This is a genomic window from Nonomuraea sp. bgisy101 (assembly GCF_057708945.1).
Genome location: NZ_JBYITD010000012.1, coordinates 1 through 113,692, shown reverse-complemented (window position 1 = coordinate 113,692; position 113,692 = coordinate 1). Strand labels below are relative to the sequence as shown.

The 113,692-nt window shown below is 70.2% G+C and carries 99 protein-coding genes, 2 tRNA genes, 1 pseudogene and 1 riboswitch (1 of these 103 cut by a window edge); of the genes and pseudogenes, 48 read left to right on the top strand and 54 right to left on the bottom strand.

The window, feature by feature from the left end; genetic code table 11:
- Positions 1 to 139 carry the beginning of a TetR/AcrR family transcriptional regulator gene (locus AC3EO4_RS23455; protein ID WP_431897764.1) on the bottom strand. It extends 464 nt beyond the left edge of the window, so 139 of the gene's 603 nt are visible here — the first part of the coding sequence; its start codon is at positions 137 to 139; its stop codon lies beyond the left edge, outside the window.
- Positions 140 to 257: 118 nt separating this feature from the next.
- Here AC3EO4_RS23455 and AC3EO4_RS23450 point away from each other — a divergent pair, with 118 nt between their 5' ends.
- The 5 genes from AC3EO4_RS23450 to AC3EO4_RS23430 all read left to right on the top strand — a co-directional run bounded on the left by AC3EO4_RS23450 (position 258) and on the right by AC3EO4_RS23430 (position 6,316).
- Positions 258 to 1,637, top strand: coding sequence for an APC family permease (locus AC3EO4_RS23450; RefSeq protein WP_431897762.1), 1,380 nt, complete (start codon positions 258 to 260; stop codon positions 1,635 to 1,637).
- 399 nt (positions 1,638 to 2,036) lie between these two features.
- Entirely contained in the window at positions 2,037 to 3,662 is a 1,626-nt protein-coding gene (locus AC3EO4_RS23445; RefSeq protein ID WP_431897761.1) for an amidohydrolase, read from the top strand.
- A 247-nt stretch (positions 3,663 to 3,909) separates the two neighbouring features.
- The gene (locus AC3EO4_RS23440) at positions 3,910 to 5,229 is read left to right on the top strand and encodes a bifunctional transcriptional activator/DNA repair enzyme AdaA (RefSeq protein ID WP_431897759.1); all 1,320 of its coding nucleotides are present in this window, start codon (positions 3,910 to 3,912) and stop codon (positions 5,227 to 5,229) included.
- 10 nt (positions 5,230 to 5,239) lie between these two features.
- Positions 5,240 to 5,869, top strand: coding sequence for a TetR/AcrR family transcriptional regulator (locus AC3EO4_RS23435; protein WP_379572586.1), 630 nt, complete (start codon positions 5,240 to 5,242; stop codon positions 5,867 to 5,869).
- Positions 5,870 to 5,893: 24 nt separating this feature from the next.
- Positions 5,894 to 6,316: an acyl-CoA thioesterase gene (locus tag AC3EO4_RS23430; protein WP_379572587.1), complete on the top strand. Its 423-nt coding sequence runs from the start codon at positions 5,894 to 5,896 to the stop codon at positions 6,314 to 6,316.
- Positions 6,317 to 6,362: 46 nt separating this feature from the next.
- On the opposite strand, the gene AC3EO4_RS23425 is transcribed toward AC3EO4_RS23430, so the two are convergent.
- The 4 genes from AC3EO4_RS23425 to AC3EO4_RS23410 form a co-directional block, all read right to left on the bottom strand.
- Positions 6,363 to 7,868: a glycoside hydrolase family 13 protein gene (locus tag AC3EO4_RS23425; RefSeq protein WP_431897757.1), complete on the bottom strand. Its 1,506-nt coding sequence runs from the start codon at positions 7,866 to 7,868 to the stop codon at positions 6,363 to 6,365.
- Between the two features lie 17 nt (positions 7,869 to 7,885).
- Positions 7,886 to 8,266, bottom strand: a complete 381-nt coding sequence (locus AC3EO4_RS23420; RefSeq protein ID WP_431897756.1) for a globin — start codon at positions 8,264 to 8,266, stop codon at positions 7,886 to 7,888.
- Between the two features lie 199 nt (positions 8,267 to 8,465).
- Entirely contained in the window at positions 8,466 to 9,386 is a 921-nt protein-coding gene (locus AC3EO4_RS23415) for a mechanosensitive ion channel family protein (protein ID WP_431898009.1), read from the bottom strand.
- Positions 9,387 to 9,930: 544 nt separating this feature from the next.
- Complete coding sequence (locus tag AC3EO4_RS23410) at positions 9,931 to 10,137, bottom strand: hypothetical protein (RefSeq protein WP_431897754.1); 207 nt, start codon at positions 10,135 to 10,137, stop codon at positions 9,931 to 9,933.
- A gap of 343 nt (positions 10,138 to 10,480) precedes the next feature.
- Between AC3EO4_RS23410 and AC3EO4_RS23405 the strand changes: the two genes are divergently transcribed.
- The 7 genes from AC3EO4_RS23405 to AC3EO4_RS23375 all read left to right on the top strand — a co-directional run bounded on the left by AC3EO4_RS23405 (position 10,481) and on the right by AC3EO4_RS23375 (position 19,714).
- On the top strand, positions 10,481 to 12,043 hold the full coding sequence (locus AC3EO4_RS23405) for an NsdA family TPR-like regulatory protein (protein ID WP_379572592.1): 1,563 nt from the start codon (positions 10,481 to 10,483) through the stop codon (positions 12,041 to 12,043).
- On the top strand, positions 12,040 to 12,522 hold the full coding sequence (locus AC3EO4_RS23400; protein ID WP_379572593.1) for a GNAT family N-acetyltransferase: 483 nt from the start codon (positions 12,040 to 12,042) through the stop codon (positions 12,520 to 12,522). The genes AC3EO4_RS23405 and AC3EO4_RS23400 overlap by 4 nt, the downstream gene beginning before the upstream one ends.
- 68 nt (positions 12,523 to 12,590) lie before the next feature.
- The gene (locus AC3EO4_RS23395; RefSeq protein ID WP_379572594.1) at positions 12,591 to 14,285 is read left to right on the top strand and encodes an ABC transporter ATP-binding protein; all 1,695 of its coding nucleotides are present in this window, start codon (positions 12,591 to 12,593) and stop codon (positions 14,283 to 14,285) included.
- Positions 14,282 to 15,949, top strand: coding sequence for an ABC transporter ATP-binding protein (locus tag AC3EO4_RS23390; RefSeq protein WP_431897751.1), 1,668 nt, complete (start codon positions 14,282 to 14,284; stop codon positions 15,947 to 15,949). The genes AC3EO4_RS23395 and AC3EO4_RS23390 overlap by 4 nt, the downstream gene beginning before the upstream one ends.
- Before the next feature lie 95 nt (positions 15,950 to 16,044).
- Positions 16,045 to 17,433 carry a DMT family transporter gene (locus tag AC3EO4_RS23385; protein ID WP_431897750.1) on the top strand — a complete coding sequence of 463 codons (1,389 nt, stop codon included), beginning with the start codon at positions 16,045 to 16,047 and terminating at the stop codon, positions 17,431 to 17,433.
- A gap of 162 nt (positions 17,434 to 17,595) precedes the next feature.
- The gene (locus AC3EO4_RS23380; protein WP_431897748.1) at positions 17,596 to 19,224 is read left to right on the top strand and encodes a tetratricopeptide repeat protein; all 1,629 of its coding nucleotides are present in this window, start codon (positions 17,596 to 17,598) and stop codon (positions 19,222 to 19,224) included.
- A 37-nt stretch (positions 19,225 to 19,261) separates the two neighbouring features.
- Complete coding sequence (locus AC3EO4_RS23375) at positions 19,262 to 19,714, top strand: hypothetical protein (RefSeq protein WP_379572598.1); 453 nt, start codon at positions 19,262 to 19,264, stop codon at positions 19,712 to 19,714.
- Here the strand turns inward: AC3EO4_RS23375 and AC3EO4_RS23370 are convergent.
- The 4 genes from AC3EO4_RS23370 to AC3EO4_RS23355 form a co-directional block, all read right to left on the bottom strand.
- The gene (locus AC3EO4_RS23370; protein ID WP_379572599.1) at positions 19,702 to 20,712 is read right to left on the bottom strand and encodes an ABC transporter ATP-binding protein; all 1,011 of its coding nucleotides are present in this window, start codon (positions 20,710 to 20,712) and stop codon (positions 19,702 to 19,704) included. The genes AC3EO4_RS23375 and AC3EO4_RS23370 overlap by 13 nt on opposite strands.
- Positions 20,709 to 21,512: an ABC transporter permease gene (locus AC3EO4_RS23365; protein ID WP_379572600.1), complete on the bottom strand. Its 804-nt coding sequence runs from the start codon at positions 21,510 to 21,512 to the stop codon at positions 20,709 to 20,711. Before AC3EO4_RS23365 ends, AC3EO4_RS23370 begins: the two co-directional genes overlap by 4 nt.
- A complete protein-coding gene (locus tag AC3EO4_RS23360) occupies positions 21,509 to 22,270 on the bottom strand; it encodes an ABC transporter permease subunit (RefSeq protein ID WP_379572601.1) in 762 nt (253 codons plus the stop codon). The genes AC3EO4_RS23365 and AC3EO4_RS23360 overlap by 4 nt, the downstream gene beginning before the upstream one ends.
- A 149-nt stretch (positions 22,271 to 22,419) precedes the next feature.
- Entirely contained in the window at positions 22,420 to 23,499 is a 1,080-nt protein-coding gene (locus tag AC3EO4_RS23355; RefSeq protein ID WP_431897746.1) for an extracellular solute-binding protein, read from the bottom strand.
- A gap of 281 nt (positions 23,500 to 23,780) precedes the next feature.
- On the opposite strand from AC3EO4_RS23355, the gene AC3EO4_RS23350 reads away from it, so the two are divergent.
- From AC3EO4_RS23350 to AC3EO4_RS23325, 6 genes are all read left to right on the top strand, one after another.
- Complete coding sequence (locus tag AC3EO4_RS23350; RefSeq protein ID WP_379572603.1) at positions 23,781 to 25,220, top strand: aldehyde dehydrogenase family protein; 1,440 nt, start codon at positions 23,781 to 23,783, stop codon at positions 25,218 to 25,220.
- A 91-nt stretch (positions 25,221 to 25,311) separates the two neighbouring features.
- Entirely contained in the window at positions 25,312 to 26,205 is an 894-nt protein-coding gene (locus AC3EO4_RS23345; RefSeq protein WP_431897743.1) for a CoA transferase subunit A, read from the top strand.
- Positions 26,202 to 26,954: a CoA-transferase subunit beta gene (locus AC3EO4_RS23340; protein WP_379572605.1), complete on the top strand. Its 753-nt coding sequence runs from the start codon at positions 26,202 to 26,204 to the stop codon at positions 26,952 to 26,954. Before AC3EO4_RS23345 ends, AC3EO4_RS23340 begins: the two co-directional genes overlap by 4 nt.
- Entirely contained in the window at positions 26,951 to 27,766 is an 816-nt protein-coding gene (locus tag AC3EO4_RS23335; protein ID WP_379572606.1) for a citrate/2-methylcitrate synthase, read from the top strand. Before AC3EO4_RS23340 ends, AC3EO4_RS23335 begins: the two co-directional genes overlap by 4 nt.
- A 140-nt stretch (positions 27,767 to 27,906) precedes the next feature.
- Complete coding sequence (locus AC3EO4_RS23330; RefSeq protein WP_379572607.1) at positions 27,907 to 28,695, top strand: hypothetical protein; 789 nt, start codon at positions 27,907 to 27,909, stop codon at positions 28,693 to 28,695.
- A 298-nt stretch (positions 28,696 to 28,993) separates the two neighbouring features.
- The gene (locus AC3EO4_RS23325; RefSeq protein WP_379572608.1) at positions 28,994 to 29,719 is read left to right on the top strand and encodes an MBL fold metallo-hydrolase; all 726 of its coding nucleotides are present in this window, start codon (positions 28,994 to 28,996) and stop codon (positions 29,717 to 29,719) included.
- 75 nt (positions 29,720 to 29,794) lie between these two features.
- Here AC3EO4_RS23325 and AC3EO4_RS23320 read toward each other — a convergent pair whose 3' ends face one another.
- Together AC3EO4_RS23320 and AC3EO4_RS23315 are read right to left on the bottom strand one after the other, a co-directional pair.
- On the bottom strand, positions 29,795 to 30,031 hold the full coding sequence (locus tag AC3EO4_RS23320) for a DUF397 domain-containing protein (protein ID WP_379572609.1): 237 nt from the start codon (positions 30,029 to 30,031) through the stop codon (positions 29,795 to 29,797).
- A complete protein-coding gene (locus AC3EO4_RS23315; RefSeq protein ID WP_379572610.1) occupies positions 30,028 to 30,846 on the bottom strand; it encodes a helix-turn-helix domain-containing protein in 819 nt (272 codons plus the stop codon). The genes AC3EO4_RS23320 and AC3EO4_RS23315 overlap by 4 nt, the downstream gene beginning before the upstream one ends.
- Before the next feature lie 175 nt (positions 30,847 to 31,021).
- Between AC3EO4_RS23315 and AC3EO4_RS23310 the strand changes: the two genes are divergently transcribed.
- A complete protein-coding gene (locus tag AC3EO4_RS23310; RefSeq protein ID WP_431897741.1) occupies positions 31,022 to 31,288 on the top strand; it encodes a hypothetical protein in 267 nt (88 codons plus the stop codon).
- Here the strand turns inward: AC3EO4_RS23310 and AC3EO4_RS23305 are convergent.
- Positions 31,272 to 31,712 (bottom strand): NUDIX hydrolase, encoded by a 441-nt coding sequence (locus AC3EO4_RS23305; RefSeq protein ID WP_379572612.1) that lies wholly within the window; start codon positions 31,710 to 31,712, stop codon positions 31,272 to 31,274. The two genes, AC3EO4_RS23310 and AC3EO4_RS23305, sit on opposite strands and share 17 nt — an antisense overlap.
- Positions 31,713 to 32,591: 879 nt before the next feature.
- Positions 32,592 to 32,873 (bottom strand): ArsR/SmtB family transcription factor, encoded by a 282-nt coding sequence (locus AC3EO4_RS23300; protein WP_379572614.1) that lies wholly within the window; start codon positions 32,871 to 32,873, stop codon positions 32,592 to 32,594.
- Positions 32,874 to 32,973: 100 nt separating this feature from the next.
- Between AC3EO4_RS23300 and AC3EO4_RS23295 the strand changes: the two genes are divergently transcribed.
- Positions 32,974 to 33,861, top strand: a complete 888-nt coding sequence (locus AC3EO4_RS23295) for a TIGR03620 family F420-dependent LLM class oxidoreductase (RefSeq protein WP_379572615.1) — start codon at positions 32,974 to 32,976, stop codon at positions 33,859 to 33,861.
- Positions 33,862 to 34,456: 595 nt separating this feature from the next.
- Here the strand turns inward: AC3EO4_RS23295 and AC3EO4_RS23290 are convergent.
- The gene (locus AC3EO4_RS23290) at positions 34,457 to 35,089 is read right to left on the bottom strand and encodes a DUF47 domain-containing protein (RefSeq protein WP_379572616.1); all 633 of its coding nucleotides are present in this window, start codon (positions 35,087 to 35,089) and stop codon (positions 34,457 to 34,459) included.
- A gap of 170 nt (positions 35,090 to 35,259) precedes the next feature.
- Positions 35,260 to 36,183, bottom strand: coding sequence for an inorganic phosphate transporter (locus AC3EO4_RS23285; RefSeq protein ID WP_431897738.1), 924 nt, complete (start codon positions 36,181 to 36,183; stop codon positions 35,260 to 35,262).
- A gap of 609 nt (positions 36,184 to 36,792) precedes the next feature.
- On the opposite strand from AC3EO4_RS23285, the gene AC3EO4_RS23280 reads away from it, so the two are divergent.
- From AC3EO4_RS23280 to purU, 4 genes are read left to right on the top strand one after another with little or no spacing between them, the layout of a single operon-like run.
- Positions 36,793 to 37,881: a pyridoxal-phosphate-dependent aminotransferase family protein gene (locus AC3EO4_RS23280; protein WP_431897736.1), complete on the top strand. Its 1,089-nt coding sequence runs from the start codon at positions 36,793 to 36,795 to the stop codon at positions 37,879 to 37,881.
- Between the two features lie 6 nt (positions 37,882 to 37,887).
- A complete protein-coding gene (locus tag AC3EO4_RS23275) occupies positions 37,888 to 38,796 on the top strand; it encodes a LysR family transcriptional regulator (RefSeq protein WP_379572619.1) in 909 nt (302 codons plus the stop codon).
- A complete protein-coding gene (locus AC3EO4_RS23270) occupies positions 38,793 to 41,132 on the top strand; it encodes a GcvT family protein (protein ID WP_431897734.1) in 2,340 nt (779 codons plus the stop codon). Before AC3EO4_RS23275 ends, AC3EO4_RS23270 begins: the two co-directional genes overlap by 4 nt.
- Positions 41,129 to 41,977, top strand: a complete 849-nt coding sequence (purU, locus tag AC3EO4_RS23265; RefSeq protein ID WP_379572621.1) for a formyltetrahydrofolate deformylase — start codon at positions 41,129 to 41,131, stop codon at positions 41,975 to 41,977. The genes AC3EO4_RS23270 and purU overlap by 4 nt, the downstream gene beginning before the upstream one ends.
- A gap of 111 nt (positions 41,978 to 42,088) precedes the next feature.
- On the opposite strand, the gene AC3EO4_RS23260 is transcribed toward purU, so the two are convergent.
- The 3 genes from AC3EO4_RS23260 to AC3EO4_RS23250 all read right to left on the bottom strand — a co-directional run bounded on the left by AC3EO4_RS23260 (position 42,089) and on the right by AC3EO4_RS23250 (position 45,473).
- Positions 42,089 to 42,421 (bottom strand): VOC family protein, encoded by a 333-nt coding sequence (locus AC3EO4_RS23260; protein ID WP_379572622.1) that lies wholly within the window; start codon positions 42,419 to 42,421, stop codon positions 42,089 to 42,091.
- A complete protein-coding gene (locus AC3EO4_RS23255) occupies positions 42,418 to 43,197 on the bottom strand; it encodes a helix-turn-helix domain-containing protein (protein ID WP_431897732.1) in 780 nt (259 codons plus the stop codon). Before AC3EO4_RS23255 ends, AC3EO4_RS23260 begins: the two co-directional genes overlap by 4 nt.
- Positions 43,198 to 43,436: 239 nt before the next feature.
- Positions 43,437 to 45,473, bottom strand: coding sequence for a prolyl oligopeptidase family serine peptidase (locus AC3EO4_RS23250; RefSeq protein WP_379572624.1), 2,037 nt, complete (start codon positions 45,471 to 45,473; stop codon positions 43,437 to 43,439).
- A 254-nt stretch (positions 45,474 to 45,727) separates the two neighbouring features.
- Between AC3EO4_RS23250 and AC3EO4_RS23245 the strand changes: the two genes are divergently transcribed.
- On the top strand, positions 45,728 to 46,237 hold the full coding sequence (locus AC3EO4_RS23245) for an HNH endonuclease (protein WP_358135577.1): 510 nt from the start codon (positions 45,728 to 45,730) through the stop codon (positions 46,235 to 46,237).
- 9 nt (positions 46,238 to 46,246) lie between these two features.
- Here the strand turns inward: AC3EO4_RS23245 and AC3EO4_RS23240 are convergent, their stop codons facing one another.
- Genes AC3EO4_RS23240 through AC3EO4_RS23230 form a run of 3 tightly spaced genes read right to left on the bottom strand, consistent with a single transcriptional unit; the run spans position 46,247 to position 48,344 of the window.
- Positions 46,247 to 46,606, bottom strand: a complete 360-nt coding sequence (locus AC3EO4_RS23240; RefSeq protein ID WP_379572625.1) for a TPM domain-containing protein — start codon at positions 46,604 to 46,606, stop codon at positions 46,247 to 46,249.
- Between the two features lie 5 nt (positions 46,607 to 46,611).
- Entirely contained in the window at positions 46,612 to 46,902 is a 291-nt protein-coding gene (locus AC3EO4_RS23235; protein WP_379572626.1) for a hypothetical protein, read from the bottom strand.
- A 41-nt stretch (positions 46,903 to 46,943) separates the two neighbouring features.
- Positions 46,944 to 48,344, bottom strand: coding sequence for an amidase (locus AC3EO4_RS23230; RefSeq protein ID WP_431897728.1), 1,401 nt, complete (start codon positions 48,342 to 48,344; stop codon positions 46,944 to 46,946).
- A 194-nt stretch (positions 48,345 to 48,538) separates the two neighbouring features.
- On the opposite strand from AC3EO4_RS23230, the gene AC3EO4_RS23225 reads away from it, so the two are divergent.
- From AC3EO4_RS23225 to AC3EO4_RS23215, 3 genes are all read left to right on the top strand, one after another.
- On the top strand, positions 48,539 to 49,315 hold the full coding sequence (locus AC3EO4_RS23225) for a nuclease-related domain-containing protein (RefSeq protein WP_379572628.1): 777 nt from the start codon (positions 48,539 to 48,541) through the stop codon (positions 49,313 to 49,315).
- 152 nt (positions 49,316 to 49,467) lie between these two features.
- Positions 49,468 to 51,306 (top strand): dihydroxy-acid dehydratase, encoded by a 1,839-nt coding sequence (gene ilvD, locus AC3EO4_RS23220; RefSeq protein ID WP_379572629.1) that lies wholly within the window; start codon positions 49,468 to 49,470, stop codon positions 51,304 to 51,306.
- A 269-nt stretch (positions 51,307 to 51,575) separates the two neighbouring features.
- A complete protein-coding gene (locus tag AC3EO4_RS23215) occupies positions 51,576 to 52,061 on the top strand; it encodes a helix-turn-helix transcriptional regulator (RefSeq protein ID WP_379572630.1) in 486 nt (161 codons plus the stop codon).
- 137 nt (positions 52,062 to 52,198) lie between these two features.
- On the opposite strand, the pseudogene AC3EO4_RS23210 reads toward AC3EO4_RS23215, so the two are convergent.
- Positions 52,199 to 52,555: pseudogene (locus AC3EO4_RS23210) on the bottom strand (DUF418 domain-containing protein); the annotation flags it as partial.
- A gap of 772 nt (positions 52,556 to 53,327) precedes the next feature.
- Between AC3EO4_RS23210 and AC3EO4_RS23205 the strand changes: the two are divergent.
- A complete protein-coding gene (locus AC3EO4_RS23205; RefSeq protein WP_431897726.1) occupies positions 53,328 to 54,272 on the top strand; it encodes a serine hydrolase in 945 nt (314 codons plus the stop codon).
- Positions 54,273 to 54,348: 76 nt separating this feature from the next.
- On the opposite strand, the gene AC3EO4_RS23200 is transcribed toward AC3EO4_RS23205, so the two are convergent.
- From AC3EO4_RS23200 to pepN, 13 genes are all read right to left on the bottom strand, one after another.
- Positions 54,349 to 54,555: an FmdB family zinc ribbon protein gene (locus tag AC3EO4_RS23200; RefSeq protein WP_379572633.1), complete on the bottom strand. Its 207-nt coding sequence runs from the start codon at positions 54,553 to 54,555 to the stop codon at positions 54,349 to 54,351.
- 4 nt (positions 54,556 to 54,559) lie between these two features.
- Entirely contained in the window at positions 54,560 to 55,381 is an 822-nt protein-coding gene (locus tag AC3EO4_RS23195) for a GNAT family N-acetyltransferase (protein ID WP_379572634.1), read from the bottom strand.
- A 9-nt stretch (positions 55,382 to 55,390) separates the two neighbouring features.
- Complete coding sequence (locus AC3EO4_RS23190; protein ID WP_379572635.1) at positions 55,391 to 56,353, bottom strand: hypothetical protein; 963 nt, start codon at positions 56,351 to 56,353, stop codon at positions 55,391 to 55,393.
- 668 nt (positions 56,354 to 57,021) lie between these two features.
- Positions 57,022 to 58,464 carry a serine/threonine-protein kinase gene (locus tag AC3EO4_RS23185; RefSeq protein ID WP_379572636.1) on the bottom strand — a complete coding sequence of 481 codons (1,443 nt, stop codon included), beginning with the start codon at positions 58,462 to 58,464 and terminating at the stop codon, positions 57,022 to 57,024.
- A 419-nt stretch (positions 58,465 to 58,883) separates the two neighbouring features.
- On the bottom strand, positions 58,884 to 61,712 hold the full coding sequence (locus tag AC3EO4_RS23180; RefSeq protein ID WP_431897723.1) for a TIM-barrel domain-containing protein: 2,829 nt from the start codon (positions 61,710 to 61,712) through the stop codon (positions 58,884 to 58,886).
- Positions 61,709 to 64,990, bottom strand: coding sequence for a TIM-barrel domain-containing protein (locus tag AC3EO4_RS23175; protein WP_431897721.1), 3,282 nt, complete (start codon positions 64,988 to 64,990; stop codon positions 61,709 to 61,711). Before AC3EO4_RS23175 ends, AC3EO4_RS23180 begins: the two co-directional genes overlap by 4 nt.
- Before the next feature lie 11 nt (positions 64,991 to 65,001).
- The gene (locus AC3EO4_RS23170) at positions 65,002 to 67,185 is read right to left on the bottom strand and encodes a glycoside hydrolase family 31 protein (RefSeq protein WP_431897720.1); all 2,184 of its coding nucleotides are present in this window, start codon (positions 67,183 to 67,185) and stop codon (positions 65,002 to 65,004) included.
- A complete protein-coding gene (locus tag AC3EO4_RS23165) occupies positions 67,182 to 68,294 on the bottom strand; it encodes a glycoside hydrolase family 15 protein (protein WP_431897718.1) in 1,113 nt (370 codons plus the stop codon). Before AC3EO4_RS23165 ends, AC3EO4_RS23170 begins: the two co-directional genes overlap by 4 nt.
- Positions 68,295 to 68,345: 51 nt before the next feature.
- Complete coding sequence (locus AC3EO4_RS23160; protein ID WP_431897716.1) at positions 68,346 to 69,611, bottom strand: ABC transporter substrate-binding protein; 1,266 nt, start codon at positions 69,609 to 69,611, stop codon at positions 68,346 to 68,348.
- 13 nt (positions 69,612 to 69,624) lie between these two features.
- The gene (locus AC3EO4_RS23155; RefSeq protein WP_379572642.1) at positions 69,625 to 70,431 is read right to left on the bottom strand and encodes a carbohydrate ABC transporter permease; all 807 of its coding nucleotides are present in this window, start codon (positions 70,429 to 70,431) and stop codon (positions 69,625 to 69,627) included.
- On the bottom strand, positions 70,424 to 71,356 hold the full coding sequence (locus AC3EO4_RS23150) for a carbohydrate ABC transporter permease (protein ID WP_379572643.1): 933 nt from the start codon (positions 71,354 to 71,356) through the stop codon (positions 70,424 to 70,426). The genes AC3EO4_RS23155 and AC3EO4_RS23150 overlap by 8 nt, the downstream gene beginning before the upstream one ends.
- Positions 71,353 to 72,579, bottom strand: coding sequence for an ROK family protein (locus AC3EO4_RS23145; RefSeq protein WP_379572644.1), 1,227 nt, complete (start codon positions 72,577 to 72,579; stop codon positions 71,353 to 71,355). Before AC3EO4_RS23145 ends, AC3EO4_RS23150 begins: the two co-directional genes overlap by 4 nt.
- Positions 72,580 to 72,721: 142 nt before the next feature.
- A complete protein-coding gene (gene pepN, locus AC3EO4_RS23140; RefSeq protein WP_431897714.1) occupies positions 72,722 to 75,283 on the bottom strand; it encodes an aminopeptidase N in 2,562 nt (853 codons plus the stop codon).
- Between the two features lie 122 nt (positions 75,284 to 75,405).
- Here pepN and AC3EO4_RS23135 point away from each other — a divergent pair, with 122 nt between their 5' ends.
- Positions 75,406 to 76,026, top strand: coding sequence for a mycothiol-dependent nitroreductase Rv2466c family protein (locus AC3EO4_RS23135; RefSeq protein WP_379572646.1), 621 nt, complete (start codon positions 75,406 to 75,408; stop codon positions 76,024 to 76,026).
- 105 nt (positions 76,027 to 76,131) lie between these two features.
- Positions 76,132 to 77,535 carry an aldehyde dehydrogenase family protein gene (locus AC3EO4_RS23130; RefSeq protein WP_379572647.1) on the top strand — a complete coding sequence of 468 codons (1,404 nt, stop codon included), beginning with the start codon at positions 76,132 to 76,134 and terminating at the stop codon, positions 77,533 to 77,535.
- Between the two features lie 10 nt (positions 77,536 to 77,545).
- Here AC3EO4_RS23130 and def read toward each other — a convergent pair whose 3' ends face one another.
- Positions 77,546 to 78,034, bottom strand: a complete 489-nt coding sequence (def, locus tag AC3EO4_RS23125) for a peptide deformylase (RefSeq protein WP_379572648.1) — start codon at positions 78,032 to 78,034, stop codon at positions 77,546 to 77,548.
- A 99-nt stretch (positions 78,035 to 78,133) separates the two neighbouring features.
- Here def and AC3EO4_RS23120 point away from each other — a divergent pair, with 99 nt between their 5' ends.
- Entirely contained in the window at positions 78,134 to 78,601 is a 468-nt protein-coding gene (locus tag AC3EO4_RS23120) for a ribose-5-phosphate isomerase (RefSeq protein WP_379572649.1), read from the top strand.
- Positions 78,602 to 78,627: 26 nt separating this feature from the next.
- On the opposite strand, the gene AC3EO4_RS23115 is transcribed toward AC3EO4_RS23120, so the two are convergent.
- Together AC3EO4_RS23115 and AC3EO4_RS23110 are read right to left on the bottom strand one after the other, a co-directional pair.
- Positions 78,628 to 78,774, bottom strand: coding sequence for a hypothetical protein (locus AC3EO4_RS23115; protein WP_379572650.1), 147 nt, complete (start codon positions 78,772 to 78,774; stop codon positions 78,628 to 78,630).
- Between the two features lie 50 nt (positions 78,775 to 78,824).
- Complete coding sequence (locus tag AC3EO4_RS23110) at positions 78,825 to 80,051, bottom strand: GNAT family N-acetyltransferase (protein WP_379572651.1); 1,227 nt, start codon at positions 80,049 to 80,051, stop codon at positions 78,825 to 78,827.
- A 118-nt stretch (positions 80,052 to 80,169) separates the two neighbouring features.
- On the opposite strand from AC3EO4_RS23110, the gene AC3EO4_RS23105 reads away from it, so the two are divergent.
- On the top strand, positions 80,170 to 81,285 hold the full coding sequence (locus tag AC3EO4_RS23105; protein ID WP_379572652.1) for a PP2C family protein-serine/threonine phosphatase: 1,116 nt from the start codon (positions 80,170 to 80,172) through the stop codon (positions 81,283 to 81,285).
- A 391-nt stretch (positions 81,286 to 81,676) separates the two neighbouring features.
- Here the strand turns inward: AC3EO4_RS23105 and AC3EO4_RS23100 are convergent, their stop codons facing one another.
- Positions 81,677 to 82,285, bottom strand: a complete 609-nt coding sequence (locus tag AC3EO4_RS23100) for a response regulator transcription factor (protein ID WP_379572653.1) — start codon at positions 82,283 to 82,285, stop codon at positions 81,677 to 81,679.
- Between the two features lie 140 nt (positions 82,286 to 82,425).
- Here AC3EO4_RS23100 and AC3EO4_RS23095 point away from each other — a divergent pair, with 140 nt between their 5' ends.
- The gene (locus AC3EO4_RS23095; protein ID WP_431897711.1) at positions 82,426 to 83,724 is read left to right on the top strand and encodes a M50 family metallopeptidase; all 1,299 of its coding nucleotides are present in this window, start codon (positions 82,426 to 82,428) and stop codon (positions 83,722 to 83,724) included.
- Positions 83,725 to 83,726: 2 nt separating this feature from the next.
- On the opposite strand, the gene AC3EO4_RS23090 is transcribed toward AC3EO4_RS23095, so the two are convergent.
- The 5 genes from AC3EO4_RS23090 to AC3EO4_RS23070 form a co-directional block, all read right to left on the bottom strand.
- Positions 83,727 to 84,233, bottom strand: coding sequence for a DinB family protein (locus AC3EO4_RS23090; RefSeq protein ID WP_379572655.1), 507 nt, complete (start codon positions 84,231 to 84,233; stop codon positions 83,727 to 83,729).
- Between the two features lie 135 nt (positions 84,234 to 84,368).
- Entirely contained in the window at positions 84,369 to 85,604 is a 1,236-nt protein-coding gene (locus AC3EO4_RS23085; protein ID WP_431897709.1) for a cytochrome P450 family protein, read from the bottom strand.
- 76 nt (positions 85,605 to 85,680) lie between these two features.
- On the bottom strand, positions 85,681 to 86,634 hold the full coding sequence (locus AC3EO4_RS23080) for a coiled-coil domain-containing protein (protein ID WP_431897708.1): 954 nt from the start codon (positions 86,632 to 86,634) through the stop codon (positions 85,681 to 85,683).
- A gap of 3 nt (positions 86,635 to 86,637) precedes the next feature.
- Positions 86,638 to 86,778, bottom strand: a riboswitch (cyclic di-AMP (ydaO/yuaA leader).
- 67 nt (positions 86,779 to 86,845) lie between these two features.
- On the bottom strand, positions 86,846 to 87,907 hold the full coding sequence (gene galT / locus AC3EO4_RS23075; protein WP_431897706.1) for a galactose-1-phosphate uridylyltransferase: 1,062 nt from the start codon (positions 87,905 to 87,907) through the stop codon (positions 86,846 to 86,848).
- The gene (locus AC3EO4_RS23070; protein ID WP_379572659.1) at positions 87,904 to 88,683 is read right to left on the bottom strand and encodes a DeoR/GlpR family DNA-binding transcription regulator; all 780 of its coding nucleotides are present in this window, start codon (positions 88,681 to 88,683) and stop codon (positions 87,904 to 87,906) included. The genes galT and AC3EO4_RS23070 overlap by 4 nt, the downstream gene beginning before the upstream one ends.
- Before the next feature lie 135 nt (positions 88,684 to 88,818).
- Here AC3EO4_RS23070 and AC3EO4_RS23065 point away from each other — a divergent pair, with 135 nt between their 5' ends.
- Together AC3EO4_RS23065 and AC3EO4_RS23060 are read left to right on the top strand one after the other, a co-directional pair.
- The gene (locus AC3EO4_RS23065; RefSeq protein ID WP_376773285.1) at positions 88,819 to 88,896 is read left to right on the top strand and encodes a 50S ribosomal protein bL37; all 78 of its coding nucleotides are present in this window, start codon (positions 88,819 to 88,821) and stop codon (positions 88,894 to 88,896) included.
- 162 nt (positions 88,897 to 89,058) lie between these two features.
- On the top strand, positions 89,059 to 90,135 hold the full coding sequence (locus AC3EO4_RS23060; RefSeq protein ID WP_431897704.1) for an AI-2E family transporter: 1,077 nt from the start codon (positions 89,059 to 89,061) through the stop codon (positions 90,133 to 90,135).
- Here the strand turns inward: AC3EO4_RS23060 and AC3EO4_RS23055 are convergent.
- The gene (locus AC3EO4_RS23055; protein ID WP_431897702.1) at positions 90,062 to 91,360 is read right to left on the bottom strand and encodes a dihydrolipoyl dehydrogenase family protein; all 1,299 of its coding nucleotides are present in this window, start codon (positions 91,358 to 91,360) and stop codon (positions 90,062 to 90,064) included. The genes AC3EO4_RS23060 and AC3EO4_RS23055 overlap by 74 nt on opposite strands.
- A gap of 123 nt (positions 91,361 to 91,483) precedes the next feature.
- On the opposite strand from AC3EO4_RS23055, the gene AC3EO4_RS23050 reads away from it, so the two are divergent.
- A complete protein-coding gene (locus tag AC3EO4_RS23050) occupies positions 91,484 to 91,633 on the top strand; it encodes a hypothetical protein (protein ID WP_431897700.1) in 150 nt (49 codons plus the stop codon).
- Here the strand turns inward: AC3EO4_RS23050 and AC3EO4_RS23045 are convergent.
- Together AC3EO4_RS23045 and AC3EO4_RS23040 are read right to left on the bottom strand one after the other, a co-directional pair.
- Positions 91,611 to 92,939: a TrpB-like pyridoxal phosphate-dependent enzyme gene (locus AC3EO4_RS23045; RefSeq protein WP_431897699.1), complete on the bottom strand. Its 1,329-nt coding sequence runs from the start codon at positions 92,937 to 92,939 to the stop codon at positions 91,611 to 91,613. The genes AC3EO4_RS23050 and AC3EO4_RS23045 overlap by 23 nt on opposite strands.
- A gap of 124 nt (positions 92,940 to 93,063) precedes the next feature.
- Entirely contained in the window at positions 93,064 to 95,070 is a 2,007-nt protein-coding gene (locus AC3EO4_RS23040; RefSeq protein ID WP_431897697.1) for a S9 family peptidase, read from the bottom strand.
- Between the two features lie 57 nt (positions 95,071 to 95,127).
- Between AC3EO4_RS23040 and AC3EO4_RS23035 the strand changes: the two genes are divergently transcribed.
- Together AC3EO4_RS23035 and AC3EO4_RS23030 are read left to right on the top strand one after the other, a co-directional pair.
- Positions 95,128 to 96,855 carry a trypsin-like serine peptidase gene (locus AC3EO4_RS23035; protein WP_431897695.1) on the top strand — a complete coding sequence of 576 codons (1,728 nt, stop codon included), beginning with the start codon at positions 95,128 to 95,130 and terminating at the stop codon, positions 96,853 to 96,855.
- Positions 96,856 to 96,866: 11 nt separating this feature from the next.
- Entirely contained in the window at positions 96,867 to 98,918 is a 2,052-nt protein-coding gene (locus AC3EO4_RS23030; RefSeq protein WP_431897693.1) for a WD40 repeat domain-containing serine/threonine protein kinase, read from the top strand.
- A 20-nt stretch (positions 98,919 to 98,938) separates the two neighbouring features.
- Here AC3EO4_RS23030 and AC3EO4_RS23025 read toward each other — a convergent pair whose 3' ends face one another.
- Positions 98,939 to 99,091 carry a hypothetical protein gene (locus AC3EO4_RS23025; RefSeq protein WP_379572666.1) on the bottom strand — a complete coding sequence of 51 codons (153 nt, stop codon included), beginning with the start codon at positions 99,089 to 99,091 and terminating at the stop codon, positions 98,939 to 98,941.
- A gap of 42 nt (positions 99,092 to 99,133) precedes the next feature.
- On the bottom strand, positions 99,134 to 99,550 hold the full coding sequence (locus AC3EO4_RS23020; protein WP_379572680.1) for a RidA family protein: 417 nt from the start codon (positions 99,548 to 99,550) through the stop codon (positions 99,134 to 99,136).
- Between the two features lie 274 nt (positions 99,551 to 99,824).
- Between AC3EO4_RS23020 and AC3EO4_RS23015 the strand changes: the two genes are divergently transcribed.
- Positions 99,825 to 100,265, top strand: a complete 441-nt coding sequence (locus AC3EO4_RS23015; RefSeq protein WP_379572667.1) for a MarR family winged helix-turn-helix transcriptional regulator — start codon at positions 99,825 to 99,827, stop codon at positions 100,263 to 100,265.
- Here the strand turns inward: AC3EO4_RS23015 and AC3EO4_RS23010 are convergent.
- The 3 genes from AC3EO4_RS23010 to AC3EO4_RS23000 all read right to left on the bottom strand — a co-directional run bounded on the left by AC3EO4_RS23010 (position 100,249) and on the right by AC3EO4_RS23000 (position 101,790).
- Positions 100,249 to 100,884 (bottom strand): nucleoside/nucleotide kinase family protein, encoded by a 636-nt coding sequence (locus AC3EO4_RS23010; protein ID WP_379572668.1) that lies wholly within the window; start codon positions 100,882 to 100,884, stop codon positions 100,249 to 100,251. The two genes, AC3EO4_RS23015 and AC3EO4_RS23010, sit on opposite strands and share 17 nt — an antisense overlap.
- Entirely contained in the window at positions 100,885 to 101,493 is a 609-nt protein-coding gene (locus AC3EO4_RS23005; protein ID WP_379572669.1) for an NADPH-dependent F420 reductase, read from the bottom strand.
- Positions 101,494 to 101,719: 226 nt separating this feature from the next.
- Positions 101,720 to 101,790, bottom strand: a tRNA-Gly gene (locus AC3EO4_RS23000).
- An 89-nt stretch (positions 101,791 to 101,879) separates the two neighbouring features.
- Between AC3EO4_RS23000 and AC3EO4_RS22995 the strand changes: the two genes are divergently transcribed.
- Positions 101,880 to 101,953 (top strand) — tRNA-Pro (locus AC3EO4_RS22995).
- Positions 101,954 to 102,188: 235 nt separating this feature from the next.
- On the opposite strand, the gene AC3EO4_RS22990 is transcribed toward AC3EO4_RS22995, so the two are convergent.
- A complete protein-coding gene (locus AC3EO4_RS22990) occupies positions 102,189 to 103,031 on the bottom strand; it encodes a M48 family metalloprotease (RefSeq protein WP_431897692.1) in 843 nt (280 codons plus the stop codon).
- A gap of 132 nt (positions 103,032 to 103,163) precedes the next feature.
- Positions 103,164 to 103,631 carry an ATP-binding protein gene (locus tag AC3EO4_RS22985; RefSeq protein WP_379572671.1) on the bottom strand — a complete coding sequence of 156 codons (468 nt, stop codon included), beginning with the start codon at positions 103,629 to 103,631 and terminating at the stop codon, positions 103,164 to 103,166.
- 227 nt (positions 103,632 to 103,858) lie between these two features.
- Between AC3EO4_RS22985 and AC3EO4_RS22980 the strand changes: the two genes are divergently transcribed.
- The 7 genes from AC3EO4_RS22980 to AC3EO4_RS22950 all read left to right on the top strand — a co-directional run bounded on the left by AC3EO4_RS22980 (position 103,859) and on the right by AC3EO4_RS22950 (position 113,411).
- Positions 103,859 to 104,725, top strand: coding sequence for a helix-turn-helix domain-containing protein (locus AC3EO4_RS22980; protein WP_379572672.1), 867 nt, complete (start codon positions 103,859 to 103,861; stop codon positions 104,723 to 104,725).
- Positions 104,726 to 104,892: 167 nt separating this feature from the next.
- Positions 104,893 to 106,257, top strand: a complete 1,365-nt coding sequence (tig, locus tag AC3EO4_RS22975; RefSeq protein ID WP_379572673.1) for a trigger factor — start codon at positions 104,893 to 104,895, stop codon at positions 106,255 to 106,257.
- A 98-nt stretch (positions 106,258 to 106,355) separates the two neighbouring features.
- A complete protein-coding gene (locus AC3EO4_RS22970; RefSeq protein ID WP_379572674.1) occupies positions 106,356 to 107,894 on the top strand; it encodes a Na+/H+ antiporter in 1,539 nt (512 codons plus the stop codon).
- Between the two features lie 112 nt (positions 107,895 to 108,006).
- Entirely contained in the window at positions 108,007 to 108,639 is a 633-nt protein-coding gene (locus AC3EO4_RS22965; RefSeq protein ID WP_379572681.1) for a ClpP family protease, read from the top strand.
- Positions 108,640 to 108,652: 13 nt separating this feature from the next.
- Positions 108,653 to 109,276, top strand: coding sequence for an ATP-dependent Clp protease proteolytic subunit (locus AC3EO4_RS22960; protein WP_379572675.1), 624 nt, complete (start codon positions 108,653 to 108,655; stop codon positions 109,274 to 109,276).
- A gap of 175 nt (positions 109,277 to 109,451) precedes the next feature.
- On the top strand, positions 109,452 to 110,735 hold the full coding sequence (clpX, locus tag AC3EO4_RS22955) for an ATP-dependent Clp protease ATP-binding subunit ClpX (protein ID WP_379572676.1): 1,284 nt from the start codon (positions 109,452 to 109,454) through the stop codon (positions 110,733 to 110,735).
- Between the two features lie 111 nt (positions 110,736 to 110,846).
- Positions 110,847 to 113,411, top strand: coding sequence for a valine--tRNA ligase (locus AC3EO4_RS22950; RefSeq protein WP_431897689.1), 2,565 nt, complete (start codon positions 110,847 to 110,849; stop codon positions 113,409 to 113,411).
- Positions 113,412 to 113,692 lie beyond the last annotated feature (281 nt).

Here is a 113,692-nt window from a genome sequence, read left to right as displayed (position 1 = left end):
TGTGGCCGCCGCTGGTCCCGAGCCGCCTGGCCAGTCCCGCCATCGTGAGGTCGGCGAGCCCGTGCTCGGCGATGGCGGCCATCGCGGCCTCCAGTACCTGCTCTCGTGGGCGATCCAGCCGGCGATGCTCCCGCGCCATTGCTCACCTTGCGATAACGGTCGTTGACGAATCCTTGACGGACCACTGTACGGCAGTGCATTTTGAATGCCATTCAATCGCTTTGAACGCCATTCAAAGACTGGCTCGAGGAGCCTCCATGATCCAGCCGCATGTGGCCCCCACGGCCGCTCCAGCCTCGCCCTCCCTGGCCCGGATGCTCGGCCTGTTCGGCGCCGTCCTGCTCACCCTGTCATGCATCACGCCCGCGTCCTCGCTGTTCATCATCGTTCCCGAGGTGCTCGCAGGGCAGGGCAGCGGCGCGGTGCTCACGCTGCTCGCGGGGGTGGTCGTCTCGGCCGCCGTCGGCTGCTGCTACGCCGAACTGGGCACGCTCAAGCCGAGCTCCGGCGGCGAGTACGCCATGGTGACGGCGATGCTCGGCCGGTTGAGTGGCTGGCTGACCTTCGGCCTGTCCATCTCCCTGCTGATCGTGATCCCGCCGATCATCGCGCTGGGCACGGCGGACTACCTGAGCGACCTGTTCTCGGTGGACCGGGCCGTCGCCGGCGCCGTCGTGATGCTGGCCGCCGCCGCGTTCGCGGTGCTCGACATCAGGTCGAACGCCCTGATCACCGGCATCTTCCTGGCCATCGAGGTGGTCGCCGCCGGAGTGGTCGCCGTGCTCGGCCTCGCGAACACCAGGCGCGGCGTCGACGTCCTGGTCTCGCCGGTCCTGCCGGACGGGCACGGCGGCACCTCGCCCTTCGGGGTGGCCGCCCTGATGGCGGGCCTGACCGTGGCCATGTTCGTCGTGAACGGCTTCGGCACGGCCACCTACCTCGCTGAGGAGATCAAGGAGCCGCGACGCAACATCGCCCGCACGGTGTTCTGGTCCCTCGGTCTGGCGGCCGTCGTCATCATCGTGCCGGTGACAGCGACGGTGCTGGGTGTCGGCTCCCTCGACGACCTGGTCAACGGCTCCTTCTCCGACTATGTCCGGGCCTGGGGCGGCGACGGTGTCGCCACCGCCGTGGACCTCGGCATCGCCATCGCGATCTTCAATGCCGTCCTGGTGATGGTGCTCCAGAACGGCCGGGTCGTGTTCGCCTCGGCGCGCGACCGCGCGTGGCCCGCGCCGGTCAGCGGGCTGCTCACCCGGATCCACCCGCGCTGGGGCTCGCCCTACGTGGCGACGCTCGTCATCGCCCTGCCTGGAGTCGTGATGGCCGCGCTGCTCGACATCGAGCAGCTGCTGGGCCTCACGTCGGTGATCGTGACGGTCGTCTCTCTGCTGCTCGCCGCGGCCGCACTGCGATCCCGTACGGCGGAGCACCGGCGGGAGCGGGCGTGGCGGATGCCGTTGTGGCCGGTCCCGCCGCTGGTCGTGATCGGGGCCCTGGGCTACGCGCTGTTCGAGCAGGACCTCGGGGATCTGCTCATCGCGGCCGGCATCGTCGTGCTGTTCGCGGCCTACTACGTCCTGTACCTGCGGCCACGGCGCGCGACCCACTGGCTCGTCACCGTCCCTGAGGACTGACCGGCCAATGACAACCGATGAAGGACCGCTGTCTCTGGGGGTTGGCGAGTTGTGACCCGTGAGGGACCCGCTGTCTTCAAGGGTTGGCGGGTTGTGACCTGTGAAAGACCGCTGTCCCTGAGAGCTGGGGGCATGGCGACTCGTGGGGGTCCGCTGCTCCTGAGGGTTGGGGGTTGTGGCGCCCTGCGAAAGACCGCTGTCCCTGAGAGCTGGGGGCATGGCGACTCGTGGGGCCCGCTGCTCCTCAGGGTCGTGGCGACTTGTGAAGGGCCGCTGTTCCTGAGGAGGGACGCGGCGTGGCGACCGGCGCCCCCCGGAGGATCGGCGGGTCATGACGGCCCGTCGACACCCGCCCCCCGAAAACTGACCGATCATGAAGAACCCCGTCAAGGAGGACGGATGACGATGACCGCCGACCTGATCGTGCGGAACGCCCGGATCCACACCGTCGACGACGCCTGTCCCGAAGCGGAGGCGCTGGCCGTACGGGAGGGCAGGATCGTGTGGCTCGGCGCCGACGCCGACGCGCCCGCGGCGGCGGAGACGATCGACGCCGGAGGCCGTCTCGTGCTGCCCGGCTTCGTGGACGCGCACAACCACGTCCGGCTCGGTTCTGACGACGCGTGCGTGCAGCTCGCGGGCGCCGCCGACCTGGCCGAGATCGGCCGCAGGATCGACGCCTGGCGCGCCGCGCACCCAGGGGCGGCCTGGGTCGAGTGCGAGGGCTTCGACTACTCCGCGCTTCCCGGCCTGCCCACGGCCGCGGACCTGGACACGCTCGTCGGCGACCTTCCCGCGATCGTCTTCGGCTACGACGTGCACACGCTGTGGGCCAACACCGCGGGCCTGCGCCGGCTCGGCATCGACCGCGACCACACCGAGCTGCCGTTCGGCGTTGCTCAGGTGGACGGGTCGGGGACGCCCACGGGCTTCGTCACCGAGTTCGCCGTGCGTGGTCTGTCCCGCGACGGCAACCGCGCGCTGGCCGCGCTCGGGGTGCCGTGGGCGGGCCCCGACCGGCGGTACGCCCGGCTGCTCGGCAGCCTGGACATGGCCACCGGGTACGGCATCACGACGATCGTCGAGCCGCAGAACTCGCTGGACGATCTGGAGCTGTTCGAGCGTGCCCGTGCCGAGGGCCGGCTGCGTTCGCGGCTGATCGCGGCGCTGTTCCACCCGAAGGGGACGGGCGCCGCCGATCTGGCGGCGTTCGCGCGGGCCGCCTCGCGGTACGACGACGAGTGGTTGAGCGCGGGCCCGCTCAAGCTGTACATCGACGACGTGGTGGAGCCGCGCACCGCCGCGCTGCTGGAGCCGTACTGCGGGCACGGCGAGCACAGGGGCGACACCTTCTACGCTCCCGAGGAGTTCGCCGAGTTGCTGGCCTCGCTGGACGCGGCGGGCTTCCAGGCGTTCGTCCACGCCACCGGGGACCGGGGCATCCGCACGGTCCTGGACGCCGTCGAGCACGCCCGGCGGGTCAACGGCCCGCGGGACGCCCGCCATCAGGTGGTGCACGTGGAGTGCCTCGACCCTGCCGACGTGCCGCGCTTCGCTCAGCTGGGCGTCGTCGCCTGCATGCAGCCGCGGCACTGCTCGCCCGACATCGCAGGTCCAGGACGCGACTGGGCGGAGGCGGTGGGGCGGGCCAGGTGGCCCAAGGCCTGGCCGATGCGTTCGCTGCACGAGGCGGGCGCCGTCCTGGCCTTCTCCAGCGACTGGAACGTGGCCGAGATGGATCCCATGGTCGGCATCTACACGGCCGTCACCCGGCGGGGGCTGGCCGGCGGTCCCGCGTGGATGCCGGAGGAGCGGCTGAGCCTGGCGGCCGCGATCCGCGCCTACACGTTGGGGTCGGCGTATGCCAATTTCCGCGACCACGACCGCGGCTCGCTCACCCCCGGCAAGCTGGCCGACTTCACGATCCTCTCGGACGACCTGTTCGCCATTCCGGTGGAGGCCATTCCTCACGTCCGCGCCGACGTCGTCGCCGTCGGCGGGCGCATCGTCCACCAGACGGCCTGACCGCCCACGAACGGCCCGGCGACGGCTCCGGGCGGTGTCCCGTGCGCGAGGAAGCCGTCCGACGTGCGGGAAAGCGGCTGAGGGAGTCCGGTTCCTGGCGGCGTCCCAGTGCGCGAGGAAGCCGTCCGGTGGGACGCCGGTGCGGGAAGTCGGCACGGCGGGTCCTGCCCTGGGCGCTGTCCTGTGTGCGAGGTCGGCGTCCGATGGGCGCCGGTGCGTGAAGGGGGAGTGTGGCAGGCTCGGAGGGGTGATCAGCGAGGAGGTCGCCTTCGCGGCCATGGAGAGCCGGGACCCGAGGTTCGACGGCTGGTTCTTCGTCGCCGTCACCACCACCGGCGTCTACTGCAGGCCGAGCTGCCCCGCTGTCATGCCGAAGCCCGAGAACGTCCGCCTGTTCCCCTCGGCCGCGGCCGCCCAGGTGAACGGCTTCCGGGCCTGCAGGAGGTGCCGTCCGGACGCCGCCCCGGGCTCGCCCGAGTGGAACGTCCGCACCGATCTGGCCGCCCGAGCCATGCGGTTGATCGCCGACGGCGTCGTCGATCGTGAAGGGGTGGCGGGGCTGGCGGCCCGGCTGGGGTACAGCGAGCGGCAGGTGCACCGCCAGCTGGTGGCCGAGGTGGGCGCGGGGCCGCAGGCGCTCGCGAGGGCGCAGCGGGCGCAGACGGCCAGGATGCTGTTGGAGTCGAGCAGCCTGCCCATCAGCGACGTGGCGTTCGCGGCGGGATTCGCCAGCATCAGACAGTTCAACGACAGCTTCAGGCAGGCGTACGCCACCACCCCGAGCAGGTTGCGGGACGGTGCGGGGCCGACGCCGGGCGGGACGGTGTTGCGCCTCGCCTTCCGCCCGCCCATGGACGTTCCCGCGATGCTGCGTTTCCTGGGGGAGCGCGCCGTGCGGGGGATCGAGGAGTACAGGGACGGTGTCTACAGCAGGTCGCTGGCGCTGCCGCGGGGCGCGGCGGTGGTGACGGTGCGGCACGTTCCCCGCGCCGACCACGTGCTGTGCGAGCTCAGGCTGGACGACCTCCGGGACCTCACGGCGGCCGTCCAGCGGTGCAGGAGATTGCTGGACCTCGACGCCGACCAGCAGACGATCGACGCCTTCCTCGGCGCCGACCCCGAGTTGGGGCCGCTGGTCGCGGCCCACCCTGGGCTGCGGGTGCCGGGGTGCGCGGACCCCGGTGAGCTGGCGGTGCGCGCGCTCGTGGGCGGCCAGGAGGCCGCACGGCTCGTCCACCGGTACGGCAGGCCGCTGACGACGACGCAGGGGGCGGTCACGCACACGTTCCCCGACCTGGCGACTCTCGCCGAGCAGGGCGTTCACGGCGAGACGGTGCGGGCGCTCGCGGACGGGACGGTCACCATGGACGTGGGCGCCGATCCCCTGCACGTCCGCAAAGGGCTTCTCGACCTTCCCGGCCTCAGTGAGGAAGCGGTCGCCTGCCTCATGATGCGGGCGCTGCGCGACCCCGACGTCCTGCTGCCGCACCTCGCGGGCCGCGTGCGCGAAACCTGGCGCCCCTGGCGTTCCTACGCCACACAGCACCTGTGGGCCGATTCTCCTTAGCATGGTGGTCATGGCACGCAAGTCCTCCAGCGCGTGGGAATGGAGCCGCACCGCGCAGACACGCAAGGTCATGCTGCGGGCGGCCAGAGAGGTGTTCGGCGAGCACGGCTTCGCCGAGGCGAACGTGGCCGACGTGGTCGCCAGGGCCGGCTCGAGCGTGGGCAGCCTCTACCACCACTTCGGCGGCAAGGCGGAGCTGTTCATGGCGCTGTGGGAGGACCACCAGGTCGCCCAGGAGCAGGCGTCGGCCTCCAGCGTCGCCAAGGCGAAGCAGGACGGCGTCGACGACCCCGTCGAGCTGCTCATCACCGGTTCGCGCGCCTATCTGGAGGGCGCGTGGGACCGGCGGGACCTGGTCAGGTTGTTCATGGACGGTGACGGGCCCCCGGGGTTCGAGCTGCTGCGCCGTACCAGGGGACGGCAGTGGCTGCGGCAGAACGCGGTGCTGCTCGGCGCGGGCTCCGAGCCGATCGACCGGTTGACGGTCGCGGTGCTGACCTCGGTCATCGGGGAGGCGGCCAGGGAGGTGGCCACCTGTGACACCGAGGAGGAGGCGCGGCAGGTGATCGAGGCGGCGGTGGTGCTGCTCAGGCGGCTCGATCCGGTCGCCAGGGTGGAGCCGCCCGATGTCGGGTCATGAGCGGCGGGCGGATACGGTGTGGGCGTGGTTGAACGATCCCTCGCGCATGCCGGTAAGCACGTCTTCCCCCGCACGGTCCGTTTCGCGGACATCGACTCTCAGGGGCACGTGAACAACGTCCGCTTCCTCGACTATCTGGAGGACGCGAGGTTCGGGATGCTGCACATCGACCTCCACAAGGAGGGCGAGGAGACGTTCAAGGGCCTGGTGGTGGCCAGGCACGAGATCGACTATCTGCGTCCGCTGTCCTTTCGCGCCGATCCGGTGCTGGTGGAGACGTGGGTCACCGAGATCAGGCCGGTGCGGTTCACGCTCGACTACGAGATCCGCGACGAGAACGAGGTGTTCGTGCGGGCCCGCTCGGTGATCGTCGCCTACGACGTGGAGAATGCGGCGCCACGCAGGCTGCGGCAGGACGAGATGGCCTACCTCAAGCGCTTTGCCTGACGGGGGCGTCCGGCCGGGCTGTGCGGTCCGGCCGAACCTCCCTCACTCACTCGGCGCGCAGCCAGGCGGCGGTGTCGGGCGGCAGGAGACCACCGGTGAGCGCGCCGCTGGACAGCAGCACGTGATCGTGCGGCGGCAGCCGTACGGGCTCGGTGCCACAGTTGATCACGCAGGTCAGCGGGCCGCGGGCGAAGAAGAGCGCGTCGTCGGGGGAGTCCCGCCACTCCAGCTCGTAGGGGATCGACCGCACCAGGTCGCGGCGACCGGCCAGGGCCCTGCGGTAGAACTCCAGCGTCGAGTCGCCGTCTCCGGTCTGCGCCGCGACGCTCAGCTCCTGGAAAGCCGGCGGCTGCGGCAGCCAGGGAGCCACCCCGTCGGCCGAGAACCCGTACGGCGACGCGTCACCCGACCAGGGAATCGGCACCCGGCATCCGTCACGTCCTGGAAGCTTCCCCTCCGACTGGAAGAAGATCGGATCCTGGCGCGCCTCGGGTGGAATATCTTTCACCTCAGGGAGGCCAAGTTCCTCCCCCTGGTAGAGATATGCAGACCCGGGCAGCGCGAGCATGACGAGCAATGCGGCTTTTGCCCTGGCGAGTCCGGTTCCGGGATCGGCGGTGTCGTAGCGGGTGCGATGCCGTACGACATCGTGGTTGGACAGCACCCACGTCGCGAACGGGACGGTCCCCAGCGTGTCGTCGATGACCTTCCTGAACGCCGTCGCCGACCACGGCGCCTGCAGCCAGGCGAAGTTGAAGCTCTGGTGCAGCTCGTCGGGCCGGACGTAGAGGGCGAGGTCGGCGGCGCTGTCGGTCCACACCTCGCCGACCGCCATCCGCTCGCCGGGGAAGGAGTCCAGCAGCTTGCGCCACTCGCGGTAGACGTCGTGCACCTCGGGTCTGCCCCAGACCGGCGAGATGGACGTGAACGACTGGTCGTCGACGTCCGGCAGGCCCTCCGCCTTGTACAGGCCCATCGCCACGTCGATGCGGAACCCGTCGACGCCGCGCTCCAGCCAGAACCGCAGCACGTCGAGGAACTCCTCGTGCACCTCGCGGTTGCGCCAGTTGAAGTCGGGCTGCTCGGGCGCGAACAGGTGCAGGTACCACTGCCCGTCGGGCACCTGCGTCCACGCGGGACCGCCGAACGTCGACTGCCAGTTGTTGGGCCGGTCGCGGAAGACGTAGCGGTCGCGGCCCTCGCCCCCCAGCGCCGCCTGGAACCACGGGTGCAGGGAGGAACTGTGGTTGGGGACGATGTCGACCAGGACCCTGATGCCGTGCGTGTGCGCGTCGGCCACCAGGGCCTCGAAGTCGGCCAGCGAGCCGAACAGCGGGTCCACGCCTCGGTGGTCCGCCACGTCGTAGCCGCCGTCGGCCATCGGCGAGCGATAGAACGGGGTCAGCCAGATCGCGTCCACGCCCAGCCCGGAGAGGTACGGCAGGCGCTCCCTGACCCCGGTCAGATCGCCGACGCCGTCTCCCGAAGCGTCGGCGAAGCTGCGAACGTAGATCTCATAGACGACGGCGTCACGCCACCAGGGGATATCCATGTGGCGTGTATTGCCCGTTATGCGGGTGAGTTCACCAGGCTGTGGGCGGCCATCACGAGATAGTCCCAGAGCCGGTTCTCCAGCTCCTCGGGCAGGGACAGGTCCTGCACGGCGTCGTGCATGTGCTTGAGCCACGCGTCGCGCTCGGCCTCGCCGATCACGAACGGCACGTGCCGCATGCGCAGCCGTGGGTGGCCGCGCTGCTCGCTGTAGGTCTTGGGGCCGCCCCAGTACTGGACGAGGAAGCCGCGCAGCCGGTCCTCGGCCCCCGCGAGGTCCTCTTCCGGGTAGAGCGGCCGCAGCAGCGGGTCCTCGGCGACACCCTCGTAGAAGCGGTGGACGAGCCGGCGGAAGGTCTCCTCGCCGCCCACGGCCTCATAAAACGAACCCTCGGTCACGATCTCAGGCTATCCATTCTTCATCGTCGCAAGCTCCACAGCTCGCGCCTACGGCAAGCACGGTCACGGGCACTGTCACGGTCTCACCGCTGGTCGCCCGTCCTCCCACGCCGCTCCAGCGGGACTTCGCCTCCCGCCGTCACGTCGTGGACGGTGACCGCTCCCCTCGGGGGCGTCGACCGCTCCCTTCGATAAGCGCTCACGCGACCAGCGCGATTCCCGCACCGTCGAGCGCGGCCTTGACGCGCATCCTGAGCTCCCGCGCCACCTCCGCCTGCCTGGACGGCAGCGTCTTGGCGGAGACACGGAAGATGACCGAGGTGTCGGAGATCTGTTCGATGCCGAACACCGCCGGCTCCTCCACGATCACGCTCTCGCGGTACTCGGGGTCGTTCCACAGGTCCTCGGCCACCCGCCCCAGCAGGGCACGGACGGCGGGGACGTCGGCGTCGTAGGCGACGGGCACGTCGATGTAGGCGCGCGACCAGCCCTGCGACTCGTTGCCGACCCGGGTGATGGTGCCGTTGCGGATGTACCAGACGCGGCCGTCGGCGTCGCGGAGCCTGGTGACGCGCAGCGTGACGGCCTCGACCGTGCCGATGGCGGCGCCGGAGTCGATGACGTCGCCGACGCCGTACTGGTCCTCCATGAGCATGAACATGCCGGCGATGAAGTCCTTGACGAGCTCCTGCGCGCCGAAGCCGATCGCGACGCCCAGGATGCCGACGCTGGTCAGCAGCGGCGCGATGGGGATCGTCAGCCGATCGAGGACGGTCAGGACCGCGGTGCCCATGATGACGATCGAGGCGACGTGGCGCAGGACCGACCCCATGGTCTCGGCACGCTGCTTGCGCCGCTCGTTGAGCAGGATGTCGATGCCGTCGGTCGAGGGGCCGCCCCTCCGGAGCCGCCCTGAGATGGAGGTGCTGTTGCCGGCCCTGTTGACGACGCGGGTGATGAGCCGGTGGGTGACATTTCTCACCACGACGGCGATCACGAGGATCAGCACCACCGTGATGATGCTGGCGAGGACCGGAGCCCACGCCCCACCTGGCAGGAAGTCGCGAATGCCCTGGCAGAAGATCGTGTCTGCCTTGCAAGCCTCGCCGAGGTCGTTCATCACCGAGGCTGGGTCGAAGGAGCCAGTCGTCGTTGGGGCCGGTGATGGCGAGACAAGCAGGAACACGAGGTAGATCCCCCTCCGGAAGCGGCTCGGCCGACAAATCTTGTGGATCGTTACGTCCCAAAAGATACTGCCGACCGAACCGGCCGCCGTCACATCACGCCGGGGAAGACGGGTCCGCCGGCTCCCGGGGCCGCGGGGGGCGGGAGCCGACGAACCGGTGACGAACGACTCGGACGAGACACACACCCGGAAGCATGTCCCGACCGTTTCCGGGAGGGATCCCCCGACCGTCCTTCGGGCGAGCCCGGAGAACGCTTCTACGCGTACGGCGAGCGGCCGAGTGGCCGAGGTGCCGTACAAGACTGTGGTGGAGCAGGCGGGAGCCCGCGCGCAGCGAGTGACGCACGGGAACCGACGGGATGCCCAGGGACCCCCTGGATGGGAGACCCTCCGCACCGGACACCCCGCCGGCCCCGTGGGGCCGCGGTCGGGACGGTGAGCCGCGGTGGCTGCGCTCCACCGGGGTCACCGTCACGGGTCACTCCCCTACCGCGGCGAGCACGCGCGCGATCTTGGTCGCTGCGCCTGCGGGATCGTCGGCCTTGTGCATCGGTTCGCCCCACGACCAGCAGTAGTCCCAGTCGCGGACCTCGTCGGAGGGCCGGCAGGTGACGTTCTCGGCCAAGCTGGTCGCGTTCGGGTTGATCACTCTCACGAACAGGCGTCCGGAGTGTGTCCGAACCACCCTCGCGAGCATTCCGCGAGCGTCTAGCTCGGATACCAAACGCTCCAGGTGCCCGAAGTCATCGCCCACCCTCTCAGCCTCCCTCTAGCCGAATCTTTGCTGGTGAGAGAAAGATGACTCATGACCATGGCGGGGGTCAACGCACCCGCGACCCCCTCCGGGAGTGCCCCTGACCCTCGTGGGTTGTAAGAAACAGTCCTCTGGAGGACGATCCTTATCCGTAAGCTTCAAGGGGCCATTTTCTTCCTGTCACTAATGGTTCATAGTTTTCTTGAGGCAGAGTGCATCCCTCCCGCTACTCTGCGTCAGTAAGGTGCCTTGCGGCTCAGAGAGAGGGGCCGGGATGTCCGGCAGGCAGCACAGGGAAACGGAGATCGCCAGGCGGATCCGGGCCAAGGGTCTGGCCAGCGGCCGCTCATGTGCTCAGATCGCCGAAGAGATCCACGAGACATGCAGCCCCCAGTTCGGCACGACGAAGATCAAGGGGCATCGACTGGCCCACGGCATCGCGCTGGCCGACGTCATCGAACAGGTGCGAGCGCTGTTCGAGCGCGACCAGAAGCCGGCCCCCGGGATCGGCGAGACGCTGCTGTCGGCCTACGAGAGCGGTCTGAAACGCCCGGGGCCCGAGTACCTCCACTACCTGTGCACCGTCTACCGCGTCGAGCCGATCTCACTCGGCTACGACGGCCCCTGCATCTGCGGGCACGGGCACCGCATGCCGGGCCTGCGCACGGGCAGCGCGGACGAGGACAGGGCGGATCTGCCCGCGCGGCCGCGGGACCTCTGGCTCGTCCCCGCCAACGGCGATCCGCAGGGGCGCGAGACTGCCGCGGAGGAGGACGAGAACGTCCTGCGCAGGACGTTGTTAACGCTTCTCGACACGGCGAGCGCAGGGCCGATCGGCGAACTGGCTCCCGAGATCCTGGGCGCCGTCGAAGGCATCAGACGGCGCATGGACGAGACGCTCGTCATGGCCACGGTCTCGCCGGCGATGCTCGACCAGTGGGAGGAGGCCACGCTCAGCTTCGGCCGCCAGTACACCAGCACGCCGCCGCTGAGGCTGCTGTGCGACGTGCTGCTGGAGCTGAGCGCCGTACGCGCCGCGATGTCCCGCCGCCAGCCGACGGATCTGGCCGAACGGCTGTGCAGGATGGCCGCCCAGCTGTCAGGGCTGAGCGGCATGATCATGATCAACATAGGCGACCACAGGCTCGCCCGAGCCTTCTTCCGTACCGGTCGCACCGCCGCCGACGAGACGGGCGACCGCGCGCTGCGCGCGTGGATCACCGCCCGCGAATCGCTCGTGCCGCTCTACTACGGCGACGCCCGCGAGGCGCTCAACCTCGCCAAGAAGAGCCGCGACCTGGCGGGGGCGACCCCCTGCGCGGCGCAGGCCATGGCCCCGGTCGTCGAGGCCCGCGCTCTCGCGCTGCTGGCAGGCAACAACGGCAAGAAGGAAGTGGTCGACCAGGCCAAGCGCGCGCTGGCCAAGGCCCGCTCGGCCTTCTCCCACATGAAGGCCCACGAGCAGGAGGACGTCGCCTTCGGCTACACCGAACGGCAGCTCTACTTCTACCAGGGAGACGTGCTGACCAAGCTGGGGCAGACGATCGAGGCCGACGTGGTGCTCGAGCAGGCGCTGGAGAAGTACTCCGACCACATCCTCGACCAGACGCTCATCAGACTCGACAGGGCGCAGTGCAGGCTGATCGAAGGCGACATCGACGAGGCGCTGGAGGTCGCCATCGACGCGGCACGCCTGCTCAAGCCCGAGTACCGCACCGACTTCATCCTCCGGCCCGCCGTCGAGTTCGCCAGGTCCGTGGAGGCGAGCGGTGGCAAGGACTACCCCGCCCTCCAGGAGTTCTATGAGCTCATGGGAATCGGGGGAAAGAAGGCATGACTCTGGTCATCCGGCGATACCGCTGGTCCGACCTCGACGCGATCTACGCCCTGCACCAGGTGTGCCTGGCGCAGGTGGGCATCGTGCCTGGCGACGGGGTCTACTACGACGACGACTTCCCCCGCATTCACCAGGTCTACCTGGGGTGCGGCGGGGAGTTCCTCGTCGGTGAGAGCGGTGGGCGCCTGGTCGCGATGGGCGGGCTGCGCCCGGTCGGCGGAGACGCCGTGGAGGTGTGCAGGCTGCGGGTGCATCCCGACTACCAGCGGCGCGGCTTCGGGGCGACGATGCTCGAGGCGCTGGAAGAGCGGGCGATCATGCTCGGCTTCACCCGGCTGAGAGGCGACACGACCGTCGGCCAGGACGCGGCGCTGGCCCTCTACGAACGGCAGGGCTGGACCGAGCTGTCCAGGCAGCAGGTGGGCGACCACATCGTGATCTACGGCGAGAAGAGCCTCGCGCCCGTCATGGCTCCGTGAAACCGGGTGTTCTGCCCCCCGCATAACATCATGGGCCAGGCGCGAAGGCGGCTATAGCGTCGTCGAGTGTGCTGATCCGACTGCTGAGGGCGCACCTGCTCCCGCATCGCCGCACGCTCGCCGTGCTGGCCGTCCTTCAGACCGTCCAGACGCTCGCCCTGCTCTACCTTCCGGCTCTCAACGCGGCCCTCATCGACGACGGCGTGCTCAAGGGCGACCTCGAACACGTCTTCAGGCTCGGCGGCGCGATGCTGGCGGTCACGCTCGCCCAGGCGGCGGGCGCGGCGGTCGCGATCCGGCTGGCCTCCCGTACGGCCACGGCCGTCGGCAGGGACGTCAGGTCCGAGGTCTTCGCCAAGGTGCAGGAGCTGTCCGGCGGGCAGCTGGCCAGGTTCGGCACGTCCTCCCTGGTGACCCGTACCGTCCACGACGTCCAGCAGGTGCAGCAGTTCACACTGTCCGCCTGCGTCGTGCTGGTCCCTGTGCCCATCATGTGCGTGGGCGCGGTGGCGCTGGCCCTCGGCCACGACGCGCCGCTGTCGGCGACGCTGCTGGTCATGACCCCGCTGCTGGGCGGCGCGCTGGCGCTGGTCGTGCGCGGGCTGCGGCCGCTGTCGTCGGCCACGCAGCAGGGGGTGGACACCACGAACAGGATCCTGCGCGAGCAGATCACCGGCGTCCGCGTCATCAGGGCCTTCGTCAGGGAGGAGCACGAGCGGCTGCGCTTCGAGGCGGCCAACCGCGGTCTGGCGGACCTCGCGGTCAGGGCGGGAAGGCTGCAGACGCTGCTGCTGCCGCTGTCCACGGCCCTGGTCAACGTCTTCAGCGTCGCGGTCGTCTGGTTCGGCGCGGGCCGGGTCGGCGCGGGCGAGCTGATCGCCTTCCTCGCCTACCTGACCCAGATCGTCACGGCCGTGACCTCCGGCATGTTCGTCCTGATGACCATGCCGCGTGCCGAGGCGTGCGCGGCGCGGATCAGGGAGGTGCTCGACGCCGAGGAGGGGTTCGCTCCGCCTGCCGTACCGGTGCGGGCGCTGCCCGCGAAGGGGCGGGTGGAGGTCAGCGCGGCGAGCTTCACCCATCCAGGCTCGCTGACTCCCGCGCTGCGCGGGGTGGACCTGGTGGCCCGCCCCGGGCAGACCACAGCCGTGATCGGCCCCACGGGCAGCGGGAAGTCGACGCTGCTCGCCCTGGTGCCCCGGCTGTTCGACGCGACCGGAGGGCAGGTGCTGGTGGGCGGGGTGGACGTGCGCGAGCTCGATCCCGCGCTGCTGTCGGCGACCGTTACGCTCGTACCGCAACGGCCCTTCCTCTTCTCCGGCACCGTCGCCTCCACCCTCAGGTACGGCACGCCGCAGGCGACGGACGCCGAGCTGTGGCACGCGCTGGAGGTGGCGCAGGCCCGCGACTTCGTCAGACGCCTCGACCACCCGGTCACCCAGGGCGGCGCCAACCTGTCGGGCGGCCAGCGCCAGCGGCTGACGATCGCCAGGGCGTTGCTGCGCCGCCCCCTGATCTACCTGTTCGACGACTGCTTCTCCGCGCTCGATCACGACACGGAGGCGGCGCTGCGCGCGGCGCTGGCGGAGGAGACCCGCGGGGCGACCGTGGTGATCGTCGCCCAGCGGGTCAGCGCGGTCATGGCCGCCGACCACGTCGTCGTCATGGACGCGGGCCGGGTGGCGGGCGCGGGCACACACGCCGAGCTGCTGCGCGACAGCGGTGTCTACAGGGAGATCGCGCTCTCCCAGGAGCCGGCGTGATCCGGCTGGTGCTGCGGCACCGGGCGCTGCTCGCGGGCTCGTTCTGCTGCGGTCTGGTGAGCGTCGTGCTGGTCGTCGCGGGACCGCTGCTGCTCGGCAGGGCCACCGACCTGGTCGTCGCGGGCGACCTCGACGAGCTGGCGCCCGCGCTCGGCGTGACGCTGGCCGTCTACGTCGTGTCCGGGACGTGCTGGGCGGCGCAGGGCCGGCTCACCACCAGGCTCGTGCAGCGGACGGCGTTCACGCTGCGCGCCGACATCGAGGCCAAGCTCGCGAGGCTCCCGCTCTCGTACGTCGAGGGGCGCGGGCGCGGCGAGCTGCTCAGCAGGGCGACAGGCGATGTCGAGGCGATCACGCTGGCGCTGCAGCAGTCGGTCAGTCAGGTCATCAACTCCACCCTCATCGTGGTCGGGACGCTGGCGATGATGGTGCGGATCTCGCCGCCGCTCGCGCTCGTGGCGGTGATCACCGTGCCGGTCTCGGCGGCGATCACCACGGCGGCGGGCAGGCGCGCGCGGCCGTTCTTCGACCGGCAGGGCCAGGCCATGGGTGAGCTGACCGCGCAGGTGGAGGAGGCGTACACGGGCCACGACCTCGTGCGGCAGTTCGGCAGGGGGCCGGAGTCCTCGGCGGCCTTCCGCGAGCTCAACCAGGCCCTGTTCGAGGCGGGTTCGCGGGCGCAGTTCGTCAGCGGTCTGATCCAGCCCGCGCTCGCGTTCGTCGCCAACCTCGGCTACGTCGTCGTAGCGGTGTTCGGCGGGCTCCAGGTGGCCTCCGGCACGCTGTCGATCGGCGCGGTGCAGGCGTTCGTGCAGTACGCCCGCTCCTTCGCAGGCCCGCTGTCCAACATCGCCGGCCTGTCGGCGCTGGTGCAGGCGGGCATCGCCTCGGCCGGGCGGGTGAGCGAGCTGCTCGCCGCGGAGGAGGAGCCGCCGGAGCCCGCGCGCGGCACCGGCGACGCGCCGCGCGGGCACGTCGTCTTCCACCGGGTCGGCTTCCGGTACGCCGACGACGCTCCGCTGCTGGAGAACGTGTCGCTGGAGGTCGCTCCCGGTCAGACGGCCGCCATCGTCGGACCGACGGGCGCGGGCAAGACCACGCTGGTCAGCCTGCTGATGCGCTTCCACGAGGTGAGCGAGGGCCGGATCACGGTCGACGGCGTCGACCTCGCCGAGGTTCCCCGCGCCGAGCTGCGCGCGAACATCGGCATGGTGCTGCAGGACACCTGGCTGTTCGGCGGCACCGTCGAGGCGAACATCGCCTACGGCGCGCCGCACGCGAGCAGGGAGCAGGTCGAGAGAGCGGCCCGCCTGGCCTGCGTGGAGCGGTCGCTCGACACCGTGGTCGACGAGGAGGGCGGAGGGCTCAGCGCGGGGGAGCGGCAGCTCATCGCGATCGCCAGGGCGTTCGTCGCCGACCCCGCGATCCTCGTGCTCGACGAGGCGACCAGCTCGCTGGACACCAGGACGGAGGCGCTGGTGCTGCGGGCGATGCGGCAGCTCAGGCGGGGCCGTACCTGTTTCGTGATCGCGCATCGCCTTTCGACGATCAGGGATGCCGACCTGACCATCGTCATGGAGGCGGGACGGATCGTGGAACAGCGCCCGCGCGGCCCGTTGCCGGGCGATCGGCGGCCCCCGGCGACGCTCCGCGACGAGACCTGACGCCCATCGAAAAGAGGGGTGTGATGCGTAAGGGTCTGAGGTGATTGCCCATTTTGCCGTTTTCGGTCGGAGGGGTATTGGGGAGCCCGCGAGGTATGGTCTTCCCCCTGCGTGTAACAGCAGCCCCTCCGGCTTCTCGCGGTGAGCCACCGCGCGCGAACGGTAGTGAGATGCTGCGGTGCATGGCAGTGGTGCCCGCTCCCCGACCCCTCATGGGAGCCGTGCTTCTGTTGTTCGTCAGCGCCGCTTGGGGGTCGGCCTTTCCGCTGATGAAGAGTCTCATCGACGAGCCGTTGCACATGTCGGTGACCGATCTTCTCGCCGAGCGGTACACGATCGCGGCCATCGCGCTCTTCCTCATCAGACCGAGGTGCCTGACCGGCCTGGCGAAGGGGACCTGGTCGCGGGGGATCGTGCTGGGGATCATGTTCGGGGTCGGCCAGACCATGCAGGCCTTCGCGCTCGACGACCTCTCATCGGCGGTGTCAGGGTTCGCCGTCGGCTGCAACGTCGTGATGACTCCTCTCCTCGCGCTCGTTCTCTTCCGCGTCAGGGTGCCGCGGCGCATCTGGTACGGGGTGGCCCTCGCGCTCGTCGGGGTGACGATATTCGCGCTGATGAAGGGCGACGGGGTCAAGTTCGCGCCCGTGGCGCTCGGCCTCACGCTGTGCGCGGCGGCGCTGTACGCGTGCCACACGCTGGTGCTCGCCAAGTTCTCCAGGTCCAACTACAACGCCTACGCCATCACGGTCATCCAGTTGCTCACCATCGGGCTGCTCACCGGGGTGATGGCGGTGCCCGACGGGCTCGACGCGCCGCCGGGGCCGTACGGCTGGCTCAAGCTCGGCCACCTGGCGATCGTCTCGTGCGCGCTCGGCTTCCTGGCCCGTTCCTTCGGCCAGCGCCACCTGCACGCGGTGCCCAGCGCGGTCCTGCTGTCGTCGCAACCGCTGTGGGTGGCCGTCATCGCGATGTTGTGCGACGAGCCGGTCGGGATGAGCGTGCTGGTGGGCGGGCCCTTCATGGCCGCGGCGATGCTGCTGGCCGTACCGTCGAAGGGCGAGCCCGTCGTGGTCGGCGACCCACCCGCTCGGGTGCCGCAGGCGCCGGAGGCGGACGAGGGCCTGCGCTGGGCGGCCAAGCAGGCGGCGGAGGCGCTCGCGTCGCTGCGCACGCCCGAGCGCGCGTCCCCGCCCAAGCCTGTCCCTGTGAACCTCGAGCAGGTCAGGGACTGCTGGATCAGGGCGGCGGAGCGCGACCCCGACGCCGAGCCCTGGTGCTCGCTGGCGCGCCCTGGCGGCGGGCCGGGCATCGACCGGCTGATCGAGCACGCCACGGAGATCGTCAGAGCCAGGCACGAGATGCCGGGCCAGGAGGGATGCCTGACGTTCCCGCTCAGCGGACGCTGTTTGTGCGCATTGCGGCCCGCCCCTGTCAAGGAAACTGAGCCCCACGAGATGCCAGATATCGGTGTGGTGCGGTAATTCAGACCTCTTTCTTATAGGTATTGAAGTTTGTCGACATCTCAACTACATGTGTCTTTACCGAGCAGGGGAGGACGCATGAAGAGGATCGTCGTCCGGAAGCCGGGCACCGCCCGGTTGACCGGCACCGCCTCCGTCATCCACAAGGGGTGACCTGACGCTATGCGCCTCCCGTCCGGCGCGGGATCGACGCCGCTGCTGATGCCGCCGATCGACGCGCACCGGCGACCCCATGGTCCCTACACCGTGGCCGCGGCGTTGCTGGGCCGGCTGGTACCAGGCGCATTGGAACGTTCCCCTGATCTCGTGTCGGCGTACGACATCGAGATCAGGGCGGCGGCCCCGGCGCTGCGCCCGCTGGTGCCCGCCAGGCGGGTCACGATCGACATGGACCTGCCCGACGAGGAACGCATCCTCGTGCCCGCGCCCCGGCGTACGTTACGCCTGGCCAACGGGCTGGCCGAGTTCGTCGCCCGCGCCGTCCCCGAGGGAAGCGCGCTGCTCGTGCACAACGCCGCGCAGGCCGACCCGACCGACGTCGAGCTGCTGGAGGTGATGGCACGCCGGATCCCCGCCGCGCACCTGCGCATCGAGGTCCATGACGAGGGGCCCGCGCCCGCCGACGACCGCAGGAGCACGACAGAGCTGTGGGAGCTGGTCGACCACTGCGTCCGCGAGGGCTTCCTGCACGCGGTGGCCGAGCTCGGCCTGCGCGGGATGGCCATGACCGAGCCCGGCGGCAGGGGGTGGTGGCGTTTCGCCCAGCGTACGGCGACCGCCCTCGGCGGCCTCGGCCGTCACGAGGAGGCCAGGGAGATCTGGGAACGGGTGCGCAGGAGCAGCCAGGACCCCGCCATGCACGCCGCCGCCGCGTACGGCACCGCGATGCTCGACGCGCGCCACCCCGATCCCGCGCGACGCGACCTCGGCAGGGCCAGAGGCTGGATCAACCAGGCCATCGCCATCTCCACCCTGGTTCCCGACCGGGCCTTCAAACTGGGTTTCGACCGCAACGGGCTCGCCCTGATAGAGCTGCGCGAAGGGCGGCTCGAGACCGCGCTGGAGCTGGTGGAATCCGCGATCGAGCTCGCGACGCGCGAGCTGGGTGACAGTCACCCCGTCCACCGGATGGTGCTGCTGGCCAACAGGGCGCAGCTCATGGCCGCGCTCGGCCACGCCAAGGAGGCGCTGGAGGACTACGCGGCGGCGATCGCGATCGATCCCGCCTTCCCCGACTACTACCTCGACCGCGGCAACCTGTGGTTCACACTCGGCAGGCACCCGGAGGCGCTGGCCGACTACGAGAGCGCGATCGCGCTGAGCCCGCCGCTGCCCGAGGCGTACTACAACAGGGCGGAGCTGCGGGTCGCGCTCGGCGAGGACGAGGCGGCGCTGGCCGATTTCGGGCATGTCATGGAGCTGGACCCCGGCTACCTCGACGCCTACATCAACCGGGCGGGACTGCTGGCGGGGCTGGACAGGGACGCGGAGGCGATGGCCGACGTGCGGGCGGGGCTCGCCATCGCGCCGGGCAACCCGTACCTGCTGGCCGTGCTCGGGCAGCTCGAGACGGCGGCGGGACGGCACGAGGAGGCGGCGCGGGCGCTCGACGCCGCCCTGGCCGCCGCGCCCGCACTGGCGACGGCGTGGGCGGCCAGGGGCGCGCTGCGGTACGAGCGCGGCGACATGGCGGGCGCGGTCGCCGACCTGACCAGGGCGATCGAGCTGGAACCCCACCCCGACCTCTACGCGAACAGGGCTATGGCGCTGCGCGCGATGGGTATGGACTGATCGCGCGCGAGCGCTGTCGATCGCACACAATGGGGGCATGGTGCGGCTCTTGGGGCGGGTGGCGGCCATCTACGGGAGCCTCGGCGCGCTGTGGTGGGTGGCCATCAACGCCACCAGGACGGCCACGCGCTGCGGCGACTGGCAGTGCCTGTATCCCACGCTCGGCGCCTATCTGATGGTGACGGTCGCGGCGCTGGCGGCGGCGGTGCCGCTGCTCGACCGGGCGGAGGTGAACCCGGCCCGCCGCGTGGCGCTGACGGCTGCGGCCGTGCTGCTGGCGATCAGGGGGTTCGGCGAGGCCGTGCCGTCCTCGCCGTTCCAGGTGGTCGAGGTGCTGCGCGCGGGCCTGGCCTTCACGGCCGCGGGCACGGTGGCCGCCTTCCTGGCGACACCCGGCCTGGCCAGGCGCTGGCGGGTGCTGGGCTGGCTCGCCGTCCTGGCGCTGCCCGTCACCGGTCTCGCGCTGGTGTGGACGCGTTACGGGTTCTGAGGGAAGAGCCGCACGTGGTCGGGGTCGACGCGGAAGAACACCTCGGCTCCGGGAGAGATCGCGGCAGCCGCGCGCGAGGGCAGGTCGGCGAAGACCGTCACCGGCTGCCCGTTGACCTCGGCCCGCAGGTAGAGCCGCGTGGTGGCGCCGAGGAAGACGCTCACGTCGACCGTCGCCCTCGTGCCCTCGGCCGACAGTGACACGTCCTCGGGCCGGAACATGCACAGCACCCGCGACGACGGCGCTGGGACGTCGAAGACCTCGCCGTCGACCGCGTCCAGCTCCAGCGCGTTCCTGTTGCCGACGAACCCTGCGGCGAACCTGGTGGAGGGGGAGCTGTAGATCTCGGCGGGAGGGGCGCACTGCTCGATCTCGCCGCGGTTCATCACCGCCACCCTGTCGGAGATGGCCAGCGCCTCGGCCTGGTCGTGGGTGACGAAGATCGTGGTGATCCCCACCTGGTGCTGGATGCGCCGCACCTCGTCGCGCAGCCGGTGCCGCACCTGCGCGTCCAGCGCCGAGAGCGGCTCGTCCAGCAGCAGCACCTCGGGGCGCGGTGACAGGGCGCGGGCCAGCGCGACGCGCTGCTGCTGCCCTCCTGACAGCTGGTTCGGCAGCCGGTCGCCCTGCTCGGTGAGGCCGACCAGCTCCAGCATCTCCTCCACCCGTTCCTGGGCGTTCTTCTCCTTCCGTACGGTCAGCGGGAAGGCGATGTTGCCGCGCACGGTGAGATTGGGAAACAGGGCATACGACTGGAAGACCATGCCGATCGGGCGCTTGCGGGCGGGTACGCCCGTCATGTCCGTGCCGCCGATGCGCAGCCGGCCGCCGTCGAACGTCGTGAGCCCCGCCACGCACCGCAGCAGCGTCGTCTTGCCGCAGCCGGACGGGCCGAGCAGGGCGAGCAGCTCGCCCTGCTCGACGCTGACGGTCACGCCGTTCAGCGCGTGGTGCCCCGCGTAGCGCTTGGTGATGCCTTCGAGGACGACGTGGCTCAACGAAAGGTCCTTCCGATGGTGGTGACGCGGCCCCTGCCCAGCCGTACGACCAGGGCAGACAGGGCGAACAGGAAGCCGAAGGTGAAGACGGTGACGACCGCCAGGGCGTTGGGGTCGCTGAGCGTGCGCGAGACGAACTGGCGCGCCGACCACAGCGGCAGCGTCTCGAAACTCACCCCGACCAGGATCTTGGCCAGTGCGAACTCGTTCATCGCGGTGGCGACCACCAGCAGCGAGCCCGAGACCACCCCGCCCCTGATGGCGGGCATGACGACCCTGACGAGCGCCTGCGCGGAGCTCGCGCCGCAGGTGGCCGCCGCCTCGCTCAGCTGTACGGCCCCGGCCGCCAGCAGCGCGCTCTCCACCGCCCAGTACATGAACGGGAAGGAGATCGCCGCCGTGGCGGCGGCGAGCAGCCAGAAGGTGTGGAACAGCTGCGGCGCGACGGAGGCGGTGACGAGCTGGATGCCCGCGCCGACCACCACCCACGGGATCGCGAAAGGGATCACCGCGATCGTCTGGATGAGCGAGCCGATGCGCGGGTTGTGCACCACCGACCAGTACGCCGCGGGCACCACCAGCAGGATGTCGACGGCCACGACGACCGCCGCCAGCAGCAGCGACCTGCCGAGCGCCCCCGCGACCTCGGGCTTGGTGAAGAGCTTGGCCCAGTGGGCGAGCGTGTAGCCGTCGGGCAGCGGGGTGTCGGTCCACCTGGTGGCCAGGGAGTAGAGCAGCGCGGCCAGCAGCGGCAGCGCGAAGTAGGCGCCGAGCAGCGTCAGGAGGATCCTCCGGCTCACAGCCACCTCGCAGCGCGTCGCAGCGACAGCCGGTACAGGGCGGTGGCGCCGACGGCCAGCAGCATGAGCAGCACCGACAGCACGGCGGCCCGCTCGAAGCCGAACACCGACGACTCCAGCGTGGTGCCGATCTGCAGCGTGATCAGCTTCTGCGAGCCGGGGGAGGAGGCCAGCGCGTACGCGACGGCGTAGACGCCGATCGTCCACGTGAAGATCAGCAGCCAGCCCGCGATGACGAACGGCGCGAGCACGGGAATGCCGACATGACGCCAGAACTGCCATCGGGTGGCACGGCAGACCTCGGCCGCCTCCTGCCAGTCGTCCTTCAGCACGCTCAGCGCGGGCAGCGTGAGCAGCACGAACATCGGGATGTTGAAGTACAGGTAGACCACGTTCATCCCGCTGAAGGAGCCCACGGACGGGAAGGAGATCCCCAGGAGCAGCGTGAGCATCCCGGTCGCGCCGATCAGCGCCACGAAGCCGAACGCCAGCCCGATCCCGGCGAAGTTCGAGGCCACGTTCATGAGCGAGAGCCAGAAGGCCCTGCCACCCAGCCGCATCCTGGTGATCAGCCACGCGGCAGGCGCGCCGAGCGCCGTGGCCAGCGTCGCCTGGACGAGGCCGAGGGCCAGGGAGCCGCCGATGGCGCGCAGGTCCAGCGGGCTCTCGACGACCCTGATGATGTTGTCGAGGCCGTAGCCGCCGCCCCGCAGCGCGAAGGTGTCGTGCACCAGGCGCAGCGCGGGCAGGACCAGCATCGCGAACGTGAACGCCAGCAGCGGCAGCGCCGGACCCCACCGCGGGAGAAATCTTCGGGTGGAGAATCCTCCCCCGGCCCGAGCGGGGGAGGATTCTTTATCCGGGGCTGGCAAAGCTGCCACTGGGGCGGACGTTTCTTCTCCCACGATCACGCGAGAACCTTCGACTCCCAGTCGGCGACGATGCTTTCGGGATTCACCTTGGTGATCTCGATCTCCTTGACGGACGCGTAGGCGGACTCGGGGAGCCAGTTGGCCTTGGCGTCAGAGGACAGGGTCAGGTCGCCGTTGAGCGCGCGGATCGGTCTCGCGCCGAACCTGGCGAACATGGTCTGCGCCTCGTCGGAGAGCACGTAGTCGAGGAAGGCCTTGAGGAAGTCGCCCTTGCCGGCGTTGTACTTGTTGATCATGAGTCCGGACGGCGACCAGACGGAGCCGTCGCTGGGGATGATCACTTCGACGTTGACGTTCTTCTCCTTCAGCGCCGCCTTCTGCGCCAGGCCGTTGAAGTCGTAGTTGATCTGGATCGGGGCCTCGCCCTTCTCCAGCGTCTCCTCGCTCATCTTGACCGCGCTGATGTTGCCGGCGTCGGTGAGCTTCCTGAAGTAGTCGTAGGCGGGGGCCAGGTCGTCCACCGAGCCGCCGTTGGCGATCGCGGCGGCCACGACCATCGCCTGGCCCGTGCCCGACGAGGTCGGGTTCTTGATGGCGACCTGGCCCTTGTACTCGGGCTTGAGCAGGTCGGCCCAGCTTCTGGGCGGGTTGATCACCTTGTCGGTGTTGACGACGAACGCGGGCGCGCCGACGAACGTCGCCACCCAGCCGCCCCTGCCCTTCTGCCAGTCCTTGAGCCTGCTCGCCGAGGGCGGCAGGTACGCGGGCACGACGCCCTTGGCCTCGGCGATCGGGCCCCACATCAGGCCGATGTCGCTGGCGGTCCCGACCGGGTTGTCCTTCTCCGCGTCGAACTTGACGATCTCCTCGGAGGAGGACATGTCGGTGTCCTTGTGTGCGCAGGTGCCGTTGTGCTTGGCGCAGAAGGCCTTGATCACCTCGCCGTAGTTGGCCCAGTCGGGGGCCAGGCCGTAGGTGGGCAGCTCCGCTCCCTGCTCGGCGATCTTGCTGATGTCCGGTGCGGCCTGCCAGTCGTAGTCTCCCGCGCCGGACCCGCACGCGGTCAGCGCCAGCACGGACGCTGCCGCCACCACTCCTGAACGGAGATTAGTCATAGTTCTTACCCTTCTCAGCCGTTTTCGCACCGAATGATGGCCTTTGTCGGGTATCTCGGCGACGGCCCCCGGGTGAATTCGGGGTGAACTCCTACAAGGCCGGGCTTTTCTCGAATGTCTAGTGCAGTGATTCGGGATGGCCAATGCGCATTTGTCTATCGGCGCTATAGGGGGAGCCGTATAGCGCCTGTCTATGAGCGGCATCGGTCTTATCCCACTTGTCCGAATCGTGGTGGGGCGTGAGGCTTTGCCGTACGAGAAGCAGACTGGAAAGGAACCCGATGGGGAGTCGATACCTGCTCAACCACATCGGAGGCGAATGGCGTGCCCCCGAGAGCGGGCAGACCCGGCCGAACCTCAACCCCGGCGACCTCTCCGACCACCTCGGGGACTTCGCCGAGTCAGGCGGGGCGGACGTCGAGCTGGCGGTCGAGGCCGCCACCGCGGCGATGCCCGCGTGGAAGGCGCTCGGCCCGATCAGGCGCGCGGAGTACCTGCGCGCCGCCGAACGCCTCCTGGAGGACAGGGCGGAGGACTTCGCCCAGGCGATCACCCGCGAGCAGGGCAAGCTGCTGAAGGAGGCGCGGGGCGAGGTCAGGCGCGCGCTGGCCATCCTCGACTTCACCGCGGGGGAGGGCCGCAGGCTCAAGGGCGAGACGCTGCCCGCGGAGGAGCCGCGTACGTTCTCCTACACCTTCCGTGCGCCGATCGGCGTGGTGGGCCTCATCACGCCGTGGAACTTCCCCCTGGCCATCCCCATGTGGAAGGTCGCGCCCGCGCTGCTCGCGGGCTGTGCGGCGGTCTTCAAGCCCTCGCCGCTCACGCCGCTGACGGCGGCCATGCTCACCGAGGTCTTCGCCGACGCGGGAGTCCCCGCCGGCGTGCTGAACCTCGTCCAGGGCGACATCGCGGCGGGCGAGGCGCTCGTCGCGCACGAAGGCGTGGCAGGCATCAGCTTCACCGGCTCGCTGCCCGTGGGCCTGGCCATCCACCAGGCCGGAGCGCCCCGCCTGCTGCGCACTCAGCTGGAGCTCGGCGGCAAGAACGCCGTGCTCGTGCTCAAGGACGCCGACCTGGACAAGGCGGTCAAGGCCACGGTCTTCGGCGCGTTCGGCCAGTCGGGGCAGCGCTGCAGCGCCACCTCCAGGGTCGTCGTGGACGTCGCCGTCAAGGAGGAGTTCCTGGAGCGGCTCGTTGAGCAGGTCGGCGCGCTGCGCGTCGGCTCCGGCGCCGACGAGGAGGCCTCCATCGGCCCCGTCGTCGACGAGGCCCGCATGCACGCCTGCCTGGAGGCCGTCAAGACCGCCCAGGAGTCGGGCGCCAAGGTGGTCGTCGGCGGAGGGCGCGCCCCGGGCAACGGCTGCTTCGTCCAGCCGACCGTGCTGCGCGACGTGCCGTGGAACAGCGAGATCGCCCAGGAGGAGATCTTCGGCCCGGTCCTCTCCGTGATCGACTGCGACGGCTTCGACGACGCGATGCGCATCTCCAACTCGGTCAGGTACGGCATGAGCGGCACCGTCTTCACCCAGGACCCCGCCACCATCTTCGAGGCGCTCGAGCGCTTCGAGGCGGGCATGCTGCACGTGAACAGGCCGGGCGTGGGCGCCTACGCCCACCTGCCGCACATGGGCGCGAAGCTGTCGCAGTTCGGCCCGCCCGAATGCTCGCCGCAGGTCTGGGACTTCTACACCGAGTGGCGGTCGGCGTGCATCAGCTACTGACCGCCTGTGACACGGCCGGCCGGCCTCTCACCCGTGACGCGGTGGCGACCCCCGCGAACGGGCCCGAGGCGGAACACCAGCGGAGGTCCCGGTGAAGGTCCTGACGGCGGGCGAGGCGGTCTCCCGGTTCGTCGCCCGCGGATCCGTCGTCGGGATGGGCGGGCAGAACATCAACCGCTGCCCCATGGCCCTGGTCCACGAGGTCATCAGGCAGGGCGTCGGCGGCCTGACCGTCGTCGGCTGCAACCTGTCGCTCCCGCTGGACATGCTCGTCGCCGCGGGGCTCGTGGTGCGGACCGAGCAGGGCACCGGCAACCTCGAGCGGTACGGCACGCTGTTCGCCTGGCGAAGGGCGGTCGAACGCGGCGAGGTGAGCGTGGGCGACCACTCGCACCTCGCCATGGCCAGCAGGTTCGCCGCGGCGGCGCTCGGCCTGCCGTACCTGCCGACCAGGAGCCTGCTCGGCACCGACCTGCTGGCCGACATGGTGGCCGAGGGAGTCGCCGTCGAGTCGGTGGACCCGTTCGGCGGCAAACCCCTGGTGCTCGTCAGGGCGATGGCGCCGGATGTGGCGCTCATCCACGCCAACAGGGCCGACACGCTGGGAAACACCGTGATCGAGGGTGTGACCTCGCACGAGGTGGACATGGTGCGGGCCGCCAAGGTGACGATCGTGTCCGCCGAACAGGTGCTGCCCGCCGGCGCCTTCGCCGACCGCCCCGAGCAGGTGACGATCCCCGAGGCGTACGTCACGGCGGTCGTCGAGCAGCCCTTCGGGGCCTTCCCCACCTCGGTCTACCGCGCCTACGACTTCGCCGAGTCGGAGATCAAGGAGTACCAGGGACTCGGCCGCACGGGCGACGAGCACCTGCGCGCATGGATCTCGGCCAACCTCGGCGCCTGCTTCGAGGAGTACCTCGCCACCAGAGACGCCGGCGGAACCCTCCGCAGGACGCTCGCCGACCGGATGAGGAGCCTCGTGTGACCGCGCTGCCCAGAGAACTGCTCGTGGTCGAGGGCGCGCGGCAGATCCGCGACGGCGACCTGGTGATCGTCGGCACGGGACTGCCGCTGCTGGCCGCCACGCTCGCCCAGCGGACCCACGCCCCAGGCGCCAAGCTGGTGATCGAGTCGGGCGTGATGTTCCCCAAGGTCGTGCCCACACCCGTCTCGGTCGTCGACCCCAGGCTCATGCACGGGGCCGCCCGCCACGGCTCGCTGTTCGAGGCACTCGGCGGGCTCGTCCAGCGCGGGCTGGTGCGCACCGGCTTCCTCGGCGGCGCCGAGGTCGACCAGTACGCCAACATCAACTCCACCACCGTGGCGGGCAAGCGCCTGCCGGGAAGCGGCGGCGCCAACGACATCGCCAGCCACTGCTCGCAGGTCGTCATCCTCACCGACCACGAGCGGCGGCGTTTTCCCGCCCGGTGCGGCTACGTCACCAGCCCCGGCTTCCTCGGCGGCCCGGGCGAGCGGGCCAAGGCAGGGCTCGGGCCGCTGCGCGTGAAGGTCGTCACCGACCTGTGCGTCATGGAGGCCGAGGACTCAGCTCTCACCGTCACCGCGCTCATGCCTGGCGCCACGGCGCGAGCCGTACTGGAGAACACGGGCTTCACGCCCGCGTTCGCCGACCCCCTGGACACCGTCCTGCCGCCGGACCCCGAGGAGCTTCGCCTGCTGCGCGAGGAGATCGACCCGGCGTGCGTGTACTTTCCCGAAAGGATCGCCCGATGAAACAGCCGTTCGCGTGGGAGACGGCCATTGCGTGGAAGAACAAGGACCGCATCGTCATCCGCGGCTACGACGTCAACGAGCTGACGGGGAACATCTCCTTCGGCGAGCACTTCCACCTGGTGCTCAGGGGCGAGCTGCCCACGCCCGAGGTCGGCAGGATGACCGAGGCGATCATGGTGAACATGGCCGAGCACGCCATGTCGCCCTCCTCCGCCACCGTCAGGTTCGCGACGTCCGGCGGCGCGGAGCTCAACGCGGCCGTCGCCGCGGGCGTCGCCGGCATCGGCCGCCTGCACGGCACCGCCGACCGTCCCGCCGAGATGTTCCTCGGAGTCGCGGCCAGGGCCGAGCAGGACGGACTGAGCGACCGCGAGGCCGCCGCCAAGGTCGTCGCCGAGATGCGCGAGCGGCGCGAGCGGATGCCCGGCTTCCACCACGCCCAGCACATCCGCGACCCCCGCACCGTCAGGCTCATGGAGCTGTCGGACTCCCTGGGCGTCACCGGCAGGTACGTCGAGATCGCCCGCGCGATGGAGGACGCCACCGAGGACGTCTTCGGCCGGCGCGTCTGGATCAACGGCCCAGGGGCGATGGGGTGCATCGGCCTCGACATGGGCTACGAGCCGCTCCAGCTGAAGGCGCTGTTCATCGTGTGCAGGTCGCTGTCGCTCTGCGCGCACTCCATCGAGGAGGTGACCAGGGAGAAGGGTTGGCGCGCCTCGTCGAACTCCCCGATGGTCCAGCCGCTCGACCTGTCGATGCAGGGCCCCGACCACTACGACGGGCCCGCGGACCGGACGCTTTCCCGCTGACGTCCGCTTCTCGCCGGCGTCGGCTTCCCCGCCGGCGGTGGTTTCCCGCTGACGGTCGCCGACACCTGTTGACGTTGACGCGCGGCGCCCGCGAGAAGCGGGCGCCGCTCACGCGTCACCGGCCGTTGTAGCATCGGCCGATGAGCACGAGCTTCGCCGCCGCCCTCCGCGACCTGCGCCCGGGCGCCAGCGCACAGGCCGCCGCGATCACCAGGGGAGTGAGCGGGCCCGCCGCGACAGTGCCGTCGCGCACCATCACGCTCACCCACGGCCTTGAGAGGCTCCGCTGCGCCTCGCTGCTCAAGCCCCTGTACTGCTGGGCCGCCGCCGCCCACGTCACCGACCAGGACTTCTGGCGCGGCCACGCCGAGCCCGCCGTCGTCACCTCCTCCAACAGCGACACACGCGCGCTGTGGCTGGCGGTCGGCCCCGCGGTGATCCTCGCCGAGATCCAGCGGCGCACCGGCGCCGCCTGGACCCAGGGCAACGGCGACCCCTCCCGCTTCGGTTCGGTCGAGGTGGCCGCGGCCGAGGTCGCCGCCGCCTACACCGCCCTCGCTCAGGCCGCGCTCGCCGGCGATCCCGTGGCCTCCGACGTGCTGTCGTGGATGAGAGAGGTGCCCGAGGGGCAGGCGTTCGGCGTGCGCGAGGCGCTGGGCGTACCCGACGCCGCGGTCAAGTGCGGCTGGTACGGCGGAGCCGACGAGAGCTGGCTGCGCACCCACGCCGTCGCCGTCATCCCGCGCGGCGGCACCGGCGTGACGGTGGTCGTCGGGCTGACCGCGCAGCTCTACACCGACGAGCTCGAACGCGAGATCTACCAGACCAGGGTGGCCGACGGGCTGCCGGTGGAGGCGGAGCACGAGCGCGCCTGCGGGCCGCTGCTCCGCAGTCTGATGTCAACCGCACACAACGAGGTGATCGCTTGACTCCCGCACACGGTTCCGAGCGGCGCGACCTGCCACCGCTCCCGCTTCCGGCCGGCTCCGAGCGGTGCGACCTGCCGCCACTCCGGCTTCCGGCCGGCTCCGAGCGGTGTGGCCTGCCGCCACTCCGGCTTCCGGCCGGCTCCGAGCGGTGTGGCCTGCCGCCGCGACCGCTTCCGGCCCGCTCCCTGCCGGCGCGTGCGCTGCCCGCCCGGTCCCTGCCGCCCCGCGACAGCCCGCTGCCCGCGCCGGCGCCCCGCGCCCTGCCCGCCCGCGCCCTGCCCCTGAGGGGCCTCACGCGATGAGGGTGACCGTGCTCGGCGGGTGTGGCGCCTGGCCCGCCGCCGGCCAGGCGTGCAGCGGCTACCTCGTCGAGCATGAGGGGTTCAGGGTGCTGATCGACCCCGGCTACGCCACGCTGCCCCTGCTGCTCGCCACGACCGGGGCCGAGGAGATCGACGCGGTCCTCGTCAGCCATGGGCATCCTGACCACTGCGCCGACCTGAACCCGCTGCTGCGGGCGCGCTCGCTCGGCGACCAGTCACCGCCGCCGCTGCCCGTGCACGCGCCGCCGGGGGCGCTCGACGCCGTCCTCGCCCTCGACCGGCCGGGCATGCTGGAGTACGTCACGCACGAGCTCACCCCGCGCAGGCCGTACGAGCTGGGACCCTTCACGGTCGAGGCCTGGTCGCTGCCGCACCACGTGCCCAACGCGGGGCTGCGGCTCGAAGCGGGAGGCAGGGTGCTCGCCTACACCGGCGACACAGGACCCACCCCCGACCTCGTCGAGCTGGCCAGGGACGCCGACGTCCTCCTCGCCGAGGCCACCTATCCCGAGGTGGTGCCCGACGAGGACGCGCCGTACCTGTCGACGGCCGAGCAGGCGGGCGCCAACGCGGCAAAGGCGGGCGTCGGCCACCTGGTGCTCACGCACCTGTGGCCCGGCACGCCCGCCGAGCCGGCGCTCGAGGCGGCGAGCAGGGGATTCACGGGTCAGATCACCGTGGCCGTGCCAGGAGTGATCTGAGCCGGGCGGGCGGCACGCCTCCGCGGGCCCGGCTGTGCGGTCACCGTTGTCGTGTGGTCGGGGTTCGGTGTTCGATCAGGACAGGTCGTCGAATTCGCCGTCCTTCATGCCGAGCCTGAAGGCTTCCCACTCGGCTTCGGTGAAGAACAGCCTGGGCCCGTCGGGGTCCTTGGAGTCGCGCAGGACGAAGAGCCTGTCCTGCTCCGGCTTGTGCGCGGCGGCGTCCCCGGGCGTGTCGAGGACGGCGACTTCGACGCAATCCCCGCCGTTGCCTCCGCTACGACGGGCCTTGCGCCATGTGAGGTCATTCATATGCTCTCCTCCACTTTCGACAGCAAATTTAGACTTGCGTGAACCGGTAAGGCGAGTGACCTGATCACGTCATATCTGTGAGCGATGGATTCGACATCCGCCGGACGATCCGTGACATACCCCGCGCCCGCGGACTCGAGATAGACGAGATCGGGCTCGCCGGGAACCTTCGCGATGACGAACGCACCCGTCAACCCCGGCACCGCCTGCGCGTCCACCGGGACGACCTGCACGGTGACGTTCGGCAGCTCGGCCGACTCCAGCAACGCGCGCACCTGCCCGCGCATCGTCGCCGCCGAACCGATGGGCCTGCGGACCACCCACTCGTCCAGCACCACCCAGTACCTCAGCGGATCGGGCCGGCGCAGGACCGCCTGCCTGGTCATGCGCGCCGACACCGCCTCCTCCGCCTGCTCCGCCGTCGCGGCGGGCTCCCTGCGGAAGACCTCCCGCGCGTAGTCCTCGGTCTGCAGCAGCCCGGGGATCAGCAGCGGCTGCCACGTCTGCAGCGTGCGCGCCGTCTGCTCGATCTCCAGCCACGGACGGAACCAGGCGGGGTAGGCCGCCTGCCGTACCAGAGGCCACAGCCTCAGCAGCGACCCGCCGGTGTCGAGCACCACGTCGGCGCGCTCGGCGAAGTCACGGGACGGCGTGCGCCTGGCCAGCTCGATCGCGCAGACCAGGGACAGCGAATAGCTCAACCGCTCGGCCAGCTGCTCCTGAGAAAGGCCCGCTCGGGTGCGGAACTCTCTCAGCTCCGAGCCGAAGAACGCCAGCGGGCTGGAGCTCGGATCGAGCTCGCGTGCAGCAGGCATCGGGGGCTCCGGTTCTACAGAGGTTCTACAAAAGCTCTCCGGGTTCGCGCACTCCAGGTGTGCCACCCGGATCCGTACCTAGAGTAGTCACTTGAATGCAGGCTGGGGTCACGACAGGGGAATCTCACCGATCGAAGGACGTGTGGTACTTATGGGTGCCGTTTACACACAAAGGGTGGAAGAAGAACAGATCCAGCAGCTGGGATGGGTACAGGACCGGCTCGCCGAATCAGGCAGACGCGCCCTCCTGGTCAGACACCTGCGGCTGACGCTACTCCAGAACAGGTACGATCCGCCCGAGCACGGCGGCCCCGTGCTCATCGCAGGATCGATGAAGATCAGCGTCGACGGCGGATACCACATCGAACACGCCGACGGGCGCACCGCCGACTTCCTCGGCGCCGACGAAGTCGCCGCGTACGTCGCTAGCTCAGTCTCCTGATCACCTCGGGCAGCTCCGGCGGGTCGAGACGGCCCGGCAGCGAGCCCAGCTCCTCGGTGCCGAACCAGCCATAACCGAGGAGGGCCTCGCTCTCCTCCTCCGTGAGCTCGTCCGGGCTCACCCTCGGACTCGCCTCGTCGAAACGGGCCACGAAGAACGGCTCGACCTTCACGTAGCGCACCCCCAGCCACGTGAAGTCCCGGTCCACCGCGACCCACCTGTCCTCGACGGCCGCGCCCGGCAAACCCGTCTCCTCTGTCAGCTCACGCCTGGCCGCCTCGAGCGGCGTCTCGCCAGGATCGAGCCCCCCTCCAGGAGGCTCCCATATGGCCTCGTCGCTGACCCTGTCGTACCAGTTCATCAGCAGGACCCTGCCGTCCCGGTCGAGGCACACCACTCTCGTTGCCGGCCGGTCACTGCTCACTGGCGTTCCCCTTCCCGCCCGGCCGCGGCTCCTTACGGTCCCTGCCGGCTTGTGTACGGCAAGCCCCGCAAGGGCCACCGTGGTCACCCGGTGACCACCCGTCGATCACGCTACTCCAGCAGGACTCCGCGTCCCCCGCCGACATGCCCCCTGGCACCCCAGGCGCCCGACCCCGCCGGGCTTCCTCTCCGAGCCGCCCGCTCACCTCTCCTGCCGCCCGGACACCTCGCCAGGACATGTTGTCCGGTCAGCTCGCACCTTGCCTGGGACGCATCACTCAGCCGCGTCGCCCAGTGGCTTCGCCCGGGCGTCCAGCCGGCTCTCCGGCCGCTCGCAGGCTCGTCTGGCCCCTCTCGCCGGTTGCCCAGGTGGCCCGCCTCCCTCGCCCCGTGCCTGGACGCCCCAAACGGACGCCTCAATCGGACGCGTCGCCCAGTGGCCTCGTCCGGCGGCCCGCGCACCTCGCCTGGCCGTTCACGCGCTTGGCCTGGTTGCTCGTGCAGCCGGTGTGGCCGTTCACGCCCCTCGCCCGGTTGCTCGCGGACCTCGTTTCGTCGTCTCGTCGCCTGCCCGTGCCATTCGGACGGCCGCTTCGAGTTCGCTGCGCGACGCAAGGGTCGCTCGCGGATTGCCGCCCGGCGGGCCGTGCGCCACATGCCGTAGGTGATGAAGGCGCGGTCGGGATCGCCGCGGGCCCGTCTGCCCGCCGTACCGGGACCACTCGACTCACGTGCCAGGACCATCCCGCCCCACGTGCCAGGACCACCCCGCCCGCCGTATCGGGCCCCGTACTGGGGACCAAGGGAGTCCGGGGTCCGACAGGACCAGGGGTCCGGGGTCCGACAGCGCCAGGGGTCCGGGGTCCGACAGCGCCAGGGGTCAGGGCTCCGACAGCACCAGCGCGAGCAGGCCGGGGAAGCGGGCGTCGAACTCCTCTCGCCGCAGCCTGTTGAGTCGCCTGGCGCCTTCGTCGCGCTGCTCCAGCAGACCGACGTTGCGCAGCACGGTGAAGTGGTGGCTGAGCGTCGACTTGGCGACCGGCAACTCCTTGAACGTGCCGCACGGCAGCGCCCAGTCGGGAGCCACCGCCAGCTCGCGCACGATGCACCGCCTGATCGGGTCGGACAGCGCGTCGAGCGCCGCCTGGAGGGACGCCTCCATCGGGGAGCCGTGGGTCAGGGCGCGCGCTCTGTTCGACGCCGGTCGAACACTCGTGTAATGTTCCATCTCGATCGAACAGTCTACCCGGGAGGCCACGACAATGATGGACAACGGTCGGATCGGCGTCTGGTATCCCCTGTTCGGCAGGGCGCCGGCGGCGGTCGTTCGCGAGGCGGCCGCCGAGCTCGAGGAACTCGGCTACTCCACGCTCTGGGTGAACGAGACCTCCACCAGCAGAGAGCCGTTCGCGGGTGCCGCCCTTCTGCTCGCGGCCACCCGACAGATCGCGGTAGGCACAGGCGTCGCCAACATCTGGGCCCGCGACGCCACCGCGATGGCGGCGGGGCGCGCCACGCTCGGTGAGGCCTACCCGGGCAGGTTCCTGCTGGGCATCGGCGTCAGCCACGGCGGCCTCGTCGCGGGGCGCGGCCACGACTACGGCAAGCCGCTCACGGCGATGCGCGCCTACCTCGACGGCATGGACCAGGCGGCCACGGCCATGGTCGCCGGCGGCGAGGCCCCCACGCTGCTGGCGGCGCTCCGGCCCAGGATGCTGGAGCTGGCGCGGGACAGGGCCGAGGGCGCCCACACGTACTTCGTCCCGCCCGAGCACACCGCGCTCGCCCGCGAGAGCCTCGGCAAGGATCGGCTGCTCGTGCCCGAGCTCGCCGTCGTCCTCGAACCCGACCCCGCGAAGGCTCGTCAGGTCGCACGTGAACACATGGCGTACTACCTCGGCCTGCCCAACTACGTGAACAACCTGCGCGACCTCGGTTACACCGACTCCGACTTCGCCGACGGCGGCAGCGACCGCCTGGCGGACGCGATCGTGGCGTGGGGCGACGAGCAGGCGGTGGCCAAACGCGTCCGAGCCCACCTCGACGCCGGCGCGGACCATGTCGCCCTGCAACCCCTGACGGCGGGCGGCCACGACATGGCGGACGGCATGGCACAGCTCAGCCGCCTCTCCGACACCCTGGACCTCTGACCCTTTCCGGGCTCCGACCTCCCCGCTTTTCGGTCCGCGCTGCGTCTCGCGGTCCGCGTTGCGTCTTCCGGCGCGCGCTGCCTCTCGCGGTCTGCGCTGTGTCTTGCGGTCTGCGCGTCTTCCGGTGCGCGCTGCGTCTCGCGGTCTGCGCTTCGCTTTGCCGTGCCCCGCGCTTTCCAGCTCGCGGTCCGCGCTTCGCTTTCCCGTGCGCGCCGCGTATGCCAGCTCGCGCCGGGTCTCGCAGTCTGCGCTGCGTCTCGCGGCCTGCGCTTCGCTTTGACGTGCGCGCCGCACCTTCCAGCCCGCGCCGCGTCTTCCAGCCGGCTCTGCGTCTTCGGTCGGCCCGCCCGCGCAGTTGAGCCGAGCCGTGCGGATACGAGTTGGAGGGCATCCTCGGCCCACCAGACCCTGGCTCGTGTACATCGGGCACTTGTCGGATGGAGAGTCCCACCTGACCATGTCGTCGGGGGTGTCGGGGGTGTCGGGGGTGTCGGGGGTGTCGGGGGTGTCGGGGGTGTCGGGGGTGTCGGGGGTGTCGGGGGTGTCGGGGGTGTCGGGGGTGTCGGGGGTGTCGGGGGTGTCGGGGGTGTCGGGGTCAGCGCTTCATGGCGCCGTCGGCGATGGCGTTGGCCGCGTCGCCGATGGCCATGCCGACGATCTCCAGCCGCCGGACCAGCTCGCGTTCCTTCATCGCCTCAGCCGTCACCTCGCCCGAGAAGATCCGCGCGATCTCGTACTGGTACATCCGCCGGACAGCACTTCCGGCCTTCTTCGCCTCCAGCGCGTCCTGGACCACCGCAGAGGGCCGGGAGGCGAGGTCGCGCACCGCGTTCTCCAATGCCTCGATGCCGACGATCACCTGGTCGAGCAGCGGAGCGAACCTGATCTGGTTCGGCACCCGATACAGGTGCGACTCTCGGACGAAGTCGCGCAACGAGTCCAGGACGTCGTCGATCGAGCGGGACAGCCGGAACAGGTCTTCCCTGTCGATGGGTGTGACCAGCGCGTTCTTGAGCTCCTCGACGAGACGGGCGCGTTCGGTGTCGCCGAGGTGCTCGATGGAGCGCATCTGCTCGTGTGCTCCGGTTCTGCCCACCTCGCCGCCGATCATCGCCATGGCGAGCCAGGCGCCCTGCTTGGTCGCCGCCAACTGTCCGGCGAGCGCGTGCGCCAGCGCGCCGTCCATCCTCCCAGCCAGCAGATCGCGAATCCGACTCAGCCGCTTCATGCCACCTCCGCCCGCTCCCACCACACTCTCACCAGGCCGCGCACTGGTGCGTTCCGGCACCTGGACCTCCCGCTTTCGCTGCTCGCCCCTGCCCCTGCACGCCCCTCGCCGATGCGCTTCTCATGCCCACCGCGTTCATGTCCTGCTTGGGACGGGGGACCGTTTCCTCCTCATCCGATCTCTCGCAGGGCGAAGGCCATGAATCCGGCCAGGAGTCCGGTGACCGGCAGGGTGAGGAGCCAGGCGACGACGATCTTGACGGCCGCGTACCAGCGCACTCTGCCGCCGCCCTGCGCGACGCCTGCTCCGATGAGCCCGCCGGCGATCGCCTGGGTCATGCTCACCGGCATCCCCGCCGCCGAGCACCCGATCACCGTGACGCCTGATCCGAGTTCCGCGGCCACGCCGTGCAACGGGCGGGAGACGATGATCTCGCGGCTGAGGGTACGGCCCGCCTTGGGCATGCCGTACAGGGTGCCGAGACCGAACAGCAGCGCCGCCGCGAACGAGACGGACGGACCCGTGGAGCCCAGGGCGATCAGAAAGATGGCCAGCATCTTCTGCCCGTCGTTGGAGGCGTAGGCGATGCATTGGAGGATGAAGCCCGCCCAGTGCCAGCGTCGCAGCCCCTCGCTGGTGGTCACGGCGACGAGCAGCCGGGTGGCGGCCCAGGAGGCGAACGCTCCCAGGAACGGGGCGACCAGGCCGACGGCGAGCACCAGCACGACCGAACCCGCCGACACCTGGAGTCCGGTGCCGAGACCCGCGCCGGTCAGGCCGCCGACGATCGCGAGGGTGAGGCTCGTGGGGCGTCCGTGGTGGCTGAGGACCAGGACGACCGCGATCGCGGACAGGACGGCGATGATCATCGCGCGAGTGGCGTTCGGGCCTTCGAAGGCGGCGAGGCGGGTCGCGAACGTCAGCGCGACCTGTTGTGACACCAGCGGCACCAGTCCGGTCAGCAGGACCAGGGTGAGGACGCCGACGACGGGCTTGATCGTGGAGAGCTTGAGGCCGGTGGCCAGCAGGGCACCGCCGTCGTTCACTCCCGACACGACGGCGAACAGGCAGGCGACCAGTACCTCAAGGGGCATGCGCTCCACCCAATCCGACCTGTCGAGGGATCACAACCCGCCAATCCGTGATGCCGGATATAGCAGGAGTAACGGTCTCGGCTGGCTTTCCGTCGGTCGATCCCTCCCTCTGTCCTGCCTCGCGTCATCCGATGGCTTTCCTGATTTGTCTCGTGTCGGTCGATGGCTTCGCTGTCCTGCCCTCTGTCATCCGATGGCTTTCCTGATTTGTCTCGTGTCGGTCGATGGCTTCGCTGTCCTGCCCTCCGCCACCCGATGGCTTCCCTGATCTGCTTCGTGTCACCCGATGGCTTCGCTGCCATACCTTCCGTCGGTCGACGGCTTCCGCTTTCTGGTTGGTCCTGGTGGTGGGCGGTCTCATCCGTATCCGTGGGGGTGTACGGGCGTCGTGGCACGTGCGAAGAGGGGCGCGCTCGGGGCGGCGGGAGCGCAGAGATGGGTGGGTGACGCCCCTGCCGTGGTTGTTGGGGTGCCGGTGACCGGCGGATGGGGCCTGGGAGCTCGTCCAGAGACGCCCACCTATGGCGCCCATAGTGAAATCCGGCCTGGTCGTGCCGTGGGCCCCCCACTAGCGTCCATAACGCCCGATATCTCCAGAAGATCGAGTGGATGATGGACGAAGAGCTCATTCTGCTGAATCCCGGACCAGCCTGTACCTCCCAGCGGGTCAAGGACGCCCTGCTGCGCGGAGATCTGTGCCACCGCGAGCCGGAGTTCACGGATCTGCTGTTCAGGATCCGCGAGGCGCTGCCCCGCTGCCTGAACCTCGGCGACACCCACGAGGCGATCCTGGTGACGGGGTCGGGAACCGCCGCGATGGAGATGGCGGTGATCAGCTCCGTGCGGGAGGGCCGCGGGGTGCTGGTCGTGAACAACGGCGTGTACGGCGACCGCATGATCAAGATCGCCAGGTCGCACGGCATCACCGTTCACGAGGTCAGGAGCGACTGGACCGTGCCCGCCGACCCCGAGGCGGTGCGCCGTGCCCTCGCCGAGCACGACGACGTCGACGCGGTCGTCTGCGTCCATCACGAGACCACGACTGGCCTGATCAACCCGATCAAGGAGATCGGCGAGGTCGTCGCTGGCTCCGGCGCACTGTTCGTGATCGACGCGATCTCCGGCACCGCGATCGAGGACCAGGACCTCGCGGAGGTTCGGGTGGACGTGGTCTGCGGCACCGCGAACAAGGGCCTGCACGGCCTGCCGGGCATGGCGTTCATCCTGTGCAGCCCCGCGTCGATCGCCCGGGTTCAGGAGGTTCCCGAACGCAGCCTCTACCTCAACGCGGCGAGCTACCTGAAGAGCGACGTGCCTTTCACGCCTGCCGTCCAGGTCTGCTATGCCCTGGACGAGGCGATCGAGGAGTTCGAGGCGCAGGGCGGGTTCGCGGCACGGACGAAGCTGTACCGCGAGCGGGCCGCGCTGGTGCGCGGGCAGTTCGAGCGGCTGGGCCTGAAGATCCTCGTTGATGAACGTTTCAGGTCCAATACCGTGACGATGCTTCATCTGCCGGACGGTGTGACGTACCAGTCGCTTCACGATGAGCTCAAGGAGCGTGGCTACGTTGTCTACGCCGGTCAGGGCCAACTGTCGAACGACTTCTTCCGCATCTGCACGATGGGGGAGATCCCCTGGCACCGGCTTGAGCAGCTCGAACGGGCGCTCGGCGAGTCGATCGAGGCAGCAAGGGGTTAACGGGGTATGCAGCTCAACCTGCACCGACTGTGGATCTTCATGACGGTGGTGGAGTGCGGCGGGTTCTCGGCCGCGGCGCAGAAGCTCTACCTCAGCCAGCCGTCGGTGTCGCACCAGGTCAGGCAGCTTGAGCAGGCCCTGCGGGCGACGCTGATCGACCGCAGCGGCGCGCGGATCAGGCTCACCCCGGAGGGCGAGGTCATGCTGGAGTACGCCAAGCGCGTGTTCCTGCTGGCCGACGAGGCCGTGGCCGCCATCAGGCAGGTCTCGGGCCTGCAGACGGGCAAGCTGGTCGCGGGCGGCACCACCACGGTCGGCACCTACCTGCTGCCGCCGCTGCTGGCGGCCTTCCGTGACCGCCATCCCGGCATCGAGATCGGCATCCAGGTGGGCAACGGCCAGCAGGTCGAGCGGGGGCTGGTGGACGGCGAGATCGGCGTCGCCGTACTCGCGGGGCAGCCGTCGGCCCCGCAGCTGGTCAGCGAGCCGATCCTGGAGGACAGGCTCGTCGTGATCACCGAGCCGGGCCACGTCCTGTCCCGCAGCGGTACGGCGGAGCCGTCCGCGCTGGAGGGGGAGCTCTTCCTCATCCGCGAGCCCGGCTCCTCCACCCGTGAGCTGCAGGAGCAGGCGATGGAGACGTGGGGTCTCGACAAGAGGACCGAGATCTGGGGCCCCGAGACGATCAAGCAGGCGGTCGCGGCGGGACTGGGGGTCTCGCTGGTGTCGGAACACTGTGTGGAGCAGGAGCTCGCCGACGGGCGGCTGGCCGCGGTGGAGGTCACTCCCGCGCCCAGACCCCGCCCGATCGTGCTGGCCCATCGCCGCGACCGGCTGCTGGGCCCCGCGGAGCAGGCGTTCATCACCATGCTGCGTACGGTGCGCACATGGCCCAGGTTGAGGAGCGTGTCTTGAGGAGCCGGGCGCAGGTCGTCGTCATCGGCGGCGGCATCGTCGGCTGCAGCGTGGCCTATCACCTGGCCGAGCTGGGCTGGAGCGACGTCGTCGTCCTGGAGCAGGGGCAGCTCTCGTGCGGCACCACCTGGCACGCGGCCGGCCTGGTCGGGCAGCTGCGCAGTACCGAGAGCATGACGAGGCTGATCCAGTACAGCACCGACCTGTACGGGCGGCTGGAGAAGGAGACGGGCTTCGGCACCGGCTGGAAGCAGTGCGGCAGCGTCAGCGTGGCCCGCACCCCCGAGCGGATGGTCCAGCTCAGGAGGACGGCCGCGCAGGCCCGTGCGTACGGGATCACCGCCGAGGTCATCACCGCAGGGGAGGCGGGCGAGCTGTGGCCGGCGATGCGCACCGACGACCTGGTCGGCGGCGTGTGGCTGCCGGGCGACGGTAAGGCGAACCCCTCCGACCTCACCCAGGCTCTGGCCCGTGGCGCCAAGCGTCGCGGCGTGGAGGTCGCCGAGCGCGTCAGGGTCACCGGAACCGTCGTCAAGGGCGGTCGGGTGCGGGGCGTGCGGACCTCGGAGGGCTTCATCGAATGCGAGGTCCTGGTCAACTGCGCGGGACAGTGGGCCAAGGAGCTGGCCAGGCAGGCGGGCGTGACCGTGCCGCTGCACTCGGCCGAGCACTTCTACGTGGTCACCGAGCAGATCGCGGGCGTGCGGCCCGACCTGCCCGTGCTGCGGGACCCGGACGGCTACGCCTACTTCAAGGAGGAGGTGGGCGGCCTGGTCGTCGGCGGGTTCGAGCCCGACGCCAAGCCGTGGGGCATGGACGGCATCCCGCACCCCTTCGAGTTCCAGCTCCTGGACGAGGACTGGGACCAGTTCTCGATCATCATGGAGAACGCCGTCCAGCGGGTGCCCGCCCTGGAGAGCGCCGGCATCCGCATGTTCTACAACGGCCCCGAGAGCTTCACTCCCGACAACATGTTCCTGCTCGGCGAGGCGCCCGAGGTGCGCGGCTACTTCGTCGCCGCGGGGTTCAACTCGGCGGGCATCGCGTCGGCCGGCGGCGCGGGCAGGGCGCTGGCCGAGTGGATCGTGAACGGCCAGCCGACCGGCGACCTGTGGCCCGCCGACCTGCGAAGGTTCGCGCCGTGGGCGGGCAACGACACGTGGCTGCGCGACAGGGTCACCGAGGCGCTCGGCCTGCACTACGCCATGGCATGGCCCAACAGGGAACCGGAGACCGCCCGCCCGCTTCGTCGCTCGCCGGTTCATCACCTGCTGGCCGCGGCGGGCGCCTGTTTCGGGTCCAAGGCGGGCTGGGAGCGGGTCAACTACTTCGGCCCCGCCGTGCCGTACACCTTCGACCGGCCGGAGTGGCAGGAGACGGTCGACTCGGAGATCGACGCCTGCAGGAGCGGAGCGGCGCTGTTCGACCAGACGTCGTTCGCCAAGTTCACGTTGAAGGGCCCTGAAGCGTGTACGGCGCTGCAGTGGTTGTGCACGGCGGACGTCGACGTGGAGATCGGGCGGGTCGTCTACACGGGCATGCTCAACGACAGGGGCGGATACGAGACCGACCTGACGGTGACCAGGGTGGCGGAGGACGAGTACCTCATCGTCACCGGCTCGGCGCAGGCGACGCGCGACTTCGACCACATCTCCAAGGGGATCGGCGAGCACAGGGCGGTGCTCGTGGACGTCACCAGCGCCTACGCCGTCCTCGGCCTCATGGGCCCCGAATCCCGAAATATCCTGCAAAAGGTGTCGAAGGCGGAGCTGGGGGAGTTCGGCACCTCCCAGCTCATCGACCTCGGTCACGCCACCGTCAGGGCCAGCCGCGTCACCTATGTCGGCGAGCTCGGCTGGGAGCTCTACGTCCCCGCCGAGTTCGCGGTCACCGTCTACGAGACGCTGCTGGCCACGGGCGTCACGCAGGCCGGCTACTACGCCATCGAGGCCATGCGGCTGGAGAAGGGCTACCGGGCGTGGGGTCGCGAGCTCGGCCCCGAGGTCACGCCCGCGGAAGCCGGGCTGCTGTTCACCTGCAAGAAGACCGCTGACTTCCGCGGCATGGACCGGATCCACGACTCCCGCAGGACGATCGTCTCGATCACCACCGACGCCCACCTGTGGGGAGGTGAATCCCTGCTCGCGGACGGCGAACCCGTCGGCCACGTCACCTCCGCCGCCCACAGCCCCACGATCGGCAGGACGGTGGCGCTCGGTTTCGTGAAGGACGGCACGCTGGTGAAGGCCGAGGTGAACAGCGCGGGAGAGAGGTACTCTGCCCAGATCAGCCGCAAGGCGCCCTACGATCCCACCTCCGCGAGAGTCAAGGTATGAACGCCGAGTACGTCCTGACGTTGTCCTGCCCCGACCGCCCCGGCGTGGTCGCCGCCGTCTCCGGTCTGCTCGCGCGCAGCGGATGCAACATCACCGAGAGCCAGCAGTTCGGCGACCAGGATGCGGAGCGGTTCTTCATGCGGGTGCAGTTCAGGGCCGCACTGCCGCACGACGAGCTCGCCGCCGCCTTCGCCGCGCTCGCCCCCGAGTTCGGCATGGAGATCAAGCTGCGCGACCTGTCGGTCAAGCCGCGGGTGCTCATCCTGGTGAGCAAGTTCGGTCACTGCCTGAACGACCTGCTCTACCGCGTGCGCTCGGGGCTGCTCGACATCGAGATTGTCGCCGTCGCCTCCAACCACCCGGACCTGCGGCCGCTCACGCAGTCGTACGGGATCGACTACCACCACCTGCCTGTCACGCCCGGCACCAAGCCCAGGCAGGAGGCGGAGATCCTCGCGCTGATCGAGCACTACCAGGTGGACCTGGTGGTGCTGGCCCGCTACATGCAGGTCCTGTCGAGCGAGCTGTGCGAGAAGCTGGAGGGCAGGGCGATCAACATCCACCACTCGTTCCTGCCGTCGTTCAAGGGCGCCAAGCCGTACCACCAAGCCCATGACCGGGGGGTGAAGCTGATCGGCGCGACCGCGCACTACGTCACCTCCGACCTGGACGAGGGGCCGATCATCGAGCAGGAGGTGGCGCGCGTCTCCCACAGCCACTCGCCCGAGGACCTGGTCGCCATCGGCCGCGACGTGGAGTGCGTCGCGCTGGCGCGCGCCGTCAGGTGGCACGCCGAGCAGCGGGTGCTGCTCGACGGACACAAGACCATCGTCTTCCCCCGCTGACCCCCGGCCCGTACGGCAGGCGGGCCCAAGGCCACCGTCCCTCACCGCTGACCGCCCGTCCTCCACGCGTCCTCCAGCGGACTCCGGCCGGCCGTGCGGACGCGGCGGGGATCAGGGCCGGTACGTGCCGAAGAACCAGAGGTTGCCCTCGGGGTCCTTGCACGCGTACTCCCTCGATCCGTAGGGCTGGTCCACCAGCCCCATGGTGACGACGGCTCCGGCCGCCACCGCCTTGTCGTGGTGCGTGTCGGGGTCGTCGACGGCGACGTAGATGCCGGGCCCGCCCGCCTTGCCCTCGCCGAGCATGATCATGTCGTCGCCGACGAGCATCTCGACGTGGTTCTTCGCCACCTCGTGCGGGACGAACCCGAAGGCGGTGCTCAGGAACTCGGCCGCGGCCAGGACGTCCTGGTAGCGGGCCAGCGCGAAAACGGTTCGTTTCATGAGTCCGAGTCTGCGCCGTGGACCGCCTGCGGTCTTGGACGAATCTGACCTGGCGTGGTGCCCGCCATCGCGCGGAACTCGCGGTTCATGTGCGGCTGGTCGTAGAAGCCGCACGCCGTCGCCACGTCCGCCAGGTCCGCGCCCGAGCGGAGCAGGCTCATGGCCCGGTCGAAGCGGATCACCCTGGCCGAGGCCTTCGGGGTCAGGCCAACGTGGTCGTGGAAGCGGGAGACGAGGTGGCGGTGGCTCCAGCCGAGCGAACCCGCCAGCCACGCCACGCTGACCGACCCCGACGACTCGACCAGCCGGTCCCATGCCCACACCACGCGCGGGTCGGGCGGGGGTGCGGGCAGGATGCGGGCGGCGAGCAGCGACTCCGCGGCCGTCAGCCGGTCCTGCCACGAGGTGAGCTCGCCGAGCCTGGCGACCGTCGCGGAACCCCAGCCGGGCAGCAGGTCGTCGACGGGGGCCACCAGGTTCGCCAGCTCGTTCATCGGGACGCCGAACAGCCGGCGGGCGCCGAACGGGGTGAGCAGGACCTCCACGCCCTCGGTAGGGGCCGACATGCGGGTCACCGTGTACCGGTCGCCGAGGCCGCCGGTGAACGAGGTGAGCCGCGTGCCGCCGACCTCCATGGGTGCGCCGAAGGCGAGGATGAGCACCGCACCCGGCAGCGCCACCTCGGTGCGGATGACGGGGCGGTCGTAGTGCTCCCTGTAGGCGCACAGGCTGGTGACGTAGGGGCGCAGGGCGGGTCCCGGCGTGCGTCGGGTCATGCTGAGTCCCGGCGCGTGTGCGGGCCGGTCGGCCGCCGTCGACCCCATCCCCTGACGATACCCGCCACCCGCGGACGCGGCAGGAAGGAACCCCGGACGGCCCGCCAGAGACCGCCCCGACGGGCGGGACCGAAGCCGAGAAGCCCTCGGACGAGGACGGGGGCACAGTGGACGGGGCCACGGTGGACGGGACCAGTGGACGGGACCACCGGAGATCCCGTCCACCGGAGAGAGGACCGTCAGAGGCCGGTGTGCCTGGCCAGGAAGGTGAGCTGGTCGGCGGCCAGGTCGACCGTGCGGCTCACCGAGCGGGCCCCGTGCCCGACCTCGGTCTCGTTGCGCAGCACGATCGGGGCGTCGCCCGCCTGCGCGTGCTGCAGTGCCGCGCACATCTTCCACGCGTGCAGCGGGTGCACCCGCGTGTCGGACTGGAAGACCGTGAACAGCGTCGCGGGATACGACACGTCCTCGCGCACGTGGTGGTACGGCGAGTACGCCCACAGCCACGGGAACTGCGTGGGCTCCTCCGCCGAACCGTACTCGACGTTCCACGTCGCGCCGAGGCCGAACAGCTCGTAGCGGATCATGTCGAGCAGCGGAGCGGAGCAGGCGACGGCCGCGTAGAGGTCGGGCCGCTGGGTGAGGGCGGCGCCGACCAGCAGGCCGCCGTTGGAGCCGCCCGAGATGGCCAGGTGCGAGGAGGTGGTGACGCCGGTGGCGATCAGGTGCTCGGCGGCGGAGTGGAAGTCGTCGAAGACGTTCTGCTTGTTGGCGAGCATGCCGGCGCGGTGCCAGTCCTCGCCCTCCTCGCCGCCGCCGCGCAGGCCCGCGATCGCGTAGACGCCGCCTGCCTCGACCCAGGCCAGGACGGAGGCGGAGTAGCCGGGCGTCATGGAGATGCCGAAGCCGCCGTAGCCGTTCAGGATCGTCGGGCGCGGCCCCTCGCGGTCGACGGGCTCGATCACCAGCATGTGGACGGGCGTCCCGTCCTTGGACTGGTAGACCACCTGCGAGGTCTTGACGGGGGGCACCTCGACAGCGCCAGGAGAGGCGGCCCACAGCGTGGTCTCTCCCGTGAGCGCGTCGTAGCGCTGGATGGTCGGCGGCGTGGTGTTGTCGGTGTAGCCGAACCACGCCTCGTGGCCGCCCTCGGGCCGCTCGGAGATCCCGCCGATCGTGCCGAGGCCCGGTGTGGGCACCTCGCCGATCCTCTCGCCGCTGTCCAGGGAGTGGAGGCTGATCTCGCTGAGCGCGTGGCGGGTCCAGCCGACCAGCATGACCGGCCGCTCGAGGTCGTCGAGGATGGCGAAGTCGGTGAGCACCGCCTCGGGGTCCTCGGGGATGAGGTCGGTCCACGCCGACGGGTCGGCGGGGTCGGCCACGCAGACCCGCGCGCGCGACGCGTCGCGGTCGGTGTGGACGTAGATACGCCCGTCGCGCCCGAAGACCAGCCCGGTCTGCGCGTCGACGCCCTCCTGGACCACGGTCAGCGCGGGGCGCTCGGCGGGGGAGGCGGACAGGTCCGCGATCCACAGGTCGTTGCGCGGAGCGGTGCCCTCGGAGGCGGAGATCTGCAGCCAGCGGCCGTCGCGGGAGACCGACACCCCGTAGTAGTTGGTCATCTTCATGCCGTCGCCGAAGATCATCACGTCGTCCTCCGTGGAGGTGCCGACGCGGTGCAGGTAGACGCGACGGTGGAACTGCGACTCGCCCTCGGGCACCTCGGTGCTCGGCAGGCGGCGCACGTAGTAGTAGGCCTCGCCACCCGGCAGCCAGGCGACGGGCGAGTAGCGGCACCGGTCGATCGGGCCCTCGACCCTGGTCCCTGTCGCCACGTCGATGATGTAGAGCGAGGACTCCTCGTCGCCGCCGACCGAGATCTGGTACGCCAGCAGGCGCCCCTCCTTGTCGGGCTGCACGGCGTCGAGGGTGGTCAGCCCCGAGGAGTCGATGGCCATCGGGTCGATGAGCGCGCGCTCGGTGCCGTCGGCGTCGACGACGTAGTAGACGGCGTGCTCCTGGTCGGGGGTGCGGCGGGAGAAGAAGTGACGCTCGCCGCGCCAGACGGGCACACCCACCGAGCCCGACCGCAACAGCTCGGCGATCCGCTCCTTGAACCTTCGCGGCTCCGCCTGGGCCTGGAAGAGCTCCTCCTGCGCCAGCAGCCAGCCCTTCACCTCCGGGTCGTCGGAGTCCTCGAGCCAGCGGTAGGGGTCGGGCACGGGCGTGCCGTGCAGGTTCTCGACGATCTCGTCTCGGCGAGCGGCTGGATACATGCCTGAACCCTACCTGTGACGCGTAAAGCCGAGGTCGAACGGGCATAAATGACATCGCGTGTCCCTATGGTCATCAGTAATGGGTGGCGGGGACATGCCGTAAACGCCAGACTTGGTGAAGGACGGTGCCGTGGTGACCATCCGTTGGACCGTCCGGCGGAGGTCCACGTGACGGAAGCGACCGGGTCCCAGGAGGGACCGCCAACAGGGGCCATGGCCCCTCTGATACCCGTGCGTCGGGGGGTGGCCCCCTGATGCGCCAAGTACTCCTGCTCAACGCCACCTACGAGCCACTGACCACGCTTTCGCTGCACCGAGCCGTCGTGCTCGTGCTCAGGGAGAAGGCCGACGTCGTCCACCGTGACGGCAGGGGAGCGGTCCTGCGCTCCGCGACCTGCACGGTCGACGTCCCATCGGTGATCAGACTCCGAAGATATGTCCGCATTCCCTACCGGTCCCGCATCCCCCTGACGCGTGCGGCGCTCATGCGCCGCGACGACTTCCGCTGCGCCTACTGCGGCCAGCGGGCCGAGACCATCGACCACGTCATCCCGCGCTCGCGGGGCGGCACGCACACGTGGGAGAACTGCGTCGCCTCCTGCATGCCGTGCAACCACAGGAAGGCCGACAAGTACCTGGAGGAGCTGGGGTGGACGCTGCGCGTCGCCCCGGCGGTGCCAAGGGGCGCCCATTGGCGGCTCATCGGCGCCCAGCTCGTCGGCGATCCCCAGTGGGCGCCCTACCTGTCGGAGACGGCGGCCTAGCCCGCCGTTCTATTGTCGCGTGGCCTGCTCGGCGAGGGAGTTGATCCCGTAGAGCAGGCCACCGACGAGGTCGCCGGCGCTGAAGGCGGTGGCCATCGACATCGCCGTCAGGCGGCACGACCCGTCGGACAGCCGGCGCCTGGCGTTCTCGCCTGTGACGATCTCCAGGGCGCGGCCCACGGCGTCGACGAAGAGGAGCACCGCGTCGGGCGACTCCGCGCCCAAGGCGGCGTGCAGCCGTTCGGCGAAGTGGCGCCTGCCGCCGACAGGGGTGCCGAGGAAGGCGCCGAAGCGCAGCCCGCTGCGCCGTTCGGCGGACACGAGAGCCGCGCGGACGTCGTCGGCCTGGGCCGCGGTGAGAGCACGCATGGCCTTCACCACCCCGCCGAGGCGCCGCCGAGCCGGCCGCCTGGCTCGGCGGTCTGCGCCGCGCGCAGCCAGTCGACCTCAGGGGCGGGTGCCCACGGTGCCCTGTGGTCGGCCAGCACCAGCGCGGAGGTGCTGACCCCGTGCTCGCTGTGCTGGGGGCCGCCCAGCCACACGACGCCTGGCGCGTCGTCCTTTTCCGCCGTTCTGGCCGGGAGCAGAACCACCAGACTGATGAGGAGAAACAGCCCGAGCGAGGTTCCGATGAGAAAGCCGAAGATCTCCAGCGCGCTGTCCACACCATGACCGTAGACCCGAGCGGACGCCCCGGCCAGACCCCTCACCACACGGGCGGTCTCCTGTCGCCCCAGAATCCGCCCCTTGCCGCCTCGACCTGTGCCGACAGCGAGATCAGCGTGCCCTCTCCGCCCACCCGCCCCGCCAGCATGACGCCGATCGGCAGGCCGTCGGCGCTCCAGTGCAGCGGGAGGTTGACGGCGGGCTGGCCGCTCACGTTGTAGATCGGCGGGAAGGGCGCGAAGCGCTTCATGCGTTCGAAGGTCTCCTCGGGGTCGCCGGCGTCCTCGAACCATCCGACGGGCACGGGCGGCCGCGTGACCGTGGGCGTGAGCACCGCGTCGTAGGGGTCGGTCGCCATCAGCGCCATGCGCGTGGCCAGTTGCAGCGACGACTGCGCCTGCAGGAACGTCGGAGCCGGCACGGCGAAGCCGCGCTCGCGCAGCCACGCGGTCAGCGGGCGCAGCCGGTCCTGCCGGTCGAGCGCGACGGGATGCATGCACGCGAAGGCGAACCACATCGTGACGAACTGCGGCACCAGGTCGGGGCCGAACGGCGAGGCGATGTCGACGACCTCGTGCCCGAGCTCCTCCAGCGTCTTGCTCGCCTCCTCGTAGGCCGCCAGCACGTCGGGATGGACCTCCGCGCCGTCCACGACGGGCGTGGCGTAGCGCGCGATCCGCAGGCGGCCAGGCTCCCGCGCAGCGCACTCGAGGAACGTCCCCTCGTGCGGAGGCGCGAGGTAGAGGTCGCCGGGGTTGTTGTGCGCCATCACGTCCAGCAGCGCCGCGGCGTCGGCGACGGTCCTGGCGATCGGCCCGTTGGTGGACAGGCCCGCCAGATCGGGGATGATCGGCGCGAAGCTGATGCGGCCCCTGGTCGGCTTGATGCCGAACAGCCCGCACACCGAGGAGGGGATCCTGATGGAGCCCGCGCCGTCGCTGCCCTGCGCCGCCGGCGCCAGACCGGCCGCCACCGCGGCCGCGGCGCCCCCACTCGACCCGCCCGCCGAGCGCGAGAGGTCCCACGGCGTACGGCTGGGCGGCGACACCGACGTCTCGGTGTAGCACGGCAGGCCGAACTCGGGCGTCGCCGTCTTGCCCAGCATGACGGTGCCGGCGTCGCGCAGCCGCTCCACCACCGTGTCGTCGACGGGCGCGACGAAGCCCTCGTACGTCGCCGAGCCGAACCGGATCGGCACGTCCTTGACCAGGTTGAGGTCCTTGACGGGGATCGGCACGCCGTACAGGGGGCCGTGCGGGTCGGTGAGCTCGCGCGCCTGCGCGAGCGCGCGCTCGGCCGTCACGGTGACGTAGGCGCCGACCTGCGGGTCGATCCGTTCGATGCGGTCGAGGTAGTGCTCGGTGATCTCAACTGGTGAGATTTCCCGGCGCCTGACAGCTTCCGCCTGCTCAAGAGCGGTGAGATCATGTATGTGCGCCACGAACCGCAGAGTAGGCAGAGTTGTCTAGAGAAGAAAAGATGTAGATACCCCGAATTGGGGTCACAAACGCGGTGACGTGGGCCATAAAACTATGGACGCGCCAACAGTAGGCACCGGCCTATGGCTCGGCTACCGTTTGTAGCGTGGACTCCGCTAAGCAGCGAGAAGACGGTAACACTACGTCACCGATCTGGGTGAGTGACAGGCCTGCCGAGGACGAGGGCGCCGCCCCCGAACACTCCGCACCCACGTCAACGTACGCTCCCGTCGAACGCGCTTCCCTGCTCAGCCTGCTCCAACAGCCCAGGTACCGGCACCTGCGCACGCGCGTCCTGATCGCCGTCGCCGTCGGTGTCGTGGTGGGCTTCCTCGTCTCCGACGTGCGCGTGGGGATCACCGCGGCCGTGCTCGCCGCGATCGCCGACACGATCTACCGCGCCAAGTCGCACTCGACGGTCCCCGCGTGGCGGCGCTCGTCGGTCGCCGAGCGGAAGACCGAGGCGCAGCTGAAGCGGCTGGAGCGTAGCGGCTACCGCACGCTCCACGCCAGGGCGATCCCGGGCAGTGAGGCGCAGATCGACCACCTGGTCATCGGCCCCACGGGCGTCTACGCGGTCGACTCGGAGAAATGGGACAAACGCCTGCCGGTGCGCGTGCAGATGGGCAAGAAGCTCTTCCACGGCCCCTTCGACATGAAACCGCGCCTCACCGAGGCCAGGTGGGAGGCGACGCAGGCCAGCGAGCTGATCAGCAAGGCCTACGGCCGCGAGGTCACCGTCGTGGCGTCGCTGGCGATCTACGGCCCGCCCGTCCCCTGGAAGATCATGACGATCCGCGACGTGGACGTCTACGAGGGCGCCAGGGCGCGCAAGTGGATCACCAAACGCGAGCGCGCGCTCACCGACGCCGAGATCGAGCGGCTCTACGAGATCGCCGCCCAGGTGCTCCCGCCCCGCTACGGCGAGGGTTAGCGGCACCGTCGTCCGTTCCGCACAAGCCGCCGCGCCCCGGGTGCGGCGGCTTTCGCATGCGCCAGGACGTCGTCCGCCTCGTGGACACATGTCTCAGCCACCGAGCGAGGGTCGTACGATGTGAAGACTCGCTCATGATGGGAGATGCGCTCATGCCCGCCCTCAGGTCTCGTACGGTCACGCACGGCAGGAACATGGTCGGCGCCCGGGCCCTGCTCCGGGCGACGGGCGTAGCCGGCAGTGACTTCGGCAAGCCCATCATCGCGGTCGCCAACAGCTTCACCCAGTTCGTGCCGGGGCACGTGCACCTGCGCGAGGTGGGCGATCTCGTCGCCGGCGCGATCAGGGAGGCCGGAGCGATCCCGCGCGAGTTCAACACGATCGCCGTCGACGACGGCATCGCGATGGGCCACGGCGGAATGCTGTACTCCCTGCCCAGTCGCGAGCTGATCGCCGACGCGGTGGAGTACATGGTGAACGCGCACTGCGCCGACGCCCTGATCTGCGTCTCCAACTGCGACAAGATCACCCCGGGCATGCTGCTCGCCGCCTTCAGGCTGAACATCCCGACGATCTTCGTCTCGGGCGGGCCGATGGAGGCCGGCAAGACGCCGGGACGCAAGCTCGACCTGGTCGACCCGATGATCGCCGCGGCCGACGCCTCCGTCTCCGACGAGGAACTGCTGGAGATGGAGGAGAACGCCTGCCCGACCTGCGGTTCGTGCTCGGGCATGTTCACCGCCAACTCCATGAACTGCCTGGCCGAGGCCATCGGCCTGGCGCTGCCCGGCAACGGCACGATCCTGGCCACGCACAAGGCGCGCAAGACGCTGTTCGAGGACGCGGGCCGGCGCGTGGTCGAGATCGCCAAGCGCTACTACGAGGACGACGACGAGACGGTGCTGCCGCGCTCGATCGCCACCAAGGACTCCTTCGAGAACGCGATGACGCTCGACGTGGCGATGGGCGGCTCGACCAACACGATCCTGCACATCCTGGCCGCCGCCCGCGAGGCGCAGGTCGACTTCGGCCTCAAGGAGATCAACGAGATCTCGTTGCGGGTGCCGTGCCTGTGCAAGGTCGCGCCGGCCACGAACAAGTACCACATCGAGGACGTCCACCGCGCCGGCGGCATCCCGGGCATCCTGGGCCAGCTCGACAGGGCGGGCCTGCTGCACCGTGACGTGCACACCGTCAACGGCGGCACGCTCGGCGAGGTCATCGCCGCGTGGGACCCCTCCTCGGAGAAGGTGCTCCCCGAGGCCGTGGAACTGTGGCACGCCGCGCCGGGCAACGTCCGCACGGTCAAGCCGTACTCGCAGGACAACCGCTGGGACGACCTCGACATCGACAGGGCGGAGGGCTGCATCCGCGACCTGGCGCACGCCTACAGCAAGGACGGCGGCCTGGCCGTCCTCTACGGCAACATCTCGCGCGACGGCGCGGTGGTGAAGACCGCGGGCGTCGACGAGTCGATCTGGAAGTTCACCGGGCCCGCCGTGGTGTTCGAGTCGCAGGAGGAGGCCGTCGACGGCATCCTCGGCGGCAGGGTCAAGGAGGGCGACGTCGTCGTCATCCGCTACGAGGGCCCGAAGGGCGGCCCCGGCATGCAGGAGATGCTCTACCCGACCTCCTTCCTCAAGGGCAAGGGGCTCGGCAAGGCCTGCGCGCTGGTGACCGACGGGCGCTTCTCCGGCGGCACCTCGGGTCTGTCCATCGGTCACGCCTCGCCCGAGGCGGCCGAGGGCGGCACGATCGCGCTCGTCGAGGACGGCGACCTCATCGAGATCGACATCCCGAACAGGGTGCTGGAGCTGCGCGTGCCGGAGGCCGAGCTGGCCGAGCGGCGCGAGCGGCTGCTGGCCGACCTGGGCGGCTACCGGCCGCGCGATCGGCAGCGCCAGGTGAGCGTGGCGTTGCAGGCCTACGCGGCGATGACGACCTCCGCCTCCACGGGTGCCTCTCGCGACCTGTCCCAGCTGTCCCGCTGATTCGCCGATTCGCTGATTCCGCACGGCCCGCGTCCCGCCCCAGGGACGCGGGCCGTGCGTCTTCTCCGGGGCCGCCGGCTCCTTCCTTCGGCTCCGCCCGAAGGCCAGGAGCTTCCGATGGGCGGCGCGGCCCTGATCTCGGCCCCGCGCAGAGGGAGTCGTTCACGGCTGCGATACCCGCGATGGATGCGCTCGCCGAGGTGCTGGAACCACGTCGGTAGGCGCACACTCTTTCGAAAATTGTCGGTGCGGGGCCGTACTCTATGGGTATGACGACAGTCGTGAAGTCCCCCACGCGACCACTGACGACCGCCGAGATCGCCGCCCTCGCCCTCTCCCTGGCGCATCTGGGAGCGGGCCCGCAGGCCGTCACCGCCCGACGCGGCCTGCGCCACGCGTTCGAGCACCTGGAGCTCGACGACGATGTCGTCGCCACCACGCTGGCGACGCTCACCGACCCGCTGCCCGTGGAGGTGGCCTCCAGGGCCAGGGTGATCGCCGAGGCGATCACCAGCAGGCTCGTGATCCGTATCCACTACCGCGACGCGGGGGGTCACGTCACGATCCGCGACGTCGACCCCGTGACCTGCCTGGTCCACCGCGAATTCTGGTACCTGGTCGGCGTGTGCAGGATGCGCCGCGCGATCAGGGCGTTCAGGTTCGACCGCATCATCGCGGTGGAGCCGACGCTGACTCCCGCCCGCCCCCACCTGGCCGATCGGTTCCTGCCGTTCCAGCGGAGGAAGGCCGCCTGATCCCGTAGGTGACCGTCCGCAGGAGCCACTCGACCGGGCCGTAGCGGTGCCGTCTGGTCCACCAGGCGCTCACCGGCCAGCTGCGTCACGTAGATGGCCAGAGCGATCACCAGCGTGCCCCAGACCGGCACCTTCTCGGCAAGGCCGAAGCCGAGCCCGGTGAACAGGATCGCCGTGATCAGCGACTGCCCGATGTAGTTGGACGCGGCGATCCTGCCGGCGGGGCCGAACCACGCGTCGGCGCGGCTCAGCCGCAGCACGGTGGCGGCGTAGCCGGCGGCCAGCAGCGGGGAGGCGAGTAGGGCGACGCCGTCGACGACACCGTCCGGCAGCGTGCCCGTCCACTCCGCGACGTTCACGGCGACCGTCGCCGTGCCGCCGAGACCGAAGCCGAAGAGCTGGACGCGGGGCAGCAGGTGGGCGTACCGCTCCGGCTCCTCCAGCAGCCCGCTCCTGCCCGCCGCCAGCCCGAACAGGAACAGCGGCACCACCATCAGCGCGCTGAGCAGGGTCGAGGTGACGCCGCCGATCAGGCCGTACACCTCGATCCTGGCCTGCGCGGCCTCGAGGAAGGAGCTTCGGTAGTCGTCGAGGAGGCGGGCCAGTCCCGCCGCGTCCACCGACGGCGCCTGGTCGCCGCCCGCGGTCACCATGATGAGGGCGCTGAGCAGGCCGAGCATGACCACGCCGACGACCGACGCCGTCCTCGGCCTGAGCGGGCGCAGGAGCAGCAGCACGAGGCCGGCGACGCCGTACGCCAGGAGGATGTCGCCCAGCCACAGGAAGACCAGATGCAGTGCGCCGAGCACCATCAGCGCCAGGCAGCGGCGCAGCGTCCTGGCGACGGCGCCGGCGCCGTTTCCTGCTCGCGGCGCGTAACTGCATCGTGAAGGAGTAGCCGAACAGGAACGAGAACAGCACGTAGAACTTGCCCTCGAACACCAGGTGCACGAGGTTCTTGGCGGCCGAGTCCGGCGGGCCGGTCATGAACGCCATGCCGAGCATGTTGACCATCAGGATGCCGCCCAGGGCGAAGCCCCGCAGCGTGTCCAGGGCCGCCAGGCGCCGCACGGGCGGCGCGGTGATCGAATCCATGGCATCGACGCTAGGTACGCGGGGCCCGACGCGGATCGCCTCGCCTCCCGATCCGCGGCTCCTCCGAGAGAACCAGGCCGGAGTCCGGTCCGGTACCCCAGGCGCAATACTGATGGACGCTTGACCTTCGGCGGCCTCCGTGCTTACCGGACGGCTGGCAGGCTCCGCTGCATGCGTTTTCGGGGGATCGCGCTCGTCGCGGTACTGGCGATCGTCACGGTCGGGTGCGCACACGCGGACGCGGCACCGTCAGCGCCTGAGCACCGGGCGGCGGGGTCCGAGCCCGATGGAGGGGAACGCGACCCGTTCGTGGCCGTGGGACGATCGGCTCCGCCGGCGGGTCTGCCCGCCGAGACGCGGCGGCGGCTGGACCGCGCGCTCGCGGCCTATCTCGCCGGCCGTCCCGGGCGGTTCGCGGTGGCCGTCCACGACAGGACCGAGAACGTCCGCTACACCTTCCGCCAGCAGGATCCGTTCATGCTGGCCAGTGTGGCGAAGGTGGACATCCTGCTCGCGCTGCTGCTGCGCGCGCAGAGCGAGGCACGAAGCCTGACAGAGCAGGAGCGGCGGCACGCCGCCCTGATGATCAAAAACAGCGACAACGCCAGCGCCCAGCGGCTCTTCACCGCCATCGGCGGGCCGGAGGGACTGAGCGACGTCCTACGCGGGCTCGGCATCACCCACACCGTGCCGGGGTACAGCTGGGGCGAGACCCTCAGCAGGCCGTCCGACCAGGTGAAGGTGCTCGAGCGCCTGACCGACCCCGCGGGCCCGCTCACGGCCCGCCACCAGCGATACGCGCTCGGGCTCATGTCGTCCGTCACGCCCGAGCAGGCCTGGGGCGTCAGCGCGGCGGCAGGACAGGGTCAGGTGGCGCTGAAGAACGGCTGGCTGCCCGTCCGGGCGCACGACGGCCTGTGGACGATCAACAGCGTCGGAAGGCTCGCGCTGCCCGGCCACGAACTGTTCGTGTCGGTGCTGTCGGAGCGCAGCCCCGACATGGGGGCGGGCATCGAGACGGTCGAGCGGGCGGCCAGGCTGGCCGTCCGCGCGTTCACCGGCGCAGGCCCGTCGTCCGCGCGGACCCTGACGGCAGGCCGCGCCTTCGCGGGCTAGCTGCATCGCCCACGAACGTCGTCAACGGGCGGGGCTTGATCAACGGCGAGACCGCCGCGTCATCCTGCCTCGCGGATCAGGAGCAGCAGCCGCCGCCGCAGCATCCGCCGCCACCGCCGCCCGAGGGCGCGGAGGCGTTGCCCGTCACGGCGACCGTCGACAGCAGCTTCACCGTGTCGGTGTGGCCCTCAGGGCAGGCCGCGGGGTCACCGGAGGCCGACATCGGACGGGTCAGCTCGAACGTGGAACCGCAGGCGCGGCAGCGGAAGTCGTAACGCGGCATGGACCTAGGGTACGGGTTCGAGCACCACGTGGGCATAGTCGGACACCGGTTGGTAGCCGATGCTCTGGTAGATGGCGTTGCTGGTGGGATTGTTCAGGTCGGTGAACAGCACCGTCATCGTGCAGCGCTCGGCGAGCGCGAGCCGACTGGCGTAGGCGGTCACGGCGGCGCCGTACCCGCGACGTCGGCTCGACGGCGGCGTGTAGACGGGCCCGATCCTGCACATCCCCGCCGCCTCGGGCGAGATGCCCGCGAGCGCGACGGGCACGTCGCCGTCCACCCAGAGAATGATGTCGCCCCGCGCGATGCGGCGCTGGGCCAGTTCGGCCGTGTCGCCGTCGCCGTGCAGGCCCACTTCGGTGGCGAAGGCGTCGAACCAGTTCATCACCAGCGGGAAGTCGCCCATGGTCGCGCGGCGGCCCTTGCCGGCCACGGCGGGAGCCTCGAGCGTGCCGAGCCGGTAGAGGCGCTCAGGCCTGCGGCGCGAAGGGGTCGCGCCCGCCGCGGCGATGAACGCGTCGACCACGTCGACGGGTCCTGAGATCTCCGGCGTTCCGACGCCGCGCACGCGCAGCTCGTCGACCAGCGGTCGCACCGCGGCGATCGGCATGGGAGCCAGATAGAAGGGCCGGGGAGGCGTGCGGAAGACCGCTCCCTTGACCTCGCCGTCCTCGCTCCACCAGCCGAAGGAGGCGTCGTCGCCGGGCATGCCGTCGCGCAACCCGGCGAGCACGGTGAGCGGCACGGTGTTGGCCGCCGGATCCGTTCCCAGGAAGGCCTCAGCGTGCGCGGCGAACTCCGCCGCGTCAGGGGAGAAGGTCCACACGATCAGGAATCATGCCAGATCGCCCTGCGCGACTAGCAGGCTCGCGACATGCGCGCTGACGTCGTGCAGGAGCGTGGAGGGTTCCAGGTGCGTCCCCGCCACGGCCGAGACCAGCGAAGGCAGGCCGGGGATCGGGAAACCGTCGTCGACCAGCGCCTTCGAGCCCACCTCGTTCTTGTCCAGCGCCAGCCTGCTGCGCTCCCACGCGTCGAGCACCTCCTCGGGCGAGGGAACGCCGAAACCGTGGCCGACGGGCGCCGCGTGGCGCAGCCGTACCAGCGGGGTCTCCGCGAACGCCAGCGCGGTGCGGGCCCGCACGTGCAGGTCCTCGCGAGCCTCCGGAGCGATCCAGTCCATCGCCGAGCAAGGATTGCGGCAGGTCGCCACGCAGACCGCCAGAGCGCCGGCGACCTGGCTGTGCTGCCTGTCGAAGTAGGCCCGCCAGCCCTCTGGCGGCTCGCTGGCCACCCGCAGCGTCCTGTTCGTCGCCGACTGCTCAGACTTGGTGTGGTCGCACTCCCTGTCGCCGATCACGCCGAACCTGCTGCCGGGCGCGCTCAGCCCCTCCGGCCAGCGCGCCGGATCGCCCGCGTGGCCGAGGTGCGGCTCGAACGCCAGCAGCGGCAGGTACTCGCTGGCGATGTGCACGGCCGCGATCATCGGGCTCAGCTCGCGACGGAACCACCTGATCGCGATGACCTCCAGCAGCAGGCCATAGGCGGGCCGCAGCGACTCCAGCGCGCCTCTCGGCTGCTCGCGCGGCGTCTGCGGCATGTGGCAGTCACGGGCTCTGCGCCGCAGATCGCTCGGTACGGCGGGCGCGCCCACCGCGAAGTCCTCGGCGTCCAGCGAGAGCAACCGCTGGCCGAACTCGCAGACCTCGGCGATCTCCTCGGTCGGGGCCAACGCGCCGAGATCGGCGAACGCGTATCGATTGGCCAGCGCGACGAGCAGATCACGAGTCGTTTCCACGTGATCACTCTCTCATGTGTCGTTCGGTGTGGTGTGGGGGAGGGTGCTGGGACCCACGCCACACAACACCAACCTGCCGCCGGCCTCCACACCAACCCCCGGGAAACCGCTGTCTCCCGGCCTTCGGGACGCGCCTTCTGGACTCCGCAGGCCTCGCCGCCCGCATCCGCGGTTGCCCGTTCTCCCCGGGGTGACGGGTCCTGCCGAGCACCGTGACGTCCGGCCCCACGCTCCGCGGTTCCGGCCCGCTGGGCCCGCTGCGAACTCCGGGGACAACACCCGGCGACCCGGCTCCGACCCGGGTGTCCCCTCGAAAGGGCTCTACCGCCCCGGGATCGCCTCGCCTCAGGGCACTCCGCCGCGGGGGCGCCCCACCTCGGGTCGTGCGGTCCGGGGTTGTGCGGGCGCGGGTGGCGAGGCCTCGGGTGATGCGGTCCGGGGTGGCGCCGGCTCGGTCTGCGCGGCCTCGGGTGGGGCTGGCTCGGGTTGCGCGGGCTCGGTCTGCGCGGCCTCGGGTGGGGCTGGCTCGGGTTGTGTGGGCTCGGACTGTGCGGGCTCGGGTTGTGTGGGCTCGGGTTGTGTGGGCTCGGGTTGTGCGGGCCGATGTGCCAGGGGTTCGCTCAGGTGTCGTCGGCGGTGGCGTCGGAGCGCGAGATGTGGGTCGGCGGCTACGGGCAGGGGGCCTTGATGCACTGGACGTCGCCGCCAGGCCCCGTCTGCGGGTCGGGGGTGGGCGGGTCGACGGTCGGCTCGGTGGTCGGCTCCTGCGGCCCGGGCGGTGTCGTCGGCTCCTGTGAAGGCTCTGCGCTCGGTTCATGGGTCGGCTCGGTGGGAGGGGTGACCGGGGGCGTGACGGGGACGGTCGGCGGTGTCGTGGGTGGGGGGACGGTGGCCGCCTGGTCGGGGCTGGGCGTGGCTCTGGTCTTGCCGCCGACCACCGGGGTGTGTCCCTGCTCCTGTTTGCCCGGCACGCGCGCCTGCACCGTGCGTCCCTCGACCGGTGCCGGCACGGGCAGCTCCTGCTGCACGCCGCTGACGGGGACGGGCTGCTGGAACCACGGCCACCCGACGGCCGCCAGCGTCGCCACGAGGGCGGCCATGGTGGCGCCAGCCATCAGCAGCGCCCGCCTGCGACCGCGGCGCTGCCGGTCGGCGGGCATGGTGACGGGCTCGGCGACCCGTTCCACGCCGGGCTCGCCCTCCTGCGACGCCACGCTGTCGGCGGAGGAGGCGGACCGCTCAGCGGCCGTCTCGCGGTCGGTCACAGGGGTGAGGTCGTCCATCGGGTGGGCGGCGGCGTGCCTGGCGGCGGCCGCCATGTCGGCCGCCGAGGACCAGCGCATGGCGGGATCCTTCTCCAGCGCCCAGGCGACCAGGGACCGCGGCCCCGGGGGAACGTCGTAGGGAAGCGGCGGAACGGCCGCCCTGAGGTGCTTGAAGATGATCTGGACGGGCGTCTCGCCGTCGAAGGGCAGCTTGCCGGTCAGGCACTGGTAGGCGACCACCCCGAGCGCGTAGACGTCGACCGCGGGGGTGATGTCGCCCGCCGAGGCCTGCTCGGGGGCGCAGTAGCCCGCCGAGCACATGACGGTGCCCGTCACGGTCAGCTGCCCGCCCGACGCCGAGTGCGCGATGCCGAAGTCGGTGAGGGTGACGCTGCCGTCAGCCTTGATCATGAGGTTGGCCGGCTTGACGTCGCGGTGCACGATGCCGTGCTCGTGGGCGGCGGCCAGCGCGTCGGCCACCTCGGCGACCAGGCGCATCGTCTCCTCGGCCGTGAGCGCCGAACGGCGCAGCAGCCGGTCGAGCGACTCCCCGTCGACGAACTCCATCACCAGGAAGGAGACCCTGCGCCCGTCGCCGAGCTCGCAGGCGCCGCAGTCGTAGACGTCGACGACGCCGGGATGGGTGAGTGTGGCCATCGCCCTGGCCTCGTTCTGGAAGCGCTGGGCGAAGCGCGGGTCCTCCATGAGGGCGGGCAGCAGGACCTTCACCGCGACGGTACGGCCGAGCACCGCGTCGTCGGCACGCCAGACCTCGCCCATGCCGCCACCACCCAGCCTGGAGATGAGGCGGTAGCGATCGTTGAGCGTGGTCCCCGAGTCGAGCACCTGTCGAGGCTAACACCGCAGGTCCCGCGCCATCGGGGAAACAGCCGACGGGGTAGGGGGCCAGGTCGGCGGTGTGTCGGGAGGTTCTCCGCATAACCCCTCGAACCGCACCGCCCGCACTCCGTTCACGCGCGCGCCGGACGGCCGAAGGAGGTCTCGCGGCGAAGCGGCTGGGGTACCGGCAAGGGGAGCCTCCGGGCGGTCCGCGTCCGGATGCGAGCGGGCGAACGCGATCCGCGTTCAGGGGCGGGCGGGCGAACGTGGTCCGCGTCCTGGGGCGGACGAACCCGATCCGCGTCCGGGGGCGGGCGGGCGAAAGTGGTCCGCGTCCGGGGGCGGGCGGCCGAAGCGTGCGGGGAAGGCGGGAACGAAGGGGGCGGGCGCCCCCGGTGGGAGCGCCCGCCACAACGTGCGGCCGGTCAGAAGGAGCCGGTGGTCGTGCCGCCGGTTCCCGACGCGGGCGTGGTGAACGTGCTGTTCGCGCCCGGCTGCCACGCGTCGGCGGTGTCGGGGAAGTTCGCCTCCTTCCGTTTGACGCACTTCCACTCGACCGCCGTGTTCGGCGGCAACGAGCCGATCGTGCCCGTCCACGTCGGGTACGCCGTCGGCGACAGCTTCACCGCGCTGGCCACCGACCAGCCGCCGAGCTGCGGCACGCTTCCCACGGCGTACACCGACTGGCCCGCGGTGGTCGTGCCGTTCGCGCACGAGAAGGTGACGGACACCGGCGCCTGCCCGAGCGTGAACGCGAACGTCTTCGCCGTGGTCACGCCGAGCGAGGCGGACTTGGCCACGATGAGGTTGCCGCCCGCGTTGTACCAGCCGCTGGCGGCGGCGTCGAAGGCCGCCTTGGTGGCGTGCTGGGTGAGCGCCGTCCCGTTGAGCGTCACCGCCGACGCCTGCGTGTCCGCGACGAGTTCCACGACGTTCGCCCGGCTCGCGGGCGCGCCGGTGTAGGTGCCGCTGGAGGCGGCGACGGTGACCGTGGCCGTCGATCCGCTGAGCTGCTGGCTGAGCAGGGTCGTCCGGACGGCCCCGCCCTGGTAGGCGGTGGAGGTCCCGTCGTCCTCGTAGAGGGTGAAGGACGAGGAGGCCGGGGCCGCGTACACGCGGGCGACCAGCTCGTTCCTCGTCGTCGAGTCGGTCCGCTTGCCCATCACGTTCATGGTCTTGTCGTCCACGAACATCTTGGGGATGATCGCCCCCGCGCGGGCGAAGGCCGGCAGCCTGAACGAGCCGTTCACCCACAGCGGCCGGTCGTTGAACCACTGCCCGGTGCTCGTCAGCTTCTCGTTGGTGGCGTAGTCGTACCAGGTGCCCGCGGGCAGGTACATGTTGCGCTTGCGCTCGTTGGCCGCCGCGACCACGCCCACCAGCAGGTCCTTGCCGATGAGCTTCTCGTGCCCCATCTCGCGCACGTTCAGGTCGTTCTGGTGGTAGTAGGCCAGGGGCGGCACGACCGGCTCGCCGAACGCGGCGGCCCTGTGCGCCAGCGAGTAGTAGTACGGCGTCAGCTCGTACCGCTGCCGCAGGTTGGCCAGGTTGCTCGCGGTGTGGCCGATCTTGTCGGGGGAGGTCTGCGCGCAGTTGCACAGGTTCTCCGTGTGCGGCCTGATCGGCACCTCGAACCAGGCGCCGTTGGCGAACCACTGGGTGTAAAGCTCGTTCAGGTCGGAGTTGAGCATCTCCCGCCTGAAACCGCCGATGTCGGAGCCGAAGTAGTCGATCCCGGACATCGACAGGTGCATCTGGACATTCTGCTGCTGGGCCAGCGCCGTCAGCTTGGAGCCGATGTCGGCCGACCACATCGCCACGCCGTACCGCTGCATGCCGCCCGCGCCCGAACGGGCCAGCATGAACGGCCTTTTCGTGCCGGAGGCGTAGCCGCGGGCGATGCTCTCGGCCCACTTGAGGTTGTAGACGTTGTGGTAGTCGGCGTGGGCGTGCTTGCCGGGCAGCACGCCCGAGGTCCAGTCGGAGCCGTCGTACATCTCGGGCTCGCCGAGGTCGAGCCAGTGGCCCATGACACCCTGGTCGGCGAGGGGCCGGCGCTTGGTGGCGTGCCAGTAGTCGCCGGCGGCGTCCTGCGTCCAGTCGATCATGCCGCCGCGGCCCCACCAGTCGTTGGTGGTCAGGTAGACGGGCGCGCACGAGGAGCATCCCGCCCTGTTGAGGTAGCCGCGGGAGGCCATGTCCGCGTGTTCGGGCCGGTTCTTGCCGATGTACGACTCCTCGATCGTCATCAGCCCCACACCCTCGTTCGAGGCCAGGGACGCGATGGTGGCCGAGGGGTTGGGGAAGGCCGCGGTGTCCCACGACAGCGACCCCATCCGGGTGTTGTCGGAGCCCGCCGTCACCCCGCCGAACCATGGCAGGTCCAGCACGAACCCGTCGACGGGGAACGTGCCCGCGCGCAGGCCCGACAGCCGGTTGTCGATCTCCGCCCAGTTGTCGTAGCCGAACTCCGAGACCCACATCCCGAACGCCTTCTTCGGCGGCACGGGCGGCCTTCCGGTCAGCTCCATGTAGTCCTTGCGCAGGTCGGGCAGGTCGGGCCCGGTCATCGTGTACCAGCGGAGCTGGTCGCCCCACGTGTCGACGGTCCACGGGTCGCCGGTGAGGTTCCACTCCTGCTTGTAGACCTGATCGAGGAAGAGGCCGTAGTTGAGGTTGGCCGCCCCCACCGCGAACAGGACGGGGATCTGGGCGTTGCCGACCGGTCCGTTGTCGGTGTCGTAGGCCATGGCGTTGCCGTACTGGCCGCCGGGGGTGCGGGTGCGCCCCACCCAGTCGCCGTCGGCGCTGCCGCCCATGAAGAACTGCTCGCCGAGCCCGTAGGCGTTCTGGATCGAGCCCTTGGTGATCGTCAGGCCCTTCCACGCCTGCGAGAGGTTGCGCGGGCACGCCTCGTACAGCAGCCGCGTGGGGTCGGACACCTTCACGCACAGCGTGCCCGCCGTCACCTCGATCTTCATCGAGGCGGTGGTCAGCGTGTTGCCCGTCTGGTTGAAGCTGGTCGGCCCCGTGTAGTCCTTCTTGGCCACCTGGGGCGTGGTGAACAGCGCCGCCCCCGTGCCGGGAGCGGTGCCGTCTGCCAGCTCGAAGTGGACCAGGTCGTCGTCGAGGAACTCCACGACGAGATAGGTCGACCCGCTCGTGAACTGCACCCGCTGCACGGCCGCCTGCGCGGGCAGCGCGACCAGCAGGGGAACGATCAGCGCGAGCGCCATCACGAGTGCTCGTCTCATGGCCGCGCCACCACCAGGTTGTCGAGGTTGACCCCGCCGCCGGCGTACGAGATCTTGATGGATCGCGCGCCCGCGGCCAGTGACGTGGTGAGCGTCGCCGTCCCCCACGTGTCCCAGTTGGCGGTGGACGGGAGCGAGAGCGTGCCCGCCGAGACGCCGTCGACGGTGACCGTGACCGAGGCGGCCGTGGCCGCGCCGTTGGCGTAGCGGAGCTTGAGCTGGTGCCCGCCGGCCGCGTCAGCCTTCACCTGGAAGGTGACGGCGTCACCCGAGGCCGAGAACTGGTCGACGAACCCGGTCCCCGTGTAGCCGGGGTGGTCGGTGTTGGTGGAGGTGCCGGTGCCGGTGGCGAACTCCGCCTCGTAGCCCGCCTTGTCGACGCCGTTGAGCGTCACGGTCCTGTTGGCGGCGCCGCCGGCGAGCTTCACGTGGGTGAGCTGCTGCGCCGGATCCCACCACCAGCCCTCGGCCGCCGACTTCAGATCGGCCAGTGTGGCCCGCGCCGTGGCGCCGGTCACCGAGGTGGGCTTGGTGGAGGCCACCTGCAGCGTCGACGTCGTGGTCAGCGCCGGTACGGTCACCGCCACCTGGTGCGCGCCCCAGTCCTCCGCCGAGGAGACGGTACGGCTGGCGCCCGCGGAGTCCTCGAAGTAGGCGTAGGAGCTGTTGCCCGCCGGATAGATCCGGAAGACGAGGTTGGTGTAGGAGGTGACGCTGTTGCCGATCTCGCCGCCGAGCTGGTAGTCGGCGTTGAGGTTGAGCGGGATGATCGCTCCGGGTCTGGCGTAGACGGGGATCGTGTCCAGGCCCGCGTTGTAGGTCTTCGTGCCCGGCCCGGTGAACCTGCCGCCGTTCCACAGGTCGTACCACTCGCCCGCGGGCAGGTAGACGCTCTTGGAGGTCGCCCCCTGCGTGGTGATCGGCGCCACCAGCAGCTGCGAACCGAACAGGTACTGCTGGTCGAGCGGCGCCGCCGTCGCGTCACCGGGGAAGGCGAAGCTCATCGCCCTCATCATCGGCACGCCCGTCGCCGAGCTCGCCTTCGCCTCGGTGTAGAGGCAGGGGATCAGGTTCATCCGGACGTTGGCGAACTTCCTGAACGCCGGTATCACGGACGTGTCGCCGGTGCGCGCCTGGACGTTCCAGGGCGTGCGCGCCTCCGAGGCGGAGGGGTTGGACTTCTCCGAGTGGTACTGCATGATCGGCGAGAAGGTCGCCTGGGCCGCCGAGCGCAGGTACAGCTCGGCGCTGGGGAAGTCGCCGGTGAAGCCCGCCAGGTCCCACGCCGTGTACGGCACGCCCGACTGGCCCGCCGACAGCTGTGCCCGCACGGCCTCCTGGAAGGCGGAGAAGCTCGAGTTCTGGTCGCCCGCCCAGAAGATCGAACTCGTCTGGGCGCCCGAGGTCCCCGCCCTGCTGAAGATCGTGTTCTGCGCGTTCTTGCCCTTGACGTAGGTGTTGTAGGCCTTGGTGTAGCTGTTGGGGTAGGCGTTGTGCATCTCGTCGCCCTTGCGGCCGTCGGCGAACTTCACGCCCCTACCGAAGATCGCCTCGCTGCCGTCGGTCTTGAAGCCGTCGACCCCGACCTCGTCCATGAGGTAGTCGCGCTTGCTCATCCACCAGTTGGTGGCCGCCGTGCTGGTGAAGTCGGGCACCATGCTGTCGCCGAACCACTGGCCCGTGGGGATGCGGTAGGGCCCGTTGGTGGGGTTCTTCACGACGTAGCCCTGGGCCTCGGCGTACGCCTTGTCGTTGAGGTGCTGCTGGGGGGCCGTCGGCGGGTTGGCGTCGAAGTTCTCCTTCAGCACGGGGATCTGCCAGAGGATCATCTTGATCCCCTTGCTGTGCGCGTCGGCGACCATCGCCTTCGGGTTCTGCCATGCCGTGCCGGCGGGGAAGGTCAGGTTCGAGTACGCCAGCTTCCCGCTGCCGGACGTGGGCGTGTAGGTCGCGCCGTGCCAGACGTAGAAGGTCGCCTCGTCGCTCCACTGCTCCAGCACCATCGCCGTGTGCGGGATCTTGTGCGTGCTCGCGTTGGCCAGCTCGGCGGTGACCTCCGCCTGGGTGTTCCACTCGTTGGCCGACATCCACACGCCGAAGGCCCACTTCGGCGGCAGCTGGGGGCGTCCCGTGACCGCGGTGTAGTCGTCGACGATCTTCGCGGGGGTTCCGGCGAAGAAGTGGTAGTCGAGGGTGGAGGCGAGCGCGCCGCCGGTGTCCACGGCGAAGCCGGCCCTGTCGCCAGGGGTGAACAGGGCGTAGCGGGTGCTGGGCAGATAGATGCCGTAGCCGGCCGAGTTGGTGAAGAACGGGACCGACAGGTAGGTGCGGCGGGTCGCGCCCTGGTCCCTGTACTGGTTGTAGACGTAGTTGTGCACGCTGGTGCCGCGCTGGTCGAGCCGGTCGTAGCGCTCGCCGTACCCCTCGAACCGCTCTCCCGCGGGAGAGGCGTAGTTGTCCTCGATCTTGGTGACGGTGGTGGCGCCGTCACTGGCCCAGCGGATGTTGTTCGTGCTGTCCTGCCTGGTGATCAGAGTCGTGCCGTCGCCTTTGTAGATCGACAGCCGGTACGGTGACTTCTGGATCTTCAGGACGAGCGAGCTCGTGGAGATCGTCAGCGTGCCCGCCGAGTCCGACACCGTGTAGCCGGACACGCCCGAGATGGCGAGGCCGGAGCCCGCGGGTGCGATCTGCGTCCTGAAACGGTCGAGCGCGGGGAAGGCGAACCGAATCTTCGGCGTGAACGACCCCGAGCTATCACCGGTCGTGACATCCACTGATGTGCCGTTGTTCGTGAAGCCCGTCACGTTCGTCACCGTGCTCCACGAGGTGACCGTGAACGCGAACGGGCCCGTGCTCCTCTGCCCGCCCCCGTTCACGTCCGCGTTCACGGTGTAGCTGATCTGGTCGCCCCTGGCGAAGGACCCCAGGTTGATCTTCCAGTAGCTGTTGTTGCCGTTGTTGTGATCCCACGCCGCGCCGACGGGGGTCTGGTTCACCCCGTTCTTCGTCCACGTGACCCAGACGGTCTGACCAGGCTCGATCGGCCAGGTGGTGGCGTTGATCTGGACGTTCTCCCCCGCCATGGGGTCGCGGGGGGAGCGTTCGGTCGGCTCGGCCGAGTAGAGGTCGTCGATTCCGGTCGGTTGGTGGTAGACGCCGTCCAGCGCGTAGGCGGGAGCGGCGACGAGGGAGGCCAGCAGGACGGTCACCGCGACGATGACGCCCGGCCGTAACCAGGTGCTGTGTTTCTCGATGACCTCGGCGAGCTCGGCCATGAGTGCTCCTCTCAGGATGTGAAGACGGGAGAGAGGTCGGGCCAGCGCTCTGCCGTACAGAGCACCGGCGGCCGGTCGAGGGGAGCGGGCAGCGTGAGCGTCTGCCCGCCGTCGATGGCGAGGCCCGTCCAGACGTCGACCCACTCGCCCGCGGGCAGGTAGGCCTCCACCTTGTCGGCGCCGGGGTCGGTGACGGGCACGACCAGCAGGGCGTCGCCGAGCTTGTACTGCAACGGGTGGCGCCAGATGTCCTGGTCGCCTGGGTGGTCGAAGAACAGGCCGCGCATCAGCGGCGCGCCGCCCGCGATGGTCTTGCGCGCCTCGTCGGCCAGGTAGCCCACCAGCCGCTCCCGCAGCTGCGCGAACCGCCGGAACACCGGGACGACCCGGGAGTCGCCCGTCTGCTCCGCGATGTTCCACGGCGTCCTGTCACGCAGCGGCCTGCGGTGGTGGTTGAACTCCGAGTGGTACTGCATGATCGGCATGAACGCCGACGTGCCCGCGGCGCGCAGGTAGAGCTCCGCGCTCGGCAGCTCGCCGGAGAACCCGGCCAGGTCCCAGCCCCAGTAGACGATCCCGCAGGCCGAAGCGGTGATCCCGGCCCTGATCGAGGAACGGAACGCCTCCCACGTGGAGTCCTCGTCACCCGCCCAGAAGGCGCCGTGCGGCTGCGAGCCCGCGAAACCGGCCCTGCTGAACGTGACGGGCGCCTTGCCCGCCTGCCTGAGCAGGTCGCCGAAGGCGCGCGCGTAGTGCACAGGGAACAGCCCGTTGCCCTCGTCACCCCTGCGCCCGTCGGCGTAGCGCAGGTCGTGGCCCCACGCGTGCTCGCCGCCGTCGGTCTTGAACCCGTCGATCCCGACCTCCTCCACGAGATAGCGGCGCTTGGCCGTCCACCAGTCGCGCACCTCCTGCGAGCTCAGGTCCGGCATCAGCGCCAGCGGGAACCACCAGCCCCTGTTCCGGTACGGCCTGCCGTCCGCCTCCCTGACGCACCTGTCGAGGATCTGCCTGGCGTCCACGGCCGCCTGGTGCCTGGGGTGCGGGCGCATCTTCTGCAGCGGGATCTGCCACAGCAGCACCTTGATGTCGCGCGCGTGCAGCTCGTCCACCATGCCCTTGGGGTCGGGCCACGGACCGTCGGCGGGGAACCGGTAGTCGGCGAGCGTGTGCGGCTCCTCCGAGGGCTCGTACTCCGCGCCCCTGAACGCCGTGAACGTCGTCTCGTCGCTCCACGCCTCGATGACCAGCGCGCCCACGGGAATGTCGGTCTCGCGGTGCCGGTCCATCTCGGCCATGACACGGTCCTGCGTGTTCCACTCGTTGCCGCTGGCCCACAGCCTGAACACCCAGTCGGGCAGCTCGGCCGGCCTGCCCACCGTGCCGAGGAAGGCGTCGAGCACCTCGGCGGGCGAGCCCTCGTGGATCCTCAACGTCAGGTCGGCGCCCTCGGCCTCGACGACGATGCTCTCGCCGATCTCGTACCAGGTCCTGCGGGAGGTGTCGAGGTGGAGGCCCCAGCTGCGCGAGCCGTTGACGACCATGGCGAACGGCATCGGCAGGTAGGTGCGCCCGTGGGCGCCCTGCGACTTGTACTGTTCGAACACCACCGCGTCCAGCGTCCTGCCCCGCTGGTCGACGGCGTCGAAGCGCTCGCCGAACCCGACGACGTGCGCGCCGGGCTCCAGGGCCAGCTCGAAGCGGCCCCGCCGTACCTCGTCGCCGTCGGCCAGCCACCGGACGCTGCCCGGCACCACCCGGTCGCGGCCCACGACCGTCAGCCGCCCGCCCTCGTCTCTCCACTCCGCCGCCGTCACATGGAACCACGTGGTGGTGAACGAACGTGAGGAACCTGTGCCGCCACCGCGGAACCGGTAGCTGTAGCGGCGGCCCGCCTCCAGCGGAGGTGTCACGACGGACCACGATCCCGAGGCGGCCCTGGCCGCCTTGGCCTGCGCCGCCGCGAGATGCCCGCCGTCGGCCGCGGCGGACTCCTCCTCGGCCGCGGGACGGCTGAGCGGCAGTTCGAGCGCGGGCAAGCCGATGTCGACCCAGTCGCACACCACGGAGTCCACGTTCGCCGACGCCCGCACCCGCAGCTCGACGCTCTCGCCTGCCATCGGCAGGACGGGCACCCGCTGGTCCTCCGACTCGGCGTACGGGTGCCCCGACCCGTGAGGACGATGGCGGATCATGCGCGGACCTCCAGCGTGTCGGCGAGCATCAGGTACATCCCGTGCGACCACAGCAGCGGGGTCGCCACCGAGCCCCACCGGGCCAGCCACTCGTCGAACCTGCCCGGCGCCAGGAGCACGTCCGACACCTGCTCGGGCAGCTCGCCTGTCGCGGTGGCCTGCGCGCACATCCAGTCGAGGTAGCGCAGCGCCTCCTCGCGCCGGCCCGCCGCGGCGTGGTTGAGCCCGAGCAAGCCCGCCAGCAGCACCCAGCGGCCGCCGCCGTAGAAGGTGTCGGCCAGGTAGCGGTACACCCCGCCCTCGTGGGCGAGTCGCCTCTCCACCTCGGCCACCGTGGCCACCGAGACGGGGTGGTCCACCGGGTAGAGCCCGAACGGATACACGCACGCCAGCAGGCTCGCGTCGACCGCGTCGCTGCCGAGCCACTTGCGCAGGTGCCCGCCCTGCGCGATCCCCTCGGCCGCGACCAGCGCCGCGATGCCCTCGACCGCCTCGGCCGCCGCCCTCTCCTCCTGCTCGTCGAGGAAACCGGTGCCGATCGCCGCCCTCAGGCCGGCGTGGATCGCGGCCAGCGTCGAGACGTGGCGCTGGTCGACGTGCTCCTCCCACCAGTCGTAGCAGGGCTGGTCCCAGAACCACGACAGGTACTTCGCCGCGACCCTGACCGCCGTGCGCGCGCCCTTCACCTCGGTGCCGTGCCGTCCGGTGTGCTCGGCCAGTGCCCACAGCCACGTGCCGTAGCCGTCGAGCTGGTGGTCCCACCACTCGTCGGTGCCCTCGCCGCCGTCGAGCGTGAACCTGGTGGGCAGCATCTCGGCGGGGGAGACGCTCTCGCCGTCGGCGGCCCGCCCGACCAGCGCGTCCACGCGCGCCTGGCGGGCGCCGACGACGCCGGCGCACCACTCGTGGAAGGCGGTCACCCCTTCGAGCACGCCGGACCGGCTCATGCCCTCGGCGATGAACGCGCCGTCGCGCAGCCACGCGTAGCCGCGGTAGGCGGAGAAGGTGGGACACGCCGGGTAGGCCCCCGAGGGCGACTGGTGCGTGCTGATCACATCGACGCTGCGCGACACGAGCTGCGCCCGCGCCAGGTCGCTTCCTACGATCACTTGGTCAGATCTCCTGGTGAGTGAATGGTGCCGAAGGATTCGGGGACAGGGTCAGCCGAGGAGCTCGTCCACCTTGGCGGCCGCCGTCTTGAGCGCCTCCTCGACGGAGGCCCGGCCCGCCGCCGCGTTGGCCAACTCCTGGGTCACCGCGTCCTGCATCTCCTGCTGCCGCTTGATCACCGGCGGCAGCGCGATCGACTTCAGCGAGTCGAAGACCGCCTGGCGGTTGGCCGGCTTGGGGTCCTTGAGGTACCCGGCGAGCACGCCCTGGTCCGAGACCGGAGGCAGCTCCCACGACGACTCGATCCTGGTCGAGGCCGCCACGCCCGACGAGCTGAGGAACTTGGCCCACGCGTAGGCCTCCTTCCCGTGCCTGGTCGTGGTGGAGGCGGCGACCGAGTTGTGGAAGACGGCGCTGGCCTTGGCCGAGTCACCGGGCTCGACGACGACGTCCCACTCGAACGGCACGTCCTTCAGCCCCGCGAACTGCCAGATGCCGTTGTGCCACATCGCGAGCTTGCCCGACTTGAACAGGTTGGTGTCGTAGTCGGCGGTGCCGCCGATCTCCGCCTCGGTCGGCATGGTCTTGCCCACCTTGGACACCAGCCACGTGGCCGCCTTGACGCCCTGGGGGCTGTTGAAGGCCGCCTTCTTGCCGTCGGCGGAGAGGAACTCGCCGCCCGTCTGCTTGAGCGTCTTGTAGAACTCGAAGAACTGCACGGGCTGGAAGTCGCCGAACACGCCCGCCTTCTTGTCGGTCAGCTTCTCGGCGGCCGCCTGCTCCTCCGCCCACGTCCACGAGGCGGTCGGCTCGTCGATCCCCGCCTTCTTGAACAGGTCCTTGTTGTAGAAGAGGACGACGGTGGAGAAGGAGGCGGGCAGCGCGAACTGCTTGCCCTCGTGCTTGAACGCCTCCAGCGACTCCTGCGCGTACCCGGTGGGCGCGGAGTCCCCCGAGACCTGGCCCAGGTCGAGCAGCGAGCCGGCGTCGGCGTAGGTGACGAAGTTCTCGTAGTTGAGCTCGAAGGTGTCGGGCGCGGTGCCGCCCGCGATGCTCGTCTGCAGCTTGGTGAAGTACTGGTCGTACGGCGCGGTCTCCACGACCACGTCCACCTTCGGGTTCTCCTTCTCGAAGGCGGCGACGATCTTGTCGAGGTCCTTCACGTGGTCGGGTGCGGCGGAGAAGGTGAAGTACCTCACTGTCACCTTGCCGCCCTCACCGGCGGCGGAGGTGTCCCTGGTGGCCGAGCCCTGCGAGCACGCGGTGGCGAGGACCGCGGTGGCCAGCGCGGCGAAGGCGAGCCTTGTCCTGGTCATGGGGGGTGATCCTTTACTTGAGCCCTGATTGGGCGACGGAGGCGATGACGTGCTTCTGGGCGAAGAGATAGAGGATGAGGATGGGCACGACGCTGACCACCGACCCGGCCATGACGACGTTCCACTCGGTGGTGAAGCGGCCGTGCAGTTCGGCCAGGCCGAGGGGGAGCGTCATGAACTCGGGCGACTTGATGATCACCAGGGGCCACAGGTAGGCGTTCCAGCTGGCCATGAACCCGAAGATGGCGAAGGTCGCCAGGGCGGGCCTGATCAGTGGCACCACAATCAGCGCAAAAATCCGGAAATGTCCGGCGCCGTCCAGCACCGCCGCCTCATCGAACTCCTTCGGCACCTGGGCGATGGCCTGCCTGAGCAGGAAGACGCCGAACGCCGAGGCGATGGTCGGGGCAAGGACCGCGAAGTAGGTGTCGATGAGGTTGAAGGTCCGCATCTCGATGAACAGCGGCACGATCAGCACCTGCAGCGGCACCATCAGGGTCGCCAGGTAGACCGCGAACAGCGCGCCCCTGCCGGGGAAGGGCAGCCTGGCGAAGGCGTAGGCGGCCATCGCGCTGGTGACCAGCTGCAGGATGGTCGAGGCCGCCCCGATCCACGCGCTGTTGAGCAGGATCCGCCAGAACGGCGTGACCTCGAGCAGCTTGCCGTACGCGCCCAGGTTCGCCCCGTCGGGAGTGAAGTCCGGCGGGGTGGCCAGCACGCTCCCGCTCGGCGTGATCGAGGTGATCACCGCCCACGCGAAGGGGAACAGCATCACCAGCGCGCCCGCGACGACCAGCAGGTACTTCAGAGCCTTACCCATAGTTCACCCACCGGCGCTGCACGCGGACCTGGATCAGCGTCACCAGCAGGACGACCGCGAACAGCAGCCACGACAGCGCCGAGGCCGCGCCCGCCCTGCCGTACTGGAAGGTGAGCCGGTAGACCTGTTCGACCACGACCTCGGTGGCGCCGCCTGGACCGCCCGCGGTCATGACGTGCACCTGGTCGAAGACCTGGAAGCCGTTGATCAGCGAGATGACGACGACGAAGAACGTCGAGGGCGACAGCAGCGGCAGCGTGATGCGGCGGAAGCGCTGCCAGGCCGACGCGCCGTCCACCCGCGCCGCCTCGTGGTACTCGTGCGGGATCGCCTGCAGCCCCGCCAGCAGGATGATCATGACGAAGCCGAGGTCCTTCCACGCCGAGGCGAGAATGATCGACGGCATCGCCCAGGACGGGTCGGTCCACCAGCCGGGCCCTTCGACGCCGAGCAGGCCCAGCGCCCAGTTCACGATGCCGCTGGCGGGGTTGAGCAGCCACTTCCACATCAGCGCGACGACGACCCAGCTGGTGATGACCGGCAGGAAGTAGATCGCGCGGAACAGGTTGCGCCCGCCCATCGCCCTGTTGAGCAGCATCGCCAGGCCGAGCCCTCCCGCGTAGACGAGCGGCAGGTATCCGGCGATGAAGTACAGCGTGTGCAGGAAGGCGGCCCGCGTCTTCGGGTCGGCGAGGACCTCGCCGTAGTTGTCGAGACCCACCCAGCGCATCGGCTCGATCAGGTTCCACTCGTGCAGACTCACCCAGAGCGATCCGGCCATCGGGACCAGCGTGAACAGCACGAGCGGGACGAGGCTCGGCAGCAGGAAGACCGCGACGGTGCCCGCGTAGCGCAGCCTCCTGCGCGGCGGCCCCGCCCGGTGTGCCGCCGCGCGGGTCCGCGGCGGGTCGGCGGTGAGCGTCATGGGGTCGCCCCGATCAGCCTTGCGCGCACGAGCCTTCCCTGCTCGCCCGCGGCGCCTGCCGCGTCGAACGGCGTGGCCAGCACCAGCGCCGCGGCGCCCTGCGCCCAGCTCGTCTCGTCCCAGCTCTCCACCTCGATCGCGATGTCGCGCCGTCCGGGCATGAGCTGGGCGCGGACCGCCCTGTCGAAGCCCACCTGCCAGTACGGCCAGTGCGCGACGCCCTCGCCCAGGATGACCACGACCTCGGGGTCGACCACGTTGATCAGCCCGGCGGTGGATCTGCCGAGGATCCTGCCCGCCTGGTCGAAGACGTCCTGGGCGGCCCTGTCGCCGGCCGCGGCGGCCCTGCCGAGCTCGTCGACCGCGTCCCGCGCGCCGGGGTCGCCCTGCGCCGCGTGGTCTTCGAGCAGCCCCTTCTCCCTCGCGGACGCCACCAGGCCCGCCGAGCCGACGAACGCCTCCAGGCATCCGGCGGTGCCACAGCCGCAGACCGGGCCCGAGGGGTCGACCGGCACGTGGCCGAACTCGCCCGCGCCGCCTCTGGCGCCTCGGTAGACGCGCCCGTCGGTGACGATGGCGGCCCCGACGCCCCGCCCGATCGTCAGGACGAGGAAGTCGCGGTGCGTGCGGCCTCTGCCGTACAGGCGCTCGGCGGCCGCCAGCGCGTTGACGTCGTTCTCCACCAGCACGGGAAGGCTGAGGCGGCGGCGCAGGCGCTCGCCGACGGGCATCGCCTGCCAGCCGAGCGTCGGCGCGTTGACCGTCCCTACGGCCTGGTCGTCGACGCTCCCGGGAACGCCCACGCCGACGCCCAGCAGCGCGGGAGCCTGCTCGATCCGCGCCAGCGTGGCCTCGACGGTGCTCGCGAGGTCGTCGAGCGCGTGTGGCCCCGAGGGGTCGAAGGGGTGCTCCCACGATCCGAGCACCACGCCGTCGAGCCGGACGTCGACGATCACCAGGTGGTCTGCCGTCACCTTGACGCCGAGCGCGCGTCCCGCGGTGCCCACGAGACCGAGCCGCTGCGCGGGACGGCCGCCGCGTGACGGCTTGAGGTCGAGCTCCTCCAGCATGCCGTGCCCCATGAGCTCGCGCGTGAGCTGGGTGACGGACGCGGGACTGAGGTCGAGCTCCCGGGCGATTTCGGTACGGCTGAGCGGACCGACCGTGCCCAGGAGGGCGAGGATCGCCGTCCTGGTCAGGTCGCCGCGATCACTGCCTGCCATACAGGGACCGGACTTTCTTTGGAAATAAAGTTAGTGGTGAAAATATGAGTCCGCAGGTGTCCCACTGTCAAGAGTTCGCAACCGGGTTGAAACACGAACGGGCGCCCCTCGGCCGAGGGGCGCCCGTCAGATCAGCCGTGCGTCAGGAAGCGTCCTTCGCGCGGGCGCGCAGCGCGCGGCTCACGCCGTCGGCGCCCTCCATGACCATCCTGCGCAGCGCCTGGGGCGCGCCGGAGGAGGCCAGGTAGTCCTCCGCCGCCTGGACGGTCTCCTGCTCGATCAGCAGCGAGGGGAAGCAGCCCACGGCGAAGCTCTGCGCCATGTCGAACGTCCACTCCTCGTAGATCCGCCCGACCTCGGAGAAGTACTTCTCCTTGTACGGCACGAGCAGGTCCACGTGGTGCGGGTCCTGGAACCCCGCGATCGTCGTCCTGAAGATCGCGTTGGCCAGCTTGCCGCCGGTGATCGCCGCCCACGCCTCGGCCTTGGCCTCGGCGGTCGGGATGGCCGCCTTGCACAGGGCGGCCGAGCGCTCGCCCGAGGCGGTGGCGTCGCGCTTCAGCTCCGCCTCGATGTCGTCCGCGCCGAGCACGCCGCCGGAGACCAGCGCGTGCGTCAGCGTCCACCGCAGGTCGGCGTCGACGGCCAGGCCCTCGGGCGCCGACGTGCCGTCGAGGATGCCCTTGACGAAGGCCAGGTCCTCGGTCGAGGTGGCCACCGCGCAGAAGGCGTTGACGTAGGCGAGCTGGTGGTCGGAGCCCGGCTCGGCCGTGCCGATCCACGACTTCAGCGCGGCGGCGAGCTGGGCCAGGCCCTCGGCCTGCCAGGCCGGGTCCGCGTACTGCTGCACGGCCTGGCGGGCCTGCCGCAGGACGGTCTGGACGACCGTGATGTCCTTGACCGACGAGATGCCGGAGATGACCAGCTTGACGTAGTCGCGGGTGGCCATCTCGGCGTCACGGGTCATGTCCCACGCCGCCGACCAGGACAGGGCGCGCGGCAGCGACTCGGTGAACCGCGAGATGCCCCCGTCGACCAGCGTGGCAAGGGAGCGCTCGTCGAGCCTGACCTTGGCGTAGGTCAGGTCGTCGTCGTTGATCAGAACGAGGTCGGGCTGCGTCTCGCCCATCAGCTCGGCGACGGCCGTACGCGCGCCGACCACGTCGAGCTCGACCCGCCGGGTCCTGACCAGCTCACCGTCGACCTGGGAGTACAGGCCGATCGCGACGCGGTGGGAGCGCAGCGTCGGGTACTCGGCCGGGGCCTCCTGCAGCACCTCGAAGCGGGTGAAGCGGCCCTCGGCGTCCACGTCGAACGAAGGACGCAGCGTGTTGACCCACGAGGTCTCCAGCCACTCCTTCGACCACGACGACAGGTCACGGCCGCTGGTCCGCTCCAGCGCGGTGAGCAGGTCCTTCAGCTCGGTGTTGCCCCATGCGTGCTCGTTGAAGTAGTCGCGCACGCCGGCGAGGAAGTTGTCGAGCCCGACGTAGGCCACCAGCTGCTTGAGCACCGAGGCGCCCTTGGCGTAGGTGATGCCGTCGAAGTTGACCTCGACCGCCTGCATGTCGGGGATGTCGGCGGCGATCGGATGGGTGGAGGGAAGCTGGTCCTGGCGGTAGGCCCACGCCTTCTCCACGTTCGCGAACGTCGTCCACGCGCCCTTGCCCCAGCGGGTGGCCTCGGCCTGGCACAGCACGGAGGCGTAGGTGGCGAACGACTCGTTCAGCCACAGGTCGTCCCACCAGCGCATGGTGACCAGGTCGCCGAACCACATGTGCGCCATCTCGTGCAGGATCGTCTCCGCACGGCGCTCGATGATGGCGTCGGTGACGCGGGAGCGGAAGACGTAGTCCTCGAGGAAGGTGACACAGCCCGCGTTCTCCATGGCGCCCGCGTTGAACTCGGGGACGAACAGCTGGTCGTACTTCCCGAACGGGTAGCGGACGCCGAACACCTTGTGGAAGAAGTCGAAGCCCTGGCGGGTGATCTCGAAGATGTTGTCGGCGTCGAGGTGCTCGGCCAGGGAGGCGCGGCAGTAGATGCCCAGCGGGATGCCGTCGTGCTCGGAGGTCACCTTGTGGTAGCCGCCGGCCACCAGCGCGGTGATGTAGGTGGAGATGCGCGGGGTCGGCGTGAAGTGATGCCGCCTGGCCGCCTGGGTGGTGCCGTGACGGCCCGCGTGCTCCTCGAGCTGCTCGACGGAGTCGGCCGCGCCGTTGGAGACGACCTCCCAGTCGGCGGGGGCGAGCACGGTCAGCTCGAACGTCGCCTTGAGGTCGGGCTGGTCGAAGCAGGCGTACATGCGGTGCGCGTCGGCCGTCTCGAACTGCGTGTGCAGGTAGACCTTCTGGTCGACCGGGTCGACGAACCTGTGCAGGCCCTCGCCCGTGCGCATGTAGACGCAGTCGGCGTCGATGGTCAACTCGTTGTCGGCGGCGAGGCCGGGCAGCGGGAAGCGGCCCTTGTCCTCGTCGTAGGCGGAGACGTCGAGCGCGACTCCGTTGAGCTCCACCGTGCGCACATGCGCGCCGTGCAGGTCGATGAACGTCGTCGCGCCTGGTTCCGCGGCGGAGAAGCGAACGGTCGTGACGCTCTCGAACCGCTCCTCACCCTCCGTCAGGTCGAGCTTGACGTCGTACGACTCGACCTTCAACAGCCGGGCCCGCTCGCGAGCTTCGTCACGGGTCAGGTTGCCTGCCAAGATCCGCTCCTCTTCACCACATCTTTGGGGTTTTGTCTGAATCCTGCCATGCCAGGAATAGTCCTGACTCTCACTCAGGTTATGGCCGACGGCAAGGTCACCTGAATGAGAGAACCCCCAACATGGCTGAGCGAACCCCCGTAGACCTCTGGTTCGACCCGTTCTGCCCCTTCGCCTGGATCACTTCCCGCTGGCTGGTGGAAGTCGAGAAGGTGCGCGAGATCGAACCCCGCTGGCACATCATGAGCCTGAACGTCCTCAACGAGGACAAGGACATCTCTCCCGAGTACCGCGAGATGATCGCCGCGGCGATCGGCCCTGTCCGCGTCGTCGCCGCCGCGGCGGAGAAGTACGGCGAGCACGTGGTCGGCCCCCTCTACACCGAGCTCGGAACGCGCTTCCACAACGAGGGCAGGCCCAAGGAGGGCCCCACGATCAGGGACACGCTCGCCGACGCCCTGGAAGCCGCGGGGCTCGACAGGGAGGTGGCCGACGCGATGGACTCCGCCGACTACGACGAGGCGATCAGGGAGTCGCACTTCCGCGGCATGGACCTCGTCGGGCAGGAGGTCGGCACCCCCGTCATCCAGGTCGAGGGCGTCGCCTTCTTCGGGCCCGTCCTGACGAAGATCCTGCGCGGCGAGGACGCGGGCAGGCTCTGGGACGGCGTGCGCACCGTCGCGGGCTTCGAGGACTTCTTCGAACTCAAGCGGACCCGCACCCGGCGCCCCGTCTTCGACTAAGGGATCCGAGATCTCGGACATGTCCCCCTAACCTGGGCGGTTCGCCGTACCCTCGGGGAGTCAAGGTTCTCGCTTTGTGACCTTCGGCGCGCGAGGATGGGGGACATGCGTCATCTCTATATCAACGGGGCCTGGACGGCCTCGGTCTCGGGAGAAGGAATCGATGTCGTCAATCCGGCCACCGAGGAGACGATCGATACCGTTCCCGCAGGCGCTCCCGATGACGCAGAGGCGGCGGTCCTGTTCGCCCGCGCCGCGTTCCCCGCGTGGGCGAACACCGCGCCCGCCGAGCGGGGCAAGCTGCTGGCCGCCGCGGCCGACCTGCTGAGACAGCGCGCCGAGAGCGTCGCCAGGACGATCTCCACCGACATGGGCTCGCCGTACGGCTTCGCGCTGAAGGTGCAGACGCTCATGCCCGCCGGCGTGCTGGCCTCCTACGCGCAAATGGCCGAGAGCCACCCCCGCGAGAGCAGGGTCGGCAACTCGGTCGTGGTGAAGGAGCCCGTGGGCGTCGTGGCCGCGATCACCCCGTGGAACTACCCCCTCCACCAGATCGTCTGCAAGGTCGCGCCGGCGCTGGCGGCGGGGTGCACGGTCGTGCTCAAGCCCAGCGAGGTGGCCCCGCTCGCCGCCTACGCTCTGGCCGAGATCTTCCACGAGGTCGGCCTGCCCCGTGGTGTCTTCAACCTGGTCAGCGGCAGGGGCCCGGTCGTCGGCGAGGCGCTGGCCGCCCACCCCGAGGTCGACATGATCTCCTTCACCGGCTCGACCGGGGCAGGCCGCAGGGTGGCCGCGCTGGCGGCCGAGGGCGTCAAGCGGGTGGCGCTGGAGCTCGGCGGCAAGTCGGCCAACCTGATCCTGCCCGACGCCGACCTGCCCGTCGCGGTCAAGGCCGGTGTCGCCAACGCCTTCGTCAACGCGGGGCAGACGTGCTCGGCGTGGTCGCGCATGATCGTCCACCGCGACCAGTACGACCAGGCGGTGAGGATGGCCGTCGAAGCCGCCCGCAAGTACCTCGTGGGCGACCCCTTCGACGAGGCCACCAGGATCGGCCCGCTGGTGTCGGCCGCCCAGCGCGACCGGGTGGTCCGCTACATCAACACTGGTCAGGAGGAGGGCGCGCGCCTCATCATCGGCGGCACCGAGCGTCCTCTGGACCGCGGCTACTACGTCGAGCCGACCATCTTCGCCGGCGTGGAGCCGGGGATGACGATCGAGCAGGAGGAGATCTTCGGTCCCGTCCTGTCGATCATCCCCTTCACCAGCGAGGAGCAGGCCGTGCAGATCGCCGACGGCACCCGCTACGGCCTTTCGGGCGCGGTGTGGGCGGGCACGCAGGAGCGGGCGCTGGCGGTGGCCAGGCGGCTGCGCACGGGGCAGGTCTCGGTCAACGGCGGCCAGTTCAACCCGCACGCGCCCTTCGGCGGCTACAAGCACTCGGGCATCGGCAGAGAGCTGGGCGAGCACGGCCTCGAGGAGTACTTCGAGATCAAGTCGCTCCAGCTCTGAGCCGCGGGCGTCAGTGCGTGCGCTGGAGGATCTTGCGCGCCTCGCTCTTCGGCAGCCTGTCGACGTAGAGCGTGCCGTCCAGGTGGTCGGTCTCGTGCTGGAAGCAGCGCGCCAGCAGCCCGCGCGCCCTCAGCTTCACCTTCCGCCCGAGCCTGTCCATGCCCTCGATGCTGACGCCCGCCGCACGGGGCGTCGCCGCGTAGAGCGGCTTGCCGGTGTCACGCCCGGGGACCGACAGGCAGCCCTCCTCGTCGAGCACCTCCTCGGCGTCGTCGATCGTCAGCGTGGGGTTGATCAGGTGGCCCTTGCGCCCGCTGCAGTCGTAGACGAACAGCCTGCGCGACACGCCGATCTGCGGCCCGGCCAGGCCCACGCCGTCGGCCGCGTACATCGCCTCGAACATCTCGTCGATGAGCTTCCTCAGCTCCTTGTCGAAGTCGACGACGGGTTCGGCCGGGGTGCGCAGGACGGGATCGCCGATGTACCGGATCTCACGCATGGGCGCTGTACTCCTGTAAGGACTGAATGGGGCAAGAGCCTCTTACTCTAGCGCGGGACCGACGTGGCTCGCGCCCCGCGAACCTGCGAAACTGGTCCCGTGCGTGTCTACATCGGTGCCGACCATGCCGGCTATGAGCTGAAGAACCACCTGGTGACCTGGTTGAAGGACCAGGGCCACGAGGTGACCGACTGCGGTCCTTTCGTCTATGACGCCGAGGACGACTACCCGGCGTTCGTGCTGCGCGCCGCCGAGGGCGTCGCGGGCGACCCCGGCAGCCTCGGCATCGTGATCGGCGGCTCGGGCAACGGCGAGCAGATCGCGGCCAACAAGGTGCGCGGCATCCGCGCGGCCCTGGCCTGGAGCGAGGAGACGGCGCGCCTGTCCCGCGAGCACAACAACGCCAACATCGTCAGCCTCGGCGCGCGCATGCACTCCGAGGAGGAGGCGACCAGGTTCGTCGAGGTCTTCCTCGACACGCCGTTCTCCGGCGCCGAGCGCCACAGCCGCCGCATCGCCCAGCTCGTCTCCTACGAGACCATCGGCCAGCTCCCGCCGCTGCCCTAACCGCGCGGATGCGAGCCCGCCGCGGGCTACGACTTGCGGCGGGTCTCGCGCCGTGGTGCCTCGTCGCGCAACGGCCGCCGGTCGGCGGCGTCCTGCTGTTCCTGCGAGGGCTTGGAGACGTCCCTCGCCCGCATCGCGGTGATCGCCGTGATCTGCAAACTCTGCAGCGCCATACCTGTGACTGTAGCCCGCCGCCGCGGTCCCCGAAGGCGGGCGGCCCCGGTCAGAAGACGAGGCCCGCCCACGGCGCGGGCGACCACGACATGGCGGTGGCGAGGGCGCGGACCGCTCCCGCCGAGTGCTCGGTGAGCAGACCCGCCGCCTGCTGGGCGGTCAGCGAGCCGGCGCCCAGATAGGCCCCGCCGAGCGCGGACACCGGCAGCGACACGTCAGGGGTCTCGTCGGTGGGCTTGCACGAGGCCGAGCCGGTGTCGGCCGTCAGCCGCCAGCGGCCCGCGTTCCACGGGCAGACGTCGTCGTCCACCTCGATCACCAGGTCCACGGGCGCGGAGTAGGCGCGGGAGACCAGCGCGGCGTCCACCGAGACCAGCCTGACCCACAGCTCGTCGCCCCAGCGCGAGTGGAGCTGGCGGACGTCGGCCAGCAGCTGGGTGATCGGGTCGTCGACCGGGATGTCGGCCGTCACCTTGGTGACCAGGTCGCGGTCGAGCACCGCGCGCCACAGCAGCGCGTGCGCCGCGGGGTCGGTCGCGTGCAGCTCACGCAACTGCAGCTCGCAGTCAGGCCCGCCGTTCTCGCCCCACGCCGACTTGACCCTGAACAGCGCGTAGCCGCGCGCCCCTGAGGAGTCCTCCACGAGGAAGCCACGCAGGCTGCCCGCGCCCTGCTGGTCGAACTCCTCGTCGGCCAGGCTCATGTTCCAGAAGTGCTCGTTGCGTGCGTACCGGCCGGGCCGCTCGGTCATGACCCTGGCGAACAGCTCCTCCAGGGTGGACCTGACCTCGGCGGGCTTGACCACGCGGACCCTGAGCGAGGGGTCGGAGGGCGCGGCGGGGGTGAAGGCCGACCGGTGCGTGGGGATGCTGACCGCCAGGTTGTCGGCCGCCCTGCCGTAGCCGTACCGGCCGTAGATGATCGCCTCGGAGGCGTACAGCGCGGCCACGGCCTCGCCCCGCTCGCGCACGTCGGCGAGCTGGCGGCGCATGATCTGCGAGAGGATGCCGCGACGGCGATGCGAGGGAAGCACACTGACCGCGGTCACCCCGGCGACGGGCAGGGCGCCGCCCGGTACGGCCATCGAGAAGCTGTGGATGCCGGTGACGCCGGCGATGAGGTCGCCGTCGAAGGCGGCCAGGGTCCGGTCGAACTCGGTGTTCGCCTTCCAGCGTTCGGACTGTGTGGGGTGCGGCGTCCAGTTGAAGGCCTCGGCGAGCACGCCGCTGAACTGGGGCCACTGCTCTTCCGAGATGGGGCGGATCGGATAGCTCATCCGTCCACGGTAGGAGCGGGCAAAGCCGGACGGCCACCCAATATCCGTGCTTAATGATCAAGGCGTTGGTCAAGTGGGCTGCCCAAACCCGGGAGAGACCGATACAGTCGAGCGCATCATGAACTCACGTCCGGTGCCGCAGATCCCGCCTCGGCTCCGTGCGGTGCTGGTCAAAGTGCCTGGTCTGGTGCCCGCGGTCAGGTTCCTCAGAAGAGGGCCGCTGGCCAGGGACCGCAACCTGCTGATCACTCTGTCGGTGCTGACCCTGATGGTCGGCGGGCTCGCCGCCCGCGTGTCCACCGAGTGGTTCTCGCCCTCCCTGTTCATCCTCATCACCCTGGTCGGCGGGCTGCAACTGCGGCTGCGCAGCCTGGCGGTCCTGCTGGTCTCCGTCCTGGCGTCCCTCGCCTACATTGGAGCGGTCCTGGGGGTCAACAGGATCGGTCTCGGGCTCATGGTGAGCATCGGCTTCACCACGGTCCTGGCCGTGCTCATGGCCCGCACCAGGGGCAAGCTGGGCGTGCAGGGCCTGCGCGGCGACGCCATGCTGCTGGAGCTGCGCGACAGGCTCAAGAGCCAGAGCGAGCTGCCCTCGCTGCCCAAGGACTGGGGCGCCAAGGTGGTGCTCAAACAGGCCGGCGGCTCCTCCTTCGGCGGCGACTTCCTGGTCTCCATGCGCGACGGCGACAACGTGGAGATCGCGCTGGTCGACGTGTCGGGAAAGGGTGTCGACGCCGGCACCAGGGCGCTGCTGCTGTCCGGCACGTTCGGCGGGCTGCTCGGCTCGGTCGACGACTTCCTGCCTGCCTGCAACGGCTACCTCCACCGCCAGCGCGGCGACGAGGGCTTCGTCACCGCCGTCCACCTGCGCCTCGACCTCAGCACCGGCGAGTACACGATCACCTCCGCCGGTCATCCGCCTGTGGTCAAGCTCGACTCGGGTACGGGCAACTGGGAGATCGCCTCGGCCAAAGGCGTGGTCCTCGGCGTGGTGCCCGACCTGCACTGCGAGCCCGACAGCGGGGTGCTGCGCAAGGGCGACGCGCTCCTGCTCTACACCGACGGGCTCATCGAACAGCCTGGCCGCGACATCGACGCCGGCCTTGACAGGCTGCTGGGCGAGGCCGAGCGGCTGCTGCCCTCGGGGTTCCGCGACGGAGCGAGGGCACTGGTCAACTCGATGGCGTCAGGACACAACGACGACTGCGCGCTCGTCCTCATCTGGCGCCCATGACGAATCACACGGTCAGATCGTGAGCTGAGTCACTGTCTGGCGGTGGAGCGGCCTTGAGATTCTCAAGGCGTGGACAACCGGTATGAGCTCTACTGCCTTGTCGATCCCCTGTTCTGCGACTCACCGGTGATCGACGGCGCGCCCGAGTTCGTCCATGCGACCAGGCGCGCTCCAGGGGGATGGACGCGTACCGCGCAGGCCGGGCGGGCGACCTCGCCTGCCTGGCGCCGCACGAGGAGCCGGTCTCGCTTCCCTTCCTGCAGGCCCCGCGCCGAAGAGAGCGCCGGCGCGGACTGAGCGCCCCCAGAGCCCGGGTCCCGGTAGGAGCGGCGCGGTTCCGCCGGGACCCGGTCATCATCCACGCGGCAAGCCGCTACAGCCAGCCGGACCGCTACAGCCAGCCGGAGTCGCTGGCGATGCGCACCGCGTCGATCCTGTTGCGGGCGCCCGTCTTGCACATGATCCGTGACAGGTGGTTGCGGACCGTGCCGACCGACAGGAACAACTCGTCGGCGATCTCCGTGGAGCGGGCCCCGCCCGCCGCGACCCTCAGCACGTCCCGTTCGCGCGGGGTCAGCGGGTTGGCGACCGACTCCAGCGCGGCCAGCGCCAGCTCCGAGTCGACCGCCCTGCGTCCCCCGCCCACCGCACGCAGGCCCTCGGCCAGCACCTCGGGCGCCACGTCGAGGCTCATGAAGCCCGCCGCGTGGGCCTCGAAGGCCCGCCGTACCTGACCGGGGTTGGGCTGGGCGGAAAGGATCAGCACCCTGCAGCGGGGAGCCTGCTCGCGTAGCAGCGCGGCGGCGGCCAAGCCGCCGAGATCGGGCAGGTCGAGGTCGACGACGGCGGCGTGGGGATCGTGCTCGAGCGCCGCGGGAACGATCCCCGCGCCCGTGCCGACCTCGGCGACCACCTCGAGATCGGCCTCCACGTCGAGCGAGGCGACCAGGCCCCTTCGCACCAGCGGGAGGTGCTCGGCTACCAGGATCCGAAGCGACACATCTCCTAGAGTGATCGTGTGACTGCGTACTGTCAACGCGGTCTCCGGATTCCGCAAAGGACGCGCAAGCCGTTCAGCATCGGATTGTTCGACTACTCTGGGCTTGTCGGACCTTCTCCTCAGCCATGGAGCGCGCGTAGATGATCTGGCTCTACATCGCGGGGATCGTCATCTTCGTGCTCGGCCTGATGGCCTCCATCGGGCTGCACGAGATCGGTCACCTCGTTCCCGCCAAGCTGTTCGGCGTCAGGGTGACGCAGTACATGGTGGGCTTCGGCAGCACCATGTGGTCGAGGCGGAGGGGCGAGACCGAGTACGGGATCAAGTGGATCCCGTTCGGCGGCTACATCCGGATGATCGGGATGCTGCCGCCCCGTCCCGGTGACGATCCGACCAAGCTGCGGAGAGCCTCGACCGGGCCGTTCCAGGGGTTGATCGACACCGCGAGGGACGTCGCGCAGGAGGAGGTCGGCCCCGGCGACGAGGACCGTGTCTTCTACCGCAAGAAGTGGTGGCAGAAGGTCATCATCATGTTCGGCGGCCCGCTGATGAACTTCGTGCTGGCCTTCGTGCTGTTCACGATCCTGCTCGTCGGCATCGGACTGCCGGGCCTGTCGCCCGTGGTCTCGCCCGACACTAACGCCTGCGTCATCCCCCACGGCCAGACCCGCACGGTCTGCGCGGCAGGCGACCAGCCGACGCCCGCCGCAAAGGCGGGCATGAAGGCGGGCGACAGGATCGTCGCCTTCAACGGCGTCAAGGTCGCCAACTGGGAAGAGGCCACCCAGAAGATCAGGAAGAACGGCCCGGGCCCCGTCACGGTCGGCATCATCCGCGACGGCAGGCCGATGACGCTCAACGTCACGCTCATCGGCAGGGAGGCCATCGACGACCCCACCGCCAAGACCAAGGGCGAGGGCTTCCTCGGCGTCCAGGCCACCAGGATCTACGAGCAGCAGAGCTTCGGCACCGTGATCGGCTACATGGCCACGCTGACGGGCCACGTGGCCGAGTCGCTGGTCAACCTGCCGCAGCGGATGGTCGGCGTGTGGCACGCCGCCTTCTCGGGCGAGGAGCGCGACCCCAACGGGCCCATCGGCGTCGTCGGCGCGGGGCGCATCGGCGGCGAGATCGCCGCCTCGGGCCTTCCGGTCAAGGACAAGCTCTTCGAGCTGGTCAACCTGCTGGCCGGCTTCAACCTGGCGATCGGCATGTTCAACCTGATCCCGCTGCTGCCGCTCGACGGCGGCCACATCGCGGGCGGCCTGTGGGAAGGGCTCAAGCGGGCCTACGCCCGGGTCATGCGGCGACCCGAGCCCGGCTACGTCGACATCGCCAAGGTGCTGCCGCTGACGTACGCGCTCGCCATGGTGATGATCGTCATGGCGGGTCTGCTCGTCTACGCCGACCTGGTCAACCCGATCAAGCTGTCAGGCTGAGGTCACTCGCCCGTCACGCCGTCGATCCGCTCGCGCAGCAGGTCGGCGTGACCGTTGTGGCGGGCGTACTCCTCGATCATGTGCACCATGATCCAGCGCAGTGACACCTCGTTGCCGTGGCGCAGCGTCCTGCCGATCGTGTCGAGCGGGAGGCCCGCCGACACCTTCCTGGCGTAGGCGATCTCGGCGCGCCAGGCCTCCAGTGCCTGCTCACCCGTCATCGTGGCGATGTCGTCGAAGGCGTCGTCGGGCCGGTCGGGCGTCGAGTGCAGGCGCGGGACGTCCTCGCCCATCAGGTGCCTGCGGAACCAACTGCGCTCCACGTCGGCCATGTGGCGCAGCAGGCCGAGCAGCGACAGCGTGGACGGCGCCGCCGAGCGCTCGCGCAGTCGGTCGTCGGTCAGGCCCGCGCATTTGATCGCGAGCGTCTCACGGTGCCAGTCGAGCCAGGCGTCGAGCATCTCCCGCTCGCCCGCGACGAACGGGGTGATCATCCGAGTATCAGTCATAACGTGTGATTATGGACCCGCCGTCAAGTACGGCGCGCCCTGACGGCCGGCGTGGGGGATGGGATGCTCGCGCGGCTCCACCACCGGCTCGATCGCCGGCCGTCGTAGCGATCTTCCTCGGAAAGCGGAACGCGGTCAGCCGTCCAGCAGCACGGGGAGGCTCGCCAGGCGCCACGACATGGGCAGCGGCTGCCGTTCCAGCTTCTCGGGAGCCACGGCGAGACGCAGGCCTGGAAAGCGCGACAGCAGCCCGCTGAAGGCCACCTCGCCCTCCTGGCGGGCCAGGGCCGCTCCCAGGCAGTAGTGCAGGCCGTGTCCGAAGCCCACGTGGACCTCGCGCCTGCTGTCGGGCTCCCGGGCGATGTCGAGCCTGTCGGGGTCGCCGAACCTGCGCGGATCGCCGTTCGCGCTGACGATCAGCGCCATCACGGGCTCGCCTCGCCTGACCACCGTGCCGCCGACCTCGACGTCCTCGGCGGCGTAGCGCATGCGCGTGCCGTGGACGGGTCCGCACCAGCGCATGAGCTCATGGACGGCGCGCGGCACCAGCGACGGCTCCGCGCGGAGTCTGGCGAGCTGGTCGGGATGGGTGAGCAGGGCGGCGGCGCCGTTCCCGATCAGGTGGGCGGTGGTCTCGTGGCCCGCGAGGACGAGCGTGAGCACCATGGTGATCAGCTCGGTGTCGGTGAAGCGGTCGCCGTCCTCGTCGTGGGCTCTGATCAGCCCGGTGAGCAGGTCGTCGGCGGGCTCGGCGCGGCGACGGGGGATGAGGTCGCGGATGTACTCGACGACGCCGACGAGCGGCTCGGCGAGGGCGCCGGGCTCCATCGTCGTCATGCGAGCGCCCCAGACCCTCCACTGGGCGCGGTCGGCCTCAGGGATGCCGACGAGCTCGCAGATGACGGTGATGGGAAGCGGGTAGGCGTACTCCTCGACGAGGTCGACCACGCGGTCGGTCGGCAGCGCGTCGAGGAGCTCGGCGCTGATCTCCTCCACCCTGGGCCGCAGTTCCGTCACCCGCCTGGCGGTGAAGGCGCGCGAGACCAGCCTGCGCAGCCTGAGGTGGTCGTCGCCGTCGAGATCGAGGATCCCGTCGGTGAGGTAGCGGGCGTATTCGGGCGGGACGCCTCTGGCCTGTGTCAGCTTCTCCCGCATGTCGGTGACCTCGGCGCCGGGCACGTTGCCGGGGTCGTTGACGAAGCGGTGGTCGCTCAGCACGGACTTGACGTCGTCGTACCGGGTGACCAGCCAGATCGGGGTGTCCTGCCCGGGGAAGGAGGCGCGGAGGACGGGCGCCTCCTCCCTGAGCTGGGCGAAACCCCTGTACGGATCGGTCAGCAGGCCGGGGTCCATCAGGTTGACGGTCTTCATGAGCGCCTCTCGTGACCGGAAGGATGAATCTGGTCATCGAGTCAAACGTACGCTCGCCGCCGACCCCCTGCAAGGATCAGTTCATCGAGATGTGCACGTGGTCGTAGTGGTTGGCGGTGATGCTGCCTCGGTCGGACATCGCCCGCCAGCCGCTGCCGCTGTTGATGCGCTGCCGCCAGATCACGTACTTGATGCCCAGGCGGCTCTGGTTCTTCATCGCCCACGCGGCGACCTGGTCGCCGAGCGTCCTGTTGGCGGCCGTCGGAGTGGCGCCGCCCGAGCTCATCATGAAGTCGCAGGCGCGCCCGAGCGGATGCTCTCCGCTGCCGCCCGACCGGTAGCAGCCCACCTCGAACGGCAGCGCGAACGACTTCTTGATCGTGTCGCGCATGAGCCTGGTCCGCGGCGTGATGTTCTCCGAGCCTGTGGGCAGCTCGGGCGCCCAGCTTCCGTCGCTCTTGCGCCCCGGACCCGTCGGCACGAGGCCCTGCAGCTTCTTCTCGATGTCCTTGATCATGCCCTCGGCCTCCTTCCGGTCGTCGGCGACCTGGTCGGCCTCCGTCTTGATCCGGTCGGCGAGCGCGATCGCGTCGGTGGCGGCCTGCTTCTTGGTGTCGCGGGCCGCGGCGACGCTCTTGACCACGGCATCCTGCTCGGCGCTCATCTGCTCGAGCAGCGCGGCGGTGTTGAGGTCGGGGGTGTAGAGCAGCATCGGCAGGTCGGGGGTGCTGGCCTGGTAGCGCATCTCGGTGATCTTGGAGGCCTCGGCTTCGGCCTTGGCCAGCGTCTGCTCGGCCGTCGCCAGCCGCTTCTTCGCCGTCTTGGCGGCCTTCCGGGCCTCGGCGAGCGAGACCCGCTTGGCGTTGTAGCGCTCGATGAGCTTGTCGACCTTGGTGTTGAGCTCCTTCAACTCGGCGCGCAACGTGGGCTCGGACGGCTTGGGGGCAGCCGAGGCCGCCGTCGCGGAACCGATGATGAGGGACAGCGCGGCAAGAGCACCGCATGCGAAACGAGACGTGGGGGACGCCACGAACGATCCTCTCCGTCTGCCGGCCGGGTTAGCTGACGGGTTCGGGCGGGAGATGCGGCCCTACCACAGACGTGGATTCACCCCAGGTTCTTGGTGGGTCCCCGGCTCCCGGGCGACGCGCCCGGGATTAGGCATGTAACGGCTGTGAAAGCCGACGAAAAGGGATGTTAGTAGTAAACCAGCGGTAATGCGACCTAAATCGGACACCAAGTCAGTGATCTACCTGAGTGCGCAGAAGCCGCGCGGCCTCCTCCGGCAGCACGTCGTTGACGAACGCCCCCATCGCCGACTCCGAGCCCGCGAGGTATTTCAGCTTCTCCGGGGCTCTGCGGATGCTGAACAGCTCCATGTGGAGATAGGCCAGGTCACGACCCTGCCGCACGGGGGCCTGATGCCAGGCGGCGACGTACGGCATGACCACGCCGAACAGGCCGTCGAGCGCTCTCAGCACACGGGTGTAGACGGGACCGAAGGCGGCGCGCTCCTCCTGGGTGAGGGCGGCCAGGTCGGGCACCTGGCGGTGCGGGTAGAGGTGGACCTCGAACGGGTAGCGGGCGGCGGCCGGCACGAACGCGGTCCACAGCTCGTTGCCGGCGACCACACGCTCGCCCGCGCGCTCCGCGGCGAGCACGTCGGCGAACAGGTTCGGCCGGCCCGCCGCGGCCGCCAGGTGCCGGCGGGTGCGCGGGGTCACGTACGGGTAGGCGTAGATCTGGCCGTGGGGGTGGGCCAGCGTGATGCCGATCTCGGCGCCCCTGTTCTCGAAGCAGAACACCTGCTCCACACCGGGGATCGCCGACAGCTCGGCCGTGCGGTCGGCCCATGCCTCCATGACCAGCTCCACCTGCTCGTCGGAGAGGGCGGAGAAGGAGGAGTCGTGGTCGGAGGTGAAGCAGACCACCTCGCAGCGCCCGACGCCAGGGCGCACCTCGCTCAGGCCGCCTGGATCGGTGTAGGAGCCCAGGTTGGTGGAGAAGCTGGGGAACCTGTTCTCGAAGACGACCACGTCGTAGTCCGGCGCGGGGATCTCGGTCGGCATCCCGGGCCTGGTCGGGCACAGCGGGCACTCGTTGGCCGGAGGCAGGAAGGTGCGGGTCTGCCGGTGGCCCGCCATCGCCACCCACTCCTCGGTGAGCGGGTCGTAGCGCAGCTCGGAGGCGACCGGCCTGGGCGGCAGCTCGCGCTCGTCGATCGCGCTCCTGTCGGCGTCGTCGCGCCGATCGAAGTAGATCAGCTCCCGGCCGTCGGCCATGTGCGCGATGGTGCGCTTCACTTCGTTTCCTCCGCGATGATCAGTTCTCCCGCCCGCTCGGCCAGCTCCGCGCGGGCCTCCTCCGGCAGGTTCGCGTCGCTGATGACGACGTCGGCCTCCGACAGCTCAGCGATCGTGCTGATGCCGACCGTGCCCCACTTGGTGTGGTCGGCGGGGACCACCAGGCGGTGGGCGGAGGCCACCAGCTCCCTGTCGGTCTCCGACTCCAGCAGGTTCGGGGTGGTGAACCCCGCTCTCGTGCTCATGCCGTGCACGCCGAGGAAGAGCGTGTCCACGTGCAACCGCCTGATCGCCGCGACGGCGACGGGCCCGACGAGGGCGTCGGAGGGCGTGCGGACGCCGCCGGTCAGCACGACCGTGCGGTCGGCGCGCGGGCTGCGGTGGAAGACGTCGGCCACGGGGATGGAGTTGGTGATGACGGTCAGGTCCGGCACATCGACCAGGTGGTGGGCCAGCGTCCATGTGGTCGTGCCCGCCGACAGGGCGACGGCCGTGCCGGGACGGACGAGCGTGGCGGCCCTGCGGGCGATCGCGTCCTTCTCCGGCTGCTGGCGCATCGACTTGGCGGCGAAGCCGGGCTCCTCGGTGGAGCCTGGGCCGTTGATCGTGGCGCCGCCGTGGACCTTCTCCAGCAGGCCTCGCTCGGCGAGCGCCTCCAGATCCCTGCGTATGGTCATGTCGGAGACGCCGAGCTCGCGCACGAGGTCGGCCACCCGGACTCCGCCGCTGCGGCGGACGCGCTCCAGGATCGCCTGCTGTCGCTGTGGTGCGAGCACGTACCCCTCCTTCCAACAGATTCCACCAAATTATGACACATCTATGTTGAAACATGGGGAGTGGGATCCGGCAAAGCCCTTGTCGCGAGAGACGCGTTCGCGAGAGGTTGGGATCATCACGTGAGGAGGTAAATCATGGCCAAGCGCGCACGCAAGACCAAGGCCCGCAAGAAGAAGGCGGCCAACCACGGCAAGCGCCCCAACGCTCGCTGAGGTAGGACATCGGGTACTGCTCGTACCCGATGTTCATCCCTCCTGCGGGCCCCGCGAAAGGCCCGGACGCGAAACGGTGTGACAGGCCGTCGGAGACCTGCGCGTCACGGTGACCGGCGCGGTTACCGGCTTCCACCGGCGGCGGTCGCCATAGTGTGACGCATGATGTCGCGTGGACTGCGGATCCTCATCGGCCTCGCGGCCGCGATGATCGTGCTCGCGGGTCTCAGGAGCGTCAGCGCGATCGTGGGCCCCGCCTTCCTTGCCCTCACGCTGACGATCGCGGTCAGCCCGCTGCGTTCATGGCTGAAGCGGCGCGGCGCGCCCCCATGGGTGCTGATGACCGTGCCGCTGCTGGTCGTCCTGCTGGTCCTGCTGGCGTTCGTGAGCTCGCTTGTCGTCTCGATCGCACAGCTGGCCGGCCTGCTGCCCACCTACACCGACGAGTACAACGCGATGGCCGCGGGGGTCACGCGGTGGCTCGGCACCTTCGGCATCACCCCTGACCAGATCAGCGCCGCGGTCAAGGCGCTGGACCCCAGCAAGCTCGTGCCGCTCGTGCAGGGCTTCCTGTCCAGTCTGCTCGGCGTCGTGTCCGCCTTCGTGCTGATCCTCCTGCTGGTGTACGGCATGAGCCTGGACGCGGGGCCCACCCAGACGGCCGTCCGCAAGCTGGAGGGAACCAGGCCCGACCTGGTGCGCGCGCTGACCGACTTCACCAGGAGCACCTGCCGCTATCTCGTGGTCTCCAGCATCTTCGGCCTTGTCGTGGCCGTGCTCGACGCGGGTGCGCTGTGGCTGCTCGGCGTGCCGCTGCCGCTGCTGTGGGGGCTGCTGGCCTTCATCACCAACTACATCCCCAACATCGGCTTCATCCTCGGGCTCGTCCCGCCCGCCCTGCTGGCCCTGCTGGACTCGGGCTGGGTCACCATGGTGTGGGTGATCGTCGTCTACAGCGTGCTCAACTTCGTCATCCAGTCGGTGATCCAGCCGAAGTACGCGGGGGAGTCGGCGGGCCTGTCGACCACCGTGACGATGCTGTCGCTGCTGGTGTGGTCGGTCGTGCTCGGCGCGCTCGGCGCCATCCTCGCCGTGCCGCTCTCCGCGCTGGCCAGGGCCCTGCTCGTCGACGCGGACCCTGGCACCCGCTGGGCGATCCCGCTGGTCAGCGGAGAAGCCCGGGAAGAGCGGACGACACGGCCCGGTGGAACGTCGGGTAAGCGTAGATCATCTGGCTGAGCCGTTCGACCGGGATCCTCGCGTGGACGGCCAGCGTCAGCATGGCGAGCACCTCGCCGCCGCACGGACCCGCGCTCGTGGCCCCGACCAGGACCCCGTCGGCGGCGACCAGCTTGACGAACCCCTCCGCCCGCGCGATCCAGCCGCGCGTCGAGGCCGCCAGGTCGGTGAAGGACATCCTGACGTCGAGCCCCCGCTCCCTGGCCTGCGCCTCGGTCAGCCCCACCGCGCCCACCTCCGGGTCGGTGAACGTCACCCTCGGCACCGCGTGATACTCCGCCTCGTGGACGGGCTCGCCGAGGATCTGCCTGACGATGATGTCGGCGTGGTACACCGACATGTGCGTGAACGCGCCCTTGCCGACCGCGTCACCCAGCGCCCAGACCCCTTCGGCGACGCGCATCCTCTCGTCCACCGGGACCGCCTTCGCGCTCTCGTCCAGCCCGATCGCGCCGACGCCCAGAGCCGCGAGGTCGACCCTGCGGCCCGTGGTTACCAGCAGCCTCTCGGCCGCGACCCCCGCGAGAGTGAAACGGCCGTCCGCGTAGCCAACCTCGTCGACCTTCACGCTCGTGCGCACCCCGATGCCCTCGTCGGTGAACACCTTCTCCACCAGCGCGCTCGCCTCGGGCTCCTCCGTGGACAGCAGCCTGTCGGCCCCCTCCAGCACCGTCACCTCGGCGCCGAACCGCGAGAACACCTGCGCCAGCTCGACGCCGATGGCGCCGCCGCCGAGCACGACGAGCGAGTCGGGGACCGTCTCGGTCTCTATCGCCTCGTGGTTGGTCCAGTACGGCGTGCCGTCCAGCCCCCTGATCGGCGGTATGGCGGGCTGTGACCCGCCGGCGATCACGATGCCCCGCGACGCCCTGATGACCTGCTCGCCCACGGTCACCTCGTCCGGCCCCGTGACGCGCCCGTGTCCTCTGACCAGGATGCCGCCCTTGGCCGTGAACCGGTCGGCGGCCACCTTGTCGTTCCAGTCGTCGGTCGCCTCCTCGCGGATCCTGCGCGCGACGGGGGCCCAGTCGGGCGCCAGACCTCCCGCCGCCACCTCGTTCGCGGCGGTGACCATCATCTTGGAGGGGATGCAGCCCCAGTAGGGGCACTCACCGCCGACCAGGTTCGCCTCGACCCCCGCGACCTTCAGCCCCGCCTCTGCCAGTCGCCCCGCCGCGTCCTCGCCACCGGGACCCATGCCCAGCACGATCACATCGACATCCATCAACCCACGCTAGCCCTTCCCCCTGAACCGCCCAAGGGTCACCGCGTCTCCGCGAGCGTCGGCGCCGCCCCTGGAAGGACGGCACGACCGCCGATCGAGGCCATCGCCGGCTACGAGAGCCGGATGCGCGAGTACGGCTTCGCCGCCGTCCGCGACTCCCTCAGGGCCGCCGAGCAGTTCGCCGGCGAGAACGCGATGGCCAGGATCGGCATCAGGACCTTCCTTCGCACGGCCCCGTGCTTCCCCTCGATCAGGCGGAAGGCGTCCGGATGACGGGCAGCGCCGACAGCGACTGCGAGATCCGCTCCTCGGGCAGGGCGAAGTCCTCCATCCCGCCCGCCAGGTAGCGGTCGTAGGCCGCCAGGTCGAAGTGACCGTGCCCGCACAGCGCGGTCAGGATGACCTTCTCCTCCCCGCTCTCCTTGCAGCGCAGCGCCTCGGCGATCGTCTCGGCCAGCGCGTGCGTCGGTTCGGGGGCGGGCACGATGCCCTCGGTCCTGGCGAAACGGACCCCCGCCTCGAAGCATTCGGTCTGGGACTTGGCGACCGCCTCGAACAGCCCCAGCTCGTACATGTGCGACAGCAGCGGCGACATCCCGTGGTAGCGCAGCCCGCCCGCGTGGATCGGATCGGGGACGAAGTCGTGCCCGAGCGTGTGCATCTTCAGCAGCGGCGTGAACCCCGCCGTGTCGCCGAAGTCGTAGGCGTAGACCCCACGGGTGAACGAGGGGCAGGCCTCGGGCTCGACCGCCCGCAGCACCGGCGCGATCCTGCCCGCCAGCTTCTCGCGCAGGAACGGGAAGACAAGGCCGGCGAAGTTCGAGCCGCCGCCCGTGCAGCCGATGACGACGTCGGGCATCTCGGGCAGTTGCTGGAGCGCCTCCTCACCGATGACGGTCTGGTGCATCAGCACGTGGTTGAGCACCGAGCCGAGCGCGTAGCGGGTGTCGTCCGACGCGCCGGCCACCTCGACCGCCTCGCTGATCGCGATGCCCAGGCTGCCCGGCGAGTCCGGATCGTCGGCCAGCACCTTGCTTCCCGCTCCGGTCACGGGCGAGGGGCTGGCGTGCACGGTCGCGCCGTACACCTGCATGAGAGAGCGCCGGTAGGGCTTCTGGTCGTAGGAGGCGCGCACCATCCACACCTCGCACTCGAGCCCGAACTGGGCGCAGGCGAAGGCCAGCGACGAGCCCCACTGCCCCGCGCCCGTCTCGGTGGTGAGGCGGCGGACGCCCTGCTTGGCGTTGTAGTAGGCCTGCGGCACCGCGGTGTTGGGCTTGTGCGAGCCCGCAGGCGAGACGCCCTCGTACTTGTAGTAGATGCGGGCGGGCGTGCCGAGGGCCCTCTCCAGGCGGTGGGCCCGCATCAGCGGCGTCGGCCGCCACAGCCGGTAGACGTCGAGCACCTCCTGCGGGATCTCGACGAACCTGTCGGTGCTCACTTCCTGGGCGATCAGGTCCATCGGGAACAGCGGCGCGAGATCCTCCGGTCCCACCGGCCGCATCGTGCCAGGGTGCAGCGGCGGCGGGGGCGGGGCGGGCAGGTCGGGAACGATGTTGTACCAGTGGCTGGGCGTCATCAACCCATACTGAACCCGTCCACCCCGGCGTTCCAGCGGAATCCGTCCACGGCTTGCGGCACGACCGCGACGGGTCGGCCGCGCAGGTGAGGACGGTCACCGCGCGGCCGCCGCCGACCGAGGGTCAGTCCTTGAGACTGCGGTCGAGGAAGTCCAGCTGGAACAGCAGGAGGTTCTCGGCGACCGCCTCCTGCGGCGTCATGTGCGACACCCCCGACAGCGGAAGCACGGCGTGCGGGCGGCCCGCCTCCAGCAGCGCGCTGGACAGGCGGAGCGTGTGCGCGGCGAACACGTTGTCGTCGGCGAGGCCGTGGACGAGCAGCAGGGGCCTGCTCAGCTTGGGCGCGTCCCCGATGAGCGTGCTGCGGTCGTAGGCTGCGGCGTCCTGGTCGAGATAGCGCTCCTGCCAGTGGGTGTCGTACAGGCGGGCGTCCGTGACCGGCGCGCCCGCGACCGCGGCGTGGAAGACCTCGGGATGGCGCAGGACGGCGGCCGCGGCCAGGTAGCCGCCGAACGACCAGCCTCTTATGCCCACCCTGCCGAGATCGAGGTCGGGGTGGGCCGCGGCGGCCGCGCGCAGGGCGTCGATCTGGTCCTCCAGCGCGTGGCTGAGCTTGTCGCCCTTGATCGTCCGCTCCCACACGGGACCCCTGGCGGGCGTGCCCCTTCCGTCGGTCACCAGGACGGCGTAGCCCTGGTCGGCGAACCACTGCGAGACCAGGTAGTCGTCCAGCACGGCGGTCGCGCGGCTGCCGTGCGGCCCGCCGTACGGGTCGAGGAGGACGGGCAGCCGAGCGGATCCCTCGACATGGCCCTTCGGGAACAGCAGGGCCGAGCGCAGCTCGCGCTCGCCGAGGCGCAGCAGCGTGACCCGCGGGCGCAGCGCGGGTGTCGCCGCCACGGAGGCGATCTCGTGCTCACCGGCGCGGACGCGCACGCCGTGCCGGTCGAGCGTGCGGGAGACGACGACGGTCGTACCGCCCGCGCGCACGCCCGTGTGGACGCCGGGCTCGGTCGTGAGCCTGGTCAGGGTGCCGTCGTAGGCGTACAGGTGGCGTTCGGTCGGCTCGTCCGTCGCCTGGAAGAGGACGGTGTCGCCGTCCACGCCCAGCACCGCGACGACCTGCAGCCCGCGCGGGGTGACGGGCGCGTCGCCGACCACCAGGTGGCGGGTGTCGCCGACGTCGGCGGTGCGGACGAGCGCGCCGCCGGCGGTACGGGCGGGCACGCCGGCCACGAGCTCCACCCACGCCGTGTCGGTGTCCTCGTGCACCGCCGTGGTCTCGCCCGTGGGCGCGACGGACAGGATCCTGGTCGTGCGCTGGTCGCGACTCTGCACCTGCACGAGCAGGTCGTGGGCGGTCCAGGCGACACGGGCGACGTATTCGAAGGCCGCGCGGTCCCACCGCACCTCGATCCTGCCGCCGTCCATGGAGACCAGCCAGAGCGAGACGTCCGCGTTCGGCGTGCCCGCCCTCGGATAGGCCATGACGCGCGGCGGGCTCGCCGGGTTGGCGGGGTCGGCGACGTGCCAGCGCTCGACGGGCGTGTTGTCGACCCGGGCGGCCAGCAGCACGGCGCCGTCCGGCGACCACCAGTGGCCCCGGTGGCGGTACATCGACTCGGCGGCGACGTGCTCCGGCAGGCCCCAGGTCACCTCGGGCCCGTCGGGGTCGACCGACAGGCCGCCCACCACCCGCAACGCGCCGTCGGCGACGTAGGCGACCCTCGTGCCCGTCGGGTCCAGACGCGGGTCCGAGCCCTCGCAGCCGAGGTCCTTGACCGCCCCGCTGTCCAGCTCCACCAGGAACAGCCGGCCGTTGAGCGTGTAGACCGCCTTGGTGACGGCGGCGTCGGTGGCATAGGCGGTGATGCCGCCCGAGTACTCGCGGGTGCGCTCCCTGTGGGCGCGCTCGGCCTCGGACGGCTCGGCGTCGGGCAGCGCGCCGGGGTCGACGACGAGGCGCTCCTCGCCCGCATCCACATCGAACGTCCAGAGCCGGTTGACCGGGTCCTCGGCGCCGAGCGAGCGCAGGAAGACCACCCGTCGCCCGTCGGGGGAGACGGTGAAGTCGCGGGAGGTCCCATGGCGGAATCTGGCGGTTCTGGCGTACTGGCGGGGAAAGGTCATGATCCTGAGTATGGCCCTACTCATGCGATCGCCACGGCCGCGGAGCACGTTGGGCGCATGAACCCCATCGCGCGCATCGTGGACGACGTGGAGCAGCTCGCGGCCAGGGCGGAACGCCTGGTGGCCCAGGGGCAGGTGCCCGTCTCGGCCATCGAGCGGCTCCTCGGCGAGGGAGTCGCCAGGGGCGTGCCGCTGTACGAGCGCATCATCGCGGTGGCGGCCGGCTCCCGGGACGCCACCTTCCTCGCCAGAGGAGCCAGGGCCGTCACCTCTGTCGCGCGGATCTCCGCCGGCACCCCCGGCACGGGCTTCATGGTCTCGCCCAGGCTGCTGCTCACCGCCCATCACGTGCTGCCCACGCCGTCCTCGGCGCTCGGCGTGATCGCGGAGTTCGGCGCAGGGCCGGGCGCCGGCGACCGGCCGCAGCCGCCGGCCAGGTTCCGGCTCGACCCGGACGGCTGCTTCCTCACCGACGAACGCCTCGGTTACACCCTCGTCCTGGTGAAGGCCGGGACAGACGGGACGGAGGCGGGAGCGCTGTTCGGCTGGAACCCCCTCATCGCCCAGCAGGGCAAGATCGTCGCAGGAGAGCCCGTGAACGTGGTCGGCCACCCGCCCGGCAGGCCGAAGGAGATCTCCATCAGGCACAACGAGCTGCGCGAGCAGTCCGAGCTGCGCCTGCTGTACACGACCGGCGCCGAGCCTGGCAGCCCAGGTTCGCCGGTCTTCAACGACCAGTGGGAGGTCGTCGCGCTGCACCACGCCGCGCTCGACGATCCGCAGGGCGGGCAGGGCAGGGCGTCGAACACGGGTGTGCGGGTCAGCGCCATCCTGGCCCACCTGGCGGGGCGCGAGGTGGCCGCCGAGGTGCGGGTCCTGCTCGCCGAGCTGGGGCCCGCCGCCGGGCTGGGCCCGCCCGCCGTAGCCGGGCGGCCCGTTCCCGCCCCTGCCTGCACGGGTCTCGTGGCGCGGCCCACCGCCTTCGGCGGCGGAAGGCATCTGCTGTTCCTGCCCGGCACGGGCCAGGAACGCCTCGATCCCACGGCGACGCGCAGGCGGTGGACGGCCGGGCTGAACAAGGGCCTCACGCTCGCCGACCTGCCCACCCTCGACCCGGGCGACGTGTGGCTTCCCGCCTACGCCGACCGGCTCGCCGAGCCGGCCCCCGAGGCGCCCGCCTCGCCCACCGCGCGGCTGCTGTACGAGCAACTCGTCGGCGAGGCGGCCATGATGGCGGGAATGCCGCAGGACTCCCGGCGCGAAGGCCTGCTCACCGGCCTGCACGGGGCGCTGGCCTGGCTGGCCTCCGCCACCAACCTTGACAAGGCGCTCATCGCCTGCGTCTTCCGCGACGTCGCGACCTACCTCGACGATCACGCTGTACGGCGCCGCGTCCTCGACGCCGTCCTCGGCACGGTGCCGCGCTCGGGCCCGCTCGTGGTCGTGGCGCACGGTCTCGGCAGCGTCGTGGTCATGGACCTCATGGCCTCGCTCCCCGCACGGGTGCGGGTGCCGCTGCTCGTCACCGCGGGCAGCCCGCTCGGCCTCGACGCCGTGCACCGCAACCTGCTGGCGGGCGGCACCTCCCGGCCACCCGGGGTCGGGGCGTGGCTCAACGCCTGGTGCCCTTCCGACCCCGTGTGCATCGGCTGCCCGCTCGGCGACGACTGGAAGTGCCAGGTGGACGAGCGCGCGGTGGACAACCCGTTGCAGCGCGCCCACGACGTGGAGGAATACCTCTCTCACCCGGCCATCGCGCGCACCGTCTCCGCCGCCTTGGGATGATGTTCGCCCGAATGCCCGCACAACAGACGGACAGGGGCGCGATGCTCAAGCCAGGAGATCCGGTACGGCTCGGGCCGTACAGGCTGCTCGACCGGCTGGGTGAGGGCGGCCAGGGCGCGGTCTACCTCGCGGAGACGGGCGACGGCGAGCGCGTCGCGGTCAAGCTGCTGCACGCGCGCCACGCCGACGGCCCCGACGTGCGCGCCCGCTTCCTGCGCGAGATCGAGCTGGCCAGGCAGGTGGCGGAGTTCTGCACCGCGCGGGTCCTCGACGCGGGCGAGAGCGACGGCGCGCCGTACGTGGTCAGCGAGTACATCGACGGTGTCTCCCTGCAGAAGAGCGTCGAGCGGGAAGGCCCGCGCTCGGGCGCGGCGCTGCACAGGATCGCGGTCGGCACCGCCACCGCGCTCGCCGCCATCCACCAGGCGGGCATCGTCCACCGCGACTTCAAACCGGCCAACGTGCTGCTCGGACCCGACGGGCCCAGGGTCATCGACTTCGGCATCTCGCGGGCGCTCGACACCATGGGCACCACGACCAGCGGCGTCGTCGGCACACCCACCTACATGTCGCCCGAACAGATCGGCGGGCAGCGGGTCGGCGCCGCCTCCGACGTCTTCAGCTGGGCGGCAACGATGGTGTTCGCCGCGACGGGACGGCCCCCCTTCGGCCACGACAGCATCCCCGCCGTCCTGCACCGCATCCTGACGGCCGAGCCCGACCTGTCGGCCATCCCGGACGAACTGCGGCAGCTCCTGGCCCACTGCCTGACCAAGGACCCCGCGGCGCGCCCCTCCGCCTCCCAGGCGATGCTGGCCCTCATCTCCCACCGCTCCGCGCCCCCGGGGGCCGCCCACTCTCCCCACCGGACCGACCCGCTCGGCCAGGGTCTCGACACGGTCCCGAGCAGGGCCAGGAGGAAGGTCGCCTACGGCGTGGCCGCCGTCGCCTGCGCGGCCGTCGTGACGGGAGCCGCGATCGCGGTGCCGTCGTGGCTGAGCGCGGACCCGCCCGTCCCCACCGTCACCTCGGCCACGACCGTCAGCCCTTCGCCCAAAGGCGTGACCACGGCGCCGACCTCCACCGCCGGACCCGGGCCCACCCCCACCGCGGCCCCCTCACCCCCGAGGTTCTCCGCCGACGCGGTCGGCAAGGCGCTCGGCACGCTGCGCGGCCACACCGACGACGTCGAGACCGTCGCGACGACCTCCGTGGGCGGCAGGCAGGTCGTGGTATCCGGCTCCCGCGACCGCACGGTCCGCCTGTGGGACCTGGCCACCCGCCGACCCCTGGCCAGACTGTCGGGCCACACCAACTGGGTGCGCAAGGTCGCCGTCACCGACCTGGACGGCGACAGGATCGCCGTCTCCGGGAGCGACGACGGCACCGTCAGACTATGGGACCTGGCACGGCGCAAACCTCTCGGCCGGCCCATCGACCAGGGCGAACCCGTGTTCTCCCTGGCGGTCGCGCAGGACGACGGGCGACCCGTGGCGATCACCGGAGGCCGCGACGGCACCGTGCGCGTCTGGGACCTGTCCACGCGCAAGGAGATCGGCAAGAGGAGAAAGGGCCACTCGGGCGCCGTCTTCTCCGTCGCCGCCGCAGGCGCCGAGTTCTTCACGGCGGGCGCCGACGGCGAGGTGAAGCGCTGGAGCCTCCACAGCGGGGAAGGCGAGAGCGTCACGACCCACACGGGGCAGGCCTCCGTCGTCGAGACCGCCACCCTCGACGGCGGAACCGTCGTGCTGTCCGGCGGCGGAGACCAGGAGGTGTGGGTGGACGAGCCGACGGGCGGCGAGCGGCGCCTGCCGTACCTGGGGCACTCGGGCTGGGTCTACTCGATCGCCGTGGCCGAGGTGGCGGGCAGGACCCTCGTGGTCTCGGGCGGCAACGACGGCACCGCCAGGGTCCACGACCTGGCCACGGGCAAGGACGTGGGCAGGCCTTTCAAGGACCACGACCACAACGTGTTCGGCCTGGCGACCGCCGTGCTCGGCGGCAGGACGGTCGTCGTGAGCGCGGGAGGCGACGACACCCTGCGCGTGTGGCGGCTCACCTGAGCGGCGGGCCCACCTGACGGCTACTGGACGGGAACCTGGAGATCGCGGAAGTCGGCGATCTTGACCTTGAGCGTCCTGGCCGCGTCGGGGAGGGCGAACAGCCCCCAGAACTCGCGGCGCGAGGCCGGCGGCCAGCGCCAGGATCCGGGTGCGCATGGCGGGGACGGCCCCATGCCCGAGATCTTCGCGATGCCGCATCCTCTGGGTGACCGCCATCAGCCGGCCGCACCGGCGATCACGGCAACGGCTTCGACCTCGACCAGCTGATGGTTGTAGCCGAGCACGCTCACCCCGAGCAGGGTGCTGGGGACGTCGTGCTCACCCATGTACTCCCGGTACACCTCCCACGCCTGGACCAGGTCGTCCTGCCGGGACGAGGCCACGTACACCGTCGTCTTGACGACATCGGTCAGCGAGGCGCCCGCCCCTTCCAGCGCGGTCACGAGATTGCGCATCACCTGATGGGTCTGGCCCGCGTAGTCCCCGATCGCGACGGTCTCACCGTCGAGATCAAGAGGACAGGCCCCCGCGACCCAGACGGACCGCACAGGTGCGTCGACCACCGCGGCGTAGGCGTAGTCGACGGTCGGCCCGAGCCGGTCGACACGGATCAATCGAACACTTGCCGTCATTGAATGCCTCTCACAGAGAAATGCTGTTCCGGCCGGCTCGGAGAGCGGCCGAGGATCGCGGCGATCTCGTCCGGACGCGATCCGCCCGATCACCTGACCCGCGGCACGAAGGCCACTCCGGCCGGCCCCGATGTCCAGGGCCCAGGCCACGTCCGCCTTCGCCGCATCCCAGGAACGCGCCACATAGCCGAAGAGGTCGGAGCCTTCGTCGTTCGTAGGCGTCGACATATAATCTACATACGCTTATCGTCTGTCAATGGGTATCTTGGAGCACGTGTCAGACCGTCACGACCTCGCTGCGATGCTGCAGCCCTTGGTGCGCTCGCTCATCGCCGCGGAACTGCCCGTGCTGGCCGAGCACGGGATCTCCATGTGGGGCTACTCCGTGCTCAGCGCGCTGGACGGCAGCGCGGTGCGCACCCAGGCCGCCCTGGCGGAGTCGATCGGGGCCGACAAGACGCGCATCATCACCACGCTGGACCGGCTCCAGGAGGCGGGACTGATCTCCCGCGTGCCGGACCCCGGCGATCGTCGCGCGAGACTGCTCGAGATCACCGAGGAAGGCAGGAGAGTCCGCCGGGCGGTGCAGGCCGACATCCACTCCAACGAAGACCGCCTGCTGGCAGGGTTGCCCTCGGCTGATCGCGATGCCTTCCTGCGCGCCGTGCGGATGCTGTCGGAGCTGTCTCGCGAAGAGATCATCGGAGACCGGTGAGAGGTCCGGCCAGCGCCGGGTGGCGCGGGTCGTCGGCCTTGACCACCACGTCGGCCGACCGTGCGGGCGCCACCTCGCGCTCGTAGCGCTCGTAGGCGGGCAGCCGCCAGGCCTGCGCCGGGTCGCAGCGCCGTACCAGGGCCGCCTTCGACAGCCACAGGTGAACGCTCAGCTCGGCCGGCAGGCCGCGCCCCAGCAGCAACGTGCCGTCCAGCAGCAGCACCCCGCCCTCAGGGAGCGTCTCGTACGGCGCGCGCGTCGCCCTGTCGGTCTCGCTGTTCCACAGGGAAGGCACGAACCTGCCGGAACCGCCCGGCGACAGCGGCTCCAGCACCTCCCTGCGCAGCCCCTCCTCGTCCAGCCAGTCGTCGTAGAAGGCGTCAGGGTCGGTCCTGCCGTACTCCAGGCGCAGCGAAGCCGCCCTGAGGAAGTCGCCGGCCGACACCCGGCGCGCCGCCCTGCCACGCACCCGCAGCGGCTCGACCAGCTCGTCGGCCAGCAGATCAGGCCGCGCGGCCGGCGCGCCGTCGACCAGCACCCGCACCCACGCGTCCCGCGGACGCGCCGCGACCAGCTCGGCCAGCTCCTCGACGAGCAGCGCGGGCGAGATCGGCCGCACCTACAGGGCCCGCCGCAGCTCGGCCTCGGTGTGGCGCCTGTTGTAGGGCGCCGTGTCCGGCTCGAACCTGCGGCCCTCGGCCAGCGGCCCCGCGTCCACCACATCGAACCCGAACGCGTCCGTCAGCTCGGCCACCACCCGCTTGGCCTCCTCGTCGTCGCCCGCGATCGGCAGCGCCCGCCTGCCCTGCGCGCCCTTCGGCAGGCCCTGCGTGGCCAGGTCGCGGTAGTAGATGGTGTTGAACGCCTTCACCACCCTGGCGCCCTTCAGATGCGCGGCCAGCAGTTCGCTGCTCGTCGTCTCGCCGGAGTCCAGCTCGGCGACATGGCCGTCTCTGGCGGCGTAGTAGTTGTTGGTGTCGATCACGATCGAGTCGACCTGCGGCACCTCGCGGTAGCGCCCGAACGGGATCGTCACCACGACCACGTCGCCCGCCCGCGCCGCCTCCTCCGCCGTACCCGCTCTCGCCCTCGGCCCCAGCTCCTCGACGAGACCGGCGAGGGTCTCGGGGCCGCGTGAGTTGCTGAGGACCACCTCGTGGCCCGCGTCCACAGCCAGCCTGGCCAGCGTGCCGCCGATGAAACCGCTGCCGATCAGTCCGATAACCATGGACGCGGCAACGCCCCCGCGCCGCCACGCTATTCCGGCCTGGATCCTCCCCGCTCGGCACGCAGCGCGGCCCACACCGGATCCCCAGGGTGATGTCCGCCTCGCACTCGCAAAGGGAATGAAAAGCGCGTCGGGGACGCGTCGGGCACGGGAGATCGAAAAGAATTCCTGAAGATCGCGAAAGGCCAGGTCTCCCATGCGGGTGACCTGGCCTTTCGCCTCTCTGAGCGGACGACGGGAATCGAACCCGCGTAGCTAGTTTGGAAGACTAGGGCTCTACCATTGAGCTACGTCCGCGCGAGCCGGTCGAAGTCTGGTCTAGACTTCATCCGGTCGTCAGGGCGTAAGCGTACCGGAGTCCCGGAGCGCATGCGTAACCGACGTCGCGGGGCGTGGCGCAGCTTGGTAGCGCGCCTGCTTTGGGAGCAGGAAGTCGCAGGTTCAAATCCTGTCGCCCCGACTTCTGTACCTGCGAGAAGGCCACTCCACACGATCGGGAGTGGCCTTCTGGGTGTCTTCGCATCATGACTGAAGCCGTCATCCAACTCAGTGATCGGAACCAGGCCGTGCCGCCGTCTCCGGCGAAAGCCGCGCGATGGGCGAGAGCCCACTGGCGGAAGGTGCGGGGCGGTGTCCCTGTCACCTGCTCCACTGTCGGGTAGATCTGGGTGTTCGAGCTGCGGCGCGCCCCTGCGTCACCGGGCCAGCAGCCGCTCGACCCTGACGTGCACGTGCGGGTGGGTCGCCATCAGTGAGCCCTTGCGCGTACGGCAGGCGACCAGCCCCAGCGCGGGCACCCCTCGCCGCAGATCCGTCAGCGGGATCCCGTCCGCCTCGTGGATCTTGAGCAGCGCCGAGGCCAGCAGCCCCGGCTGTCCGAGCAGGTCGGCGGCGGCTCGGTCGGCGGCCAGCTCGCGCGCCCTGCTGAGCGCCCGCAGCGGCAGGTGCGCCACGAAGCTCGCCAGCCCCAACGCGCCCGCGCCCAGCAGCACGCTCAGCCCGATCAGCAGGCCGAAGGGGAACTCCTCGAAGAACAGCCCGGGGGCCTCCAGCGCCGTCCGTCCTGTGGTCTTGGCGATCCACGCCATGAAGATGGCGAACGAGCTCGCCAGCGTCATGACGGCCACGTCGCGGTGCTGGATGTGGGCCATCTCGTGCGCGAGCACGGCGGCGAGCTCGTCGGGCGTCAGCCGCTCGCGGAGCCCGCGGGTGACGATGACGGTCGCGCCGCGCCGCGACCTGCCGACCGTGTACGCGTTGGGAGCGGGTGAGGGGCTGAGCGCCAGCCGCGGCTTGTCCTGCCCCGTCAGCGCGCACAGCCGATCGAGGACGGCGTGCAGTTCGGGCTCCTGCTCGGCACTGACGAACCGGGCCCCGGTGATCCGCCTGGCCACGCGTTCGGTCGACAGCCACTGCACCAGCAGGACGGCGCCCGCGATGCCGGCCACGGCGTAGAGGGGGACGCCGGCGAGCACGAGGCCCGCGAGAACGGCGCCGTAGACGGTGGCGAGCAGGGCCATCGGCACGAGCATGCGCATGGGGCGACCTCCAGTCTCCATTCAGGACCGGAAGGTCTTCCTCGCCTCAAGGGCCGCCTGGCCGGGCGGATCGCCGTGATGACGACCAGGCTGTTGAGAGGTACTCCCCTTCGTTGCGAAAAGGATACGAAATCAGGAACCGGTGTGGAAGAGCGCCCACACCGCTTTGCCGCCGCCGTCGAGGCAGTCCCAGCCCCAGCATTCGCTGTAGGTCTCGACGATGTAGAGGCCGCGCCCGTTCTCGGAGATGAAGTCGGGCTCTTTCGGCGTGGGCACCTCGTCGCTGGGATCGGCGACGGCCAGCAGCACGTGGGGGGCGGCGCGCATCAGCAGGAGCGTGATGTGGCGGTTGCCTCTGGCGTACCTGACGGCGTTGGTGACCAGCTCGGAGACCACGAGCGCGGCGTCGTCGCCGAGTTCGGAAAGGCCCCAGTCGTCGAGGGTCGAGCGCGTCACGTCCCTGGCCGTGCGGACCGAGTCGGCCCTGAAGGGGAGGGGGCATGCGGTGGTGCCCGGCTGCTCGGCACGCAGAAGGCGGTCGAAGCCGACCTCGCGGGTGATCTGCAGGCAGGTGGCAGTGGCCAGAGGGTCCTCCACCATCCCGCCAATACCTCCACTAATCCTGAAATTAGTGCATATGTCGGTGATTGCCACCTATATGCACTCGACCATCATGGGTCACTACAAGCGGCGCTGCAAGACCCAAATGCACGTGCAGCTGCAATGTGCAATCGCCGCGTGGTTACTGGCATTGCGGACACAAGGCTGAGACCTTGTCATGGGGCCTGTAACTAGTGACACTGTGTGCGGACCGAAGAGGAGGCATTGTGACGCAGAACCCGCCGGGCTCGGGGCCAACGGCTCTGCGCATCCTCCTGGGCTCCCAGCTTCGCCGGCTGCGGGAGTCGCGCGGCGTGACGCGGGAAGAGGCGGGACACCTCATCAGGGGCTCCGAATCCAAGATCAGCCGTATGGAGCTGGGCCGCGTCGGGTTCAAGGAGCGCGACGTCGCGGATCTGCTCACCTTGTACGGCGTGGCGGAAGAAGGCGCCCGCAAGGCCGTTCTCGACCTGGTGACCACGGCCAACGAGCCGGGCTGGTGGCACCGCTTCAACGACCTGCTGCCCTCGTGGTTCCAGGCCTATGTCGGCCTCGAGGAGGCCGCGGCCCGCATCAGGACCTATGAGGTCCAGTTCGTCCCCGGTCTGCTGCAGACCAAGGAGTACGCCAAGGCGGTCATCACCGCCGGTTCCGCGGGCGTCAGCGGCGACGAGATCGCCCGCAGGGTCGACCTGCGCCTCGAACGCCAGCGCGTGCTCGAGCGCCCCGGCGGCCCGATCCTCTGGGCGGTGATCGACGAGGCCGCGCTGCGCCGCCCCATCGGCGGCGCCGAGGTGATGAAGGCCCAGCTGGAGCACCTGATCGACCTGATGCGCCAGCCCACCATCACCATCCAGGTCATGCCGTTCGACTTCGGCGGACACAGTGCGGAGGGCGGCGCGTTCAGCATCCTGCGCTTTCCCGACCACGACCTGCCCGACGTCGTCTACGTCGAGCAGCTCGCCAGCGCCCTCTATCTCGACAAGCGCGAGGACGTCGACCGCTACACCGAGGTCATGGAGCGCCTGTGCGCGGTCAGCACCACTCCTGACGAGACCGTGGACCTCCTGAACAAGATCAAGGACGAGATCTGACCGTCTGTTCGTCGTGCTTGGGTGCGCTTCTGCCCTAGACTGGCGTGCGGCGTTGGACATTCGCCGGTGCGAGCATGCCCAACACCGATCATGTGGGCGCGGCGCGTGAGCCGCAGAGATCTGTACGCGCCCGCGAACACTCAAAGCTTGATCAAGGAGACCACCCCGTGAAGACCGCTGTCGAGGAGCTCAGCCCGACTCGGGTGAAGCTCACCGTCGAAGTGCCGTTCGACGAGCTTGGCCCGAGCATGCAGGCGGCGTACAAGAAGGTCGCGGAGCAGGTGCGCGTCCCCGGCTTCCGCCCCGGCAAGGTTCCGGCCCGCATCATCGAGCAGCGCTTCGGCCGCGCGGTGGTGCTCGAGGAGACCCTCAACGACGCGGTGCCGAAGCTGTACGGCCAGGCCGTCGACGAGGTCGACCTGTTCCCGGTCAGCCAGCCCGACATCGAGGTCACCAAGATCGAAGACGGTGAGCAGATCGAGTTCACCGCCGAGGTCGACGTCAGGCCCAACTTCGAGGTGCCCGACTACGCCGGCATCGAGGTGACCGTCCCGACCGCCGAGGTCAGCGACGAGGACGTCAACGCCCAGCTCGACGCGCTGCGCCAGCGCTTCGCCACGCTGACCGGCGTCGAGCGCCCGGCCGCCAAGAACGACTTCGTCGTCATGGACCTGCGCGCCGAGATCGACGGCGTCAACCTCGAGGAGCAGCAGGCCAACGAGGTCTCCTACGAGGTCGGCGCGGGCTCGGTCCTGCAGGGCCTGGACGACGCCCTCGAGGGCATGTCCGCCGGCGAGGAGAAGACCTTCCGCACCGAGCTCGTCGGTGGTGAGAACGCCGGCGAGGAGGCCGACGTGATCATCAACGTCAAGTCGGTCAAGGAGAAGGTCCTTCCCGAGCTCGACGACGAGTTCGCCCAGCTGGCCAGCGAGTTCGACACGCTCGAGGAGCTCAAGGACAGCGTCCGCGAGCAGGCCCGCCGCAACAAGCTGGTCGACCAGGTCGTCCAGTCCCGCGAGCTGGCCCTCGACGCCCTGCTGGAGCAGATCGACATCCCGATCCCCGACAGCGCCCTCAAGGCCGAGGTCGACGCCCGCAAGCACAACCTCGACCACCAGATCGCCGAGAGCGGCCTGAGCCGCGACGCCTACTTCCGCCTCTACCAGACGACGGAAGACGAGCGCCTCGCCGAGTTCGAGACCAGCTCCGTCAAGGCCATCAAGACCGGCTTCGTCCTCGACAAGATCGTCAAGGCCGAGGAGCTGGGCGTCAACGAGCAGGAGCTGACCAACTTCGTGGTCCGCCGCGCCATGCAGATGGGCGTCGCTCCGAACACGCTGGCCCAGCACCTCGCCGACAACGACCAGCTCACGCTGGCCATGGTCGAGATCGTCCGGGACAAGGCCAAGACGGTCGTCGGCGACGCCGCCAAGGTCGTCGACGAGGCCGGCAACGAGGTCGACCTCAAGGCCATCTACACCGAGATCAACGGCGAAGAGGCCACCGAAGAGGCTTCCGAGAACGAGGAGTAAGCTCTCTCTCGTCTCACGAAACCCCCGTTTCCGCTCGCGCGGGACGGGGGTTTCGCCGTTTTCGGGGCAGCACTCGCGAGACGGTCGACGGGAGGGTCATGGGTGGCGAGCTGTTCTTCCTCGGGCTGGCGGTCGCCGTGGCCCTCGTCGTGGGCCGGGTCATGGCCGGCAGGGTCCCGGTGCCCGAGCCGATCCTGCTGGTCGCGCTCGGGCTGTTGATGAGCCTGCTGCCGGGCGTGGAGAACGTGCGCGTCGACCCGGAGATCGTGCTCAACCTGTTCCTGCCGCCGCTGGTCTACCACGCCGCCTTCCTCACGGCGCCGCGCGAGACACGCGCGGACGCGGGTCCCATCGCCATCATGGCCTTCACGTTGACCTGCGCGACCGCGCTCGGCGTCGCGTTCGCGGTCGGCTGGGCCGTACCCGATCTCACGTGGGCGGCGGCGCTGGCGCTCGGCGCGGCGGTCGCGCCCACCGACCCCGTCGCCGCGACCACCGTCATGAAGCGGGTCGGCGCGCCACGCAGGCTGGTCACGATCCTGGAAGGCGAGAGCCTGGTCAACGACGGCGTCGCGCTGACCATGTTCGGGCTCGCGCTGGCGGCGCTGGCCCACGAGGTCACCGCCGCCGACACGGCGGTCGAACTGGCCAAGGTCGTCGCCGGCGGCATCCTGTACGGCATGGCGGTCGCCTGGGTGATCGGCAGGCTCAGGCCGCTGGTCAGAGAGCCGGGCGCGCAGATCGTGCTGTCCCTGGTCACGCCGTTCGTCGCCTACATCCCCGCCGTGCAGCTCGGCCTCTCCGGCGTGCTCGCCACGATCGTGGTCGGCTTCCGGCTGGGCATCAAGGGCCAGGGCGTCCTGCAGCCCGCCTCCAGGCTGGCGGGACAGGTCTTCTGGGAGGTTCTGGTCTTCCTGCTGGAGTCGACGCTGTTCGTGCTGCTGGGCCTGGAGATCACCGACGTGTTCGCCGCCATGCGCGGGCAGTCGTGGCCGCATGTGGCCGGAACCGTCCTGCTGGTCATCGCGGTCACAGTGCTCCTGCGGATGCTCTGGACCATCGTGGTCGTGCCGCTGCTGCGCTTCAGGCGCTTCGAGACCATCGACGTACGGCAGCGCGTCGTGATGGGCTGGGCGGGCATGCGCGGCGCCATCACGCTGGCGATCGCCCTGTCCATCCCGCTCGGTGTGGAGAACAGGCCCCTGCTGCTGTTCCTGGCCACCTGCGTCGTGCTGGCGACGCTCGTGGGACAGGCCACGACGCTCGCGCCGCTGCTGCGCAGGCTGGGCCTCGGGGAGAGCGAGGCGGAGGTCAAGGAGGAGGCGGCCGGCAGGGCCGCGATGCTGGAGGCCGCGCTGGCCCGCATCGACGAGATGGCCGCCGACGACCGCGTCGACGACCGCACGGCCGACGTCTACCGCCAGCTGTTCGAACTGCGCCTGGACAGGGTCCGCTCGATCCTCGACGAGGAGGACGAGCGCCCCGAGATGGGCAAGCTCAGGAAGGAGCTGGTCAAGGCGCAGAGGGACAAACTCGGCCAGCTCTACCGCAAGGGCCGGATCGGCGCGCGCACGCAGCGCAAACTCCTGCACGAACTGGACTTGGAGGACCGCAGGCGCGCCTCCGGAGGCCACTGACGCCGACCTGCGCCGTCAGCGAACAGTCCGTGGACCGGGCATGACCTGTGGGCCGTGCGCGTTAAGGTCACAAGCAAAGCCCATCGATTACGACGCATCGGAAGGTGACGCTGTGACCAGCCCGCCGACCTTCTATCAGCCCGAGTCGCGAGGCCGTGAGAACGGCTCGTCCTTCCGGCTTGAGGACCAGCTCTACCAGCGCCTGCTGCGCGAGCGCATCATCGTGCTCGGCACGGACGTCAACGACGAGATCGCCAACCGCATCTGCGCCGAGTTGCTGCTGCTCGCGGCCGATGATCCCGACCGCGACATTTACCTGTACATCAACTCGCCTGGCGGGTCCGTGACCGCAGGCATGGCGATTTACGACATGATGGAATACGTGCCGAACGACGTGGCCACGGTTGCGATGGGCCTGGCGGCTTCCATGGGGCAGTTCCTGCTCTGCGCCGGCGCCTCTGGCAAGCGTTACGCGTTGCCGCACGCCCGCATCATGATGCACCAGCCTTCGGGCGGCATCGGCGGCACCGCCGCCGACATCGCCATCCAGGCCGAGCAGATGCTCTACGTGAAGAAGACGCTGGCCGAGCGGATCGCCTTCCACACCGGCCAGCCGCTGGACCAGATCGAGGCCGACTCCGACCGCGACCGCTGGTTCACCGCCGACGAGGCCAAGGACTACGGGTTCATCGACCACGTGGTCCGCAGCGCGCGCCAGGTGTCCTCGCAGGGCACCGTTTCCTAGGGGGAGCTGAGAAGTGAACATCGAGAGCCGCTACGTTCTCCCCTCCTTCGTCGAGCGCACGTCCTACGGCGTGAAGGAGATGAACCCGTACAACAAGCTCTTCGAGGACCGCATCATCTTCCTCGGAGTGCAGATCGACGACGCGTCAGCCAACGACGTCATGGCGCAGTTGCTGACGCTGGAGTCGCTCGATCCCGACCGTGACATCAGCATCTACATCAACTCGCCCGGCGGGTCCTTCACGGCCATGACGGCGATCTACGACACGATGCAGTTCGTCAGGCCGGAGATCCAGACCGTCTGCCTCGGCCAGGCCGCCTCCGCGGCGGCCGTGCTGCTGTCCGGCGGTACGCCCGGCAAGCGGTTCGCGCTGCCCAACGCCAGGGTCCTGATCCACCAGCCCTCCACCGAGGGCGGCGGCCAGGGAAGCGACATCGAGATCCAGGCCCGGGAGATCCTGCGCATGCGATCCCTCCTTGAGGAGATCATTGCCAAGCACTCGGGCAAGCCAGCGGCCGAAGTTCGTAAGGACATCGAACGCGACAAAATTCTCAACGCCGATGAGGCCAAGGCGTATGGTCTGATCGACGACATCATCCCGGCCAGGAAGAAGCGAGCTCAGGCCGTCGCTTCCTGATCGAGACGCGACGCACCGGAGCGGTGCCCAATTGGGCACGTTCCGGTGCGACTCGCCGCCAGGGGGCTCACTGAGGGCCCAGAAGACGGTAACGTCGAAACCTGAGCGGTTCGGACCGGGTCCGGAGGATACGGATCGCGGGAGCAGGGCGGTCCCACGCAAAGGAGTATCTGGGGTGGCACGCATCGGCGACGGGGGAGACCTGCTGAAGTGCTCTTTCTGCGGGAAGAGCCAGAAGCAAGTCAAGAAGCTCATCGCCGGTCCCGGCGTCTACATCTGCGATGAGTGCATCGATCTCTGCAACGAGATCATCGAGGAGGAGCTCTCCGAGTCCTCCGAGCTCAAGTGGGACAATCTTCCCAAGCCGAGAGAGATCTACGAGTTCCTCGACGCCTACGTCATCGGCCAGGACAAGGCCAAGAAGGCGCTCTCGGTGGCGGTGTACAACCACTACAAGCGGGTGCAGTCGGGCGACCGCGGCAGGGACGACGGCCTGGAGCTGTCCAAGTCCAACATCCTGCTTCTCGGTCCCACGGGATCCGGTAAGACGTTGCTGGCGCAGACGCTGGCCAAAATGCTCAACGTGCCGTTCGCCATCGCGGACGCCACGGCGCTCACCGAAGCCGGCTACGTCGGCGAGGACGTCGAGAACATCCTGCTCAAGCTCATCCAGGCGGCCGACTACGACGTCAAGAAGGCCGAGACGGGCATCATCTACATCGACGAGGTCGACAAGATAGCCCGCAAGAGCGAGAACCCCTCGATCACCCGCGACGTCTCGGGCGAGGGCGTGCAGCAGGCGCTGCTGAAGATCCTGGAAGGCACGACGGCCTCGGTGCCGCCGCAGGGCGGGCGCAAGCACCCGCACCAGGAGTTCATCCAGATCGACACCACCAACGTGCTGTTCATCTGCGGCGGCGCGTTCGCCGGGCTCGAGAAGATCATCGAGTCGAGGGTCGGCAAGAAGGGCATCGGCTTCAACGCGATCATCCGGTCGAAGGAAGAGATCGACTCCGCCGACATCTTCGGCGACGTGATGCCGGAGGACCTGCTGAAGTTCGGCATGATCCCCGAGTTCGTCGGCCGGCTGCCCGTCATCACCTCGGTGCACAACCTCGACCGTGAGGCGCTCATCCAGATCCTCACCGAGCCGCGCAACGCCCTGGTCAAGCAGTACCGCAAGCTGTTCGAGATCGACGGGGTCGAGCTCGAGTTCACCGACGACGCGCTCGAGGCGATCGCCGACCAGGCGATCCTGCGCGGTACGGGAGCCCGAGGCCTGCGCGCCATCCTGGAGGAGGTGCTCCTGTCGGTCATGTACGAAGTGCCGTCCAGGCAGGACGTCGCCCGGGTGGTCATCACCCGCGAGTCCGTGCTGGAGCACGCGATCCCCACGCTCGTCCCGCGCGACCAGTTGGCCGCCAAGCAGCAGCGCACCCCGCGCGAGAAGTCGGCCTGACCCGAAAAGGCCCTCACGGCGAGGCCCCCGGAGTCCGCTCCGGGGGCCTCGCCGTGTCCGGCGGGAGCGACGATTCCCCGGAAGTCGCCCGAGGTCCCTAAACTTGACCGCGTGACAACGCCAGAGCTGCCTACCCAGTACACGCCCGCCGACGTCGAGACCCAGAGCTACGAGCGCTGGGTAGCAGGCGGTTACTTCGGCGCGGACCCGGGCAGCGGGCGCGAGCCGTACTCGATCGTGCTGCCGCCGCCCAACGTGACGGGTGTGCTCCACATCGGCCACGCGCTCGACCACTCCATCCAGGACGCGCTCACCCGCCGCGCCCGCATGCGCGGCATGGAGACGCTGTGGCTGCCCGGCATGGACCACGCGGGCATCGCGACGCAGAACGTCGTCGAGCGTGAGCTGGGCAAGGAGGGGCTGTCCCGGCACGACCTGGGCCGCGAGGCGTTCATCGAACGCGTCTGGCAGTGGAAGGAAGAGTCCGGCGGCAAGATCCTCGGCCAGATGAAGCGGCTCGGCGACGGCGTCGACTGGTCGCGCGAGCGCTTCACCATGGACGAGGGGCTCTCGCGGGCCGTCCAGACCATCTTCAAGCGCCTCTTCGACGACGGGCTGATCTACCGCGCCGAGCGCATCACCAACTGGTGCCCGCGCTGCCTGACCGCGCTGTCCGACATCGAGGTGGAGCACAGCGACGACGAGGGCGAGCTCGTCTCGATCCGCTACTCCGACGAGATCGTGGTCGCCACCACCCGGCCCGAGACGATGCTCGGCGACACGGCCGTGGCCGTCCACCCGTCCGACGAGCGCTACGCCCACCTCATCGGTACCGAGGTGGAGCTGCCGCTGACCGGGCGCAGGATCCCGGTCGTCGCCGACGAGCACGTCGATCCGGCCTTCGGCACCGGCTGCGTCAAGGTGACGCCCGCCCACGACCCCAACGACTTCGAGATCGGCCGCCGGCACTCCCTGCCGTCGCTGACCGTCATGGACGAGCGCGGCGTGATCACCGCGCACGGCCCGTTCCTCGGGCTCGACAGGTTCGAGGCCCGCCCCGCCGTGGTCGCGGCGCTGCGCCAGCAGGGCCTGATCGTCGCCGAGAAGCGGCCCTACCTGCACGCCGTCGGCCACTGCTCGCGGTGCAAGACCGTGGTCGAGCCGCGGCTGTCGCTGCAGTGGTTCGTCAACGTCTCGCCGCTGGCCAAGGCCGCGGGCGACGCCGTCCGCGACGGGCGCACCCGCATCCACCCGCCGGAGCTGGCCAAGCGCTACTTCGACTGGGTCGACGACATGCACGACTGGTGCATCTCGCGGCAGCTCTGGTGGGGCCACCGGATCCCCGTCTGGTACGGCCCGGCCGGAGAGGTCGTCTGCGTCGGTCCCGACGAGGATCCGCCGGCCGGCTACTTCCAGGACCCCGACGTGCTCGACACGTGGTTCTCCTCGGGACTGTGGCCGTTCTCGACGCTGGGCTGGCCGTCGCCGACGCCCGAGCTGGCCCGCTTCTACCCGACGACCGTGTTGGTGACGGGATACGACATCCTGTTCTTCTGGGTCGCCAGGATGATGATGCTGGGCCTGTACGCCATGGACGGCCAGCCGCCCTTCAGGACCGTGGCCCTTCACGGCATGGTCCGCGACCAGTTCGGCAAGAAGATGTCGAAGTCGTTCGGCAACGTGGTCGACCCGCTCGACTGGATCGACCGCTACGGCGCCGACGCCACCCGCTTCACGCTGTTGCGTGGCGCCAATCCCGGCTCCGACGTGGCCGTCAGCGAGGAGTGGGCGGCCGGCTCGCGCAACTTCTGCAACAAGATCTGGAACGCCACCCGCTTCGCGCTCATGAACGGCGCGACCACCGGCGAGCTTCCCACCTCGCTGACGGCGGCCGACCGCTGGATCCTGTCCAGGCTGCAGACCGTGATCAAGCAGGTCGACGAGGCGTTCGAGGAGTTCGAGTTCGCCAAGGTCTCCGACCTGCTCTACCACTTCGCGTGGGACGAGGTGTGCGACTGGTACCTGGAGCTCGCCAAGGTGCAGCTGTCCCAGGGGCTCGACCAGACCCGGATCGTGCTCGGGCACGTGCTCGACGCGCTGCTCAGGCTGCTCCACCCGCTGGTGCCGTTCGTGACGGAGGAACTCTGGCGCGCGGTCACCGGGAGCACGTCCGTGGTGGTCTCCTCGTGGCCCGTGGCAGATGCCCGCTACGCCGACCCGTCCGCCGAGGTCGAGATCCTCGCGCTGCAGGAGCTGGTGACCGAGGTTCGCCGCTTCCGCTCCGACCAGGGGCTCAAGCCGGGCCAGAAGGTCGCGGCCAGGCTCTCCCTGTCGGGTACGGCTGTCGCCGCGCACGAGACGGCGATCAGATCGCTGCTCAAGCTGCAGGAGCCGGGAGAGTCGTTCTCGCCGACGGCGTCGTTCGTGGTGGGCGGGGTGACCGTGGAGATCGACACGGCCGGCGCCATCGACGTGGCGGCCGAGCGCAAGAGGCTGGAGAAGGACCTGGCCGTGGCCAGGAAGGACGCCGCCCAGGTGGCGGCGAAGCTGGGCAACGAGCAGTTCATGGCCAAGGCGCCGGAGGACGTGGTGACCAAGGTGCGGGCGAGGGCGGAGTCGTCCGCGGCCGACATCGTCAGGCTGGAGGCCCAGCTGGCGGCGCTGCCGACCGGCTGACCGACCGTGTGCGAAGGGCCCGGAGTCGTTTCCGACTCCGGGCCCTTCGCCATGTTTGGCCAACAAGGACCGGGGGAAGACCTATTCGTTACCGAAGATGGACGCCGCACGCGTGGGTGGCTGCTACTCTTTTCAAGGCGGGGCGACGTAGCCTGCGGCGCTTCGGATGTGAAGCTCTCGCAGGGACTGCTAGGCTCCCATCACCCTCTCTGAAAACTCACTTGATCTTCGGACGGCGTCCATGCGATTGGACAAGCGCCCAATGGCAGGGTAAGTTGAGA

Coding starts and splice junctions, on each gene's coding strand:
- AC3EO4_RS23450 (WP_431897762.1), top strand. CDS start 258: ATGATCCAGCCGCATGTGGCCCCCACGGCCGCTCCAGCCTCGCCCTCC.
- AC3EO4_RS23445 (WP_431897761.1), top strand. CDS start 2,037: ATGACGATGACCGCCGACCTGATCGTGCGGAACGCCCGGATCCACACC.
- AC3EO4_RS23435 (WP_379572586.1), top strand. CDS start 5,240: ATGGCACGCAAGTCCTCCAGCGCGTGGGAATGGAGCCGCACCGCGCAG.
- AC3EO4_RS23425 (WP_431897757.1), bottom strand. CDS start 7,868: ATGGATATCCCCTGGTGGCGTGACGCCGTCGTCTATGAGATCTACGTT.
- AC3EO4_RS23415 (WP_431898009.1), bottom strand. CDS start 9,386: ATGAACGACCTCGGCGAGGCTTGCAAGGCAGACACGATCTTCTGCCAG.
- AC3EO4_RS23405 (WP_379572592.1), top strand. CDS start 10,481: ATGTCCGGCAGGCAGCACAGGGAAACGGAGATCGCCAGGCGGATCCGG.
- AC3EO4_RS23400 (WP_379572593.1), top strand. CDS start 12,040: ATGACTCTGGTCATCCGGCGATACCGCTGGTCCGACCTCGACGCGATC.
- AC3EO4_RS23385 (WP_431897750.1), top strand. CDS start 16,045: ATGGTCTTCCCCCTGCGTGTAACAGCAGCCCCTCCGGCTTCTCGCGGT.
- AC3EO4_RS23380 (WP_431897748.1), top strand. CDS start 17,596: ATGCGCCTCCCGTCCGGCGCGGGATCGACGCCGCTGCTGATGCCGCCG.
- AC3EO4_RS23375 (WP_379572598.1), top strand. CDS start 19,262: ATGGTGCGGCTCTTGGGGCGGGTGGCGGCCATCTACGGGAGCCTCGGC.
- AC3EO4_RS23360 (WP_379572601.1), bottom strand. CDS start 22,270: ATGCTGGTCCTGCCCGCGCTGCGCCTGGTGCACGACACCTTCGCGCTG.
- AC3EO4_RS23355 (WP_431897746.1), bottom strand. CDS start 23,499: ATGACTAATCTCCGTTCAGGAGTGGTGGCGGCAGCGTCCGTGCTGGCG.
- AC3EO4_RS23350 (WP_379572603.1), top strand. CDS start 23,781: ATGGGGAGTCGATACCTGCTCAACCACATCGGAGGCGAATGGCGTGCC.
- AC3EO4_RS23335 (WP_379572606.1), top strand. CDS start 26,951: ATGAAACAGCCGTTCGCGTGGGAGACGGCCATTGCGTGGAAGAACAAG.
- AC3EO4_RS23330 (WP_379572607.1), top strand. CDS start 27,907: ATGAGCACGAGCTTCGCCGCCGCCCTCCGCGACCTGCGCCCGGGCGCC.
- AC3EO4_RS23325 (WP_379572608.1), top strand. CDS start 28,994: ATGAGGGTGACCGTGCTCGGCGGGTGTGGCGCCTGGCCCGCCGCCGGC.
- AC3EO4_RS23320 (WP_379572609.1), bottom strand. CDS start 30,031: ATGAATGACCTCACATGGCGCAAGGCCCGTCGTAGCGGAGGCAACGGC.
- AC3EO4_RS23315 (WP_379572610.1), bottom strand. CDS start 30,846: ATGCCTGCTGCACGCGAGCTCGATCCGAGCTCCAGCCCGCTGGCGTTC.
- AC3EO4_RS23300 (WP_379572614.1), bottom strand. CDS start 32,873: ATGGAGGCGTCCCTCCAGGCGGCGCTCGACGCGCTGTCCGACCCGATC.
- AC3EO4_RS23295 (WP_379572615.1), top strand. CDS start 32,974: ATGATGGACAACGGTCGGATCGGCGTCTGGTATCCCCTGTTCGGCAGG.
- AC3EO4_RS23290 (WP_379572616.1), bottom strand. CDS start 35,089: ATGAAGCGGCTGAGTCGGATTCGCGATCTGCTGGCTGGGAGGATGGAC.
- AC3EO4_RS23285 (WP_431897738.1), bottom strand. CDS start 36,183: ATGCCCCTTGAGGTACTGGTCGCCTGCCTGTTCGCCGTCGTGTCGGGA.
- AC3EO4_RS23280 (WP_431897736.1), top strand. CDS start 36,793: ATGATGGACGAAGAGCTCATTCTGCTGAATCCCGGACCAGCCTGTACC.
- AC3EO4_RS23275 (WP_379572619.1), top strand. CDS start 37,888: ATGCAGCTCAACCTGCACCGACTGTGGATCTTCATGACGGTGGTGGAG.
- purU (WP_379572621.1), top strand. CDS start 41,129: ATGAACGCCGAGTACGTCCTGACGTTGTCCTGCCCCGACCGCCCCGGC.
- AC3EO4_RS23260 (WP_379572622.1), bottom strand. CDS start 42,421: ATGAAACGAACCGTTTTCGCGCTGGCCCGCTACCAGGACGTCCTGGCC.
- AC3EO4_RS23255 (WP_431897732.1), bottom strand. CDS start 43,197: ATGACCCGACGCACGCCGGGACCCGCCCTGCGCCCCTACGTCACCAGC.
- AC3EO4_RS23250 (WP_379572624.1), bottom strand. CDS start 45,473: ATGTATCCAGCCGCTCGCCGAGACGAGATCGTCGAGAACCTGCACGGC.
- AC3EO4_RS23245 (WP_358135577.1), top strand. CDS start 45,728: ATGCGCCAAGTACTCCTGCTCAACGCCACCTACGAGCCACTGACCACG.
- AC3EO4_RS23240 (WP_379572625.1), bottom strand. CDS start 46,606: ATGCGTGCTCTCACCGCGGCCCAGGCCGACGACGTCCGCGCGGCTCTC.
- ilvD (WP_379572629.1), top strand. CDS start 49,468: ATGCCCGCCCTCAGGTCTCGTACGGTCACGCACGGCAGGAACATGGTC.
- AC3EO4_RS23215 (WP_379572630.1), top strand. CDS start 51,576: ATGACGACAGTCGTGAAGTCCCCCACGCGACCACTGACGACCGCCGAG.
- AC3EO4_RS23205 (WP_431897726.1), top strand. CDS start 53,328: ATGCGTTTTCGGGGGATCGCGCTCGTCGCGGTACTGGCGATCGTCACG.
- AC3EO4_RS23200 (WP_379572633.1), bottom strand. CDS start 54,555: ATGCCGCGTTACGACTTCCGCTGCCGCGCCTGCGGTTCCACGTTCGAG.
- AC3EO4_RS23180 (WP_431897723.1), bottom strand. CDS start 61,712: ATGAGACGAGCACTCGTGATGGCGCTCGCGCTGATCGTTCCCCTGCTG.
- AC3EO4_RS23175 (WP_431897721.1), bottom strand. CDS start 64,990: ATGGCCGAGCTCGCCGAGGTCATCGAGAAACACAGCACCTGGTTACGG.
- AC3EO4_RS23170 (WP_431897720.1), bottom strand. CDS start 67,185: ATGATCCGCCATCGTCCTCACGGGTCGGGGCACCCGTACGCCGAGTCG.
- AC3EO4_RS23160 (WP_431897716.1), bottom strand. CDS start 69,611: ATGACCAGGACAAGGCTCGCCTTCGCCGCGCTGGCCACCGCGGTCCTC.
- AC3EO4_RS23155 (WP_379572642.1), bottom strand. CDS start 70,431: ATGGGTAAGGCTCTGAAGTACCTGCTGGTCGTCGCGGGCGCGCTGGTG.
- AC3EO4_RS23150 (WP_379572643.1), bottom strand. CDS start 71,356: ATGACGCTCACCGCCGACCCGCCGCGGACCCGCGCGGCGGCACACCGG.
- AC3EO4_RS23145 (WP_379572644.1), bottom strand. CDS start 72,579: ATGGCAGGCAGTGATCGCGGCGACCTGACCAGGACGGCGATCCTCGCC.
- AC3EO4_RS23135 (WP_379572646.1), top strand. CDS start 75,406: ATGGCTGAGCGAACCCCCGTAGACCTCTGGTTCGACCCGTTCTGCCCC.
- AC3EO4_RS23130 (WP_379572647.1), top strand. CDS start 76,132: ATGCGTCATCTCTATATCAACGGGGCCTGGACGGCCTCGGTCTCGGGA.
- def (WP_379572648.1), bottom strand. CDS start 78,034: ATGCGTGAGATCCGGTACATCGGCGATCCCGTCCTGCGCACCCCGGCC.
- AC3EO4_RS23115 (WP_379572650.1), bottom strand. CDS start 78,774: ATGGCGCTGCAGAGTTTGCAGATCACGGCGATCACCGCGATGCGGGCG.
- AC3EO4_RS23110 (WP_379572651.1), bottom strand. CDS start 80,051: ATGAGCTATCCGATCCGCCCCATCTCGGAAGAGCAGTGGCCCCAGTTC.
- AC3EO4_RS23105 (WP_379572652.1), top strand. CDS start 80,170: ATGAACTCACGTCCGGTGCCGCAGATCCCGCCTCGGCTCCGTGCGGTG.
- AC3EO4_RS23095 (WP_431897711.1), top strand. CDS start 82,426: ATGATCTGGCTCTACATCGCGGGGATCGTCATCTTCGTGCTCGGCCTG.
- AC3EO4_RS23090 (WP_379572655.1), bottom strand. CDS start 84,233: ATGACTGATACTCGGATGATCACCCCGTTCGTCGCGGGCGAGCGGGAG.
- AC3EO4_RS23085 (WP_431897709.1), bottom strand. CDS start 85,604: ATGAAGACCGTCAACCTGATGGACCCCGGCCTGCTGACCGATCCGTAC.
- AC3EO4_RS23065 (WP_376773285.1), top strand. CDS start 88,819: ATGGCCAAGCGCGCACGCAAGACCAAGGCCCGCAAGAAGAAGGCGGCC.
- AC3EO4_RS23060 (WP_431897704.1), top strand. CDS start 89,059: ATGATGTCGCGTGGACTGCGGATCCTCATCGGCCTCGCGGCCGCGATG.
- AC3EO4_RS23055 (WP_431897702.1), bottom strand. CDS start 91,360: ATGGATGTCGATGTGATCGTGCTGGGCATGGGTCCCGGTGGCGAGGAC.
- AC3EO4_RS23050 (WP_431897700.1), top strand. CDS start 91,484: ATGCGCGAGTACGGCTTCGCCGCCGTCCGCGACTCCCTCAGGGCCGCC.
- AC3EO4_RS23045 (WP_431897699.1), bottom strand. CDS start 92,939: ATGACGCCCAGCCACTGGTACAACATCGTTCCCGACCTGCCCGCCCCG.
- AC3EO4_RS23040 (WP_431897697.1), bottom strand. CDS start 95,070: ATGACCTTTCCCCGCCAGTACGCCAGAACCGCCAGATTCCGCCATGGG.
- AC3EO4_RS23035 (WP_431897695.1), top strand. CDS start 95,128: ATGAACCCCATCGCGCGCATCGTGGACGACGTGGAGCAGCTCGCGGCC.
- AC3EO4_RS23030 (WP_431897693.1), top strand. CDS start 96,867: ATGCCCGCACAACAGACGGACAGGGGCGCGATGCTCAAGCCAGGAGAT.
- AC3EO4_RS23025 (WP_379572666.1), bottom strand. CDS start 99,091: ATGGGGCCGTCCCCGCCATGCGCACCCGGATCCTGGCGCTGGCCGCCG.
- AC3EO4_RS23020 (WP_379572680.1), bottom strand. CDS start 99,550: ATGACGGCAAGTGTTCGATTGATCCGTGTCGACCGGCTCGGGCCGACC.
- AC3EO4_RS23005 (WP_379572669.1), bottom strand. CDS start 101,493: ATGGTTATCGGACTGATCGGCAGCGGTTTCATCGGCGGCACGCTGGCC.
- AC3EO4_RS22990 (WP_431897692.1), bottom strand. CDS start 103,031: ATGCGCATGCTCGTGCCGATGGCCCTGCTCGCCACCGTCTACGGCGCC.
- AC3EO4_RS22985 (WP_379572671.1), bottom strand. CDS start 103,631: ATGGTGGAGGACCCTCTGGCCACTGCCACCTGCCTGCAGATCACCCGC.
- AC3EO4_RS22970 (WP_379572674.1), top strand. CDS start 106,356: ATGGGTGGCGAGCTGTTCTTCCTCGGGCTGGCGGTCGCCGTGGCCCTC.